Annotated in this window: 73 protein-coding genes (1 of these 73 running past the window's edge); 32 read left to right on the plus strand and 41 right to left on the minus strand. The window is 69.5% G+C overall.

What is annotated here, in order from left to right; all coding sequences use genetic code 11:
• The 5 genes from TSO352_RS18680 to TSO352_RS18700 all read left to right on the plus strand — a co-directional run.
• Positions 1-2,813, plus strand: partial view of a DUF3369 domain-containing protein gene (locus TSO352_RS18680; protein WP_109108795.1) — the 3' portion only. It extends 259 nt beyond the left edge of the window; 2,813 of the gene's 3,072 nt are visible here — the last part of the coding sequence; the start codon falls outside the window, past its left edge; it ends in the stop codon at positions 2,811-2,813.
• Positions 2,814-3,050: 237 nt separating this feature from the next.
• A complete protein-coding gene (locus tag TSO352_RS18685; protein WP_109108796.1) occupies positions 3,051-3,902 on the plus strand; it encodes an electron transfer flavoprotein subunit beta/FixA family protein in 852 nt (283 codons plus the stop codon).
• Between the two features lie 25 nt (positions 3,903-3,927).
• Positions 3,928-5,007: an electron transfer flavoprotein subunit alpha/FixB family protein gene (locus TSO352_RS18690; protein WP_109108797.1), complete on the plus strand. Its 1,080-nt coding sequence runs from the start codon at positions 3,928-3,930 to the stop codon at positions 5,005-5,007.
• A 28-nt stretch (positions 5,008-5,035) separates the two neighbouring features.
• Entirely contained in the window at positions 5,036-6,337 is a 1,302-nt protein-coding gene (locus TSO352_RS18695; protein ID WP_109108798.1) for an FAD-dependent monooxygenase, read from the plus strand.
• Complete coding sequence (locus tag TSO352_RS18700; protein WP_109108799.1) at positions 6,334-6,627, plus strand: ferredoxin family protein; 294 nt, start codon at positions 6,334-6,336, stop codon at positions 6,625-6,627. The genes TSO352_RS18695 and TSO352_RS18700 overlap by 4 nt, the downstream gene beginning before the upstream one ends.
• A 107-nt stretch (positions 6,628-6,734) precedes the next feature.
• Here TSO352_RS18700 and TSO352_RS18705 read toward each other — a convergent pair whose 3' ends face one another.
• A complete protein-coding gene (locus TSO352_RS18705) occupies positions 6,735-7,148 on the minus strand; it encodes a response regulator (protein ID WP_247872245.1) in 414 nt (137 codons plus the stop codon).
• A gap of 221 nt (positions 7,149-7,369) precedes the next feature.
• Here TSO352_RS18705 and TSO352_RS18710 point away from each other — a divergent pair, with 221 nt between their 5' ends.
• Positions 7,370-7,672 carry a hypothetical protein gene (locus TSO352_RS18710; RefSeq protein ID WP_109108800.1) on the plus strand — a complete coding sequence of 101 codons (303 nt, stop codon included), beginning with the start codon at positions 7,370-7,372 and terminating at the stop codon, positions 7,670-7,672.
• A gap of 75 nt (positions 7,673-7,747) precedes the next feature.
• Here the strand turns inward: TSO352_RS18710 and TSO352_RS18715 are convergent, their stop codons facing one another.
• The 6 genes from TSO352_RS18715 to TSO352_RS18740 form a co-directional block, all read right to left on the minus strand.
• Positions 7,748-8,083, minus strand: coding sequence for a nitrogenase-stabilizing/protective protein NifW (locus tag TSO352_RS18715; protein WP_109108801.1), 336 nt, complete (start codon positions 8,081-8,083; stop codon positions 7,748-7,750).
• 13 nt (positions 8,084-8,096) lie between these two features.
• Positions 8,097-8,915 (minus strand): serine O-acetyltransferase, encoded by an 819-nt coding sequence (gene cysE, locus TSO352_RS18720; protein WP_348770669.1) that lies wholly within the window; start codon positions 8,913-8,915, stop codon positions 8,097-8,099.
• 118 nt (positions 8,916-9,033) lie between these two features.
• Positions 9,034-10,167 carry a homocitrate synthase gene (gene nifV / locus TSO352_RS18725; RefSeq protein ID WP_109108802.1) on the minus strand — a complete coding sequence of 378 codons (1,134 nt, stop codon included), beginning with the start codon at positions 10,165-10,167 and terminating at the stop codon, positions 9,034-9,036.
• A gap of 310 nt (positions 10,168-10,477) precedes the next feature.
• Positions 10,478-11,692 carry a cysteine desulfurase NifS gene (gene nifS / locus TSO352_RS18730; protein ID WP_109108803.1) on the minus strand — a complete coding sequence of 405 codons (1,215 nt, stop codon included), beginning with the start codon at positions 11,690-11,692 and terminating at the stop codon, positions 10,478-10,480.
• Positions 11,693-11,707: 15 nt separating this feature from the next.
• Entirely contained in the window at positions 11,708-12,631 is a 924-nt protein-coding gene (nifU, locus tag TSO352_RS18735) for a Fe-S cluster assembly protein NifU (RefSeq protein WP_109108804.1), read from the minus strand.
• A 57-nt stretch (positions 12,632-12,688) separates the two neighbouring features.
• On the minus strand, positions 12,689-13,093 hold the full coding sequence (locus TSO352_RS18740; RefSeq protein WP_109108805.1) for an iron-sulfur cluster assembly accessory protein: 405 nt from the start codon (positions 13,091-13,093) through the stop codon (positions 12,689-12,691).
• A 300-nt stretch (positions 13,094-13,393) separates the two neighbouring features.
• Here TSO352_RS18740 and TSO352_RS18745 point away from each other — a divergent pair, with 300 nt between their 5' ends.
• Positions 13,394-13,921 carry a hypothetical protein gene (locus tag TSO352_RS18745; RefSeq protein WP_109108806.1) on the plus strand — a complete coding sequence of 176 codons (528 nt, stop codon included), beginning with the start codon at positions 13,394-13,396 and terminating at the stop codon, positions 13,919-13,921.
• Between the two features lie 96 nt (positions 13,922-14,017).
• Here TSO352_RS18745 and TSO352_RS18750 read toward each other — a convergent pair whose 3' ends face one another.
• On the minus strand, positions 14,018-15,133 hold the full coding sequence (locus TSO352_RS18750) for an alkene reductase (protein WP_199231652.1): 1,116 nt from the start codon (positions 15,131-15,133) through the stop codon (positions 14,018-14,020).
• Between the two features lie 146 nt (positions 15,134-15,279).
• Here TSO352_RS18750 and TSO352_RS18755 point away from each other — a divergent pair, with 146 nt between their 5' ends.
• A complete protein-coding gene (locus TSO352_RS18755) occupies positions 15,280-15,951 on the plus strand; it encodes a TetR/AcrR family transcriptional regulator (protein ID WP_109108807.1) in 672 nt (223 codons plus the stop codon).
• Between the two features lie 12 nt (positions 15,952-15,963).
• Here the strand turns inward: TSO352_RS18755 and rarD are convergent, their stop codons facing one another.
• The 4 genes from rarD to purB all read right to left on the minus strand — a co-directional run bounded on the left by rarD (position 15,964) and on the right by purB (position 19,198).
• Positions 15,964-16,887 carry an EamA family transporter RarD gene (gene rarD, locus TSO352_RS18760; RefSeq protein ID WP_109108808.1) on the minus strand — a complete coding sequence of 308 codons (924 nt, stop codon included), beginning with the start codon at positions 16,885-16,887 and terminating at the stop codon, positions 15,964-15,966.
• Positions 16,888-17,044: 157 nt separating this feature from the next.
• Positions 17,045-17,386 (minus strand): Grx4 family monothiol glutaredoxin, encoded by a 342-nt coding sequence (gene grxD, locus TSO352_RS18765; RefSeq protein ID WP_109108809.1) that lies wholly within the window; start codon positions 17,384-17,386, stop codon positions 17,045-17,047.
• Positions 17,387-17,505: 119 nt separating this feature from the next.
• A complete protein-coding gene (locus tag TSO352_RS18770; RefSeq protein ID WP_109108810.1) occupies positions 17,506-17,745 on the minus strand; it encodes a BolA family transcriptional regulator in 240 nt (79 codons plus the stop codon).
• A gap of 157 nt (positions 17,746-17,902) precedes the next feature.
• A complete protein-coding gene (gene purB / locus TSO352_RS18775) occupies positions 17,903-19,198 on the minus strand; it encodes an adenylosuccinate lyase (RefSeq protein ID WP_109108811.1) in 1,296 nt (431 codons plus the stop codon).
• A gap of 432 nt (positions 19,199-19,630) precedes the next feature.
• Between purB and TSO352_RS18780 the strand changes: the two genes are divergently transcribed.
• Positions 19,631-22,888: an EAL domain-containing protein gene (locus tag TSO352_RS18780; RefSeq protein ID WP_109108812.1), complete on the plus strand. Its 3,258-nt coding sequence runs from the start codon at positions 19,631-19,633 to the stop codon at positions 22,886-22,888.
• A gap of 7 nt (positions 22,889-22,895) precedes the next feature.
• Here TSO352_RS18780 and TSO352_RS18785 read toward each other — a convergent pair whose 3' ends face one another.
• The gene (locus tag TSO352_RS18785; RefSeq protein ID WP_109108813.1) at positions 22,896-23,657 is read right to left on the minus strand and encodes a SprT family zinc-dependent metalloprotease; all 762 of its coding nucleotides are present in this window, start codon (positions 23,655-23,657) and stop codon (positions 22,896-22,898) included.
• A 254-nt stretch (positions 23,658-23,911) separates the two neighbouring features.
• On the opposite strand from TSO352_RS18785, the gene TSO352_RS18790 reads away from it, so the two are divergent.
• The 5 genes from TSO352_RS18790 (at position 23,912) to TSO352_RS18810 (ending at position 30,230) form a co-directional block, all read left to right on the plus strand.
• Positions 23,912-25,543 carry an ATP-binding protein gene (locus TSO352_RS18790; protein WP_109108814.1) on the plus strand — a complete coding sequence of 544 codons (1,632 nt, stop codon included), beginning with the start codon at positions 23,912-23,914 and terminating at the stop codon, positions 25,541-25,543.
• A 251-nt stretch (positions 25,544-25,794) separates the two neighbouring features.
• Entirely contained in the window at positions 25,795-27,150 is a 1,356-nt protein-coding gene (gene ugpB, locus TSO352_RS18795; protein ID WP_109108815.1) for a sn-glycerol-3-phosphate ABC transporter substrate-binding protein UgpB, read from the plus strand.
• Positions 27,151-27,395: 245 nt separating this feature from the next.
• Positions 27,396-28,280 carry a sn-glycerol-3-phosphate ABC transporter permease UgpA gene (ugpA, locus tag TSO352_RS18800; protein ID WP_109108816.1) on the plus strand — a complete coding sequence of 295 codons (885 nt, stop codon included), beginning with the start codon at positions 27,396-27,398 and terminating at the stop codon, positions 28,278-28,280.
• The gene (ugpE, locus tag TSO352_RS18805) at positions 28,277-29,137 is read left to right on the plus strand and encodes a sn-glycerol-3-phosphate ABC transporter permease UgpE (RefSeq protein ID WP_109108817.1); all 861 of its coding nucleotides are present in this window, start codon (positions 28,277-28,279) and stop codon (positions 29,135-29,137) included. Before ugpA ends, ugpE begins: the two co-directional genes overlap by 4 nt.
• Positions 29,138-29,162: 25 nt before the next feature.
• On the plus strand, positions 29,163-30,230 hold the full coding sequence (locus TSO352_RS18810) for a sn-glycerol-3-phosphate import ATP-binding protein UgpC (protein ID WP_109108818.1): 1,068 nt from the start codon (positions 29,163-29,165) through the stop codon (positions 30,228-30,230).
• A 10-nt stretch (positions 30,231-30,240) separates the two neighbouring features.
• Here the strand turns inward: TSO352_RS18810 and TSO352_RS18815 are convergent, their stop codons facing one another.
• Positions 30,241-30,453 carry a succinate dehydrogenase assembly factor 4 gene (locus TSO352_RS18815; protein WP_247872246.1) on the minus strand — a complete coding sequence of 71 codons (213 nt, stop codon included), beginning with the start codon at positions 30,451-30,453 and terminating at the stop codon, positions 30,241-30,243.
• Between the two features lie 87 nt (positions 30,454-30,540).
• On the opposite strand from TSO352_RS18815, the gene htpX reads away from it, so the two are divergent.
• The 3 genes from htpX (at position 30,541) to TSO352_RS18830 (ending at position 33,273) form a co-directional block, all read left to right on the plus strand.
• Positions 30,541-31,527, plus strand: coding sequence for a zinc metalloprotease HtpX (gene htpX, locus TSO352_RS18820; protein WP_109108819.1), 987 nt, complete (start codon positions 30,541-30,543; stop codon positions 31,525-31,527).
• Between the two features lie 100 nt (positions 31,528-31,627).
• On the plus strand, positions 31,628-32,560 hold the full coding sequence (locus tag TSO352_RS18825) for an exopolyphosphatase (RefSeq protein ID WP_109108820.1): 933 nt from the start codon (positions 31,628-31,630) through the stop codon (positions 32,558-32,560).
• Positions 32,557-33,273 (plus strand): hypothetical protein, encoded by a 717-nt coding sequence (locus tag TSO352_RS18830; RefSeq protein ID WP_109108821.1) that lies wholly within the window; start codon positions 32,557-32,559, stop codon positions 33,271-33,273. The genes TSO352_RS18825 and TSO352_RS18830 overlap by 4 nt, the downstream gene beginning before the upstream one ends.
• A gap of 6 nt (positions 33,274-33,279) precedes the next feature.
• Here the strand turns inward: TSO352_RS18830 and TSO352_RS18835 are convergent, their stop codons facing one another.
• The 3 genes from TSO352_RS18835 to TSO352_RS18845 all read right to left on the minus strand — a co-directional run bounded on the left by TSO352_RS18835 (position 33,280) and on the right by TSO352_RS18845 (position 35,936).
• A complete protein-coding gene (locus TSO352_RS18835) occupies positions 33,280-34,167 on the minus strand; it encodes a DMT family transporter (protein WP_247872247.1) in 888 nt (295 codons plus the stop codon).
• Positions 34,168-34,346: 179 nt separating this feature from the next.
• Positions 34,347-35,330 carry a CobD/CbiB family cobalamin biosynthesis protein gene (locus tag TSO352_RS18840; RefSeq protein WP_109108822.1) on the minus strand — a complete coding sequence of 328 codons (984 nt, stop codon included), beginning with the start codon at positions 35,328-35,330 and terminating at the stop codon, positions 34,347-34,349.
• A 42-nt stretch (positions 35,331-35,372) separates the two neighbouring features.
• Positions 35,373-35,936, minus strand: a complete 564-nt coding sequence (locus tag TSO352_RS18845) for an ankyrin repeat domain-containing protein (protein WP_109108823.1) — start codon at positions 35,934-35,936, stop codon at positions 35,373-35,375.
• A gap of 99 nt (positions 35,937-36,035) precedes the next feature.
• On the opposite strand from TSO352_RS18845, the gene TSO352_RS33565 reads away from it, so the two are divergent.
• A complete protein-coding gene (locus TSO352_RS33565; RefSeq protein WP_199231653.1) occupies positions 36,036-36,182 on the plus strand; it encodes a hypothetical protein in 147 nt (48 codons plus the stop codon).
• A 125-nt stretch (positions 36,183-36,307) separates the two neighbouring features.
• On the plus strand, positions 36,308-36,949 hold the full coding sequence (locus TSO352_RS18850) for a general stress protein (RefSeq protein ID WP_109108824.1): 642 nt from the start codon (positions 36,308-36,310) through the stop codon (positions 36,947-36,949).
• 10 nt (positions 36,950-36,959) lie between these two features.
• Here TSO352_RS18850 and TSO352_RS18855 read toward each other — a convergent pair whose 3' ends face one another.
• From TSO352_RS18855 to TSO352_RS18865, 3 genes are read right to left on the minus strand one after another with little or no spacing between them, the layout of a single operon-like run.
• Positions 36,960-38,363 carry a DUF1329 domain-containing protein gene (locus TSO352_RS18855; RefSeq protein ID WP_109108825.1) on the minus strand — a complete coding sequence of 468 codons (1,404 nt, stop codon included), beginning with the start codon at positions 38,361-38,363 and terminating at the stop codon, positions 36,960-36,962.
• Entirely contained in the window at positions 38,360-41,506 is a 3,147-nt protein-coding gene (locus TSO352_RS18860) for an ATP-binding protein (RefSeq protein ID WP_247872248.1), read from the minus strand. Before TSO352_RS18860 ends, TSO352_RS18855 begins: the two co-directional genes overlap by 4 nt.
• Entirely contained in the window at positions 41,503-43,920 is a 2,418-nt protein-coding gene (locus TSO352_RS18865) for a PAS domain-containing sensor histidine kinase (RefSeq protein WP_247872249.1), read from the minus strand. The genes TSO352_RS18860 and TSO352_RS18865 overlap by 4 nt, the downstream gene beginning before the upstream one ends.
• Before the next feature lie 327 nt (positions 43,921-44,247).
• On the opposite strand from TSO352_RS18865, the gene TSO352_RS18870 reads away from it, so the two are divergent.
• The 3 genes from TSO352_RS18870 (at position 44,248) to TSO352_RS18880 (ending at position 46,692) form a co-directional block, all read left to right on the plus strand.
• Positions 44,248-44,553, plus strand: coding sequence for an STAS domain-containing protein (locus tag TSO352_RS18870; protein WP_109108826.1), 306 nt, complete (start codon positions 44,248-44,250; stop codon positions 44,551-44,553).
• 67 nt (positions 44,554-44,620) lie between these two features.
• Positions 44,621-45,499 (plus strand): ATP-binding protein, encoded by an 879-nt coding sequence (locus TSO352_RS18875; protein WP_109108827.1) that lies wholly within the window; start codon positions 44,621-44,623, stop codon positions 45,497-45,499.
• Between the two features lie 2 nt (positions 45,500-45,501).
• On the plus strand, positions 45,502-46,692 hold the full coding sequence (locus tag TSO352_RS18880; protein WP_109108828.1) for a fused response regulator/phosphatase: 1,191 nt from the start codon (positions 45,502-45,504) through the stop codon (positions 46,690-46,692).
• A gap of 24 nt (positions 46,693-46,716) precedes the next feature.
• Here the strand turns inward: TSO352_RS18880 and TSO352_RS18885 are convergent, their stop codons facing one another.
• From TSO352_RS18885 to phaP, 5 genes are all read right to left on the minus strand, one after another.
• A complete protein-coding gene (locus TSO352_RS18885; RefSeq protein WP_109108829.1) occupies positions 46,717-47,553 on the minus strand; it encodes an NAD kinase in 837 nt (278 codons plus the stop codon).
• Positions 47,554-47,698: 145 nt separating this feature from the next.
• A complete protein-coding gene (gene clpA, locus TSO352_RS18890; protein WP_109108830.1) occupies positions 47,699-50,014 on the minus strand; it encodes an ATP-dependent Clp protease ATP-binding subunit ClpA in 2,316 nt (771 codons plus the stop codon).
• Between the two features lie 8 nt (positions 50,015-50,022).
• Complete coding sequence (clpS, locus tag TSO352_RS18895; protein ID WP_109108831.1) at positions 50,023-50,349, minus strand: ATP-dependent Clp protease adapter ClpS; 327 nt, start codon at positions 50,347-50,349, stop codon at positions 50,023-50,025.
• Between the two features lie 351 nt (positions 50,350-50,700).
• The gene (locus tag TSO352_RS18900; protein ID WP_109108832.1) at positions 50,701-51,180 is read right to left on the minus strand and encodes a phasin family protein; all 480 of its coding nucleotides are present in this window, start codon (positions 51,178-51,180) and stop codon (positions 50,701-50,703) included.
• 363 nt (positions 51,181-51,543) lie between these two features.
• Positions 51,544-52,068, minus strand: coding sequence for a TIGR01841 family phasin (gene phaP, locus TSO352_RS18905; protein ID WP_109110733.1), 525 nt, complete (start codon positions 52,066-52,068; stop codon positions 51,544-51,546).
• A 505-nt stretch (positions 52,069-52,573) separates the two neighbouring features.
• Between phaP and TSO352_RS18910 the strand changes: the two genes are divergently transcribed.
• Positions 52,574-53,335, plus strand: coding sequence for a peptidase (locus TSO352_RS18910; protein WP_109108833.1), 762 nt, complete (start codon positions 52,574-52,576; stop codon positions 53,333-53,335).
• A gap of 18 nt (positions 53,336-53,353) precedes the next feature.
• On the opposite strand, the gene TSO352_RS18915 is transcribed toward TSO352_RS18910, so the two are convergent.
• A complete protein-coding gene (locus TSO352_RS18915; protein ID WP_247872250.1) occupies positions 53,354-54,163 on the minus strand; it encodes a hypothetical protein in 810 nt (269 codons plus the stop codon).
• A gap of 344 nt (positions 54,164-54,507) precedes the next feature.
• Between TSO352_RS18915 and TSO352_RS18920 the strand changes: the two genes are divergently transcribed.
• Complete coding sequence (locus TSO352_RS18920) at positions 54,508-55,779, plus strand: D-alanyl-D-alanine carboxypeptidase (RefSeq protein WP_247872251.1); 1,272 nt, start codon at positions 54,508-54,510, stop codon at positions 55,777-55,779.
• A 31-nt stretch (positions 55,780-55,810) separates the two neighbouring features.
• Here the strand turns inward: TSO352_RS18920 and TSO352_RS18925 are convergent, their stop codons facing one another.
• The 3 genes from TSO352_RS18925 to TSO352_RS18935 all read right to left on the minus strand — a co-directional run bounded on the left by TSO352_RS18925 (position 55,811) and on the right by TSO352_RS18935 (position 58,891).
• A complete protein-coding gene (locus tag TSO352_RS18925; RefSeq protein ID WP_199231654.1) occupies positions 55,811-56,596 on the minus strand; it encodes a response regulator in 786 nt (261 codons plus the stop codon).
• 64 nt (positions 56,597-56,660) lie between these two features.
• Positions 56,661-57,164, minus strand: a complete 504-nt coding sequence (locus TSO352_RS18930; protein ID WP_109110735.1) for an MmcB family DNA repair protein — start codon at positions 57,162-57,164, stop codon at positions 56,661-56,663.
• A gap of 107 nt (positions 57,165-57,271) precedes the next feature.
• On the minus strand, positions 57,272-58,891 hold the full coding sequence (locus TSO352_RS18935) for an ATP-binding protein (protein ID WP_247872252.1): 1,620 nt from the start codon (positions 58,889-58,891) through the stop codon (positions 57,272-57,274).
• Positions 58,892-59,142: 251 nt separating this feature from the next.
• On the opposite strand from TSO352_RS18935, the gene TSO352_RS18940 reads away from it, so the two are divergent.
• The 4 genes from TSO352_RS18940 to TSO352_RS18955 all read left to right on the plus strand — a co-directional run bounded on the left by TSO352_RS18940 (position 59,143) and on the right by TSO352_RS18955 (position 66,248).
• Complete coding sequence (locus TSO352_RS18940; protein WP_247872253.1) at positions 59,143-60,585, plus strand: hybrid sensor histidine kinase/response regulator; 1,443 nt, start codon at positions 59,143-59,145, stop codon at positions 60,583-60,585.
• Between the two features lie 299 nt (positions 60,586-60,884).
• Positions 60,885-63,116 carry an ATP-binding protein gene (locus TSO352_RS18945; RefSeq protein WP_109108836.1) on the plus strand — a complete coding sequence of 744 codons (2,232 nt, stop codon included), beginning with the start codon at positions 60,885-60,887 and terminating at the stop codon, positions 63,114-63,116.
• A gap of 535 nt (positions 63,117-63,651) precedes the next feature.
• Positions 63,652-65,040: a bifunctional enoyl-CoA hydratase/phosphate acetyltransferase gene (locus tag TSO352_RS18950; RefSeq protein ID WP_109110738.1), complete on the plus strand. Its 1,389-nt coding sequence runs from the start codon at positions 63,652-63,654 to the stop codon at positions 65,038-65,040.
• A gap of 11 nt (positions 65,041-65,051) precedes the next feature.
• The gene (locus TSO352_RS18955; RefSeq protein WP_109108837.1) at positions 65,052-66,248 is read left to right on the plus strand and encodes an acetate/propionate family kinase; all 1,197 of its coding nucleotides are present in this window, start codon (positions 65,052-65,054) and stop codon (positions 66,246-66,248) included.
• A 54-nt stretch (positions 66,249-66,302) separates the two neighbouring features.
• Here the strand turns inward: TSO352_RS18955 and blaOXA are convergent, their stop codons facing one another.
• The gene (gene blaOXA / locus TSO352_RS18960; protein ID WP_109108838.1) at positions 66,303-67,163 is read right to left on the minus strand and encodes a class D beta-lactamase; all 861 of its coding nucleotides are present in this window, start codon (positions 67,161-67,163) and stop codon (positions 66,303-66,305) included.
• Positions 67,164-67,271: 108 nt separating this feature from the next.
• Between blaOXA and TSO352_RS18965 the strand changes: the two genes are divergently transcribed.
• Entirely contained in the window at positions 67,272-68,159 is an 888-nt protein-coding gene (locus TSO352_RS18965; protein WP_109108839.1) for a LysR family transcriptional regulator, read from the plus strand.
• 23 nt (positions 68,160-68,182) lie between these two features.
• Here TSO352_RS18965 and TSO352_RS18970 read toward each other — a convergent pair whose 3' ends face one another.
• Positions 68,183-68,434 (minus strand): hypothetical protein, encoded by a 252-nt coding sequence (locus TSO352_RS18970; protein ID WP_109108840.1) that lies wholly within the window; start codon positions 68,432-68,434, stop codon positions 68,183-68,185.
• A 151-nt stretch (positions 68,435-68,585) separates the two neighbouring features.
• Positions 68,586-70,250, minus strand: coding sequence for a glucose-6-phosphate isomerase (gene pgi / locus TSO352_RS18975; protein ID WP_109108841.1), 1,665 nt, complete (start codon positions 70,248-70,250; stop codon positions 68,586-68,588).
• 206 nt (positions 70,251-70,456) lie between these two features.
• Between pgi and TSO352_RS33570 the strand changes: the two genes are divergently transcribed.
• Positions 70,457-70,624 carry a hypothetical protein gene (locus TSO352_RS33570; RefSeq protein ID WP_199231655.1) on the plus strand — a complete coding sequence of 56 codons (168 nt, stop codon included), beginning with the start codon at positions 70,457-70,459 and terminating at the stop codon, positions 70,622-70,624.
• Between the two features lie 60 nt (positions 70,625-70,684).
• Here TSO352_RS33570 and TSO352_RS18980 read toward each other — a convergent pair whose 3' ends face one another.
• From TSO352_RS18980 to ileS, 5 genes are all read right to left on the minus strand, one after another.
• Entirely contained in the window at positions 70,685-72,040 is a 1,356-nt protein-coding gene (locus TSO352_RS18980) for a pitrilysin family protein (RefSeq protein ID WP_109108842.1), read from the minus strand.
• A gap of 2 nt (positions 72,041-72,042) precedes the next feature.
• Positions 72,043-73,491 (minus strand): pitrilysin family protein, encoded by a 1,449-nt coding sequence (locus TSO352_RS18985; protein WP_109108843.1) that lies wholly within the window; start codon positions 73,489-73,491, stop codon positions 72,043-72,045.
• Positions 73,492-73,590: 99 nt separating this feature from the next.
• Positions 73,591-74,187: a DUF3035 domain-containing protein gene (locus tag TSO352_RS18990; protein WP_109108844.1), complete on the minus strand. Its 597-nt coding sequence runs from the start codon at positions 74,185-74,187 to the stop codon at positions 73,591-73,593.
• A gap of 120 nt (positions 74,188-74,307) precedes the next feature.
• Positions 74,308-74,811 carry a signal peptidase II gene (gene lspA, locus TSO352_RS18995; protein WP_109108845.1) on the minus strand — a complete coding sequence of 168 codons (504 nt, stop codon included), beginning with the start codon at positions 74,809-74,811 and terminating at the stop codon, positions 74,308-74,310.
• Positions 74,812-74,959: 148 nt separating this feature from the next.
• On the minus strand, positions 74,960-77,791 hold the full coding sequence (ileS, locus tag TSO352_RS19000; RefSeq protein WP_109108846.1) for an isoleucine--tRNA ligase: 2,832 nt from the start codon (positions 77,789-77,791) through the stop codon (positions 74,960-74,962).
• A 334-nt stretch (positions 77,792-78,125) separates the two neighbouring features.
• Between ileS and TSO352_RS19005 the strand changes: the two genes are divergently transcribed.
• Entirely contained in the window at positions 78,126-79,250 is a 1,125-nt protein-coding gene (locus TSO352_RS19005; RefSeq protein WP_109108847.1) for an FkbM family methyltransferase, read from the plus strand.
• 43 nt (positions 79,251-79,293) lie between these two features.
• Here the strand turns inward: TSO352_RS19005 and TSO352_RS19010 are convergent, their stop codons facing one another.
• From TSO352_RS19010 to TSO352_RS19020, 3 genes are all read right to left on the minus strand, one after another.
• On the minus strand, positions 79,294-79,977 hold the full coding sequence (locus tag TSO352_RS19010; protein ID WP_109108848.1) for an orotate phosphoribosyltransferase: 684 nt from the start codon (positions 79,975-79,977) through the stop codon (positions 79,294-79,296).
• Positions 79,978-80,076: 99 nt separating this feature from the next.
• Entirely contained in the window at positions 80,077-80,556 is a 480-nt protein-coding gene (locus TSO352_RS19015) for a hemerythrin family protein (RefSeq protein WP_247872254.1), read from the minus strand.
• A 155-nt stretch (positions 80,557-80,711) separates the two neighbouring features.
• Positions 80,712-82,427 (minus strand): methyl-accepting chemotaxis protein, encoded by a 1,716-nt coding sequence (locus TSO352_RS19020; protein WP_109108850.1) that lies wholly within the window; start codon positions 82,425-82,427, stop codon positions 80,712-80,714.
• Between the two features lie 188 nt (positions 82,428-82,615).
• On the opposite strand from TSO352_RS19020, the gene TSO352_RS19025 reads away from it, so the two are divergent.
• Positions 82,616-84,268 (plus strand): septum formation initiator, encoded by a 1,653-nt coding sequence (locus TSO352_RS19025; RefSeq protein WP_247872255.1) that lies wholly within the window; start codon positions 82,616-82,618, stop codon positions 84,266-84,268.
• A gap of 99 nt (positions 84,269-84,367) precedes the next feature.
• On the opposite strand, the gene TSO352_RS19030 is transcribed toward TSO352_RS19025, so the two are convergent.
• A partial coding sequence (locus tag TSO352_RS19030) for a flagellin (protein WP_282183885.1) occupies positions 84,368-85,108 on the minus strand: 741 nt, incomplete at its 5' end.

The following is an 85,108-nucleotide window of genomic DNA, read 5'->3' on the forward strand; positions in this document are numbered from 1 at the left end:
AATCCGACGACGCCGGCCTGCGTCTGGTCCGCTACATCCGCAGCGAGCTGAACAACCGCCGCGTCCGCATCATCCTGCGCACCGGCCAGCCGGGGCAGGCGCCGGAACGCGACGTCATCCTCAGCTACGACATCAACGACTACAAGTCGAAGACCGAGCTGACGGCGCAGAAGCTGTTCACCTCGGTGGTCGCCGCGTTGCGCGGCTACCAGGACATCACCGCGATCGAGGACCACCGCGAGGGGCTGGAGCGCATCCTCGACGCGTCCTCCACCCTGCTGGGCAAGCGGACGATGGCGGAGTTCGTGCGCCACGCCGTGGCGCAGATCGTCGGCGTCTGCCCGCCGGGCGACGGGGTGGCGCTGGTCAGCCGGCTGTCCGACGGGCAGACGCCGGTGGAGCCGCTGGTGCTGGGCGGCGCCGGGCGGCACGCCGGGGCCGAGGGGACGCCGCTGTTCCTGGCGCTGCCGCCCGACGCGGTGCAGGCGGTGACGTCGGCGCTGGCCGACGGCCGCAGCCGGTTCGAGCGCGGGCACAGCGTGCTGGTCTTCCGCTCCGCCACCCGGCGCAACGACACGGCGGTCTATCTCGGCCACCCGCGCGCCCTGACCGCCGATGAACGGCGGCTGCTGGAGGTGTTCTGCGCCAAGGTCGCCATCGGCTTCGACAACGTCCACCTCTACGAGGAACTGACCGAGCTGAACCGCAGCCTGGAAGGGCAGGTGGCCGACCGCACCCGCGACCTGGTGGCGGCGCGCGAGGCGGCGGAGGCGGCGCGGGTCGAGGCGGAGGCGGCCAACCAGGCGAAGTCGCTGTTCCTCGCCACCATGAGCCACGAGATCCGTACGCCGATGAACGGCGTCCAGGGCATGCTGGAGCTGCTGGAACACACCAGCCTGACCGCCGACCAGCGCGAGCTGGTGACCGTGGTGCGGGATTCGGCCGGCGCCCTGCTGACCATCATCAACGACATCCTCGACTTCTCGAAGATCGAGGCCGGGCGGCTCGACCTGGAGCACACGGCGGTCTCGCTGCCCGCGGTGGTGGAGGGGGTGGCCGACACGCTGGCCCCCGGCGCCCGGGCCAAGGGGCTGGCGCTGGTCACCTACATCGACCCCGACCTGCCGGCGGTGGTGATGGGCGACCCGGTGCGCATCCGTCAGGTTCTGTTCAACATCGCCGGCAACGCGGTGAAGTTCACCCAGGCCGGGTCGGTGACGGTCCGGGTGGAGCTGGCGCGGTTCGACGGCGACCGCGTCACCATCCGGGTGGCGGTGACCGACACCGGCATCGGCATCTCGGCCGAGAACCAGGGCCGCCTGTTCCGCCCCTTCACCCAGGCGGAGGCGTCGACCACCCGGAGGTTCGGCGGCACCGGGCTGGGGCTGTCGATCAGCCGGCGCCTGGCCGAGCTGATGGGCGGCGAGATCGGCGTGACCAGCGAGCCGAACGTCGGCTCCACCTTCTGGTTCACCTTCGCCGCCGATCTGGTGGCGGGGCAGGAGGGGGCGGCCGATGGCACGGACGCCGTCGGTGATCCCGGCACCGCCCCCGCCGGCGGCCGGGCGCCGCTGCAGGGCGTGACCGTGCTGCTGCTGGCCGCCGACACGCAGGAGCGCGGCTTCCTCGCCCGCTACCTGAACAGCGACGGCGCCCTGGTGGTGGAGGCGCCGGACGCCGCCGCCGCCCTCCGCGCCCTGCTGCCGACCGCCGTCTGCGACGTGCTGGTCGCGACCGCCGGCACCGACACTGCGGCGCTCGACCACGACCCGCGGGGCCGGGTGCGCGGACGGGTGCTGATCGGCGACGGTCATCTGCATGGCAAGGCGCTGGCCGGGACGGTGGTGCTGGGCCGCCCGCTCCGGCGCGCCGGTCTGGTCCGCGCCGTGCTGGCCGCCGCCGGACGCATGGCGGGGGAGGGGGACGGCGCCGAGCCGTCGCCGCGTCCGGAACCCGCCACCCCCGCCGCCGAGCGGTCGCCGCTGCCCTCGGTGGAGGAGGCGCGGGCGCTGGGCCGGCTGATCCTGGTGGCGGAGGACCACCCGACCAACCGGCAGGTCATCCAGCGCCAACTGGCGTTGCTGGGCCACGCGATGGAGGCGGCGGAGGACGGCGTCCAGGCGCTGGCGCTGTGGCGGACCGGCGGCTACGGCCTGCTGCTGACCGACTGCCAGATGCCGGAGATGGACGGCATGGAACTGGCCCGCGCCATCCGCGCCGAGGAGGGGGCCAGGGCAGCGGCTGGGACGGAACGCCTGCCGATCGTCGCCATCACGGCCAACGCGACGGAGAGTGAGACGCAGCGATGCCTGGCGTCCGGGATGGACGGCACGCTGGCCAAGCCGGTCAGCCTCGCCGACCTGCGCCGGGTCCTCGATCGTTTCCTGCCGACGGCGGGGGGTGGCGTCGACGTCGCCAGCCTGCCGCCGGACCTGGATGGGGCCGGTGGCGGTGCGGCTGGCGACGCACCGCCGGCCATGGAGCTGCCGCCGCTCGACCTCGACGCGCTGGCGGCGCTGTTCGATGGCGACACCGAGTTCGTCCACCACCTGCTGGGCGAGTTCGTCACCTCCAACCGGGCGTCGCACCGCTGGCTGACCGAGGCGCTGGCCGGGGAGAGCTGGGACGAGGTGCGGCAGGCCGCGCACAAGCTGGCGGGGTCGTCGCGCACCGTTGGCGCCCGCGATCTGGCGGCGGCGGCCGACGCGGTGGAACTGGCGGTGCTCGACCGTCGGCTGGACGGCATCACGGCCATGGTGGCCCGCATCGGCGTCGCGCTGGACCGCGTCATCGCCCACATCGAGGCGGCGTGAACCGCGCCCGCCGGGCGGGGCCGCCCCGGCTGTAACGAACCCGACACCCACCGGCTTTGTCGCCTTTGCGACATCGTTGCGGTGCGTCCGTTCCGTTGAAAGATCCGAACGAATCCAGTGCGTTGGCCGGCTCCCGGCCGACTGGCATGGCGCTTGCTGTTGAAGGGATGTCGCCGGCTCGACGCCGGCCCCCCACCCACACGCGCGCCACAGACCAGCGTCGGCAAGGAGAACGGGATGCACATCGTCGTCTGTATCAAGCAGGTGCCCGACAGCGCCCAGATCCGCATCCATCCCGTGACCAACACGATCATGCGGCAGGGCGTCCCCGCCATCATCAACCCGTTCGACCTGTTCTCGCTGGAAGAGGCGCTGCGGCTGAAGGACAAGGTGGGCGCCCGCGTCACCGTGCTGACCATGGGGCCGCCGATGGCGGAAACCTCGCTGCGCAAGGCGCTGTCGCTGGGGGCTGACGACGCCGTTCTGCTGACCGACCGCAAGTTCGCCGGTTCCGACACGCTGGCGACCTCCTACGCGCTGACCTCGGCCATCCAGAAGCTGGCGGAGGAGGAACCGGTCGACATCGTCTTCTGCGGCAAGCAGACGGTGGACGGCGACACCGCCCAGGTCGGCCCGGGCATTGCCACCCGCCTCGGCTTCGAACAGCTCACCTACATCACCAGGATCGAGGACCTGAACATCGCCTCGAAGGAGATTGTGGTGCAGCGCCGCTCCGAAGGCGGCGTGCAGGTGCTGAAGACCAGGCTGCCCTGCATGATCACCATGCTGGAAGGCACCAACACCATCCGCTTCGGCAAGATGGACGATCTGTTCCGCGCCGCCCGCTACGACCTGAAGACCTGGAGCCGCGACTTCACCGGCGCCGAAGAGACCCGCGTCGGGCTGAAGGGCTCGCCGACCGTGGTGTCGAAGGTCTTCGTGCCGAAGCCGCGCGCCGAGAAGGCCAAGATGATCGTCGCCGACGCCGACACCCCCGATGCGCAGGCCGCCGCCGCCATCGACGCCATCTTCGGCGCCCAGCCGAAGCTGGCCGACGATTTGCTCGCCCGCGCCGCGGCCGGGCTTTGACGATCCACCCGCGGGAGACCCGACGATGAGCGAACCGAGCAAGCCCCAGGGCCGCAAGTTCCAGCTTCCCGAACACCTGAAGGTTTACCAGAACGTCTGGGTGATCGTGGAGCAGGAGCGCGGCATCGTCCATTCCGTGTCGCTGGAACTGCTGGGCGAGGCCCGCAAGCTGGCCGACAAGCTGGGGGTGGAGGTGGGCGCCGTGGTGCTGGGCGCCGAGAGCCCCGACCTGAACCGCATCTGCGGCGACGCCATCAGCTATGGCGCTGACATCGTCTACAAGGTGACCGACCCGGCGCTGGCCGACTACCGCACCGATCCCTACTGCCGCGTCATGACCGAGGTGGTGAACACCCACAAGCCGGAGATCGTGCTGCTGGGCGCCACCACGCTGGGCCGCGACCTGGCGGGCGCCATCGCCACCACGCTGGCGACCGGCCTGACCGCCGACTGCACCGAGCTGGACATCTACGCCGACAACCGCTCGCTGGCCGCCACCCGGCCGACCTTCGGCGGCACGCTGCTCTGCACCATCCAGACCTTGGCCTACCGGCCGCAGATGGCCACGGTGCGCCCGCGCGTCATGGCGATGCCGGAGCGCGACGACGCCCGCAGCGGCCGCGTCGTCGAGATCAAGCCGGACCTTCGCGAAGAGGACATCGTCACCAAGGTCCTGAACTTCATCGCCGACCGCGAGCAGAACGAGGCGCAGCTGGCCTTCGCCGACATCATCGTGTCGGCCGGCAAGGGACTGGGCAAGGTCGAGAACATGAAGCTGGTGTTCGATCTGGCCAAGGTCCTGGGGGGCGAGGTCGGCGTGACCCGCCCGCTGGTCCAGGCCGGCTGGGCCACCAACGACCGTCAGGTCGGGCAGACCGGCAAGACGGTCCGCCCCAAGCTCTACATCGCCGCCGGCATCTCCGGCGCCATCCAGCACCGGGTGGGCATGGAGAAATCGGACCTGATCCTGGCGATCAACACCGATCCCAACGCGACGATCTTCGACTTCGCCCATCTCGGGCTGGTCGGCGACGCGCTGAAGATCCTGCCGGCGCTGACCGATGCCTTCGGCCGCCGCCTCTCCGTCAACCGCATGGCCGGCTGACCGCCGGACGAGAAAGGAGCCTGTCGACATGGTCGAAAAGTTCGACGCCATCGTCATCGGTGCCGGTCCGTCCGGCAACGCCGCAACCTACACGCTGGCCAAGCAGGGACTGAAGGTCCTGCAGCTTGAGCGCGGCGAATATCCCGGCGCCAAGAACGTCCAGGGCGGCATCATGTATTCGCATGAGCTGGAAAAGATCATCCCGGACTTCCGCGAGGACTGCCCGACCGAGCGCCACATCATCGAACAACGCGTCTGGCTGCTGGGCGACGACAATTACGTCGGCACCAACTACCGCTCGGAAGCCTTCAACACCGACAAGCCGAACCGCTACACCATCATCCGCGCCAACATCGACAAATGGTGGGGCGAGCGGATCCGCAAGGTCGGCGGCCTGCAGATCTGCGAAACCACGGTGACCGAGCTGATCCGCGACGCGTCGGGCAAGGTGACCGGCGTGCGCACCGACCGCGAGGGCGGCGAGATCCACGCCGACGTCGTCATCATGGCCGACGGCGTCAACGCCCTGCTGGCCAAGCGCGCCGGCCTGCAGACCGAAGCGGCGCCGGAGAATGTGGCGCTGGCCGTCAAGGAAATCCTCTTCATCGATCCGGAGCTGATCCAGCAGCGCTTCGGCATCAAGGAGGACGAAGGCGTCGTCATCGAGATCATGGGCAAGGTGACGAAGGGGATGTGCGGCACCGCCTTCCTCTACACCAACAAGGAATCGCTGACGATCGGCATCGGCTGCCTGATCTCCGACTTCAAGAACGGCGACTGCCCGCCCTACAAGATGCTGGAGGACCTGAAGAAACACCCGGTCATCCGGCCGCTGATCGAAGGCGCCGAGATGAAGGAATACGCCGCCCACATGATCCCGGAAGGCGGCTACAAGGCGATCCCGCAGCTCTACGGCGACGGCTGGATGGTGGTCGGCGACGCCGCCCACTTCAACAACGCGGCCCACCGCGAGGGCTCCAACCTCGCCATGGCCTCGGGCCGGATGGCGGCGGAGACGGTGCTGGAGCTGAAGGCGGCCGGCAAGCCGTTCAGCGCCGGCAACCTCGCTGCCTACAAGACGAAGCTGGACGACAGTTTCATCATCAAGGACCTGAAGAAGTACCGCGAGCTGCCCGGCATCATGCACGGCAACAAGCAATTCTTCGGCGCCTACCCCGACGAGATCACGGCGGCGGCGCACAACTGGTTCACCGTCGACAGCGTCGACAAGAAGACGAAGGAGAAGGCGATCATGAAGGCCTTCGTCAAGCGCCGCTCGGTGATGGGTCTGGTCGGTGACGCAATCAAGCTGGTGAGGGCCGTGCGATGAGCATCATGGTGAAGGTCGAAGAGAAGCTCTATCAGAACCGCTACATCGTCGATGAGAGCCGTCCGCACATCCAGATCAAGAGCGAGGAGGTGTGCCAGAGCTGCGACCGGCAGGCCTGCACCTTCTGCTGCCCGGCGGCCTGCTACAGCAAGAACGAAACCGGCGGCGTGACGCTGGTGACCGACGGCTGCCTGGAATGCGGCACCTGCCGCGTGGTCTGCCAGGACAAAGGCAACATCGCCTGGGACTACCCGCGCGGCGGCTACGGCATCAGCTACAAGTTCGGCTGATCGTTTCCATCGTCGCCGCCAGCCTCCAACGGCCTCCGCGCGGCAACGCGCGGGGGCCGCTTTGTTTTTGGGAAGGGCCGGGGAGGGGGGCTCGTGCGAGCGCTCCGCTAGTCCCGACCCCGTTCCAGCACTCCCACCGCATGGTCCAGCGCCCGTTGCAGCTCGGCCGGGAAGTAGGGTTTGCGAACGAAGCCGAAGGGTTCGCAGTCGTCGGCGCGGTGGCGGGTCGTCGGGTCGGCGAAGGCGGAGGTGAAGATGCAACGGATGCCGGTGCGGGCGCGAATCTCCGCGGCGGCCTCGATCCCGTCACGTTGGCCGAGCAGGCGGATGTCCATCATGACGATGTCCGGCCGCAGCCGCACCGCCGCCTCGATCGCCGCCTCGGCGTTGTCGGCGGTCCCGCAGACGGCGAAGCCCAGCATGCCCAGAATCTCTTCCAGTGCCATGGCGGCGAGGCTTTCGTCTTCAACGATGAGGATGCGGATGGGCTGGTGGAGCGCAGGCGGAACGTTGGTCATCATGATCGCTTATGAGCTGTCACAGGGATTCTACAGAAGCCCGGCAACGGACGAACCCGAAAAACGCAGGGGTATGACCAATGGGGAAGGTTCCCCTTGTTTTTACCGGGGGATGCGCACCATCTCAGGTTCATAGGTGTTTTCCGGACCAAGTGCGCACGGCGCCGCTCCTCCCTTCGTGGGTTTCGGGCGCGGCCGTGCCCTTCCCCATGAGGAGACCGGCGATGGATCTGCGCGTGTGCTTTGAGAACAAGGAAAGCGTCAACGTCAACGACGCGGCGATGATGAAGCATTACACCAAGAGCTATCTGGCCGATTTCGATCCCGAATGGGCCGGATTCATCATGCTGCCGCACGACGAGACCAAGCGCGCGACGATGGAACCGGCTTGGCAGGTCCTGATTCGCGACGCCACGGCACGGACCGAGCAGGAATTGCTGCGCTACATCGACGAAAACCCGATGGCGGCCTACCACGTCCACGTCTACCGCCGCGACGACGGCCGCAACGAGAACAAGATTCACTGACGCTGCCGTGCCGATGACGAAGGGGGCACCGTTGCGGCGCCCCCTTTCGCATGCGTGGCTCCGGCTTGCCCGGCCTCAGCCGACCGGAGTGCCCAGCAGGCTGTCGAGCGACACGAAGCGGTCGGCCATCTTGCGCGCCTCCTCCTTGTGGACCTTGAAGGTCTTTTCGGCGATGGCGTTGGAGACGACGAAGTCCTGGTACGCCCGCTCCAGATGGACGCGGTAGCGGGCGGCGGTGCCTTCGTCGTCCAGCCCCTCGATGCCGCCGTCGGCCGACAGATAGTCGTGGAAGCGCTGCAGGATGTGCAGGCGGTTCACGTTCACCACGCGCTGGTCGTAGGTGACGTGGAAATAGCGCAGGAAGTCTTCCGCGGTTTCCAGATCGTCGAGGTCGTCGGTGAAATCGCTCATCGTCGAAGACTCCTCACGCGTGCTGCTGGGTGGATGGGGATGGGCCGCAGCCCTCCTGGTCGCAGATGTTGCCGCAGGAGTCGCAGGCGACGCCGTCCAGGTGGATGTCGCTCAGCCGGAGGTTCGACAGCCGGACCTCGGCGGCGCCGGCCGCACCGGCCGCCCGCTCGGCGGTGGTGTGGGCCTCCAGCCGGGCTTCGATGCGGTTGATGTGGTCGATCAGGCAGGCGATCGCCTTGCCGACCGGGTCCGGCATCAGGTGATGCTCCAGGTCGATGCCGTGGTCGCCGAGCGGACGCTGGCCGAGCGGACGCTGGGTCTCCGGCCGCACCACCCGGCCGGGGATGCCGACCACCGTCATGCCGGCCGGGACGCCCTTGGTCACCACCGAATTGGCGCCGACGCGGGCGTTGCTGCCCACCGTGATCGGCCCCAGGATCTTGGCACCGGCCCCGACCAGCACGCCGTCCATCAGCGTCGGGTGGCGCTTGCCCTTGGTCCAGGAGGTGCCGCCCAGCGTCACCCCATGATAGAGCGTCACGTCGTCGCCGACCTCGGCCGTCTCGCCGATGACGACGCCGGCGCCGTGGTCGATGAAGAAGCGGCGGCCGATGGTGGCGCCGGGGTGGATGTCGATGTTGGTCAGCGCCCGGGCCAGATAGGACAGGAACCGCGCTGGCCAGCGCAGCCCCCGCCGCCACGCCGCGTTGGCGACGCGGTGCATCACCAGCGCGTGAATGCCGGGGTAGCAGGTCAGCACGTCGACGACGTTGCGCGCCGCCGGGTCGCGGTCGAACACGCAGGCGACGTCCTCGCGCAGCAGGGCGACAATGCCGATGCCGCCGCCGGTGGCGCTCCCCGGGTCGCTCATCGCGCCGGTGCCGGTGTGGTGCGGATCGTCGTCGATGGCGGCCATGCGTCACTCCTCACGATCGGGGCGTCGGCGTCGGTCATGCGGTGACCCGTGCGGCGGCGTCGAGGAAATCGCGCAGCTCCTCAGGGGTCGGCGGCCGCTTGGCGCGGGTGGCCAGGGCGCGGACGCGGGGCAGCACCGAGTGCGCCATGGCGTCGTCGCAGGCGATGCCCAGCCCCTGGTAGGCCAGCTTGACCGCCGCGGTGCCGGAATGCTTGCCCAGCACGATGCGGTGCTCGCGCCCGACCTCGGCCGGGTCGAAATTCTGGTAGGTGGCGCGGTCGCGCAGCAGGCCGTCGACGTGGATGCCGGCCTCGTGGGTGAAGACGGCGGCGCCGACGATCGACTTGTTGACCGCGACCGGCCGGTTCGACGCCCGCTCCACCAGGTCGGAAATGGTGCCGAGCGACCGCGTCTCCACGCCGGTGTCGATGTGGTAGAGGTGCTTCAGCGAGACGACCACCTCTTCCAGCGGCGCGTTGCCGGCGCGCTCGCCCAGCCCGTTGACCGTGGTGTTGACGTGGGTGGCGCCGCCCAGCACGGCGGCCAGCGAGTTGGCGTTGGCAAGGCCCAAATCGTCGTGGGCGTGGATCTCGATCTCCAGGTCGGTGGCCCGGCGCAGCCGTTCGATGCAGGCGCGCGTCTGGAACGGGTCGAGCACGCCCAGCGTGTCGGCGAAGCGGAAGCGGCGGGCGCCGGCGTCCTGCGCCACCGTGGCGGCGGCGATCAGGAAATCCATGTCGGCGCGCGACGAATCCTCGCCGCCGACGCTGACCTCCAGCCCATGGTCGCGCGCCTGCTTCACCCGGCGCTCGATCTCCGCCAGCGCCCAGGCGCGGCTGCGCTTCAGCTTCCTGGTGATGTGGATGTCTGACACCGGCATCGACAAATTGACGAAGCCGACGTTGCAGGACAGCGCCGCCTTCAGGTCGGTGTCGTGCATGCGGCACCACACCATCAGCCGGCCCTTCAGCCCCAGCGCGGCCACGGCGCGGATGCCCTCGCGTTCCTCCTCGCCCATGGCGGGGATGCCGACCTCCTGCTCGGGCACGCCAGCGGTGTCGAGTGCGCGGGCGATGGCGATCTTCTCGTCGAGCGTGAAGGCGACGCCGGCGGTCTGCTCGCCGTCGCGCAGCGTGGTGTCGTTGATGGTGGCGAAGGGGGATGTCATGGGGCGACGCCTTCCCTGTGCAAGGTGCTGCCCCCTCCCCATCCCTCCCCCGCTTTCGCGGGAGAGGGGGTAGGAGCTTGGCGGGCGTTCGGCGGCAGTCCCCTCTCCCGCGTCAGCTCTCGCACAAAGCTTCGCTTTGTGCTGACGCGACAGGCGGACCATAGGTCCGCTGAGAGCGGGGGAGGGTTAGGGAGGGGGCAAGACCTGCCCCCATGGAAAGTGTCGCAGACCGGGCCGGGAACCCGCCCCGACGGGGTGTCGTCGGGCGGGGTGCCGGGACGGACCCCCGACCCGGCCTGCGATTCCGGTGTTACGAATAGACGGGTGCGAACTCTTTCGGCTTGGCCGCCCCCTGTTCCCAATAGGGCGACAGGGTGCGCAGCTTGGCGATGATGCCCGGCACCACGGCGATGACGTGGTCGATCTCGGCGTCGGTGGTGTCGCGCGACAGCGAGAAGCGGGTGGCGCCGTGCGCCGCCGTGTAGGGCACTCCCATGGCGCGCATCACGTGGCTCGGCTCCAGCGATCCCGAGGTGCAGGCCGATCCCGAGGACGCGGCGATGCCCTGCTCGTTCAGCAGCAGCAGGATGGCCTCGCCCTCGATGTACTCGAAGGCGATGTTGCAGGTGTTGGGCAGCCGGTTGTCCGGGTTGCCGGTGACGAAGCAGGCCGGCACGGCGGCGAGGATCGCCTGTTCCAGCCGGTCGCGCTGCGCCTTCACCCGCGTGTTCTCCTCGCCCATGTGGGTGAGCGCGAGGTGGGCGGCGGCACCCAGCCCGACGATGGCCGGCGCGTTCTCGGTCCCGGCGCGGCGCGAGCGTTCCTGGTGGCCGCCGCGCAGCATCGGGCGGAAGCGCAGGCCGCGCTTGACGTACAGCGCGCCGATGCCCTTGGGGGCGTGCAGCTTGTGGCCGGACAGCGACAGCATGTCGACGGCGCTGTCGGCGAGCTTCATCGGGATCTTGCCGACCGCCTGGACGGCGTCGGTGTGGAAGACCGCGCCGACCGCCTTGGCCATTTGCGCCAGCTCCTCGATCGGGAAGATCGTCCCGGTCTCGTTGTTGGCCCACATGATCGACACGATGGCGACCTGGTCCGACAGCGCCGCCCGGTAGGCGTCGATGTCGAGGTTGCCCTTGTTGTCCACCGGGATGCGATGGATTTTGTAGTCGCGCTTCTTCTCCAGATAATCGCAGAGCGCCAGCACGGCGGGGTGCTCGACCACGCTGGTGACGATCTCGCGCTTCTTCGGGTAGGCCTCGATGATTGACAGGATCGCGGTGTTGTCGCTTTCCGTCCCGCCCGAGGTGAAGATGATCTCGCTGTCGTGCGCCGCGCCCAGCAGGGCCTGGACCTGCTTGCGCGCCCATTCGATCTTGCCGCCGACCGCGGCGCCGAAGGCGTGCATCGAGGACGGGTTGCCGAAATGCTCGGTGAAGAGCGGCAGCATCTCCGCCAGCACCTCGGGATCGACGCGGGTCGTGGCGTTGTTGTCGAGATAGACGCCGTTGTTCGGGATCGTCATGGCTCAGTCCCTCCTTCAGCCGGCGTGGGCGGGCATGAGGGAGGCCGGCTTGACGCGGACGAACTCGCCGAGCTTCTCGACCAGCTTCATCTGCACGCCCATCATCGTGCCGGCCGACTGCGAGCAGCCGGAGCAGGCGCCGGTCAGCCGGACGTAGATGTCCTTGCCGTCGATGTCGACCAGTTCCACGTCGCCGCCGTCGCGCTGGATCTGCGGGCGCATCTCCTCGATCGCGCCCATGATCGCCTGCATGCGCTGCACGTTGGTCAGCTTGGGCGCGGCGGCCGGCTCCGGCTTGGCCGGCAGCGGCTTGATCGCGTCGAGGCCGACGGTGCCGGGGGTGTGCTTGGCGGCGGGCTTCAGCACGCCGGTCTTGGCCATCACCGCCTCCAGCACCTCCTCGATCTTCTCATGGCAGGTCTGGCAGGAGCCGCCGGCCTTGGTGTAGTGGGTGACTTCCTCCAGCGAGGTCAGGCCGTTGACGGTCACCGCCCGCTCGATCATCGCGGCGTCGATGCCGAAGCACTTGCAGATCAGCTCGCCTTCCTCGTGGTCGTCGACCCACTCCTCGCCCTTGTAGTTGGCGATGGCGGCGCGCAGCGCCTCGGCACCCATGACCGAGCAGTGCATCTTCTCCGGCGGCAGGCCGCCCAGATACTCGGCGATGTCGCGGTTGGTCAGGGTCAGCGCCTCGTCCACCGTCTTGCCGATGATCATCTCGGTCAGCGCCGAGGAGGAGGCGATGGCCGAGCCGCAGCCGAAGGTCTGGAACTTGGCGTCCTGGATGACCTGGGTGTCGGGATCGACCTTCAGCATCAGACGCAGCGCGTCGCCGCAGGTGATGGAGCCGACCTCGCCCACCGCGTTGGCGGTTTCCAGGACACCGGAATTCTTCGGGTTGAAGAAGTGTTCCTTGACCTTGTCGGTGTAGTTCCACATGTCGCTGCTGCCTTTCCTTGGGTGCGCGCCTTGGGAAGAATGCTGTGGGGTGAGCGTTCAGTGCGTCGCGTGGGGCGCGGACGACCCGCAGCCGGAGGAGGCGCCGGGGGTGCTGGAGCAGGAGCCGCCCGCCTCGCCGCCGGCCGAAAAGGACTTGCCGCAACCGCAGCTGCTGGTGGCGTTCGGGTTGTCGAACTTGAAGCCCGAGCCCTCGATGCCCTCGACGAAGTCCACCACGACGCCGCTCAGGAAGGGCTGGCTGGTGGCGTCGACGAAGATCGTCACCGCGCCGAAGCTGAGCACGGTGTCGTCGCCGCTGGCCGCCGCCTCCAGGCCCATCTGGTATTTCAGGCCGGCGCAGCCGCCGTCGGTCACCGCGATCCGCAAGCCGGCGGCCGCACCGCCCGACTTGGCCAGGACCTGTTCCAGGGTGGAAACCGCCGCATCCGTCAGAGTCACCATGTCCCGCCTCCTCAAAACGCGTTGCCGGGGTGCCGGCCATTCTGAGGGGATAAAAGCAAGAGGCGGGCCAACTGCCCAGACCATTGATTTTCAACGATTGTCGTGCCGGGCAAGGCTGGCGCAATCCCGACATTGTTCTGTTCACAAACGGCTTTGTCGGGTTTGGCGCGTGTCGCGTTTGCGACAGCCGCGTCACTCCGTCGCACAAAAAATTTATGGTCTTTCACGCGCCCCGCGCGCGTACCATGGGACGTCGTCGGTGCATCGAATGGTTTGTGGAATCAGCGAAAGGTGAGGGAGATGGACCAGCCGATCGAGCTCAGGATGTCGAACGGCCGCATGGCGTTCGGCGACGTGCCCGAACCCGTCGACGAGCTGTTGCAGGAGGCGGTGAAGGCCCGCGACCTGCTGGAGCGGTGCGAGGCGCTGCTGTGGGAGGCCCACCGCAAGGGGCCGCGCGTGCTGCCGGTCTTCTACGCGCTCTACAAATTCTACTTCAACCGCAAGAAGCTGGCCGACGCCGAGCGGGTCGCCCGCATCGGGCTGGACGCCGCGGCGCTGCAGGGCGGCTTTTCCGCCGATTGGACGACGCTGGCGGCCGACAGCACCGACTGGTCGGCGGCCGGGCCGGCGCGCTTCTTCCTGTTCACCATGAAGGCGCTGGCCTTCATCGAACTGCGCCGCCACAACCGCGACAAGGCGCTGGCCATCCTCGGCAAGATGGCGGAGATCGATCCGGTCGACCAGGTCGGCTACGGCACCATCGCCGCGCTCGCCCGCGGCCTGGACGGGGAACCTGACGGCACGGCCGGGGCCGGTCCGGGATAGGCTTGTCCCTACCCGATAAAAAATCCCCCGCCCGAGTGGGGCTCGGGCGGGGGCAGGGGGATGGACGTCTCAGGAAAGCGGTCGCCGGGCGGCCGGTCAGGCCGCCACCGACTCCAGCGCCGGGTAGTCGGTGTAGCCCTTGGCACCGCCGCCGTAGTAGGTGGTGCGGTCCGGCTCGGCCAGCGTGGCACCGGTGTTGAAGCGCAGGGTCAGGTCCGGGTTGGCGATGAACGCCTCGCCGAAGCTGACCGCGTCGGCCTCACCCTTGGCCAGCGCCGTGGCGGCGTCGGCCTGGCTGTAGCCGCCGTTGAGGATGAAGGGACCCTTGAACGCCGCGCGCAGGGCGGCGGCGACGTGCGGGGCGCCTTCCGGCGGGGCCATGTGGTGGCCGGGCCGGCCCTCGATCACGTGCAGGTAGGCGAGGTTGAACGGGTTCAGCGCCTTGGTGATCGCCAGGAAATGCGGCAGCGGGTCGCTGTCGCCCATGTCGTTGAACACGCCCGTCGGCGACAGCCGCACGCCGATGCGGTCGGCGCCCACCGCGTGCGCGGTCGCCTCCAGGATTTCCAGCAGGAACCGGCAGCGGTTCTCCACGCTGCCGCCATACTGGTCGGTGCGGTGGTTGGTGCGGTCGCGCAGGAACTGGTCGACCAGATAGCCGTTGGCGGCGTGGATCTCCACCCCGTCCAGCCCAGCGTCGTACACCGCGCGCTTGGCGGCGTCGGCGAACTGGCGGACCAGCGCCGGGATCTCGGCGGTCTCCAGCGCGCGCGGCACCGGGAACGGCTCCATCCCCTGGCCGGTGAAGAGCTGGCCGGCCGCGGCGATGGCCGACGGGGCGAGCGGGGCGGCGCCGTTCGGCTGGAACAGCGGGTGGGAGATGCGGCCGACGTGCCAGAGCTGCGCCACGATGCGGCCGCCGGCGCCGTGCACCGCCTCCGCCACCGCGCGCCAGGCCAGCGTCTGGGCGTCGGTGTGGATGCCCGGCGTGTTGGGATAGCCCTGGGCGGTGTCGCAGACCTGCGTCGCCTCGGTGATGATCAGGCCGGCGGAGGCGCGCTGCGCGTAATATTCGGCGGTCAGTTCGGTCGGGCAGTTGCCGGCGCCGGCGCGGCTGCGCGTCATTGGCGCCATGATGACGCGGTTCGGCAGCTCGATCGCGCCGAGGCGCAACGGGGTGAACAGGTCCGGAGTATCAATGGCTTGCGGCATGGCGGAACGCCCCCTGTCAAATGGTGCGGCATGTATGTATGTGGGTACATACTTGAATCGAAGCCTTGCGCTTGTCAAGTATGCATTCACATACTTATTATCAGGACGGGGAGGCCGGGTTCGGCCTCCGGTGAAAGGGGTGTGGCGTGGACCAGGATCGGGAAGGCCAGCCGGCGACGGGCGACGGCTGTTGCGGCGGCGAAACCAGTTGCGACGCGGGCGGCCGGAAGCGGGACCGGGCGGCGACGGAAGGCGCGCTGCTCGACGCCGCCAAGGTGGTGTTCGCCGACCGCGGCTTCGACGCGGCGACGACGCGCGAGATCGCCGGGCGGGCCGGGGTCAACGAACAGCTGATCCAGCGCTACTTCGCCGGCAAGAGCGGGCTGCTGCTGGCGGTGGTCGAGCGCTATTGGCGGGAGGAGGCGGGCGGCTGCGCCCTGCCGCCGCCGGCCGACGACATCGAAACCGACCTCGCCCGTTTCCTGCACGCCCAGTTGAAGCACAGTTGGGAATGCCGCGATTTCACCCGGGTGGTGCTGTCCCGCGCCCTGGTCGATCCGGCGATCGCCGACGAGATGGCGCGCACCCTGTCGCAGAGCCGCATTCCCTGCCTGTTGAAGCGGCTGGAGAGCTTCCGCGACCGTGGCGTCATCGTCGCCGACGCCGACCTCGCCAACGTGGCGGCCGGCATCGCAACGCTCAGCTTCGGGCTGGGGTTCCTGGATCAGGTGGTGTTCGGCCGCGACGACGCCGGCATCTGCGCCATGGTGCAGACGCTGGCCCGCACCATCGCCTACGGCCTGACGCCGCGGTCCTGACGGGGCGTCACCCTATTCGGCCGGCGCGGTCCGTCTGGCGGAGCGGTGGGTGTTGACGGCGTCGGCGGTGAACACCGCCAGCGCCGCCCAGATGCAGGCGAAGGTGATCAGGTGGGTGTTGGTGAACGCCTCGCCATAGACCAGCACGCCCAGCAGCAACTGGCCGGTCGGCCCGACATATTGCAGCAGCCCGATGGTGGTCAGCGTCAGCCGCGCCGCGCCGATCATGAACAGCACCAGCGGCACCGCGGTCATCGGCCCGGCCATCACCAGCAGCGCGCTTTCCCCCCAGGCGTGACCGAACGCCCCGCTGCCGCCCAGCCACAGCAGGTAGACCAGCGCCGCCGGCAGCAGCAGCGCGGTTTCCACCAGCAGCCCGATCACCGGGTCCACCGCCGCCTTCTTGCGCACCAGGGCGTAGAAGCCGAAGGACAGCGCCAGCGACAGCGCCACCCACGGCACCGCGCCGTAATTGGCGACGAGGCTGGCGACGCCGGCCGTGGCGATGCCGACCGCCACCATCTGGCCGCGGCTGAGCCGTTCCTTCAGGAACAGCACGCCCAGCAGCACGTTGATCAGCGGGTTGATGAAATAGCCCATGCTGGCCTCGACCAGCCGGCTGTTGACCACCGCCCAGATGAAGACCGTCCAGTTGATGGTGATCAGCAGCGTGGTGACCAGGAACACGCCCAGCCGGCGCCAACTGCCGATCGCCGTGACGACCGCCATCGGCCCACGGGTGGCCAGCAGGCCGGCGCCGACCAGCACGACGGTCCACACCACGCGGTGCGCGACGATCTCCACCGCCCCCACCGAGCCCAGCGATTTGAAGAAGACCGGGTTGACCAGCCCCCAGATCAGGAACGAGGCCAGCGCCGCGGCGAACGCCGCGGGGGTGGAGGTCGGAGCCTTGCCGGCGGACGGGGTCTGAGCCATACCGTCCGTTTAGCACATTGTTTGTGCAATCCGGCAGCAGGGCGCCGGGCATGGCCGGGCTGCGTTGCCGGCATGTGGGCGGCGTGCCGTGGGACCGCCCAGCAAAAAGCCCCGCCGGAGCGGGGCTTTTTCCAGTCCGGCGGGAGGCCGGGATCCGTCAGGCGGCGGCGCCGGTGGTGACGCCCTTGTCGGTCAGCAGGGTCTGCAGCTCACCGCTCTCGTACATCTCGCGGACGATGTCGCAGCCGCCGACCAGCTCGCCCTTGACGTAGAGCTGCGGGAAGGTCGGCCAGTTCGAATATTCCTTGAGACCCTGGCGCAGGCCCGGATCCTCCAGGATGTTCACGCCCTTGAACTTGACGCCGACATGGCTCAGCACCTGGACGACGGCGGCGGAGAAGCCGCACTGCGGGAACACCGGCGTCCCCTTCATGTAGAGCACGACATCATTGCTCTTGAGGTCCTGCTCGATGCGCTCGGCAACGTTCTGATCGACCATGACTCGATAACCCTTCCGATGCGGGCCGGCAATGCCGGCGCCTTGTCCGTTGCGACGTGTGGTTCGTGCCTCAGGTGCCTTCCGGCAGTCTGAAATCAGGCGCCTTCCGGCGCGTGGCTTCAGGTGCCTTCCGGCACCGCGGTGGTCAGCGCCAGGGCGTGCAGTTCGCCGCCCATCTTGCCCTGCAAGGCGGCGTAGACCATCTGGTGCTGCTGCACCCGGCTCTTGCCCTTGAAGGTGGCGGAGGTGACCAGCGCGGCGTAATGGTCGCCGTCGCCCCGCAGATCCGCGATCTCCACGACCGCGTCCGGGATGCCTTCCTTGATGAGCTGTTCGATCGTGGCGGCTTCCATCGCCATGGGTTCAGTCCTCGCTCTGTACAGGATTGCCCCGCCCGGGCCTAACGCTTCGGAGATAGAGTAGGTGCGGCCGGGGCATTTGTCATCCACCCGCAAGAGTTTGCCTGCATGGTGGAACGGCATGACAGACCCCGGCCGCCCTCGTTGCCTGGCCGCGTTATTCGCCGAACACGCGCTTGAACACGGTGTCGACATGCTTGGTGTGGTAGGTCATGTCGAACATCGGCTCCAGCTTGTCGCGGCCGATGTGCTTGGCGATGTCGGGGTCGTTCGACAGCAGGTCCAGGTAGTTGCCGCCCTTTTCCCACACCTGCATGGCGTTGCGCTGCACCGCCTTGTAGCTGTCCTCGCGGCTCATGCCGGCCTGGGTCAGCGCCAGCAGCACGCGCTGCGAGAAGACCAGGCCGCCCAGGTCGTCCAGGTTCTTCTGCATGCGCTCCGGATAGACCACCAGCTTTTCCATCATGCTGGTCAGGCGCGCCAGGGCGAAGTCCAGCGTGACGGTGGCGTCGGGGCCGATCATGCGCTCGACCGAGCTGTGGGAGATGTCGCGCTCGTGCCACAGCGCGACATTCTCCAGCGCCGGGACCACGGCGGCGCGCACGATGCGGGCCAGACCGGTCAGGTTCTCCGACAGGACCGGGTTGCGCTTGTGCGGCATCGCCGACGAGCCCTTCTGGCCGGGATGGAAATACTCCTCCGCCTCGCGCACCTCGGTGCGCTGCAGGTGGCGGACCTCCGTCGCCAGGTTCTCGATGCTCGACGCGATGACACCCAGGACGGAGAAGAAGAAGGCGTGGCGGTCGCGCGGGATCACCTGGGTCGACACCGGTTCCACCGACAGGCCCAGCTTGGCGGCGACATGCTCCTCCACCCGCGGGTCGATGTTGGCGAAGGTGCCGACCGCGCCGGAGATGGCGCAGGTCGCGATGTCGGCGCGCGCCTGGACCAGACGCTCGCGCCCGCGGGCGAAGGCGGCGTAATGGCCGGCCAGCTTCAGGCCGAAGGTCGTCGGCTCGGCGTGGATGCCGTGGCTGCGGCCGATGGTGACGGTGTTCTTGTGCTCGTACGCCCGGCGCTTCAGCGCGGCGAGCAGCGCGTCCATGTCGGCCAGCAGCAGGTCGGCGGCCTGGGTCATCTGCACGGCGAGGCAGGTGTCCAGCACGTCCGACGAGGTCATGCCCTGGTGGACGAAGCGCGCTTCCGGACCGACATATTCGGCGAGGTTGGTCAGGAAGGCGATGACGTCGTGCCGGGTCTCGCGCTCGATCTCGTCGATCCGCTCGATCTCCCACTTGCCGCGCTCCCACACCGCCTTGGCGGCCTCCTTGGGGATGACGCCCAGCTCGGCCTGCGCGTCGCAGGCGTGCGCCTCGATCTCGAACCAGATGCGGAAGCGGTTTTCCGGCTCCCAGATGCGGGCCATTTCGGGGCGGGTGTAGCGGGGGATCATCGTCACTCTCCGGAAGCTTGCGGGCGCGGGTCGGGTACGGCTGCGGACCATGAAGAACGCGCGCGCGACCATAGCGGCGACGGCGCGCGTTTGAAAGCCTCGCGATGCGGTGCGGCGGGGATCGCGCGGAGCGGGCGGGCAGGTCCGGGGAGGGGGGCGTCAATCGTCCGGCCCGAATCCTGTCCGGCCAGCGGGAATCGCCGGCCGGCCGCCAACGGACCCAAATCCCGCCGTGCCACCATTTCCGACCGATTGTCCGCCGGAGCGATCAAGGGGCGAGGAAAACAGTCAAAGAGTCGCGCCCTGGTGGCCTTCGTTTGCTTGCTGTTGAATCAAGGCGAGCATTAGGCAACACTTGCACAGCGCATCAGGCACGGCCCTGATTGACTCCAAACCCTGTCCACCCGGTGCGTCCATCCGGAGGAGCCTTGCTTGTCCGATCCCGTTGCCGAGCTGGTCCGCGCGCCGTCGCGCTCGTCCGACGAGGCTCGGCTTTATCGCCTGCAATTCCTGGCGTCGATGACGCTGGTGTCGGCGCTCGTGCTTGGACTGGGCTTCTATTTCGTCTGGCAGCACTGGGCCGATTTCGAGCACGACCTGCAGCAGAGCGAGGCGCGCTCCATCCAGGAGCAGCATCAGGCGCTGGTGCAGGAGGTGGAGAACGCCCAGTCCTACCTCGCCTACATGCGGTCGCGCGTCGAACCGCTGCTGAAGGAGGAACTGCGCTCGCAGGTCGATGAGGCCTATTCCATCGCCCGCTCGGTGCATGAGCGGGAGAAGGACATCCTGCCCGACGCGTCGGTGAAGGAATCGATCAAGGAGACGCTGCGGCCGCTGCGCTTCTCCGCCGGGCGCGGCTATTACTTCATCAACGACCTGAACGGCGTGTCCGTGCTGATGCCGGTCGAGCCGGAGCGGGAAGGGACCTCGAACCTCGCCGGTCCCGATCCGCAGCGGGCCGAGGTGGTGCGCGAACTGATGCGGGCGGCGCAGGACCCGACGGCGCGCGGCTTCGCCCGCTACCGTTGGCGGATGCCCGACGACCCGACGCACGTCGTCGACAAGCTGGCCTTCGTCCGCCGCTTCGAACCCTTCGACTGGCTGATCGGCGCCAGCGATTCGCTGGAGGCGGCGGAGGCCAAGCTGCAGCGTGAATCGCTGGAACGGCTGCGCGCGTTCCGCTTCGGCGAAACCGGCTACATCGGCGTGCTGCGCCAGGACGGGCAGGTGCTGCTGTCGCCCACCGCCCCCGCGTCGGAGGGGATGAACGCCCACAGCCTGCCGTGGAAGACCGAACGCGACCTGCTCACCCGGCTGCTGGAACTCGGGCGGCAGGGCGGCGGCGAACTGCGCTACGACTGGATCCACCCGGTCACCGCGCGGCCGACGCCGAAGATGGCCTATGTGTCGGCGCCCACCGTCTGGGGCTGGATCCTGATCGCCGGCTTCTACGTCGACGATGTCGGCCGGGAGATGGAGGAGCGCCGGGCGGAGATCGGCCGTGGCGTCAACCAGCGGGTCTGGACCACGGTGGCGGTGCTGGGCGTCGCGCTGGCGGCGTCGGTCGGCGTGTCGTGGCTGGTCACCGGCTGGATCCGCCGCATTGTCGGCAGCTATCAACTGCGGATGCGGCGCAGCGACACCATGCTGCGCGAACGGGCCCGCCAGCTCTACCTCGCGAATTTCTTCGTCGACCATGTCTCCGAAATCGTCGTGCTGGCCGACGCGCAGCTCAACATCGCCTACATCAACCCCTTCGGATGCCGGGCGCTGGGCGGCACGCTGGAGGATCTGGTGATGGGGCAGGCCACCCTGCTGGAGCGCTTCGCCGCCGACGGCGAGGGCGCGCCCGGCCATTACGAGACCGTCTATCACACGCCGGACGACCGCAGGCTGGAGCTGGAGGTCACCGCCAGTCGCATCGCCTATGAGGGGGAAGTCTATTACTCGGCGATCGCCCGCGACATCACCGAGCGCAAGCGGGCGGAATGGCAGCTGCGGCTGTCGGCCAAGGTGTTCGACAACGCCGCCGAGGGCATGTTCGTCAGTGGCGAAGACAAGCGGATCGTCGCCGCCAACGACGCCTTCGCCCGCATCACCGGTTACGGCCGGGACGAGGTGCTGGGGCGCAGCCCGGAGTTCCTGCGGTCCGACCGCAACCCGCCCGGCTTCTACGAAGAGCTGTGGGCGCAACTGCGCGCCGATGGCCATTGGGCCGGCGAAATCTGGAGCACCCGCAAGAGCGGCGAGGTGTTCCCGGAATGGCTGAGCGTCAAGGTGGTGACGAACGAGGACGGGGCGGTCGTCAACTACATCGCCGCCTTCACCGACATCACCGAAACCCGCGCGCAGGAGGAACGCATCCGCCATCTGGCGCAGTACGACTTCCTGACCGACCTGCCCAACCGCTTCCTGCTGCGCGACCGGCTGGAACGGGCGATGCTGGCCGCCGGGCGTCACGGCACCAGGGTCGGGCTGCTGTTCGTCGACCTCGACCGCTTCAAGACCATCAACGACAGCCTGGGCCACGAGGTCGGCGACGGGCTGCTGCGCGAGGTCGGGACCCGGCTGCTCGCCACCGTCCGGGCCAGCGACACCGTCAGCCGCCAGGGCGGCGACGAGTTCATCATCCTGATCAGCGACATGGACGATCCGGATTCGGCCGGCACCGTGGCGCGCAAGGTGCTGCGCGCGCTGTCCGACGCCTATCTGATCGACGGGCACGAGCTGCAGGTCACGCCGTCGATCGGCATCGCCATCTACCCCGACGACGGCACCGGCATCGACGCGCTGCTGAAGAACGCCGACATGGCGATGTACGCCGCCAAGGAGGCCGGGCGCGCCACCTACCGCTTCTTCACGCCCGAGCTGAACCGCCGCGCCTCAGACCGCATGTGGACCGAGAACAACCTGCGCCGGGCGCTGGCCAACAACGAGCTGGAGCTGCATTTCCAGCCGCAGTTCTCGGTCGACGGCCGCCGCCTGATCGGGGCGGAGGCGCTGGTCCGCTGGCGCCAGCCCGACGGCAGCCTGATCATGCCCGGCCAGTTCATCCCGGTCGCCGAGGACACCGGCCTGATCCTGCCGCTCGGCGACTGGGTGCTGGGCGAGGCCTGCCGCCGCGCGGCGGAGTTGCTGCGCCATCAGGATCTGGTGATCGCCATCAACCTGTCGGCGGTGCAGGTGCGCCGCCCCGGGCTGGCGGAGCGGGTGGCCGGCTGGCTGTCGGCCTACAACATTCCTCCGTCGGCGCTGGAGCTGGAGGTGACGGAAAGCGTGCTGATGGACGATTCCGACGTGGTCAGCGACACCTTCGCGCAACTGCGCGAGATGGGGGTGCCGCTGGCGATCGACGATTTCGGCACCGGCTATTCGTCGCTGGCCTACCTGAAGCGCTTCCGCGTCGACAAGCTGAAGATCGACCGCAGCTTCGTCAGCGAACTGCGCGACGGCAACCCCGACAGCGGCGCCATCGCCGAGGCGATCATCGGCATGGCGCGCTCCCTGCGCATGCAGACGCTGGCCGAGGGGGTGGAGACGGAGGAGCAGTTCCGCTGCCTCGCCGAACTGGGCTGCGAGCAGCTCCAGGGCTATCTGCTGGGCCGGCCGATGCCGTTCGACGACTTCCTCGCCTTCGCCCGGCGCAGCGATCTCGCCCCGGAAGCGCCGGTGGCGGAGGCGGTGGAGTGACGGCGGTTCACCCGTAGCGCAGCAGGCGGGTGCCGTTTGCCTTCAGCCAAGCGCGGGGCAGCTCGACGTTCGGGTTCAGGCCGGCGGTCAGGCTGGCGCACAGCGCCCAGAAGCGCGCGGAGTGGTTCATCTCGCGCAGGTGCGCCACCTCGTGGCCGACGACATAGTCCAGCACCGGCTCCGGCGTCAGGATCAGTCGCCAGGAAAAGGACAGCCGGCCGGTGGACGAACAGCTTCCCCAGCGGCTCTTGGTGTCGCGGATGGTGACGGCGGCGACGCGGGCGCCGATGCCGGCCGCCTTGACCCGCGCCCGGGTCGACAGCTCGCGCCGGGCCTCGGCGACCAGGAAGTCGCGGACGCGTCGCCCCAGATGCTCGGCCTGGCCGCCGACCAGCAGGGCGCCCTCCTCGATCCGGGTCGGGCCGCGCAGGGCCGGGTCGTGGCGGATGACGTGATCGACCCCGAGATAGGGCACGGCGGCGCCGTCGGCGAAGGGCAGGGACGGCGGCATCGCCGCCAGCCGCGCCCGCAGCCAGCCGTCGTGCCGTCCGACGAACTGGCGGGCGTCGCTTTCCGACACCCCGACCGGGATCACCACCTGCACCAGCCCGCGGCCGGCGTCGACGCGCAGGGTCATGCGGGTGGCGCGCGCGCTCTCCTTCAGCTCCAGCGGCATCGGCAGGCCGCAGATCTCCAGCGCCCGCGGCGGCTGCGGCGGCCGGGCGGCGGATCGTTTGCGGCGGAGGGGGGAGGGGCGGCGCTGCACCATGGCGTCTTATAGCGCGGGCGCCGGCGGATGCAAAACCATCCTCGGCCCGGTCCCCAGCCAAGCCCCAAAATGGAAGCCTCAAGCGCAGCCTCGGCTTAAAGGATTACGGCGTTCGAACGAACCTATCCCTTGGGGTCGACTGAGGTCACATTTGACACGATCGATGGGAGCACAAGATAAAGCAGTGGTAACGCGGTGGTCGTCGCGCCACCGTTCCAAACGGTTTTCCCCGCAGATTTGCCGAGTGCACGCCCATGCTCTCCAACGACAATCACACGCCCACACGCGAGGATTGGCTGGACGCCCTGTTGTCGGCCAACGGTGCCCCGCACGCCTTGCTGGACGGCGATGGGCGGTTGCGGGTGGCGAACCGGGCCTTTGCCGACGCCTTCGGCCTGCCGCCCGGCGCGGTGGAGGGGCGGACCCCGGCCGAGGCCGGCCTGCCGGCCGCCATCGCGGGCGAGGTCGAGGCGCTGCGGCGCCAAGTGATGGCGACGGGCGCACCGGCCACGGCGGCCGGACTGCTGCCGGCGGCCGGGGAGGCAAGCGGCGGCGGCTTGGCGGCGCTGGTGCCGGTGCGCGGCGCCGATGGCACGGTGCGGGCGGTGGCGCTGATCGGCGGCGCCGGCGCGGCCGAACTGGCGCGGGCGCGGGAGGAGGTGGCGCAGGCGCGCGCCGACGCCGAACGGGCCCGCACCGCCAAGGGCAAGTTCCTGTCGGCGGCCAGCCACGACCTGCGCCAGCCCTTCCAGGCGATGCACCTGTTCCACCACCTGTTGAGCGGGCGGCTGACCGACCCCACCTCCATTGATCTGGCCGACAAGCTGGAGCAGTCGATCATCGGCGGCGAGACGCTGCTGCGCGCCCTGCTGGACGTGTCGGCGCTGGAGGCCGGGCTGGTCACGCCCAAGCCGCAGACCTTCCCGATCGACGAACTGCTGGCCAAGCTGCTGGAGGGTTTCGCGCCGGAGGCCGAGGGTAAGGGCCTGCGTTTCAACGTCCACCCGCTCGACGCGCAGGTGACCAGCGACCCGGTGCTGCTGGAACGGCTGCTGCGGCCGATCCTGGCCAACGCCGTGCGCTACACGCTGAAGGGCGGCATCCTGCTGGCGGCGCGGCGCCGCGGCGCCAACCTCAGGATCGAGGTGTGGGATACCGGCGTCGGCATCGACCCGTCGCAGCACGCCGCGATCTTCGAGGACTTCCACCAGCTCGGCAACCCGGGGCGCGACCGCAAGCAGGGGCTCGGCCTCGGGCTGGCCATCGCGCGGCGGCTGGGGCAGGTGCTGGGGCATCCGATCACGGTGCGCTCGAAGCCGGGCAAGGGCTCCGTCTTCGCGGTCGATGTGCCGCTGGCCGACCGCGCCCGCGACGGCTCTGACGACGGGGTCGGCGAGGGCCGTGGCGAGGCGTCCGGCGCCGCCGGGTCCGAAGCGGCCGCTGGTTCCGGTGCGCCGGTGCGGGCCGGCACCGTCCTGGTGATCGAGGACGACGCGATGCAGCTGGAGGGAATCGGCCTGCTGCTGCGCGACTGGGGCTATGCGGTGATCCCGGCCCGCGGCATCCGCGAGGCCTGCGCCGAGCTGGAGCAGACCGCCGCCGCCCCCGACCTCGTGCTGTCCGACCTGCGGCTGTCGGGGCCGGAGAGCGGCATCGACGCCATCCAGGCGGTGCGTGCCCGCTGCGGCCGGCGGGTGCCCGGTGTCATCGTCACCGGCGACACCGATCCCGACCGGCTGCGCAGCGTCGGCCGCTCGGGTTTCCGGCTGGTCCACAAGCCCTGCGACCCGGTCATGCTGAAGGCGCTGCTGAGCCGCGCGCTTGCCGCCGGGCGACCGCCCGAACTTGCCGGCCGGCGACCGCTCGACACCGCCGGCCGGCGATAGACTTTCCACGTTGCGAACTTGCGGAACCGCGTCTTGACAGACCCCCGTATGCGCGCTCAAGGTGACGATTAGCGCAACCAAACAGTTTCGAAAGAGATCATCCGAACATCAGGCGTTTTCGCACGTCTTCGCATGCCTTCGCACAGCGGCGTATGCGCGTGCCACCAAAACTTCACGAAAGCGTCGCGGGACGGCAACCCGTTGCCCTCATGACAACCGCGCACCACACCGGGACCAGGGAGACCCACCGCATGTTGACCCGCCGCAAGCTTGCCCTCCTGACGGGCGCCGCCACCGCGACCGCCTTGCTGTTCGCCGCCGCCCTGCCGGGCGCCGCATCGGCGCAGCAGAAGACGGTCGTCGATTTCTGGCACGGCCTGCCGCAGCCGCTGGGCGGCCAGCTGGAGCAGATCGTCAAGGACTTCAACGACAGCCAGTCGGCGGTCCAGGTCAACGCCTCCTACAAGGGCAGCTATCCGGAGACGATGCAGGCGGCCATCGCCGCCTTCCGCGCCGGCAACGCGCCGCACATCGTGCAGATGTTCGAGGTCGGCACCGCCACCATGATGGCCGCCGGCCCGGCGGTGAAGCCGGTCTACCAGCTGATGCAGGAGACGGGGGCATCCTTCAACCCCGACGCCTACATCCCGGCGGTGAAGGGCTATTACTCGTCCAAGGACGGCAAGATGATGGCGCTGCCGTTCAACAGCTCCACCACCATCATGTTCTACAACAAGGACGCTTTCCAGAAGGCCGGCCTCGATCCCAACAAGCCGCCGGCGACCTGGCCGGAGATGATCGAAGCGGCGAAGAAGCTGAAGGCGTCGGGCTCCACCTGCCCGCTGACCACCTCCTGGCCGGTGTGGGCGCAGTTCGAGCAGCTGGGCGCCATCCACAACACGCCCTTCGCCACCCAGCAGAACGGCTTCGGCGGCCTGAAGGCCGAGCTGAAGATCAATTCCCCGCTCTACGTCAAGCATGTCCAGACGCTGATCGACATGCAGAAGGACGGGCTGTTCAAGTATGGCGGCCGCGACAACAAGCCGGACGCCCTGTTCCCGTCGGGCGAATGCGCGATGATCCACGCCTCATCGGGCCTGCGCAGCCGTATCCTGAAGGAGGCGAATTTCGCCTGGGGTGCCGCCCCGCTGCCCTACTGGCCGGAATTCGCCAAGGATGGCCCGAAGAACAGCATCATCGGCGGCGCCGCCTTCTGGGTGATGACCTCGCCGAAGCGGACGCCGGCGGAATACAAGGCGGTGTCGCAGTTCTTCACCTACCTTGCCAAGCCGGAGGTCGATGCCAAGTGGCACATGGACACCGGTTATGTCCCGGTGACGATGAAGGGCTTCGAGCTGACCAAGGCTCAGGGCTATTACGAGAAGAACCCCGGTGCCGACGTCCCGGCCGCCCAGCTGACCCGCACGCCGACCACCGAGAACAGCATGGGCCTGCGGCTGGGCAACCTGCCGGAAATCCGCAACATCATCCAGGAAGAGCTGGAAAAGGCCTTCCAGGGCCAGCAGGACGCCCGCCAAGCTCTCGACGCCTCGATCAAGCGCGGCAATGCCGTGCTCCGCAACTTCGAGCGGGCCAACAAGGGCTGATTTCGGTTGTAACCTCCCTCTCCCGTCCCGGGAGAGGGACGGGGCCCGCGAAGCGGGAAGGGTGAGGGGTGAGGCAAGGATCAAGGATCCATGTCCGGAATGCCCCTCACCCTCCCCAACGCTTCGCGGCGGGTCCCCTCCCTCTCCCGAGGCTCTCAGCGGATCTTCGATCCGCCTGACGCCGTCAGCACAAACAAAGTTTGTGCGAGAGGCGGGAGAGGGCATGAAAAGAGAAAGACCATCCTTTGCAGCGTCGCGTCACCTTCGACAGTCGGCTGTTGCCCTATCTGCTGCTTGCGCCGCAGGTGGCGGTGACGCTGGTGTTCTTCATCTGGCCGGCGGCCCAGGCGATCTGGCAGTCGGTGCATCTTCAGGACGCCTTCGGCATCCGTAGCGAGTTCGTCTGGTTCGAGAATTTCACCTATGTGCTGAGCGATCCGAACTATCTCGACACGTTGAAGACCACGGTGATCTTCAGCGTCGCGGTGACCGTGCTGGCGATGGGTGTGGCGCTGCTGCTGGCGGTGCTGGCCGATTCGAAGATCAAGGGCGCGCGGGTCTACAAGACGCTGCTGATCTGGCCCTACGCGTTGGCGCCCGCCGTGGCGGCGGTGCTGTGGATGTTCATCTTCAACCCCGACATCGGCTCGTTCGGCCGGGCGCTGCGGGCGTTTGGCTACGACTGGGACTACCGGCTGAACGGCGGGCAGGCGCTGGCGATGGTCATCCTGGCCGCCAGCTGGAAGCAGGTGTCCTACAACTTCATCTTCTTCCTGGCCGGCCTGCAGGCGATCCCGCGGTCGGTGATGGAGGCCGCCAGCATCGACGGCGCCGGACCGGCGCGGCGGTTCTGGACCATCACCTTCCCGCTGCTGTCGCCGACCACCTTCTTCCTGCTGGTGGTCGACATGGTCTACGCCTTCTTCGAAACCTTCGGCACCATCCACGCCCTGACCCAGGGCGGCCCCGGCAAGGCGACGGAGACGCTGATCTTCCGCGTCTACCAGGACGGCGTCGTCAACAACGACCTCGGCGGGTCGTCGGCCCAGTCGGTGATCCTGATGGTGATCGTCATCGCGCTGACCGCGGTGCAGTTCCGCTTCGTCGAGCGCAAGGTCCATTACGCATGACGCCGTCAAGCTCGCGCAGCCGCCTGATCGACCTTGTGCCCCACATCGTGCTGATCGTCGGCGTGCTGGTCTTCGTCTACCCGATCTATGTGACGCTGATCGGCTCCACCTGGGATTCCGGCACCATCGGCCGCGGCGGCCTGCCGCTGTGGCCGAGCGGGGAGGGGCCGGCGAACTATGCCCAGGCCTGGGCCGGCGAGGCCGGCGACCGCGCGATGTACACCCCCGTCCGCACCATGATGCTGAACAGCCTGGTCATGGCGCTGTCCATCGCGCTGGGGAAGATCGCCATCTCCATCCTGTCGGCCTACGCGGTCGCCTTCTTCCGCTTCCCGCTGCGCATGGCCTTCTTCTGGCTGATCTTCATCACGCTGATGCTGCCGGTGGAGGTGCGGATCATCCCGACCTACAAGGTCGTCGCCGACCTGGGGCTGATCGACACCTACGCCGGGCTGACCATCCCGCTGATCGCGTCGGCCACCGCGACGCTGCTGTTCCGCCAGTTCTTCCTGACCATCCCCGACGAACTGCTGGAGGCGGCGAAGATCGACGGCGCCGGGCCGGTGCGCTTCTTCATCGACGTGGTGCTGCCGCTGTCGCGCACCAACATCGCGGCGCTGTTCGTCATCCTCTTCATCTACGGCTGGAACCAGTATCTCTGGCCGCTGCTGGTCACCAGCAGCCGGGACATGGAAACCATCGTGACCGGCATCACCAAGATGATCGGCACCGGCGAATCGGCCAACGACTGGCACATCATCATGGCGACCACCGTGCTGGCGATGCTGCCGCCGGTGGCGGTGGTGCTGCTGATGCAGCGCTGGTTCGTCAAGGGTCTTGTGGACAGCGAAAAGTAAGACGCGGGCGAAGGAAAGAAGAACAATGGCAACCGTCGACATCCGGAACGTCCGCAAATCCTATGGCCCGGTCGAAGCGATCAAGGGCATCGACATCGCCATCCGGGATGGCGAGTTCCTGGTCCTGCTCGGCCCCAGCGGCTGCGGCAAATCCACCCTGCTGCGCATGGTCGCCGGGCTGGAAACCATCACCGGCGGCGAGGTCGCCATCGGCGGGCGCGTGGTCAACCAGCTGGACCCCAAGGACCGCGACATCGCGATGGTGTTCCAGAACTACGCGCTCTACCCACACATGACCGTGTTCGACAACATGGCCTACGGCCTGAAGATCCGCGGGCTGCCGAAGGCGGAGATCCGGGCGCGCGTCGACAAGGCGGCGGCGATCCTGGAACTCGGCCGCTTCCTCGACCGCCGGCCGAGCCAGCTCTCCGGCGGCCAGCGCCAGCGCGTCGCCATGGGCCGCGCCATCGTGCGCGAGCCGGCCGCCTTCCTGTTCGACGAGCCGCTGTCGAACCTGGACGCCAAGCTGCGCACCCAGATGCGGGTGGAGATCAAGCGGCTGCAGGACCGCCTGCGCATCACCAGCCTCTACGTCACCCACGACCAGGTGGAGGCGATGACGCTGGCCGACCGCATTCTGGTGATGAACCATGGCGTGGCGGAGCAGATCGGCACGCCGCTGGAGGTCTACCAGCGCCCGGCCAGCCTGTTCGTCGCCGGCTTCATCGGCTCGCCGCCGATGAACGTGCTCGACGGCCGCATCGACGACCGCGGCGAGGCGGTGGATCTGGCCGGCGGCATCCGCCTGGCCCTGCCACAGCCCCGCCTGTCCGACGCCGGCCGCGCGGTCAAGCTGGGCGTCCGGCCGGAGCATCTGGCGACCGCCGACAGCGGCTTCGCCATCGAGGTCGAGCTGGTGGAGGCACTGGGCGCCGACACGGTGGTCTATGGCCGCTTGGCCGGCGGCGAATCACTGCTGGTCCGCGTGGCCGGCCTGCCGACCTGCCGCAACGGCGACCGCCTGACCGTGGCGCCTCCGCCCGACGCGCTGCACCTGTTCGACGCGGTGACCGGGCGGCGGCTGGAGGGGTGACGCCTCCCTCTCAGAAGTCCGAGCAGCGGCCCTTGGACTCCCAGTCGCCGTAGCGGGTCGGTTCCGGCCCCTTCGGGCCGCCGATCTCGCCGGGCATCTGTTCGGGGGCCTTCGCCCCCGTGCCTTCGGTGGCGTCGGCGACGGTGGTGTCCTTCGCCGGTTCGGCGGCGGTCGGCTGGGGTTTGGTCGATTCGGTCATGCGGTCCATCGCGATGGCGGGCATCTTGAACGGGGGCTTGGATCGGGCCCATATCTGGGATCGAGGCGGATTTTATCCCGCTTCGACCCATCCTGAACCGATACGACGACCATGACCAGCTATCTGAAGACCACCATCCTCCTTGCCGGGCTGACGGCGCTGTTCATGGCGGTCGGCTTCCTGTTGGGCGGCAAGACCGGCCTGATCATCGCCTTCGTCGTGGCGCTGGGCATGAACCTGTTCAGCTACTGGAACTCCGGCGACATGGTGCTGTCGATGTACGGCGCCCGCGAGGTCGATGCCTGGTCGGCGCCCGAGTTCCACGGCATCGTCGCCCGGCTGGCGGAGCGCGCCGGCCTGCCGATGCCGCGCGTCTACGTCATCGAGAACGATCAGCCCAACGCCTTCGCCACCGGGCGCGACCCGGAACACGCCGCGGTCGCCGCCACCACCGGCCTGCTGCAGCGCCTGAGCCCCGAGGAGATCGCCGGGGTGATGGCGCACGAGCTGGCCCATGTGAAGAACCGCGACACCCTGATCATGACGATCACCGCGACCATCGCCGGCGCGGTGTCGATGCTGGCCAATTTCGGCCTGTTCTTCGGCGGCTCCAGCAACGACGAGCGCGGCGGCAACCCGCTGGGCATGGTCGGCGCGATCCTGGCCGCCATCCTGGCGCCGATCGCCGCCTCCCTGGTGCAGATGGCGATCAGCCGGACCCGTGAGTTCGAGGCCGACCGCATCGGCGCCGAGATCTGCGGCCGCCCCAACTGGCTGGCCGACGCGCTGACCAACATCCACAACGCCGCCAACCACATCCCCAATCATCAGGCGGAGGCGCACCCGGCGACCGCCCACCTGTTCATCGCCAACCCGCTGAGCGGCGCCAGCATGGCCAGCCTGTTCTCCACCCACCCCGACATGGGCGAGCGGGTGGCACGCCTGCGGGCGATGGCGGCGCCGGCCGGCGGCTTTGGCGGCGGGGTTGGTGGTGGCGGCTTCACCCGGCCGCGGGATGGCCGGTCGCCCTGGGGGGCGCCGCCGCAAGGCACGCAGGGCGGCTTCATGCCGCAGAAGCGGCGCGGCCCCTGGGGCTGATGTCGCGGGCGGCCCTCTGGTAAAGGATTGCGCGCCGGACGGGTGGACGACTACCCTGCCGGCACGCGTTCAACCGCCACGGTCGCCAGGGGAAGCTTGCATGTCCGACGCCGCGAAATACCGCCTCGTCACCCGTTCCGATTTCGACGGGCTCGTCTGCGCCGTCCTGTTGAAGGATCTGGGCATCCTCGACGAGATCAAGTTCGTCCATCCCAAGGACATGCAGGACGGCAAGGTCGAGATCACCGGCCGCGACATCACCACCAACCTGCCCTATGTCGAGGGCGCCCACATGGTGTTCGACCATCACCTGTCGGAAACCATGCGCGTCGGCGAGAAGTCCAACCACATCATCGACCCCAAGGCGCCGTCGGCCGCCCGCGTCGTCTATGACTACTACGGCGGGAAGGAGCGCTTCCCCACCATCTCCGACGAGATGATGGCAGCGGTCGATCAGGCCGATTCGGCGCGCTACGAGCGCGACGACATCCTGAACCCGACCGGCTGGACCCTGCTGAACTTCATCATGGACGCGCGCACCGGGCTGGGCCGCTTCCGCGAGTTCCGGGTGTCGAACTACCAGTTGATGATGGACCTAATCGACTATTGCCGGAACCACAGCATCGCCCAGATCCTGGACCTGCCCGATGTGAAGGAGCGGGTGGAGCTGTACATCCAGCACGCCGAGCTGTTCGTCGACCAGCTGAAGCGCTGCTCCACCGTGCGCGGCAACGTCGTCGTGCTCGACCTGCGCAACGAGGAGACGATCTACGCCGGCAACCGTTTCATGATCTACGCGCTCTACCCCGACACCAACGTGTCGATCCATGTGCTGTGGGGGTTGAAGCAGCAGAACACCGTGCTGGCCTGCGGCAAGTCGATCCTGAACCGCAGCTCCAGGACCGACATCGGCCCGCTGATGCTGCAATATGGCGGCGGCGGCCATCAGGCGGCCGGCACCTGCCAGGTCGCCAACGATCAGGCCGCCGCGGTGCTGGAAACCATCGTCACGCGCATGCAGGCCGACGGTTGATCGACAAGACGCTTTTCGATCCCGCGCTTTTCGATCCGGCTTGGCTGGCCTCCCTGTCGGCCGAGGTCCCGCGGGACGAGGCGCTGGCCCGCGCCCGCCCGGTGGTGGAGGCGGCCATCGCCCGCGTCGACGCGGCGGGGGCGATGGCGCTGGCCCGCATCGATGGGCTGGTCGCCGCTGCCGCGCTGGACGCCATCCCGGCGCTGCTGGTGGCGGAGACCGCCGAGCTGCCCGAGGCGGCGGCCACGGCGGAACGCTCGATCCACGACCTGATGAGCCGCGTTGCCTACAAGCGGCGCGAGCTGATGCCGCTGTTCCCGCCGCTGATCGAGCGGGTCGCCGCGTCCCACGCCGCGGCGCTGGCGGCCTGCGGCGCGGCGCGCTGGCGCCTGATGGCGGCTCGCGCCCGGCTGCAGCCCGGTCGGCCGTCCAGCCCGATCCAGGGCGCCGGCACCCGCTATGTGAAGAGCGACCATTTCGACGCCCGCGCCGCCGAAAGCCTGCCCGCCATCGACCGCACCCGCGCCGACCGCATCCTGAAACGGCTGGGCGAGGCCCCGGTGCCAGACGAGCTGGAACTGCGACCGCTGGACGACGGCGACGACCTGTGGACGATCAAGGCCGGCGGGCTGAACCGCTTCATCCTGCGGGTCGCGCGCGACCGGCGCGGGCCGTTCTACATGGTCGAGGATGTCGGGCCGCAGGCCGGTTGAACGGGGTTACGGTGCGGACTTGGCGCTGCCCCGCGTCTGCTCGCGGTAGAAGATGTAGACACCGCTGGCGACGATGACGGCGGTGCCGGCCATGGTCGACAGGCGCAGATCCTCGCCGAACAGCATCAGGGCGTACAGCGCCGCCCACACCAGCGTCGTGTAGCCGAACGGCGCCACCGTGGAGGCGGGGGCGGCGCTGTAGGCACGGATCAGGCAGAAATGGCTGATGCCGCCCAGGGTACCCAGCAGCAGCATCAGCGCCGCCCCGGTCAGGTCCGGCGTCACCCAGTTGAAGGGCAGGACCAGCGTGCAGACCAGGGTGCCGGCCATCCCGGTGTAGAAGATGGTGGTGGTCGGTGAATCGGCGCCCTTCAGCTTGCGGGTGGCGATCTGGTACAGCGCGTTGCTGAGCGCCGCCCCCAGCGGCAGCAGCACCGCCCAATGGAAGGCGCCGCCGACCGGCCCGACGATGATCAGCGCTCCGGTCAGCCCGCCCAGCACGCCGGCCCAGCGCCGCCAGCCGACGGTTTCGCCCAGCAGCGGCACCGACAGCGCCGTCACCAGCACCGGCACCGCGGCGGCAATGGCCTGGACCTCGGCAAAGGGAATGGCGCGCAGCGCCAGGATGGCCAGCAGCGTCGTCGCCAGCAGCAGGCAGGAGCGGACCAGTTGCAGCGGCAGGCGGTGTGACACCATCAGATGCGGGCTGCGCCAGGCGACCACCACCCCGACCAGCAGCATGTGAACCGCGAAGCGAGCCCAGGCCACCTCCATCACCGGGTAACTCTTGGTCAGGACACGGATGGTGGCGTCCTGGGTGACGAACAGCAGGGTGGTCAGCATCATCCACAGGATGCCGGCCCGGCGGGATGCCCGCTCCGCTGCCCGTTCCATGGCCCGATCCATCGATGCCGGCGCGCCCGCGGTCGCCGTCGTGTCCCCCGCGCTCATGAACCCCGCTTTCCCCAATTTACGCATATTAGTATATTGGGACGCGCGCCGGTTCCTGCCCTGCCAAGGGCGTGACGTTGCCGTGCCGTGTGCGCAAGGCTGGGGAGCCCAGGGGGCGGTCGCTAAATCCCCGCGACGCCCCACAGCAGCAGGGCGACCAGCCCGACCAGCAGCAGGGCGGCGACCGCGCTCAAGGCCAGGGCGCGGCCGATGTCGGCGGGGGTGGCGCGGGCGCGTCCGTCGCCGATCCAGCTTTCGGTGATGACCACGCCGCCGTCGCGGTGTGGACCGCCCAGCGACAGGCCGAGCGCGCCGGCCATCGCGGCGATCGGCCAGCCCATGTTCAGCGACGGGTGCTTGCGGGCGTCGCGGCCCAGGGCGCGGAAAGCGTCGCCGGCCTTGGCGGTGCCGCTGAAGGGGGCGGCCAACGCCAGCAGCAGGGCGGCCAGCCGGGCGGGCAGGGCGTTCAGCGCGTCGTCGAGCGTGGCGGCGGTCAGGCCGAACCGCTCGTGCCGGATGCCGGGGCTGCCCAGCGCGGCGTCGGCGCCGTCCATCGCGGTCCAGATGAACAGGCCGGGCACGCCGAGCAGGGCGTAGCCGAAGACCGGGGCGACCAGCTTGCGGTCGAAGGCGCGGGCCGCGGCCTCGACCGCGGCGCGGGCGATGCCGTGCTCGTCCAGGCCGTAGACGTGGCGGCGGGTCAGCGCCTGGATCGCCTCCTGCCCGGCGACGACCCCGCCCCGCTCCAGCGCGCGGCGCACGGCGCGGACGCGGGTCCAGGCGGCCCGGCCGCGCAGGCCGCAGAGCAGGGCCAGCAACTCCACCATCCAGCCGCGGCCGATGCCGCCGATCCATTCGACCAGCATCCCGGCCGCCACCGCGACCGCGAGCAGCGCCAGCACCACCAGCGCGCCGCGCATCAGCCGCGCCGCCGGGCCGCGCTCCACCCGGTTCAGCCGGGCGTCGGCGGCGTTGCAGAAACGCCGCGCCAGCGCCGCCGGGTCGGGCAGCACCCGGTCCAGCCAGTCGCCGAACAGCGCGTCGATCGCCAGCGCCAGCAGCAGGAGCAGCAGCGGGCCGGGACCGCCGAAGGCCGAACCGAACATCGTGGGCACCGGTGTCAGCGGAAGAAGGTCAGCGGAAGAGCATCAGCGGGCGCCGGCCTGGCGCAGCAGGGTGCCGACCCGGGCGTTGCGGCTGTCCTGCGCCCAGTTCAGCGCGGTGCGCCCGGTGAAGTCGGACCGGTCGACCTTGGCGCCGGCCTTCAGCAGCCGTTCGACGATGTCGGCCCGGCCGCTGCGGGCGGCGACCATCAGCGGGGTCAGCCCCTCGCGGTTCTCCTGGTCGACCTTGGCGCCCTTCTTCAGGAGAAGCTCGACCATCTCGGGATTGCCGGTCTCGGCCGCGGCCAGCAGCGGGGTGGTGCCCGCCTTGTCGGCGCGGTTGACGTTGGCACCGCCGTCGAGCAACAGCGACGCCATCGCCGGGCTGGAGCGGTCGACGGCGACCAGCAGCGCGGTCTTGCCGTGGATGTCGGCCTGGTTGGGGTTCTCGCCCTTCAACAGGGCGCCCTTCAGCTTGGTGGCGTCGCCGTCGGACACCGCCTGCATCAGCCCGGTGTCCTGGAACAGGCTGATCTGGGCGAAGGCCGGGGCGGCGGTGCAGAGCATGAGGCCGGCGGCGACAACGGGGGCGAGCAGGAGCCGCTTCATGGCGGGTGTCCTTCCTTGACAGCGGGGGTGCCGGATACTAGCCAAAAGCCCGGCCCCTTTGCCAGTTCCGCCTTTGCCGCATCGTTTCGCCGGGCCGTCATGCTCCGCAACCCGCTCGCCCGCCACATCGCGCTGTTCCTGCTGGTCAAGGCCGTGCTGATCGGGCTCGGCCTGTGGTGGTTCCTGGGCGCGATGCCGGAACCGCGCGGCGTGGTGGCGCCGGCGGCGGCGTCCGGCCACCCCTGATCCTCCCCCAACTCCGGCGGGGGCCGTGACCGAAACCTTGGCGGAACCTTGCCCCCTGTCCCCGGTTGGATCCGGATCAGCCGGACATCCGGCCCGGCATCCAGCGAAGCGAAGGGGGTGGAGGCATGAGCGACAGGAACGACCCGAGTCCGACCACGGTCGATTCCAGCGCCTGGACGGGTGGCAGCGACGACTCGGCGGGTGCCGGCGTCCACGGCACGGTGCGCGAGGCGGTGGGCGTCTTCGACAGCCGCGACGCCTTGCAGAAGGCGATCGACGACCTGACGATGGCCGGGTTCCAGCGTCATGAGCTGAGCGTGCTCGCCAACGACGAGACCATCCGCGACCGGCTGGGCCATGTGCCGGGCGACATCGGCGAGCTTGCCCACGACCCCAACGCCCCGCGCCAGGCCTTCATCTCGCCGGAGGACACCGGCAGCGGCAAGGGCGTGGCGATGGGCTTCCCCGCCTATGTCGGCGCGATCATCGCGACCGGCGCCGTCCTGGCCACCGGCGGCACCGCGCTGGCGGCCGCGGCGGCGGCGGCGGCGGCGGGCATGGGCGGCGGGGCCGCCGGCTCCTTCCTGTCGCAGTGGCTGACCGACAAGCGCAACGAGCCGATGCTGCAGCAGCTCGACAAGGGCGGCATCCTGCTGTGGGTCAATGTCGGCGACGCCGCGCGCGAACGCGTCGCGCTGGAGCTGCTGAACCGCCACGCCGCCCATCCGGCCGAGGTCCACGAGGTGCGGCAGACCGGGTCGGAGTGATCCCGCCGCCTTATCCCCGCCGGCCGCGGCGGGCCAGCGATTCGGGGGTGAAGTCGTCCGGCTTGATCGGGGCGTCGAACACCGGTGGCGGCAGGCCGTTGTCGACGCCGCGGGCGACGTAGCGGTCGGCGGTCAGGTCGAAGGTGAACTCCACCGCCGGCGCGTAGACCGGGACCTGCCAATGGGCGACGCCGTGGACCTCCGAGTAGCGCTGCAGCTCGCCCTTGCCGTTGTAATGCTCGGCCATGACGATCTGCCAGCTGTCCTCGTCCAGGTAATAGGTGCGGTCGGGCAGGCTGTGCTTGAAGTTCGGCTTCAGCCGGGCGTCGACGACCCAGACCCGGTGCATCTCGTAGCGCAGGAACTGCGGGTTGGGATGGCCCGGCCACAGGAAGTCCTTCAGCGCCAGGCTGGGGTTGCCCAGCCGGTAGGCGTTGTAGGGGACGTACATCTCGCGCCGCGTCACCAGCGTGAAGTCGAAGCGGTCGAGCGCGCCGCTGAACATGTCCAGCATGTCGGCGGTGCAGATGCCGTCGGTCACCGGGTCGGGCGTGTCGTAGGCGAAGCCCGGCGCCCGCGTCACCCGGCCGCGTTCGCCCTCGCGCGCCCAGGCGAGGCTGCGCGCGCCGATCGGGTCGAGCGTCCCGTGGATCAGCAGCGTGGTCCCGGCCTGCTCCTTCGGCTCCAGGATGGTGCGGCGGTAGAGCAGCGGCGGCGACGCCTCGTCTCCGGCGGCGTAGGGGCAGGCGAACTCCTCGCGCAGGCGGGTGCGCGACAGGGCGCCCTGCGTCGGCAGGACGGTCAGGCTGGTGCGCGACAGGCTGGTGCCGCGCCAGCGCAGCTTGTGGTTCCACATCGCCTGCACCCCGTTGGCCGGGATGGGGAAGGGCACGCCGACCGACGCGTTGCGCAGCGCCAGCCCGTTCTCGCCCAGCGCGGCGCGGCCGGCGTTGGCCAGCGTCGCGTCGTAGACGCGCTGGGGCGCGGCGGCGCTGCGGTGGCTGGGGAACAGCGCCAGTTCGAAGCTCTGCGGATGCTTCTCCAGCAGCGCCTGCTGGCCGGCGGTCAGCCGGACCTTGTAGCGTTCCACATCGGCGGCGCCGACGGTGAACCAGCGCACATCCTCCAGATAGGGATCGACCATCGGCCGGTCGGGGACGTAGCCGCGCGGCGCGGTGGTCAGCCCGCCGGTCCAGGGCGGAATGGCGCGGGTGCGGTTGCCGGCGCGCACCGCGCCGAACGGCGTCAGCTCCTCGCCCAGCCGCGGAACCGCACCGGGAGCCATGGTGGCCGGCGGCGGTTCGGGGGCGGTGCCCTGCGCCAGCGCGGGCGGCGTCGCCACCGCACCGGCGGCGCCCAGCAGCAGGCCGAGCGCCTCGCGGCGGTCGGGGCGGAGGGGGGATCGCGCGGTCATGATGTGGCCAGCTCCGCCGTGATCGCCGTGCAGGCGGTGGCGAAGGCGCGGCGCAACGCCTCGGCCGCCGGTTCGAGGATGGCGGGTGGGGCACCGTCGGCGGCGGCCTGCTCCAGCACCCGCGCCGCCTCGGCCAGCGGCTTGGCCCCGGCGTTGCGCGACGAGCCCTTCAGGTTGTGGGCGCAGGCCCGCACCCAGCCATGGTCGCCGGCGGCGAGCGCGGCGTCCAGGTCGGCCAGGACGCCGCGGCCGATGGTGACGAAGTCGTCCAGCAGTTCCGCCAGCATCGCCGTGTCGCCGCCGCACAGCGCCCGCAACCCGCCGAGGTCGACCGTGGCCGCATCGGGCGGGTCCGGCGGCGCCGGAGGCACCGGCGGAGAGGGGGGCGGCGCTGCGGCGGCGTCCGCTGCCGGCGGCATCCAGCGGGCCAGCGCGACGGCCAGTTGCGACAGTTCCAGCGGCTTGCTCAGCACGTCGTCCATGCCGGCGGCGCGGTAGCTCTCGATGTCGGCCGGGGCGGCGTTGGCGGTGATGGCGATGATCGGCAGGGGGGCGGCGGCGCCGGCCCCCTCGCGTTCGGCGCTGCGGATGTGGCGGGTCAGCTCGAACCCATCGACCTCCGGCATCTGGACGTCGGTCAGCAGCAGGGCGTAGCGGCGGCGCCCGGTCCGCATCGCGTCGTAGGCGGCCAGCGCCTCCGCCCCGCCGGGCATCATCCGGGCGGCGTAGCCCAGCGCCTGGAGCTGCATCAGCAGCACCTTGCGGTTCACCGGGTTGTCTTCCGCCACCAGGATCAGGCGGCCCTCGGCCTCGGCCTCCTCGACGCTGGGCGCGGTGGTGGCCGGTCCGGCGTCGGTGGAGGGTGGGCACGACACCGCCCCGGCCGGTCCGGCGGCCGGCGGGTTGCCGGCGCCCGGTTCGCCGTTGCGGTCGCCGGCGTTGTGCAGCGCGACGGCCGGATTGACCGGCCGGCCGGCCGCCACGGCGACGGCGCGCAGCAGCGTCAGCCGGCGCATCGGCCGGCCCAGCACGACGGTGCCCGGGTCGGTCATGGCGGGCGTGGCCCGCGCTTTGCCCGCGGCGCCCGGCTCGCCGCAGGCATGGCACAGCAGGACCACCGGCGGCCGCGCCTCGCCGCTGCGGCGGCCCAGCTCTTCCGGCGCGCAGGCGGCGGCGGGGACGTGCAGCGCCTCGTCGACGGTGACGACGTTGACGGCGCAGCCGGCCTCGCGGGCGACGCGGGCCTGGGTCGCCAGCTCCTGCGGCGAGGCGGCGGGCAGCACCCGGGCGCCGGCCTGTTCGAGATAGCGGGCGAGGAAGCCGCGTTCGGTGTCGTCCGACAGGCCGAGCAGGACGGTCAGCCCGCCGAGGTCGATGCCGGCGTTGCCGTCCGCCGCCTCGGCCGCCTCGGCCGCGGCACCGGCCGATCGGGCGAGCGGCAGGCGCAGCCAGAAGGTGGAGCCGGCGCCGGGCGTGCTCTCCACCCCGATCTCGCCGGCCATCAGCGCGGCGAGCCGCCGGCTGATCGACAGCCCCAGCCCGGTGCCGCCGAAGCGCCGGGTGGTCGAGCTTTCCGCCTGGGTGAAGGGCTGGAACAGCCGCTGCCGGGTGGTCTCGGCGATGCCGATGCCGGTGTCGCACACCGCGATCCGCAGCATCGTGCCGGGACCGCCGTCAGCGGCGCTTCCGGTGCCGCTTCCACCGTCCTCCAGCTCGGCGCGCAGGATGACGCGGCCGGCGTCGGTGAACTTGATGGCGTTGCCGGCGAGGTTGAACAGGATCTGGCGCAGCCGGACCGGATCGCCCAGCAACGCCGGCGGGATCGCCGGGTCGACGTAGGTCAGCAGCGTCAGCCCCTTGGCGCCGGCGGCGGGGGCCAGCGTCTCGGCGACGCCCTCCACCAGGGCGGGGACCGACAGCGGCACCCGCTCCAGATCCATCTTGCCGGCCTCGATCTTGGAGAAGTCGAGGATGTCGTCGATGATCCGCAGCAGGGCGTTGGCCGACTCGCGCATGGTGCCGACGGTGTCGCGCTGGTGGTCGTCCAGCGCCGTCCGCTCCAGCAGGCCCAGCATGCCGAGGACGCCGTTCATCGGCGTGCGGATCTCGTGGCTCATCGTCGCCAGGAAGGCGGATTTGGCCTTGGTCGCCTCCTCCGCCTGCTCCTTGGCGATCTCCATCTGGCGTTCGGCCAGCTTGCGGCGGGTGATGTCGTAGATCCAGGACAGGTAGACCGGCTGCCCATCCACCACCGCTGGGTCGACCGACATCAGCGCCCAGAAGGTGGAGCCGTCGGCGCGGCACAGCTTCACCTCGGCGTCGCGCACCGGACGGCGGTAATAGAGCCAGCGCGCCTCGTCATGCAGGGGGGCGTCCCGGCCATTCGGCTCGACGGTGTCGGCGAACAGCTCGCCGACGCTGGAGCCGACCAGCCGTTCCTTGGACACGCCCAGCAGCGACACCAGCCGGTGGTTGGTCAGGACGACGATGCCGCTCTCGTCATAGGCGCAGACGCCGACCGGGCTGGCCTCCAGCACCGCGTTGATCTGCTCACGGCTCTCGTGCAGTTCGCGGGTGCGTTCGGCCACGCGGGTTTCGATCGACTGGATCTGGTCGAAGGCGCGCAGCGCGGCGATCACCGCGGTGAACAGGCTTTCCGCCGACAGGTCGGCCTTCGGCTTGTAGTCGTTGATGTCGTAATCGACGATCACGTCGCGTTGCGGCGCCTGCCCCGGCTGGCCGGTGCGCAGGATGATGCGGACGTCGCGGTTGCCCAGCTCGTCCCGGATCCAGCGCACCAGCTTCAGGCCGGAGTCGTCCTCCTCCATCACCACGTCCAGCAGGATCACGGCGACGTCGCGGCGGTGTTCCAGCACCATGCGGGCATCCGCCGCGGTGTAGCGGCTGACCAGATCCAGCCGCCGCCCCTGGAAGGTGACGTCGGCCAGCAGCAGCCCGGTCATGGAATGGACGTCCGACTCGTCGTCGACCACCAGGATGGTCCAGGGCGGCGCCGCCGGGTCGACGAAGGCCTTGCGCGGCACCGCCGCCGCGCTGCGGCCGCCCGTGGCTCGGCCGACGACGTCCCAACCGGCCTCTTCGTCGGCGAACAGGATCTCGTCGTCGTCGAAGACGGTGCTCATGCGGGTTCGGTCTCCAGGGGGAGGGATTCCGGCGGGTCGGGCCTGGCCCGATCCGCGGCGGCGGGCGCAGCGGGGGGCGGGGCGGGGACCGCCGTCCTGGGGATGCGCAGGGTGAAGGTAGTTCCATCGCCGGGAACGCTGTCAACCGAGATCCGCCCGCCCAGCGTCTGGGTGACCAGGTTGAAGACGATGTGCAGCCCCAGCCCGCTGCCGCCGGCGCCGCGGCGCGTGGTGAAGAAGGGTTCGAACACCTTGGGCTGGTGCTCCAGCGGGATGCCGATGCCGTCATCGGCGAAGCGGATCTCCACCTCGCCGTCCGGCATCTCGTCGACGTCGATGACCATGTGGCCCTTGGCGTCGGCCGGGAAGGCGTGGGTCAGCGCGTTCATCACCAGATTGGTCACCACCTGGCTCAGCGCGCCGGGGAAGCTGTCCATCAGGATGCCGGGCGAACAGGCGATGGCGACGCGGTGGCGGCTCTTGCGCAGGGTGGGGCCGAGCGAGGTCACCACCTCCTCCAGATAGGCCAGCAGGTCGAAGCGGCGGCGCTCCTCGCTGGTCTGGTCGACGGCGACGCGCTTGAAGCTCTGGATCAGTTCGGCGGCGCGGGTCAGGTTCTGTTCGATCAGGCGCGAGGATTCGCTGGCGGTGGCGACGTAGGCGGCCAGGTCGGATTTCCGCATCGTGCCGCTTTCGAAGCTCTCGCTGAGCGCGCCGGTGCGGCCGGACAGGTGGGTGGCGCAGCCGAAGGCGATGCCGATCGGGGTGTTGATCTCGTGCGCGACGCCGGCGACCAGCAGGGCGAGCGAGGCCATCTTCTCCGCCTGGACCAGATTGGCCTGGGTTTCCTTCAGGTCGGCGTAGGCGCGTTCCAGCTCCTGCATCGCGTTGAAGATCTCTTCCGCCGAGCGCGCCTCCACCGTCACGTCGGTCAGGGTGCGGACGAACCCGCCCTCCGGCAGCGGGTTGGTCCGCACCTCGACGATGCGGCCGTCGGGGCGGCGGCGCTTGAAGGTGAAGGGCTGGTCGATGGCGCCGCCCGGCTCGTCCAGGGCGTCGCCGCCCGAACCGCTGCCCGAACCGCTGCCGGCCAGCCCATCGGCGGCGACGCCGTAGGTGAGGTACAGGTCGGGGTCGTCACCCATCTCGCCGAACTCGCCGCGCCGGCGCTGCAGGGCGACCAGATCGGCGAACAGCGGGGTGCCGGCCAGTGTCTCCGGCGGCAGGTTCAGCAGTTCGGCGGCGCGGCGGTTTGCCGTGACCACCCGCCCGTCGCGGTCGACCTTGATGATGCCCTGGTCGGTGTTGTCGAGCGTCACCTGGAGGATGTTGCGTTCCTGGGCGAGGTCCAGCTCCGCCCGCACCCGCTCGGTAACGTCCGACATGGTGCCGGTCAGGCGGCGGGCGCGGCCGTCGCCGTCGCGCTGGGCGGTGGCGCGGTCCTCGATCCAGGCCCATTGGCCGTCGCGCCGCCGCATGCGGTAGACCGCGGTGTAGGCCATCGAGCGGTCGCGCAGCCGCCGCCGCGACTCGGCCATCACCCGCTCCGCCTCGTCCGGGTGCAGCAGCGAGGCCCAGGTCTCCGCCGTCATCGCCAGCTCCGACGGGCCGTAGCCGAGCAGGGCGGGGAACTCCTTCGACCACCAATAGAGGCCGGTGCCCAGGTCGTAGTCCCACACCGACGAGCGCGTCGCGGTGATGGCGAGCGCCAGCCGCTGCTCGCTCTTGCGCAGCGCGGCCTCCTCCTGGCCCAGCCGGGCGAGCATGGCGTTGTGGGCCTGGATCACCCGTCCCAGCTCGTCGCCGGCCCGCCAGTCGACCGGCCGAAGGCCACCGCCGCGTTCGGATTCGAGGATGGAGGCGATCAGCCGCTGCAGCGGCCGCCCCACCGTCAGCCGCAGCGCCGCCAGCGCCGCGGCGACGGTGCCGGCCAGCATCATCAGCAGCAGCATGGCGGTGTTCACCACCTCCTGCCGCAGTTGCTCGCGCACCGACCGGTGGCTGTAATGCAGGGTGATGGTGCCGACCTGCAGGTTCTGGACGCGGATCGGCCGGCGTTCGATGTTGGCGTCGCCGCTCAGCGGGCAGCTCGGCCCCGGCCAGGCGAACAGGCCGTCGGCCAGATCGTCGGTCACCTCGACGCAGACCAGCTCGCGGTTGGCGCCGATCGCCTGGATGACGTTGCGGATCGCGTCGACGTCGAAGGTCCACAGGTTGCCGGACAGCGCCGTCGCGTTGATGTCGGCGATGGAGGCCACCTTCTCGCGCAGTGCCGACTGGAGATCCTGGTAGCGGTCGTAGAAGAACAGCGCGGAGAACAGCGACACCGCGACCACCAGGCTCGGCACCAGGATCAGCAGGAACTTGGCTGATACCGTCGGCACCCGCCGCCACGCCTCAGCGATCCTGGTCATGCGTTGCCGTTCCGGACGAAGGTTGGCGCCAGACCCCGCCAGGGGAGCTGGGCACGCGGTGCGCGCGGACCCACCCGGACGTTCTACCGTGTTGCGGGCGGGCCGTCCATGGGGGCAAACCACGACCCTCCCGCCGGGGAAAAGTGTCGCGCCGGTGGGGAAAGACCGGGTCTGGTGGGATATGGCCTTGAGCGGATGTGACGGCTTGCACTACTGTGCATAGGTGAGGCGGTCTGGTTTCGCGCGCATTCGTATGAACCGCGCTCCGGCCGCCCGCACAGGCTGACCGTCCGGCGTCGGACGGGTGAGGGGATTACTGAGGCGACCATGGATTTCAAGACGACCGAAACGGCAGAGGCGACCGAGGTGCGGTTGACCGGCCGCCTGGAGTTCACCGATCACGACCGGCTGGGTGTCATCGCCGCCGTCGTGCAGGGTGCGCGGACGCAGCGCTTCGTCATCGACATGATCGACCTGGAGTTCATCGACAGCGCCGGGCTCGGCATGCTGATGATCCTCCAGGAGGAGGCGGAGACGCGCAACATCAAGATGATCCTGCGCAACCTGCGGGGCGACGTGAAGCGCTCCATCGACCTTGCCCGCCTCGGCGAGATCATCGCGATCGAAGCCTGACCGGCCCGCCGGCCTCCTCCTGCCGGCCTCCCGGGCCGGTCCTCCTTCCCTGCGGGAGCTTGCCGCCATGGACGCCGCCGTTTCCGACACTTCGCCGGACCTGCCGGCGCCCCGCGCCTTCAGCGTCCTGCGGGATCGTGTGCCGCCGGACATGGCGGCGCGGGTCGCCGCCCGATTTGGTGCGGCCGGAGCCGGGCCCGAATCTGGGGATGCGGACGGCGGGGCGGCCGGGATCCCGGGGGACGGCGGGCCCGGCCCGGCGGTGGAGGCGCAGCTGATGGAACGTGCCGACCACGACCGGCTGCGCGCCGCCTTCGACCGCAACCCCTTCCTGACCGTGGAACTGGGGGAGGGGGCGGACGAGGCGGCGGCGCTGCTCGACGACTGGTCGGGCGTGTCGGCCGCCGACCATCCGCACTGGCCGGGCTTCTACCTGTCGCTGACCACCGGCAGCGCCTATGGCCTGCAATGCGCGGTGCTGGTCTGCGACGAGCTGGTGCGGCGCGGCGTGCTGGATCCGCAACGGCGGTCCAACACCGAGCTGTGCCTGCACGAGGCCATCGCCAACGCCATCGTCCACGGCAACCTGGGCCTGTCCAGCGCGACCAAGAGCCAGCCGGGCGGCTATCGGCTGTTCAGCCAGATGATGCGCGACCGATTGGACGACCCCGCGGTGGTCCGGCGCCGGCTCGACATCTTCTGCCGCTGGAGCGACCGCGCCATCGCCATCGCCGTGGTCGACCAGGGCGGCGGCTTCGACACCGATCTGGCACCGGCCGTCACCGGCGGCAAGGCGCGGTCCGGCCGCGGCTTCGTCTTCATGCGCGCGCTGGCCGCCCGCGTGACGGTGACGGACGGCGGGCGCTGCACCGTCCTGCATTTCGACCGCGGTCCGGGCGACCGCAGCCCGGCTGATCACAGTCAGGCTGATCTGTTGACGGGTTGATCATGGCCGTGTCGCCCCTGTCGCTGTCCGATTGCCGTGTCCTGATCGTCGACGACAACGAGTTCAATCGGAAATCGCTGGCCCTGGTGATCCGCCGCGCCGGCATCACCGACATCGCGTTCGCCGAGAACGGGCGGGAAGGTCTGGCGGCGGTCGACCGTTTCCACCCCGACCTCGTCCTGCTGGACGTCGACATGCCGGTGATGAACGGCTGGGAGATGTGCGAGGCGCTGCGCCGCAACGCGACGCACGAGCAGTTGCCGGTCCTGTTCCAGACCGCGCTGGACAGCGACGAGGAGCAGGTGCGCTGCTTCGACGCCGGCGGCAGCGACTTCATCTCCAAGCCGATCAAGCCCGGCGAATGCGTGGCTCGTGTCCGCCACCAGCTGGAAAAGCGCAAGCTGTTCAACGACCTCGCCAATTTCCGCGAGCGGGTGCAGCGCGAGCTGTCGCACGCCCGCGCCATGCAGCATTCGCTGCTGCCGGAAAGCCGCCGGCTGACTGAGGTGGCGAACCGCTACGGGCTGACGCTGGACGCCCATTTCGAAACGTCGTCGGAACTGGGCGGCGATTTCTGGGGCATCTACCCGCTGGGCGACCGCCGGCTGGGCGTGCTGATGGTCGACTTTGCCGGGCACGGCATCACCGCGGCGATCAACACCTTCCGGCTGCACACGCTGATCGACCGGTTCCCCATGCAGCATGTGGCGCCGTCGCAATGGCTGGCGCAGTTGAACAGCGCGCTGAAGGACGTGCTGCCGACCGGCCAGTTCGCCACCGCCTTCTTCGGCATCCTCGACATGGCGACCGACACGCTGACCTTCGCCGCGGCCGGCTCTCCCAACCCGGTGCTGGGAACGCCGGTGGCCGGGGGGGCGGGGGGCGGTCCCGATCTCCGCCTGCTCGACAGCGCCGGGCTGGTGCTGGGCGCCTCGCGCCGGGCGCAGTATGCCGACCAGACCTTCCGGCTGCCGCGCGGCGGCTTCCTGTTCCTGTACAGCGACGCCCTGATCGAATGCCCGGGCGACGAGCTGGGGCCGCTGGGCCAGGACGCCGTCCCCGACTTCGTCCGCGATGCGCTGGCCCTGGACCGCCAGCGTCCGCTGCGCCCGATGATGGACCGCTTCTACGCCCGCACCCACCTGCCCCTGCGCGACGACCTGACGGCGGTGTGGATCGCGCGGCGGGCGTGAGGCGGCGCTGACGATGTGAGCCGCCTAAGGCGCGAACTGCTCCTTCAGGATGCGTTCCTCGAAGTTCAGTTCGGGGTCGAACAGCAGGGTCAGGGCGACGTCGCGGCATTCCTGCACCTCGACCCGCAGCACCTCGCGCACTTCGGTGAAGTCGGCGACGGCGCTGACCGGACGCTTGGCCTCTTCCAGGATGTCGAAGGTGATCTTGGCGGTGTGCGGCAGCAACGCGCCGCGCCAGCGCCGCGGGCGGAAGGTGCTGATCGGGGTCAGCGCCAGCACGCCGGCGTTCAGCGGCACGATCGGGCCGTGGGCCGACAGATTGTAGGCGGTGCTGCCGGCCGGCGTCGCCACCAGGGCGCCGTCGCAGATCAGCTCGGGCAACCGGACCACCCCGTCGATGGTGATGCGCAGCTTGGCGGCCTGCCGCGTCTCGCGCAGCAGCGACACCTCGTTGATGCCCAGCGCCTCCACCCGCTCGCCGTTCACACGGGTCGCCAGCATCCGCAGCGGGTGCAGCCGGACCTGCTGGGCGGCGACGATGCGCTCCGCCAGATCCTCCTCGCGGTAGATGTTCAGCAGGAAGCCGACCGACCCGCGGTTCATGCCGTAGACCGGGGTCGGCTGCTGGCGGTCGCGGGACAGCGCCCGGTGCAGCGTTTCCAGCAGGAAGCCGTCGCCGCCCAGCGCGACGATCACGTCGGCCTCGTCCGCCTGGGCGTTTCCGTAGCGGTGAACCAGCCGGGTGCGGGCGGCGCGCGCCTCGTCCGTGTCCGCGCAGGCGAAGGCGATGCGCAGCGTGTCGGGGTTGAGTTGCTGGGCAGCCGGCGTGGTCGCGGGCGGCGTGCTGGCGGTATCGGTCATGGCGCGACCATAGCGCAGTCCGGCGGCGCTGCGAAACCTCGCCGGTCGATGCTGCGCTGCAAAAGAATGTTCCAGCGGGGCGGGCAAGAAAAAAGGAGGCCGCAAGGGGCCTCCTTCTTCATCGCAGCCATCGGATCGGCCGAGGTTATTCGGCCATCTCCGACACCATTTCCTCATCGTCATCGCCGGCGGTGCGCTTCGGCCGGTTGCCTTCGGTGTATTCGAAGGACGGCTTGTCGTCCTTGACGGTGACCTTGACGAGACCGCCCTTGCTGAGCTTGCCGAACAGCAGCTCTTCCGCCAGCGGCTTCTTGATGTACTCCTGGATCACGCGGCCGAGCGGACGGGCGCCGTAGAGTGGGTCGTAGCCCTTCTTGCCCAGCCACTCGCGCGCCTCCTCGTTCAGCTCGATGGACACGCCGCGGTCTTCCAACTGGGCTTCCATCTGCATGATGAACTTGTCGACGACGCGGTTGATGACCTCCTGCGTCAGCGGCGCGAACGGGATGATCGCGTCGAGGCGGTTGCGGAACTCCGGCGTGAACATCTTCTCGACCGCTTCGATATCCTCGCCGACCCGGCGGTCACGCTCGAAGCCGATGGCGGGCTTGGCCATGTCGGCGGCCCCGGCGTTCGAGGTCATGATCAGGATGACGTTGCGGAAATCGACGATCTTGCCGTTGTGATCGGTCAGCTTGCCGTGGTCCATGATCTGCAACAGGATGTTGAACAGATCCGGATGGGCCTTCTCGATCTCATCCAGCAGCAGGACGCAGTGCGGGTGCTGGTCGATCGCGTCGGTCAGCATGCCGCCCTGGTCGAAGCCGACATAGCCCGGCGGGGCGCCGATCAGCCGCGACACCGTGTGCCGTTCCATATACTCCGACATGTCGAAGCGGGTCAGCTCGATGCCCAGCGTCATGGCGAGCTGGCGGGCCACCTCGGTCTTGCCGACACCGGTCGGGCCGGTGAACAGATAGTTGCCGATGGGCTTCTCCGGCTCGCGCAGGCCGGCTCTCGCCAGCTTGATCGCGGAGACCAGCGCGTCGATCGCCTTGTTCTGGCCGAAGACCATGGTCTTCAGGTCGCGCTCCAGGTTCAGGAGCGTTTCCTTGTCGTCGCGGCTGACCGACTTCGGCGGGATGCGGGCGATCTTGGCGACCACCGCCTCCACGTCCTTCACGCCGATCTTCTTGCGGCGCTTGTTCTCCGGCAGCAGCATCTGCGCGGCGCCGACCTCGTCGATGATGTCGATCGCCTTGTCGGGCAGCTTGCGGTCGCCGATGTACTTGGCCGACAGCTCCACCGCGACGCGGATGGCGTCGTTGGTGTAGGTGACCTTGTGGTGCTTCTCGTAATAGGGCTTCAGACCCTGGAGGATCTTGATCGCGTCCTCGACCGACGGCTCGTTGACGTCGATCTTCTGGAAGCGCCGGACCAGCGCCCGGTCCTTTTCGAAGTAGCTGCGGTATTCCTTGTAGGTGGTCGACCCGATGCAGCGCAGCGCGCCGGAGGCGAGCGCCGGCTTCAGCAGGTTGGAGGCGTCCATCGCCCCGCCCGAGGTGGCGCCGGCGCCGATCACCGTGTGGATCTCGTCGATGAAGAGGATGGCCCCTTCGGTCGCCTCGAGTTCCGACACGACGGCCTTCAGCCGCTCCTCGAAATCGCCGCGGTAGCGCGTGCCGGCCAGCAGCGAGCCCATGTCGAGCGCGAAGATGGTGGCGTTGCGCAACACCTCCGGCACTTCCTGCTGGACGATGCGGCGGGCCAGCCCTTCGGCGATGGCCGTCTTGCCGACGCCGGGGTCACCGACATACAGCGGGTTGTTCTTCGACCGCCGGCACAGGATCTGGATGGTCCGTTCGACCTCCTGCTCCCGCCCGATCAGCGGATCGATCTTCCCGCCGGAGGCCTTCTTGTTCAGGTTGACGCAATAAGCCTCGAGCGCTTCGCTGCCTTTTTTCACGACCTTCTCCGCCGCCGCCTCGTCGTCGGCGCCCGAGACCCGCTTGGTATCCGAGCGGCCCGGAGCCTTCGCGATTCCGTGAGAGATGTAGTTGACCGCGTCGAACCGGGTCATCTCCTGCTCCTGCAGGAAATAAACCGCGTGGCTCTCGCGTTCAGAGAACAAGGCAACGAGCACATTTGCTCCCGTCACCTCCTCACGTCCCGACGACTGGACGTGGATGGCCGCACGCTGCAGAACCCGTTGGAATCCAGCCGTCGGCTTGGCGTCATCGGGCCTGTTCGTGATAAGGTTCGCAAGTTCGTTGTCGAGGTAATCCGACAGTTCCGCGCGCAGACGGTCGAGATCGATCCCGCAGGCGCGCAAGACGGCGGTAGCATCGGAGTCTTCGGTCAACGCGAGAAGCAGGTGTTCGAGCGTCGCGTATTCATGCCTGCGCTCGTTCGCGTGGGCCAGGGCTCTGTGCAGCGTCTGTTCCAGGTTACGCGACAGCATGTGTGGGTTTAATCCTTTTCTAACGTACATTGCAGCGGGTGCTGGTTCTGGCGCGCAAAGTCCATAACCTGCGTGACTTTCGTCTCCGCCACCTCGTAGGTGAACACGCCGCACAACCCCACACCCCGCCGGTGCACATGCAGCATGATCTGGGTCGCTTCCTCCCGCGATTTGCTGAAGAAGCGTTCGAGAACGAGAACGACGAACTCCATGGGAGTGTAGTCGTCGTTCAGCATCAAGACCTTATACATCGACGGCTTCTTGGTTTTCGGCTTGGCCTTGACGACCACCCCGCTGTTCGTGCCGTCGTTGCCGTGCTTGTCAGAGTCGGCCATGGTCCCAGTCGAATGTCATCGCGATGCACTGTGTATGAAGATGATATGGTCATTTTGGGCGCGCTGGGAAGGGGCCGTTTTCGGTCTCCCTCCATTTGGCAGACCCTCCTTTGGCCCGCCGGCCGGTCCGCTACTCCGAAATAGGAGGCATCACATCCGGTCGGGGCGCAATTGGCGGAAATCCTGACCCGCTGCCGGCCGGCCGCCACGGTCGACCCGCCCGACCGGGGGGTGCCGCAACGAAAAAGGCCCGGCACCCCCCTTTTGCGGGGTGCCGGGCCTTCGTCACCGCGGAGGCCCGCCGGGGCCGCCTCGCGGTCGATGCGTCGCTGTCGGAAGGATGGCGCCCGGTCAGGCGGCCAGCGGCTTCTTCGACAGGGTGTCGACCGTCAGGGTCACGCGCTCGCTGATCGGGGCCAGGGCCTCGTTGGCGATCTTGACCGACAGCTCCTGCAGCTTGCTGCTCTCCGACACCAGGGCGTCGAAGCTGGCCTTGGCGAAGGCGCTCTGCAGCTCGATCAGCTCCTGGATGGTCTTGACGGCCAGCAGGGCCTTGCCGGTCGACACGCTCTTCTCCAGCGAGGACTGGGTGAAGGCGGCGACCTGCTTGCCGGCCTCTTCGGCGCCCTTGGCGACGATGGTGCCGGACTTCACGACGGCGTCGACGTTGCCCTTGGTCAGGACGGACAGCTCGTCGTAGCTCTTGAGGATCTGGGCCGACGCCTTCTCGACCTGCTCCTGCTGGGCCTTGACCAGGCCTTCCAGGTTCTGCTTGGCGGTGGAAACGGCGTCTTCGATGGACTTGGTGGCGGCGGCGAATTTGTCGGACATGGCTATGCTCCTCGCGTTCTCTGTCAGGGGTCAACCGCGCGGTCCCGCGCTTGCGGCAACCGGGTGCGGAGTGGGTTGAAACCCTCGGGGCCCCGGCAGAGCGGGCGCCCGAGATATGCTGCACCGCAACATAAGTCTTATGTAAGCCGGGCCGCCGGGCGAGTCAACCGGTTTTTGTGCAGTGCACAAAAATCCCCGCGTGCAAAGCCCTGGCCGGCGGGGGCCGGGGCCTGACCCCAAAACGCAAGACGGCCCGACGACCGGATGGGGGTCGTCGGGCCGTGCGAGGCGGGCCGTGCGGGGCTGCCCCGTCATCGGGCGTCCCGCCCATGAGGGGAGGACGCCGTCGGACGGGTCGGACGCTCAGGCGGCGATCGGCTTGGAGAAGGTCTCGACCGTCGCGGTGACGCGGGCGTTCAGCGGGGCCAGCGCCTCGTTGGTGACCTTGGTGGTCAGCTCCTGGATGCGGGTCGTCTCGGCCACCAGGGAGTCGAAGCTCGACTTCAGGAAGGCGTTCTGCAGCTCGACCACTTCCTGCAGGCTCTTGGCGGTCAGCAGGGCCTTGCCGGTGGTGATCGACTTGTCCAGCGCCGACTGGCTGTAGGCGACGACCTCGCGGCTCAGATCCTCGGCGCCCTTGGCGGCGATCGTGCTGCTGGCGACCAGCGCCTCGACGTTGGCCTTGCCGGCGGCCTGAAGGTCTTCGTAGCTCTTCAGGATCTGGGTGGTGGCCTTCTCGAACTGCTCCTTCGCGGCGGACGCGGTCTGCTCGAACTGCTTCACCGTCTGCTCCTGGCCGGCCTTGACCAGGCCCTCGTACTGCTCCTTGGCCTGGGTGGCCACGGTCTCGAGCGACTTCGGCGTGAACTGGGGCGTGAACTGAGTCATGACGCGCGTTCCTTCCTGGCTGATGCCGGCTTCGCCGGCGGCTTTGACTGGAGCCGGCCTCGCCGGCGGTTGGGGTTTGGCCCCGGCCGCCCGGAAGCGGGTCGCGAAGCCTGCCGGCAGCGGCATTCGTTGCGATTATACGTTGCATTTCCCCGCCGAAACCGTGGAACGGCGCCAGCGGATGCTGCACTGCAATATGAGCAATCTATGAGTAGGCCCGGCTGGTGTCAACAGTCCGTTCGGCGGTATTCGGACTATCCTGTTGCGCTGCGTCATACCACGAAAGCGTGAACTTCGTGGGCGCCGGCCTCGCCAACGTTGCGATGGCGGGCCGATCCGCCGCGGGTTAAGACGGCATTCCTTAACGAAGGATTTACCAGCGGTGGGACAAGTGTAGCGCGGCCGCTGGCGGGATTCGCTTCGGCCAATGGTCAGGTGCGTCGCTTCGACGCGCCGGAACCCAGGTCTTCCGCTCCGCCGGGCCGCATCTTCGGGACTTTCGATCATGACCTACTGCCTTGGAATCAAGACACGCGACGGCCTGATCGGTCTGTCGGACGGCCGCATCACCAGCGGTTCGCAACTGTCGTCGGCCCGCAAGGTGACGATGATGGGCAGCGGCGACCACCGCTTCTTCATCATGAATTCGGGCCTGCGCAGCGTGCGCGACAAGACGCTGGCCTATCTGCGCCGCGACATGGCGAAGCGGCGGGACGAGGCCTATCCGACGATGCTCGACGCGCTGGCGGCCTTCACCGCCTGTCTGCGGCAAGTCGCCGCGGAGGACAAGGAGCCGCTGGAGGCGTCCAAGCTGCACTTCAACCTGCACGCCATCATCGGCGGCCAGTTGGCCGAGGACCGCGAGCCCTACATGTTCCTGGTCTATCCGGAGGGCAACTGGATCGAGGTGGACGAGCGCACGCCCTACCTGTCGATCGGCGCCACCGCCTACGGCAAGCCGATCCTGGACCGTGCGCTGACCTACCAGACCGACATGCAGACGGCGCTGAAGCTGGCCTACCTGTCCTTCGACAGCACCCGCTTCTCCAGCAACGACGTCGGCTTCCCGATCGACATGGTGTCCTACCACGCCGAATCGCATGTCTGGCGCCAGTCGAACTACGACTACGACGACCTCAGCGAACAGCGCCAGTGGTGGAACCGCAACCTGACGGAGCTGGCCCGCCGCATGCCCGACGGCCCCTGGGTCCAGACGCTGGTGCCGGAAAGCCTGCGTCCGCCCCGGCCGGTCGAAGAGCCGGCCTGAGCCATCGCGCGGCGCCGGTCAGCCGCCGGGGAGGGCGCTCAGCAGCGCCCCGAACGGCGCGGTCGGCCCGACCAGGCCATGGCGGCCGATCTGGATCTCGAAGAAGACGCCGCCATCCGCGAGCTGGCCGGAACTGGGCAGCGTGCGCGGCGCCTCCTCCGGCGCCGGCAGGCTGGGGAAGGCGACACCGGTCGGGTCGATCCGCTGCAACGCCTCGGGAAAGCCGGCCTCGGTGAAGCGATGGGACGGGTAGGGGTAGGCGGTGAAGAACCACTGCCCGGCCCGGCAGCCGTTGATCAGCCAATAGAAACCGTTCGACGGCAGCCGCAACCCCTGCGGCGGCGGGTCGAAGGCGCCGTCGTCGCGCAGCCGGCCGACGAAGCTGTCGAACTGCGCGGGGGTCAGCCGGGTCGTCGCCTCGCGCCCGCGCGCGGCCGACAGCGGGTCGAGCGGCGTGATGCGGGCGAGGTCGGTCGCCTCGATCACATGCGCCTCGACCGCCGCCCCGCCCTTGGCCGGGTCGCTGACGATGTCGTAGGTGCGGACATGGCGGTTGTAGTCGGCGTTGAAGATCAGGCGGTAGCGGTCGGCGCCGTCCTTGCCGCAGTCGGCCCGCAGGTCGTCGCCGTTGATGTAGCTGAACCAGGTCAGCTTGCGCGCGATCGGGTTGTCGGTCGGCCCGACCGATGCGCAGCCGGCGAGCGCCGCCAGCGCGGCGCCCAGAACGCCGGCCCGGACCAGCGTCCGGCGCAACGCCGCGCGCGTGTCGGCGAGAACCGATTCAACCGGGAACGGGAATATGAAGACTGTGCGCTGACCACGGCTCATTGTCGCTTGCCTCGCGTGAGCGGCCCCTGGTAGGTGGAGGTCGATGGCAGCGACGGCAAGGTCCGATCACCCGACCTTGGCCCGTCTCGGCCCATCGAATCCTGGCCCGGTTTTCGTCTTACCCCTTCTGCCCTGACCTTCATTGTGATCGCAGACACAGTGAAAAGCCAAAGCAGGAAATTAACGAATTCCTGCTAGACACTGATTTCGCACGAATTTACCATTGAACCAAGCACCAAGATCTAGCGGTTGGCGGGGCCATCATGAGTGTAGCGCACGATGCCGTTCGTAACGGATTGTTCCCATTCGCCTTTCGTAAGGCGGGAACGGCCGGCGGGCGGAACGTGACGGGTGTCGCGCGCACCCTGTTCGCCGCCGCCGCCCTGCTGGGCGCCCTGGCGTTGGGCTCCGGCCTGTCCGCGGCGCAGGCGCTGGCCGCCAAGGCGACGGCCATCATCGTCGACGCCCGCACCGGCCAGGTGCTGATCGACCAGGACGCCGATGCGATCACCCACCCGGCGTCGCTGACCAAGATGATGACGCTGTACCTGACCTTCGACGCGCTGGACGACGGCCGCCTGACGCTGGACCAGGCGTTGCCGGTGTCGTCCTGGGCGGAAAGCATGTCGCCGACCAAGCTGGGCCTGCGCGCCGGTTCGTCGCTGAAGGTGGAGACGGCGATCCTCGGCCTCGTCACCAAGTCGGCCAACGACGCCGCGGTGGTCCTCGCCGAGGCGCTGGGCGGCACCGAGTCGCGCTTCGCCGAGATGATGACCCGCAAGGCGCGCGAACTGGGCATGCGCCACACCGTCTACCGCAACGCCTCCGGCCTGCCGAACATGGAGCAGGTGACGACGGCGCGCGACTACGCGACGCTGTCGCGGGCGCTGATGCGCGACCACGCCAAGTATTATCCCTATTTCAGCCGTCGCAACTTCGTCTATGGCGGCCGTACGCTGGCCAATCACAACCACCTGATGTCCCGCTACGAAGGCATGGACGGCATCAAGACCGGCTACACGGTGGCGTCGGGCTTCAACCTCGCGGCGTCGGCGGTGCGCGACGGGCGCCGGCTGGTCGGCGTGGTGATGGGCGGCAAGTCGGCGGTGTCGCGTGACAACCGCATGGCGGCGCTGCTCGACCAGGCCTTCGGCCGGCCCAACCCCAGCCGTGACGACGGCCCGGTGATGGCCAGCCTCGACACGACCCAGTCGGACGCCGACGTCGACGGCGAAGGGGATGACGACGACGAGGAGCCGGTGGCGAAGGCCAAGCCGGCCACGCGGACGACGGTGCAACTGGCCGCGGTCCCGGCCGCACCCCCGACCGCCAAGGACGACAAGCCGGGCCGCGGCGGGGCGAACCAGTGGGGCGTCCAGGTCGGCGCCTATTCCAGCCGCGCCGCCGGCAAAAAGGCGGTGGGGCAGGCGATCAAGCAGGCCCCGTTCCTGCTGCGCGGTGCCAAGTCCAGCGTGATCGAGGCGAAGACCGGCAAGGAAACCGTCTACCGCGCCCGGCTGATCGGCCTCGACGAAAAGGCGGCCCGCAAGGCCTGCGCCGAGTTGAACAAGCACGGCCAGCACTGCGTCGCGGTGTCGCCGAACGACCGCGGCTGATCGGTCGCAGGCCGGCCGCCGCCCCGTCCCCTTACCCTCGCGCCTGAGCCGCGCAGCGCTCCAGAAAGGCCAGGGCCGGCGCGATGGCGTCGGTCAGGGCACGGACACGCTGCGGACGGTCGGCGCTGCCGTGCTCCAGGCACGCCTCCAGCGACCGCGCCTCCCGCCGCAGGGCGAGGCAGCCGTACTGGCCGGACACCCCGGCGATCTTGTGCGCCATCGCCGCGGCGGTCGCCGTATCCCCCGCCTCCATCGCGGCCTGCAGCGCGGCGTGGTGCTGGCGCAGCGCCGCGCCCGTCTTGTCGAGCAACTCTGCGGCGCGGGCGGCGGGCAGCAACTCCCGCATCGTGGCGACCGCGGTGTGGTCGAAGGCGCCGCCGTCCTCCATTGCCGCCGGAACGGCCGGTGCAGCCGCGGTCAGGGCGGTGGCCAGCGCGTCCAGCCGCAGGGGCTTCAGCAGCACGCCGTCGGCGCCGCAGCCGGTGCAGCGGACCATGCCGTCGGTGGTGGCGCTGGCGGTCAACATCAGGATGCGCGGCGGCGTTCCACCCGGCGCGCCGGACCGTTGCCGGCGGATGGTGCGGACGGCCTCGTCGCCGTCCAGCCCCGGCAGTCCCAGATCCATCAGGATAAGGTCGAACGGCGCGCCGGCGTCACCCGTGATGGCTGCGGCGACGGCGGCCGGGCCATCCTCGACCGCGACGACCCGGTGTCCGGCCCGCTCCAGCAGGACGCGTGCGGCGATGCGGGTGACCGCCTCGTCCTCCGCCAGCAGGATGCGCAAGGGGGGTGATCCGCCCGTCTGGTCCGCCGGCATGCCGGTCCACTCTCCTCGGTTGAAGGGTGCGGCAGTCTACCCGTTTCCCTCACCCGCGTCATGGTCAGACCGTCGGCGGCGCCTGGGTGAACATCGGATCCTCGATGCGGTGCAAACGGCCGGCCCCGGTCAGGGCGGCGCGCAGCAGCAGGGTCTTGCGGCGGGCGGGAGCCAGCTTGCGGGCCGGCGCCTCGCGCAGCACCTCGGCGCCGTAGGCGTCCGCCACCATCAACCCGCAATCCTCCGGGATCAGTTCGGTCGGGAAAGCGTCGTCGACCGCGAAATAGAAGGCGTCGCACCAGTCGCGGTACTCGTGCCATTTCTGGTCGGAGCGGAAGTCGGGGACGCCGCTCTTCACCTCGACGATGAGGATGGCGCCGGCGTCGTCGATCGCCAGCACGTCGGCCCGCCGGCCACTCGCCAGACGGAATTCGGTCAGGCTGGCGAAGCCGCGCGTCGCCAGCGCCCGGCGCACGCCGCGGAAGATCGGCACCGCCGCGCCGCCGGGCGGTGGCAGGTCCCCGCCGCCGGGCGGCGGCAGGTCGTTGCTTGCCGAATCGTCGCTCATCGCGTGGGCCATCGCAGACAGGAACGGGTCAGGAACATAGCCGACACAATGCAGCGTCGCCGGCCGTGCGCCAAGGGGCAAATTGCGGACCGGCGGCGCGGACGGGATCAGCGTTGCGAAAAGGGCGACAGCCGCGACGGCGGGGGCAGGTCGCGCGGCAGGGTGCGCGACGCCGGGAAGACCAGGATGGCGGAGGTGCCGGTGCCGGGCTCGCTGGTCACCTCCAGCCGCCCGCCATGCCGTTCGACCAGCCGCTTGACGATCGGCAGCCCCAGCCCGGTGCCGCTGGAGGGGCGGGCGATTTCGGAATCGAGGCGCTCGAACGGCTCGACGATGCGGGGCAGATCGGCGGCCGGGATGCCGACGCCGGTGTCGGCGACCATCAGCCCGATCCCGCCGTCGGGCATCAGTTGGGCGGTCACCATCACCTCGCCGCCGGGTGGGGTGAAGGTCACCGCGTTGGCCAGCAGGTTGGCCAGCATCCGGCCGATCGCTTCGGCGTCGCCCAGCAGCAGGGGCAGGTCGGCCGAAACGTCGCGGCGCAGCGTCACCCGCCCCGCGGCGGCCTCGCCTTCGAGGCTGGCGACGATCGCCGTGGACAGGACGTCCAGGTCCACGCCCTCGTCCGTCATCGGCGCCTGCCCGGCGTCGACGCTGGACAGCGCGAGGATGTCGTCGATCAGGGCGAGCAGATGGGTGCCGGCATCGCGGATGTCACCGGCGTAGCTGCGGTAGCGCGGGCTGCCCAACGGCCCGAACGCCTCCGACAGCAGCAGTTCGGAGAATCCCAGCACGGCGTTCAGCGGTGTCCGCAACTCGTGGCTGATCTGGGCCAGGAACCCGCTCTTGGCGCGGTTGGCGTTCTCGGCTTCGCGGCGGGCGGCGCGAGCCTCGGCCTCGCGGGCACGCAGCCGCTCCTCCGTGCGCTTCATCATGGTGATGTCGGTGTAGACGACCAGCACGCCGCCGTTGACCGCGTGCTCGTTCACCAGCAGCCAGCGGCCGTCGTGGATCGGCACGACCATCGGCGCCGCCCGCCGCCGGTGGCGGTCCAGCCGGTCGGCGATCCAGCGCTCGCGCTCGGCCGGCGTGGTCAGGTCGGGATCGGTCTGGGCGTAGCGGCGGACCAGCGCCTCGAACGGCACGCCGGGCACCAGCAGGTCGGCCAGATTGGGCAGGACGTGCTTCAGCCGGCCGTTGGCGTGGATCAACCGGCCGTCCGCGCCGAACAGGGCGACGCCCTCCGCGCTGTGCTCCAGCGCCCCGGCCAGCGTTTCGGCGAGCGACGCCGGCAACGGCGCCGTGACGGGACCAAGGTCGGCCAGCGTCGCGCACAGCCCGCCGGGGATGGGCGTCGCCGCGACGCGCCAGCGCACGGGCAGGCCGTCGCCGCTGCCGGGCGGCGCCGCGCGGACGGCGGCGACCGTCTGGTCGACCGGTTGGTGGAAGGCCATGGCGAACAGCGCGAACAGACCGGGGCAGGCCGCGTCGGTCGCGTCACCGCGCAGCCGCCGGCCGACCAGCGGGCCGACCCCCAACAACCTCTCCGCCGCCGTGTTGGCCGACCGCCAGACCAGATCGACCAGCGCGCCCTCGGTGTCGTGGAGTGCGGCGAGGAGGCCGGCCGCGTCGGGCAGCAGCGCCAGGGTTGCCGCCGCCGGGTCGTCGGCCGCGTGCCCGCCGCCGGTCCGGCCGTCGCCGGTACAAGTCTGCGCGTCGCACATCATGGTCCCATCATTGCGGCCCATTCCTAAGAAACATTGAAGAGGCGGCCGCTTCCCTTGGCGAATATTTGACGAAATGTGACAGCCATTCGCCCGCTGCTGCGCAACCCGACGATTTTATCGAAAATACGATGAAATATTTGATTGAGCACCGGCCGTGTTTCTCGCGTCGCCTCTGCCGATTGGCAGGCTTTGCAACGGACCACAGCTTCCATAGTCTGTTGGACGGGGGTGATGACGGCTGGAAAGCAGGTGTGAGCGTGAACGGCACCCATGACGACGCCGGCGACACAGCGCCGCCCCTTCTCGTGTTCGACGGCGACGGCCGGCTGCGCGACTGGACCGCGGCGGCGGAGCGGATGCCGGGGCTGTCGGGCCGGCTGGCGGTTGGTGCCGCGCTGCGCGACCTCGACCCCGTCGCCGGGCCGGGGCGAACGGTCCATCCGCTCGCCGCCGGCGGTGTGTTGTGGCGGTTCGCGCCGCCATCGCCGGCCACGGCGCATCCCTCCGCACCGCCGGACCCCGGGTCGTCGTCGGTGCGTGATCCGGCGGGCCGGCTGTTCGCGGCGGCCAGCCACGACCTGCGCCAGCCGCTCGCCGCCCTGTCCCTGCTGATCGGCACGCTGGAAGGCCAGACCGGAGAGGGGCGTTCCGCGTCCGACCGGCCCGGTCCGAACCGTTCCACCCTCGACCCCTCCGGGCGCGACCTGCTGCGGTCGATGGCCCAGGCGGTGGACTCCATGCGCAGCATGGTTGACGGTCATTTCGATCTGGTGCGGCTGGAGAGCGGCCTGACCGATCCCGACATCCGCACCCACGCCGTCAACGGCGTGCTGATGCGCCTGGCGCTGGAGGTGGCGCCGCGGCTTGCCGACCGCGGGCTGCGCTTCACCGTCATGCCCTGTTCGGCGATGGTCCGCACCGATTCGGCGCTGCTGGAGCGGTTGCTGCATGGGCTGGTCGCCAACGCCCTGCGCGGGACGGTGCGCGGCCGCGTCCTGGTCGGCTGCCGGTTGCGTGGCGACCGGCTGCGCATCGAGGTGTGGGACAGCGGCCGGGGGCTGTCCGCCGACCGCCTGGAGGCGCTGCGCGACGAGCTGGCCCGCCCGGCCGGGGAGGGCATCGGCCGGCTGGGGCTGGACCTGACCCTGGTCCGCGGGCTGGCGCGGCGGCTCGGCCTGGGGCTGGAGGTCTGCTCGACCGAAGGGCGGGGGACCGTCTTCGCGGTGATCGTTCCCCGCTCCGCCGAAGGCGCCGACGCGGACGGGGAGCGGAAGGCCCCCGCGGCGCCGGCCGGAACGCCCATGACCGACATCAGCCGGGCTCACATCCTGGTGGTCGAGGATGATCCGATGGTGCTGGCCGCTCTGCAGGCGCTGCTGGAGCAGTGGGGCTGCACGGTGACGGGCGCCGACTCCTACGACGCCGCCGTCCAGAGGGTCGGGCCGGCACCCCAGCCCTTCGACCTGATCATCTCCGATCTGCGGTTGAAGGGAGCGGCCAATGGCATCGTCGCCATCCGGCAACTCGCCATGCTGTTCGACCGGCCGGTGCCCGGCATGATCCTGACCGGCGACACCGACCCCAAGCGGCTGCGCGAGGCGCGCCTGTCGGGTTACCCGCTGCTGCACAAGCCGGTGGCGCCGCTGGCGTTGCGCGCCGCCGTCGTCCGCCTGCTGGGGCGCGATCCCCGGTGATGATAACGACGCTGAACGATTAAGGACTGAATGGATTGATGCGGGGTGGCGAAGACTTGCTGAAGCATATTGATGCTGCGCTGCGATGACATTGCTGAAACAGAAGCAGGCAGGATCCGGCAAAATGCGACAATAACTTCCAATGACTTGCGAGACCCCGCCAGGGAGTCTTCACCCAATCGGGTAATATCCCTCATCCTTTCGTTCGGTGCGGCGCTTTCACATACCATTCTATGCGCTCTCTTCGGTATGATCCCGGCGTCACATCCCAGCCGGATGTCGAGGTGGAGGACGATCGGATGAACCAGAACGACTGGGAGGTCAGGCAGACGCCGGCGGTGCTGGTGATCGTCCTGGTTGGGCTGGTCCTGTCGCTCGCAGCGTTCGCTCTCGTCCGCAACGCCGCCCATTCCGCCGCCCATGCGCTGGCCGACCGGCAGGCGATCCAACTGCACGACGAGTTGAAGGCGCGTTTCGACCATCAGGGTCTGCTCCTGCGGGCGCTCAGCGGTCCGCTGGCCGGTCCGGCCCCGGTGACGGAGGCCAGTTTCGCGTCGGCCGTGGATCCCCTGCTGCCGCTCTACCCCGATCTGGACGCCGTTGCCTGGGCGCGCCGCATCGCGCCCCGCGACGTGCCGCTGCTGGAACATGCGATGCGGGCGGCCGGGCGGACCTCCTTCGCGGTGCGCAGCGGGCCCGCCGCCGTGCCGTCGGATCCCGCCGCCGACCTGTTCGTCAACCTCCTGGTCGAACCCCGCCCGTCCGGCGGGCTGGTCGGGCTCGACATGGCAAGCCTTCCCGACCAGCGCCGGGTCATGGCCCAGTCCTGCGCCGCCAACCGGATCGCCGTGGTCGACGACCCCCCGCTGCGGACGGAACTCGGCGCGGAGATGACGATCCTCTATCTGCCGGTCTATGCGCGCGAGGTCGACACCGACGACGGGATGGCCGGCGGCTTCGCCGGCGACCGCGTCGTGTGCGACGCCCTCAGCGGCTTCCTGTGGACCGGTTTCCACCTTGACCATTTGTTGAGGGATGCGGTGCGGCGGGTGGGGCTGACCGTCGGGGACGCCTATCTGCTGGCCCCCGGTCCGGACGCCCCGCGGCTGCTGGCCGCTGCACCGGGCCAGCGGCATCCGGACGAGCCGTTCTCTCCCCTGACCGCCGAGCGGTTGGCGGACAAGGCCGCGCCGGCCGCCATCGCCCGCGACATCGCCTTCGGCGGGCGGGTGTGGCGGCTGCTCGTGGTGCCGGAGCAGGCGACGCTGTTCGGCCTGCAGAACCGGCTGGCCTGGGGCATGCTGGTCAGCGGGCTGCTGCTCACCGTGGCGATGGCTGCCTACGTCGTGCGGGAGGCGCAGGCCAAGCGCATCCAGCAGACCGAGATCCGCGCCCGTGCGGCGATGGCCCGCGCCCTGCGCGACAGCGAGGAGCGTTTCCGGCTGGCGTTGCGCTATTCCAAGGTGACGCTGTTCACCCAGGATCGGGACCTGCGTCACCTCTGGGTCTATTGCCCCCAGTCGGACATGCGGCCCGAGCTGATGGTCGGCCGCACCCACGCCGAGCTGTTCAGCCCGGAGGACGCGGCGATGCTCGACCGCATCAAGCGTCCGGTGCTGGACAGCGGCGTCGGTGCCCGGCACGAGGTGGAGTTGAGCTCCCACGGCCGGCACCGCATCCTGGACCTGTCGATCGAGCCGATGCGCGACGAGACCGGGGCGGTGTCCGGCATCATCTGCGCCGCCATCGACGTGACCGAGGCGGTGGAGATCCGCGAGGAGCTGGCCCGGGCCCACCGCGAGGCCGAACGGGCCAACCAGGCGAAGACCCGGTTCCTGGCCGCCGCCAGCCACGACCTGCGCCAGCCGTTCCAGGCGATGAGCCTGTTCCACCACATCCTGTTGACCAAGCTGGACGATCCCCGGCAGCTGGAGGTGGCGGCCAAGCTGGGCGAGGCCCTGGCCACCGGCAACACGCTGCTGTCGACGCTGCTCGACACCTCGGCGTTGGAGGTCGGCAACGTCACGCCGCGCGTCGTCGAGTTCGCCGTCGGCGAGATCGTCGACCGGCTGGCGATGGAGATCGGCGACCAGGCGGTCAGCCGCGGGCTGGTCCTGCGCGTGGTGCCCTGCTCCGTCCGCGTCAGCAGCGACCCGGTCCTGCTGGAGCGGATGGTGCGCAACCTGCTGGTCAACGCCCTGCGCTACACCAGCCACGGCCGCATCCTGCTGGGGTGCCGCCGCCGCCACGACCCGGTGGGCGGCGACCGGCTGTCGATCGAGGTGTGGGACACCGGCCCCGGCATCCCGGAGGCCGAGATGGCGGCGATCTTCGAGGATTTCTACCGCTGCGGCACCGACCAGCGCGACAGCGGCGGCGGCCTGGGGCTCGGCCTGTCGATCGTCCGCCGCATGGCCCAGATGCTCGACCATCCGGTGACCGTGCGCTCGCGGGTCGGCCATGGCACCGTGTTCGCGATCAGCGTGCCGCTGGTGACCGAACCGTGCCGCTGCTCCGTCGCCGCCGAGTGAGCTGCGTGGGCTTCTGCCGCAGCGCGCAATGGGGGCAGTTCTGCCGCCGATTCTCCATTTCCTGATCACAGCCGCGCAAGGTTCGGTTATGCTGCGCCTGCTCAATGATCGGAAACAATCCCAGTAACCTTGCCGTAACAAGACGTTGGCATCTTTATTGATGTAGGTCATTGGGAAGCGAGGCCATAGGGGCTACTGCTTTCGCTTAAGGCTACTCCTTGGATAAACCCTTGGGATGCCACGGTTCCGTTTCGAAAGGGAACCCAACAAGACAGGTTTCGGCCCGCCGCCACGCCGCGCGGGAACCGGAATCGGGAGGACACGGCCTGCCACCGGGACGGACGCCCAGCTTGGGACGCCGCACCGGGACCGGCATTCGGACGACCGGCTTCCGGCAATCCGGCAAGCGGTCACCCGATGGTCGGGCGCCGCGATCCTTTTCAGGAGCTTGAAGATGGACACCGTCACCGCCGCCGTCACCGCCGTTCCGGCGGTCCGCAGCGGCATCGTTCAGACTGGCAAGAACGGCAGCATCATGATCGAAAACGTCACCTTCGAGGAAATCCGCATCGGCCAGCAGGCCAGCCTGTCGCGCCGCCTGACCATGTCCGACATCCAGCTGTTCGCCACGGTGTCCGGCGACCTCAACCCGTCGCACGTCGACCAGGATTACGCCGTCGACCACAAGGTGGTCGGGCACGGCATGTGGTCGGGCTCGCTGATCTCCGCCGTTCTCGGCACGCTGCTGCCCGGCCCCGGCACCGTCTATGTCGGCCAGGACCTGCGGTTCGACCGGCCGGTGCTGCTCGGCGACATCGTCACCGTCACCGTCACCGCCCGGTCGAAGGACCCGGTGCGCAAGACGGTGGTGTTCGACTGCCTCGCCGCCAACCAGGACGGCAAGACGGTCGCGACCGGCGTCGCCGAGGTGATCGCGCCGACCGAGAAGGTCTGCCGCGCCGCCGCGGAACTGCCGCAGGTGCAGGTGATCCGCCACGACGGCCACGAGCTGATGCTGAAGAAGTGCGAGTCGCTGCCGCCGGTGCCGACCGCCGTCGTCCACCCCTGCGATGAAAGCTCGCTGCGCGGCGCCGTCGAGGCCGCCGAGGCGAACCTGATCGACCCGGTGCTGGTCGGGCCGGAAGCGAAGATCCGCTCGGTCGCCGCCGCCTGCGGCCTGGACATCGCGCGCTACCGCATCATCGACGTCGCCCACAGCCACGCCTCGGCCGAAACCGGCGTCCGTCTGGCCCGCACCGGCGAGTGCGAGGCGGTCATGAAGGGCAGCCTGCACACCGACGAGCTGATGGGCGAGGTCGTCCGCAAGGAAACCGGCCTGCGCACCGGCCGCCGTCTCAGCCACGTCTTCGTGATGAACGTGCCGACCTACCCGCGGCCGCTGCTGATCACCGACGCGGCGATCAACATCTACCCGACGCTGGAGGACAAGGTCAGCATCGTGCAGAACGCCATCGACCTCGCCAAGGTGCTGGGGGTCGAGGTGCCGCGCGTCGCCATCCTGTCGGCGGTCGAGACCATCAACACCAAGATCGCCTCGACCCTGGAAGCGGCGGCGCTGTGCAAGATGGCCGACCGCGGCCAGATCACCGGCGGCATCCTGGATGGCCCGCTGGCCTTCGACAACGCCATCAGCCTTGAGGCGGCGATCACCAAGGGCATCAAGTCCGAGGTGGCGGGGCAGGCCGACATCCTGCTGGTCCCCGACCTGGAAGCCGGCAACATGCTGGCCAAGCAGTTGTCCTTCCTGGCGCACGCCGACGCCGCCGGCATCGTGCTGGGCGCGCGGGTTCCGATCATCCTGACCAGCCGGGCCGACAACGTCCGCACCCGTCTGGCCTCCTGCGCCGTCGCCGTCCTGTCCGCCGCCGCCCGCCGCCGCGGTGCCGCCCCTGCGGCCGAGTGAGGGGACCCCGCATGTCCAACACGACCCCCAAGGCGATTCTCGTCGTCAACGCCGGCTCGTCCAGCCTGAAATTCTCGGTCTTCCGCGACAGCGGGGCCGGCGATCCGGTGGTGACCATCAACGGCCAGATTTCCGGCATCGGCACCCAGCCGGTGTTCGAGGCCAAGGATGCCCAGCGCCGCCCGCTGGAAGGCAAGAGCTGGGGACCGGGCGAGCCCAGCGACCGCACCGCGCTGCTGGGCTACCTGCTCGACTGGATCCATGAGCGGCTGGAGGGGGCGACCCTGATCGCCGCCGGCCACCGGGTGGTGCATGGCGGCGTCCGCCACGCCGCGCCCGTGCTGCTGACGCCGGCCCTGATGGACGAGCTGGACGGGCTGGTCCCGCTGGCCCCGCTGCACCAGCCGCACAACCTCGCCGCCATCCGCGCGCTGGCGGAGGCGCATCCGGAGCTGCCGCAGGTCGCCTGCTTCGACACCGCCTTCCACCGCAACCAGCCCTGGCAGGCGCAGACCTTCGCCATCCCGCGCGAGCTGACCGACGAGGGGGTGCGCCGCTACGGTTTCCATGGGCTGTCCTACGAGTACATCGCCCGCCGCCTGCCGGAGATCGCGCCGGAGCTGGGTGATTCGCGGGTGGTCGTCGCCCATCTGGGCAGCGGCGCCAGCATGTGCGCCATCCATGGCGGGCGCAGCGTCGACAGCACCATGGGCTTCACCGCGCTGGACGGCCTGCCGATGGGCACCCGTTGCGGCGCGATCGACCCCGGCGTGCTGATCTACCTGATGCGCAAGGGCATGGACGCCAGCGCCATCGAGACGCTGCTCTACAACAAGTCCGGCCTGCTCGGCGTGTCGGGCGTGTCCAACGACATGCGCGCCCTGCTGGAGAGCAGCGATCCCCACGCGCAGGAGGCGGTGGAGCTGTTCTGCTTCCGCATCGCCAAGGAAACCGGCGCCTTGTCGGCGTCGATGGGCGGGGTGGACGCGCTGGTGTTCACCGCCGGCATCGGCGAACGCTCCGCCCCGGTGCGGGCGCGGGTCGGCGACAAGCTGGCTTGGCTGGGCGTCGAGATCGACGCGGCGGCCAACGAGGCCAACGCGGCGAAGATCTCCACCGCCAACAGCCGCCTGCCGGTCTACGTCATCCCGACCGACGAGGAACGGATGATCGCGCTCCACACGCGCAAGGCGCTGACCGGGCGCTGACACCGGATGGGGGAGGGGGCCCTTGTCCGGCGCCCCTCCGTCTTCCTGACCCGTTTACCCCCGCGCCAGCAGGCCGGGCAACTCGGCGATCAGCGCGTCGCGGGCCCGCAGGCCGCCCGCGGTTTCCATCGCGCGGTCGGCGACCTCCAGCCGGGCGAACACCACGCGGCGGCCGGCCTTTTCCGCCCAGCCGATGAACCAGCCCTGCGGCCGGTCGTTGTGGAGCTTGCCCGATGCGTCGGCCTGGGTGCCGCTGCCGGTCTTGCCGCGCACGGTCCAGCCGCCGTTGGCCTCGAACACCGGCAGGCTGGCGTGGGTCTGGTCGCAGGATTTAGCCGACACCGGCAGTGTCCCGGTCAGGGAGCGGTGCAGCAGCCGCACCTGCTCGTCCGGTGAAATCCGCAGCGACGACATAAGCCAGCTTTGGGTCAACCCGTCCGCCTTGCCGGGATTGCCCGACACGTCGCGGTTGCCGTAGTCGAGTTTGTCGACATAGGCCTGCAAGCGCGCCGCGCCCAGCTTGCCCGTGACCATCCGCGAATACCAGATGATCGAGTCGCGCAGCCAGATCGACGGATCGGTGTCCTCATGCTCGCGCTCCGGCGCCTTCAGCTCCGGCCGGTAGGGCAGTAGCGGGTCGTGCGGGCCGTGCAGGATGCCGGCGTCGAACCCCATGATCGCCAAGGCAAATTTGAAGGTGGAGCACGGGCTGAAACGCTGGTCGCACGGGCCCGCGCGGTGCAGCGTCTCGCCCGACTCCACATCGCGGATGACGGTACAGACCGCCGGATCGGTCAGCGTGTCGTTGGCGGCGCGCGCCGCTGCGGCGGCCGGTCGGCCCGCCGTGGCGGAGCCCAGCAGCCCCGCACCCGCCGCCAGCAGCAGCCCGTTGTTGAAGTGACGCCGGCTGATCATTCCCAAGCCCTCTTCATTGGTTGTGCGATGGCTCTGGGATATGCGTCTGGCGTCCGACCGGCAAACGATGATAGCTCGGGGAAGCCATCAATTGAATTTGGGTGTCCTGTGGTCCGGCCCTATCTGCCGCTGAACGCGCTCCGCGCCTTCGAGACGTCGGCGCGGCATCTCAGCTTCACCCGCGCCGCCATCGAGCTGTGCGTGACCCAGGCCGCCGTCAGCCATCAGGTGAAGCTGCTGGAGGAGCGGCTGGGCGCCAGCCTGTTCCACCGCCTGCCACGCGGCTTGGCCTTGACCGACGAGGGCCGGGCGCTGCTGCCGACGCTGGAGGAGGCGTTCGACCGCATCGGCGGCCTGCTCGACCAGTTCGAGGGCGGGCGTTTCCGCGAGGTGCTGACGGTCGGCGCGGTCGGCACCTTCGCCGTCGGCTGGCTGCTGCCGCGGCTGGCCCGCTTCCGCGAGGCGCACCCCTTCGTCGATCTGCGGCTGTCGACCAACAACAACCGCGTCGACATCGCGGCGGAGGGGCTGGACTGCGCCATCCGCTTCGGCGATGGCGCGTGGCACGGCACCGACGCGGTGAAGCTGTTCGACGCACCGCTGTCGGTGCTGTGCGCGGCGGACATCGCCCGGCGCCTGCGCGAGCCCGCCGACGTCCGCCGCGAGCCGCTGTTGCGCTCCTACCGTGCCGACGAATGGCTGGGCTGGTTCGCCGCCGCCGGGCTGGAGCCGCCGCCGATCAAGGGGCCGGTGTTCGACTCGTCCTCGCTGATGGTGGAGGCGGCGATCCAGGGGTTGGGGGTGGCGCTGGCTCCGCCGTCGATGTTCCGCCGGCCGCTGGCGCTCGGCCTGATCGAGCAGCCCTTCGCCATCACGGTGTGCAAGGGCGCCTATTGGCTGACCGGCCTGAAATCGAAGCCGGAAACCCCGACCATGCGCGGCTTCCGCGACTGGCTGTTCGCCGTGGTCGCGGAAGAGGGAATGGCCGCGGCCTGAGGGGCGGTCAGGACACCCGGGGGTCAGGATACCGACACGCGGCGCGGCGCCGGCCGATCGGCCTGCCGTTGCCAGAAGCGCAGCCGCAGGCGCGGTGCCATGAACCAGGCGATGGGGGCGGCCAGGATGACGCTCAGGATCACCACGGTCGGCATCAGCGTCATCGCCTGCTCGGAGAAGCTGGGAACCCCCAGCACCAGCACGGTGCCGATGCCGAAGATGACGCCCTGAATCATGCCGTAGATCAGGATGGCGAGGCGCAAACGCATGGACATGGGACTGCTCCGGTAAGAAGGGATGGTGCAAAGACCGTCTCCCCTCTCAACCGGTGGGCAGCCGCAATGTTCCGAACGCCATCGGGCCGGGCTTGACCCGTCCGATGGCGTTCGCGCACGTACAATTATTGAGCGGGAGCCGGACCGCCCTTTACCGGTTCGCCCGCCACCACGCCATCAGCCCGGTGGTCGAGCTGTCGTGGGCGCCGTCGGCCGGGCCGTTCTCCAGCTCCGGCAGGATGGTGTTGGCGAGCTGCTTGCCCAGTTCCACCCCCCACTGGTCGAAGCTGTTGATGTCCCAGACGATGCCTTGGACGAAGACCTTGTGCTCGTACAGCGCGATCAGGGCGCCCAGCGTCGCCGGGGTCAGGCTCTTCACCAGGATGGTGTTGGACGGGCGGTTGCCGGGGAAGACGCGGTGGGGGACCAGCGCCTCGACCTCGTCGGCCGGCTTGCCGGCCTTGGTCATCTCGGCGCGGACCTCGTCGGCGGTCTTGCCGCGCATCAGCGCCTCGGTCTGGGCGAAGACGTTGGACAGCAGGATGCGGTGATGGGCGCCGGCCTCCGCCCCGATCGGGTTGTGGCTGGTCGCCGCGGCGATGAAGTCGCAGGGGATCAGCGAGGTGCCCTGGTGGATCAGCTGGTAGAAGGCGTGCTGGCCGTTGGTGCCGGGCTCGCCGAACAGCACCGGGCCGGTCTGGTAGTCCACCGGCTCGCCGCCGCGGGTCACCGACTTGCCGTTGCTCTCCATGTCCAACTGCTGGAGATAGGCGGCGAAGCGGTGCAGATACTGGTCGTAGGGCAGCACCGCGTAGGACGAGGCGTCCCAGAAATTGCGGTACCAGACGCCGAGCAGGCCCATCAGCACCGGCATGTTGCGGTCCAGCGGGGCGGTGCGGAAATGCTCGTCCATCGCGTGGGCGCCGGCCAGCAGCTCGGCGAAGCGCTCCGGCCCGATGGCGATCATGATCGGCAGGCCGATGGCCGACCACAGCGAATAGCGACCGCCGACCCAGTCCCAGAAGCCGAACATGTTGGCCGGGTCGATGCCGAACTTGCGCACCTCCGCCTCGTTGGTCGAGACGGCGACGAAATGCTTCGCCACATGCGCCTCGTCCTGCGCGGTCTCCAGGAACCAGCGGCGGGCGGAATGGGCGTTGGTCAGCGTCTCCTGCGTCGTGAAGGTCTTCGACGCGATGACGAACAGCGTCGTCTCCGGGTCGAGCCACTTCAACTGCTCGGCCAGATGGGTGCCGTCGACGTTGGAGACGAAATGCAGGGCGACATGGGCGTGGGCGAAGGGCTTCAGCGCCTCCGTCACCATCACCGGGCCGAGGTCGGAGCCACCGATGCCGATGTTCACCACGTCGGTGATCGGCTGGCCGGTGTAGCCCTTCCAGTCGCCGTCGCGCACGGCCGCCGCGAAGGCGTCCATCCGCTCCAGCACCGCGCGCACGGCGGGCATGATGTCGCGGCTGCCGTGGGAATCGGCCACGGTGACCGGCCGGCCGGAGCGGTTGCGCAGCGCGGTGTGCAGCACGGCGCGCTGTTCGGTCAGGTTGATCGGCTCGCCGGCGAACATGCGGGCGCGGGCGCCCTCGACGTCCTGCTGGCGGGCAAGGTCGAGCAGCAGGCCGACCGTCTCCGGCGTGATGCGGTTCTTCGAATAGTCGAGGAACAGCCCCGCGGCTTCCAGCGAGAAGGCGTCGAACCGGCCGGGATCGGCGGCGAACAGGTCGCGCATGTGGGTGTTGGCCATGTCCTGGCGGTGCCGGGACAGCGCCGCCCAGGCGGGCGAACGGGTGAGCGCGGTCATGATGCTTTGGACTCCTTGACGACAACGGTCCTTTGACGCGGCCCATTGGCGGGACGAGGGGAGCCTAACACCGACCGCCCGCAACGGCCACGGAGCAAAACGCGGCAGTCGGCGCGGCTGTTCGGACTATGAAAGCCGGCCGAGGACGCGCAACCGGCGGGCCGGCGGGCTGTTGTGCGTTTGAGGATTTGCAGCAGGAGGAAGCCATGCCCGACAAACCCGCCGCCCCGCCGCTTGACGAGCGGGAGCAGCAGCGCGACCGCGACGACGCCGCCCGACCCGATCAGGTCGGCATCATCCCCGGCAAGGTGCCGGGAAGCCCGGTCGACCCGAGCGACCCGCGCTTTCCCGGCAGTCAGCCGGATCTGGCGTGAGGAAAGGGCGCTTTGGGGAGGGGGCAAATGGCTTGAGGGGGCACCCGAAGCCGACGCTCCTCAGCTTCCGCCGTCGATCGTCCGGGTCGGCGACACGCCGTCCGGCTTGCCGACCAGCACGGTCAGCAGTTTCGCCGGGTCGAGCAACCGCTGGGCGACGCGCTTGATGTCGGCCTGGGTCACCCCGTTGATGTAGCGGTCGCGCTGGTTCAGATAGTCGATGCCGAGGTTGTCGCGCTTCACCTGCAGCAGGGTGCGCGCGATCGACGGCGTCGAGCCGAGCTGCAACGGGAAGGAGCCGGTCAGGTAGGTCTTGGCGTCGGCCATCTCCTGGTCGGTCAGGCCGTCCTTCGCCATGCGCGCCCATTCCTGCCGCATGATGTCGAGCGCCTGCCCGGCCTTGGCGTTCATGGTGGAGCCGCCGGCCATCACCAGCGCGGCGTGGTCCATCGGGATCAGGTAGCTGTAGACGCCGTAGCTGAGGCCGCGCTTCTCGCGCACCTCCTCCATCAGGCGCGAACCGAAGCCGCCGCCGCCCAGCACGTAGTTCATGACGGTGGCGGCGTACCAGTCGGGATCGTTGCGCTTGACGCCCGGTTGCCCCATCAGCATGACGGTCTGCGCGGTCGGGCGCGGGATCAGGATGGTCTCGCCCAGCCCGGTCATCGTCGTGTCGGGGACCGGCGCGACGTCGGCCTTGGCCGGCAGGGCGCCGAAGATGGTGTCCAGCGCCTTTCCCAGCTCCTCCGGCGCGATGTCTCCCGTCGCGGCGACCACCAGCCGGTCGCGGCCGAACTGGCTCTTCACGAATCCGTGCAGGTCGTCCGGCGTGATGCGGGGCAGGCTGTCCAGCGTGCCGCGGACCTCGTCGCCATAGGGGTGGTTGGGGAAGGCGGTGGCGTAGAACTGCCGCCGCGCGACGTAGTTGGGGTCGGCCAGATCGCGCCTCAGGCTGGCCAGGATCGACGACCGCATGCGATCGATCGCTTCCGGCGCGAAGTGCGGCTCGGTCAGCGACAGGCGGGTCAGCGCGAACGCCTCGTCGCGGTGCTCGGTCAGCGTGCGCAGCGAACCGCTGAAGCCGTCGCGCCCGGCGGTGAAGCCCAGCGCGATGGCGTTGTCCTGCAGCCGCGCCTGGAACGCCTGCGAATCGTACGGCCCGGCGCCCTCGTCCAACGCGGTGGAGACGAGGTTGGCCAGCCCCTCCTTGCCCTGGGGGTCACGGCCGCCGGCGCCGTCGAAGGTCCATTCCAGGGCCAGCACGGGAACCTTGTGGTCCTCCACCAGCCACGCCTCGATCCCGCCGGGGCTGACCACGCGCTTGATGTCCATGGCGTGGGCGGGCAGGGCGACGGCGACGATGGTGAGGAACAGCGCCGCGATGCCGGCGCGCAGGGGATTGTGACGCGCGCTCATCCTCAACTGTCCTTTCCGGTCAGCGGCAGCAGCAGGCCGGTGACGTGGTTGGTCTTGCTCAGCACGGCGCGGGCGGCGGCGTTGACATCGGCGGCGGTCACCGCGTCGATGCGCACCGGCCAGCTCTCCACATCGTCGATGCTCTGGCCGGTCGCCAGCGCGGCGCCCAGCGTCTGGGCCGGGCCGGTCAGGCTGTCGCGGGCGTAGGCGGCGGCGGCCAGCATGCGCTTGCGCGCGGTGGCGACCTCCTCGTCCGTCACGCCGGTCTTCAGCAGCCGGTCGACCTCGGTCCACAGCGCGGCTTCCAGCTTGTCCATGCCGACCCCCGCCGCCGGGCTGGCGCCGACGCTGAGCGTCGCCATGTCCCAGGCGGTCGGGCTGTAGCCGAGCCAGGCCGAGGTCGCCAGCTTCTGGTCCATCACCAGGCTGCGGTAGAGCCGCGAGGTCGACCCGCCGCTCATGATCTCGGCCAGCACCTCCAGCGCGTAGGCCTGGTGGTCGGGATCGCGCCGGTAGGAGGGGGCGACCCAGGTCCGGCGGACCGAGGGCTGCCGCACCTCCGCATCGCGCAGCACGACCTGACGGGAGGAGGTGAGCGGCGGCTCCTCCACCCGCTTGCGCTCCGGCACCGGGCGGGACGGGATGGCGCCGTAATAGCGCTCGGCCAGCGGCTTCAACTCGGCCGCGGTGACGTCGCCGGACACCACCAGGATGGCGTTGTTGGGCGTGTACCAGATCTTGTAGAAGCTTTCCGCCTGTTCGCGGGTCAGGGTCGACATCTCCTGCGGCCAGCCGATCACCGGGGTGCCGTAGGGGTGGTGGACGAACATCGTGGCGTTGATCTGCTCGCCGATGCGGTCGGCCGGCTCGTTCTCGATGCGCTGGCGCCGCTCCTCGATGATGACGTCGCGTTCGGGATAGACCACCGCGTCGGTCAGCTTCAGGTTGGCCATGCGGTCGGCCTCCATCCGCATCACCAGCTCCAGACGGTCGCGGGCGACGTTCTGGTAATAGGCGGTGTAGTCGTAGGAGGTGAAGGCGTTGTCGCGCCCGCCGTTCTTGGCGACGATCCGGCTGAAGGCGCCGGGCGGCACCACGTCGGTTCCCTTGAACATCAGGTGTTCCAGGAAATGGGCGATGCCGGACTGGCCGCGCAGCTCGTCGGCGCCGCCCACCTTGTACCAGACCATGTGGGTCACGACCGGAACCCGGTGGTTGGGGATCACCACCACCTGCATGCCGTTCGACAGGGTGAAGCTTTCGGGGAAGAACACCCCCTTCTCCGCCGCCTGGGCAGCGGCGGCGGCGAAGGGCGCCGGGCTCGCCGGAGTGAAGACAAGCGGGGCCGCGACGGTCATCGTCAGGGCGAGCAGCCCGGCAGCCGCGATCCGCCGGGTGGTCCGTTGGGCAGTCCGTTCGGCGGTGCGGCGGGCGTTGTCGTGGGCGGGCATGGGGGTTCCCGGTTCAAGGAGGGGCCGAATCGAAAGGGCGCCCCCCGATGTGAAGGGCGCCCCCGGAAACTGGTGTGACAGGCCGCTTTGGGCAAGACTTTAGAACAGGCCTTCCAGCGGCGCCTTGCGCTTGCGCTCGATCGTCACGGCGCTGGCGCCGTCCAGCGGCTTGCCCTGGGCCTGGGCCTGACGCAGGCGCTCCTGCTCCTTGGCCGGATCGACGACCGAGCCCGGGGGGGCCTGCGTCTGCCAGAACAGCAGCGAATCGATCCAGCTCTTGTCGGCGATGACCAGCTGGGTGGTTTCCTGATCGACCTTGGCGCGGATGTTGGGGTCGATGCCGTCGCGGGCGCCGGCCTGGGCGATCAGCGACTTCTCGCCGGCGGTGCTGCCGGCCGCGGCGTTGCGCGAGCCGTTGCGGGCGGAGCCGCCGAACACGGCGCCGGCGGCGACCTGGGTCGGCGTGCTGTCCTGCGGGCGCGACGCGCCGGGACGCGGCTTCGGCAGGTTCTGCAGGCTGGGCGGCAGGGTCAGCGGCGCGCGCGAGACGACGGAGAATTCGTCGGGGCTCTGGCGGTCGAGACCGATCGAGCGGCGGACGTCCGAGCAGCCGGCGAGCGCCAACGCCGCAAGCGCCAGCCCAAGCAGCGGGAGCCGGGTCCGGGAGGAGGAGAAGGCGGAGGAGATGCTGGTCACGTTCGGAGGATCCCGTCGTCAGTCACGTCGTGAGTCACCAGGCCCGTCAATCACCCGTCGATCGCCGGGGCCGCATTGAAAGCGCTCGGAGACGGTTATAGCCGCTCCGCGCCGGAACTCTTACGACTTTTCTCGGCCGGCGAACAGCCCGTCGAGAAGCAGCAGCACGACGCCGATGCTGATTCCGCTGTCGGCGACGTTGAAGGCCCAGAAATGCCACCCGGCGGCGTGGAAGTCGAGGAAGTCGACCACCGCACCGAAGCGCAGCCGGTCGATCACGTTGCCGACGGCGCCGCCGATGATGACGCCGATGGCCAGCGCCACCAGCGGGCGTTCCGCCTGCCGCAGCCAGAACACCAGGCAGACGGCGATGACGGCGGCGATCGCGCTCAGCACATAGGGCATCAGCGCGCCGCCGCTGGCGAAGGTGCCGAAGCTGACGCCGTAGTTCCACACCAGCACGAGGTTGAAGAAGGGCGTGACCTCGACGACGTGCGGCACCGGCTGCATCACGCTGTCGAGGATCCACCATTTGCTGAGCTGGTCGAGCACCACCACCGCGGCCGCGACGATCAGCCCGAGCAGCGTGAAGGAGCGGGGTTGGTTGGCGACGAAGGCGTTCATGGGGCCACCGATCCTGCCTCTCCCCCCCGGGGAGAGGGCCGGGGTGAGGGGGAGGCGCGGCGACGGGCGTCCGGCGGGCGGACTCCCGTCACCCTAACCCTCTCCCCGGGGGGGAGAGGGGATAGGACCGCGGTTGTGGCGGACAGCCTCATGCCACCGCGTCGGAACAGCGGACGCACAGCGTCGGATGGTCGGCGACGCTGCCGACCTCGGTCAGGACCTTCCAGCAGCGCTCGCACTTCTCGCCCTCGGCCAGGGCCGGGGCAACGGCGATGCCGGCGACGTCGGGCAGGGTGAACGCCCCGTCCGGTGCCGCACCCTCCGTCACCTCGATCGCCGAGGTGATGCAGACGTCCTGGAAATCGACGTCGGCGAGCAGGGCCTTGGTCGCGGCGTCGACATAGACCGTCGGGTCGGCCTGGAGCGACGAGCCGATGGTCTTGTTGGCCCGCTCCAGCTCCAGCGCGCCGGTGACGACGCGGCGGACGTTGCGCACCGCCTCCCACTTGGCGGCCAGCGCGTCGTCGCGCCATTCGGCCGGGATGGCCGGGAAGCCGCGCAGATGCACGCTTTCCTCGGTGTAGCCCAGGCCATCGGGGCGGGCCAGCCACGCCTCTTCCGCGGTGAAGCAGAGGATCGGGGCGAGCCAGGCGGTGAGCGCCGAGAACAGATGCTCCATCACCGTCCGCACCGAGCGGCGGCGCACCGAGTCGACGGCGTCGCAGTACAGGCTGTCCTTGCGGACGTCGAAGTAGAAGGCCGACAGCTCCACCGCGCAGAAATTGTGCAGCAGCACGAACAGGGCGTGGAAGTCGTAGGCCTCGATCTTCTCGCGGACCTGGGCGTCCAGCTCGGCCAGACGGTGCAGGACCCAGCGCTCCAGCTCCGGCATCGCCGCGGCGTCGATCCGCTCGGCCGGGCTGTAGTCGGCGAGCGCGCCCAGCAGGTAGCGCAGCGTGTTGCGCAGGCGGCGGTACAGGTCGGCCTGGGTCTTGATGATCTCCTTGCCGATGCGGAGATCTTCCGAATAGTCGGAGTTGATGATCCACAGGCGCAGGATGTCGGCGCCGTACTGGTCGCAGATTTCCTGCGGACCGACGGTGTTGCCCAGCGACTTGGACATCTTGCGGCCCTGCTCGTCGAGCACGAAGCCGTGGGTCAGCACCGCGTTGTAGGGCGCCCGGCCGCGGGTGCCGCAGCTTTCCAGCAGCGAGGAGTGGAACCAGCCGCGATGCTGGTCGGAGCCTTCCAGGTAGAGATCGGCCGGCCAGGCCAGCTCCTTCAGCCGCTGCTCCAGCACGAAGGCGTGCGAGGAGCCCGACTCGAACCAGACGTCGACGATGTCGCGGACCTGCTCGAACTCGTCGGCGCGGTAGGCGTTGCCGAGGAAGTCCTGGGGATCGCGGGCGAACCAGGCGTCGGCGCCCTCGCGTTCGAAGGTGTCGGCGATGCGGGCGAACACGTCGGCATCGCGCAGGATGCTGCCGTCGCTCTTGCGCACGAACAGGGCGATCGGCACGCCCCAGGCGCGCTGGCGGCTGATGCACCAGTCCGGCCGGCTCTCGATCATCGAGCGGATGCGGTTCTGGCCCTGCTCGGGCACCCAGCGGGTGTCGGCGATCGCCTGCAGCGCCACGCCGCGCAGGTCGTTCGTCTCCATCGAGATGAACCACTGCGGCGTGGTGCGGAAGATCAGCGGCGCCTTCGACCGCCAGGAATGCGGGTAGCTGTGCTTGATCCGGTTGGTGGCGAGCAGCGAGCCGCACTCTTCGAAGGCGGCCAGCACCGCCTTGTTGGCCGGGCCGGGCTTGCCCTGGTCGGTGTAGACCGCCAGGCCGGCGAACAGCGGGACATGGTCGTAATAGCGCCCGTCCTCGCCCACCGTCTGCGGCACCTCGATGCCGTTGGCCTGGCCCAGGCGGAAGTCGTCCTCGCCATGGCCGGGCGCGATGTGGACAAAGCCGGAGCCGGCGTCGGTCGTCACGAAGTCGCCGGCCAGCAGCGGCACCTTGAAGTCATAGCCCTGGCGGGTCAGCGGGTGGTGGCAGAAGGTGCCAGCCAGACGCGAGCCGGGGAAGCGGTGCAATTGCCGCCACTCGGTGATGCCGGCCTCCTTGAACACCGATTCGGCCAGCGCGGTGGCCAGCACCAGCCGCTCACCGACCACGGCCTTGCTGCCCTCGGCGACCGCCAGAACCTTGAAGGTGGCGTATTCGATCTCGTCGCCGTAGGCGATGGCGCGGTTGCCCGGCAGGGTCCAGGGGGTGGTCGTCCAGATGACGATGCTGGCGTCGTCGATCTCCGGCGCCGACGAGCCCCACACCGCGAAGCGGGCGAAGACGGTGGTCGAGGTGTGGTCGTGGTATTCGACCTCCGCATCGGCCAGCGCGGTCTTCTCGACCACCGACCACATCACCGGCTTGGAGCCCTTGTAGAGGCCGCCGTTCGCCGCGAACTTGTGGATCTCGCGGACGATCTGCGCCTCGGCCGGGAAGGTCATGGTGGTGTAGGGGTGGCTCCAGTCGCCCTCGACGCCCAGCCGGCGGAACTCGGCGGCCTGGATGCCGACCCACTCCTCGGCGAACTGGCGGCATTCGGCGCGGAACTGGATGAGCGGCACGTCATCCTTGTTCTTGCCGGCCTTGCGGTACTTCTCCTCGATCTTCCACTCGATGGGCAGGCCATGGCAGTCCCAGCCGGGGACATAGTCGGCGTCGAAGCCCTGCATCTGGCGGAAGCGGACGATGACGTCCTTCAGGATCTTGTTGACCGCGTGGCCGATGTGGATGTTGCCGTTGGCGTAGGGCGGGCCATCGTGCAGCACGAACTTCTTCTTGCCCTTGGCGTCGGCGCGCAGCTTGCCGAACAGGTCCATCTCGGCCCAGCGCTTCAGCAGCTCGGGCTCCTTGGTGGGCAGGCCGCCGCGCATGGGGAAGTCGGTGCGGGGCAGGAAGACGGTCGATTTGTAGTCGCGGGTCATGTCGGATCCCTGGGGCAAAGCGTCACCGCCGGGCGGCGCCTGACGGCCACCCGGCGCAGTCATGGAGTCTCGATCCCGGCCCTCCTCAGAGAGCCGGGCCGGTAATTCGCGCGCGATGCGCAAGGATCCGCCGAGAGACAGTCATGGCGCGGGATATTAGCGGCGTGTGCGGTGCGGTCAAGGATGGCGGCGGCGGGGGCAGGGCTGCGATCGGGCGGGGCTCCGCGAGCCGGCTTGTCTTTCGTCGGCAACGGCGGCTTTATCATGGCCACTGGGGTCGGACGGGCCAACGCGGATCCGGCGATCGGCCGGCAATCTTGAGGAAACGAACACGATGAACGGTGCGCCGGACGACACGCTGCTGCGGAATTTTCTGACGGGCCATGTGACGGTCGTGGCGGTGGGGCCGGGGGCGGATGGGGGAACGGGCGGCTGGTCCGCGCCGCTGGCGGGCACCGACCGCACCGTGATCGCCGCGGCGTCCACGGGCCCGTTCGACGGCTGGTGCGCCGACGCCGGCCTGCGGCACATCGACTGGCTGCTGCTGCACGGCGGGGCCGGCGCGGCGGCGACCCTGGAGAGCGCGGCGGAGATGCTGCGCCTGCGCCGCATCGACTTCATCCAGTTCGACCAGACCCAGGTGGGCCATACGGGCACGGGCGGCGACCTGCCGGCGCTGTACGCGCGGTTGCAAGGCAACGGCTACTCGATGTTCCGCTACGCCGACCGGAACCTCCAGTTCTGCCGGGAACCGGTGCTGGACGGCCGGCCCTGCACCCATCTGGCGGTGGCGCCGCGCCACTGGAAGCGGCTGTTCGCCCGCGACACCTCGATGTTCCGCTACGCCGACCTGTTTCCGCGCTACGGCATCGTCCCGCGCGGGATCATCCACATCGGGGCCCATGAGGGCGAGGAATACGCGCAGTATGTCGAGGCCGGCTGCCGCCGCGTGCTGTTCATCGAGGCCGATCCGAACACCTTCGCGCGGCTCGCTCCGAAATTCGCGGGCAACCCGGATGTCACCTGCATCAACCGCGCGGTGTCCGACCGCGGCGGGCGGCTTCCCTTCTCGCGGATGACCGGCAGCCAGTCGAGTTCGCTGCTGCCGCCGAAGGAACATCTCGACATCTATCCGGGCATCACGCTGGCCGAGACGATCGAGGTCGACGCCGCACCGCTGCCGCTGATCCTGGAGGAATTCGGCATCGACGCCGGCGGCTACAACATCCTGGCCATCGACACCCAGGGGGCGGAGCGGATGATCCTGGCCGGCTGCGGCGCGCTGCTGGCCGGTTTCGACGCGGTCGCCGTCGAGGTGAACTACGCCGAGCTGTATCAGGGCTGCGGCCGAATCGCCGACATCGACGACCTGCTGTTCCCGCACAGCTACGACCGGGTGGAGGAGATCAGCCCCTTCCACCACAGCTGGGGCGACGCCTTCTACGTCCGGCGCCGCTGACGGGAAAGCGGAAGGGGGCGGTTTCGCCGCCCCCGGTACCGGTTCACATGCTCGACTTGCCGCCGTGGGCGGACGACCAGCCGACCGGGTCGTTCAGGAACTTCTCGACCTCGGTCAGGGTGTTCTCGTCGAAATAGCGGTTCTCGCGGGCGACCTTCAGCACGTCCCACCAAGTGCACAGCGCGTGCAGGCGCACGCCGATGGCGTCCATGTTGACCTTCGACTGCGGGAAGATGCCGTAGTGGAAGATCACGAAGGTGTCGGTCACCTGGGCGCCGCCGTTGCGCAGGGCGGTGACGAAGTTTTCCTTGCTCTTGCCGTCGGTCGCCAGATCCTCGACCAGCAGGACGCGCTGCCCCTCGGTCAGCAGGCCCTCGATCTGGGCGTTGCGGCCGAAACCCTTCGGCTTCTTGCGGACATACTGCATCGGCAGTTCCAGCCGGTCGGCGATCCAGGCGGCGAACGGGATGCCGGCGGTCTCGCCACCCGCCACCGCGTCGATCGCCTCATAGCCGATCTCGCGCTCGATCGTCGCGACGGCGAAGTCCATCAGCGCCTTGCGGGCGCGCGGGAAGGACACGATGCGGCGGCAATCCGTGTAGACCGGGCTGGCCCACCCCGAGGTGAAGATGAAGGGCGTCTCGGCGTTGAAGTGCAGCGCCTTGATCTCCAGCAGGATCTTGGCCGCGGTGGCGGCGATGGTGGCCTGATCGGGCAGGGACGACATGACAAAGGGCTCCGGAAAACGGGAACGCTCGCGCGGTGCCCCTTGTGTAGCGGCGCCTTCCGCGATTCGCAACGCCGGCCGTGACCGGTGGCGGCCCGGTCAGAGCGGAATGTCGCCGAACACCCGGCCGGCGGGCTCCGCCGGCGCGCACGGGGCGGCAACGCCCTTCAGCCAGCGGGCGAACTGGCGGTCGGCGGTGTTGATGTGCAGCATCAGCCACTGCGGCAGGAACTCGGCCAGGCTGTTGCGCACCTCGTCGTCCGGCACCTCGCCGGACGCAAAGGCGTGCACCCGGTCCCAGGCCAACCGGTGCTGGCCGATGTGGTCGTCGAGGAAGGGATAGCCCTCCTCCTCCATCACCCGCTGCTCGTCGGCGAAATGCGACTCGGTGTAGGCGACGGCGGCGGCCAGGGTGCGCCGCATCTCCTCCGCCGGCTGGCCCTCGGCGACGGCACGCTGGAAGGCTTGGACCAGGGCGATCCATTCGCGATGCTGCTCGTCGATGGCGGCGACGCCCAGGACGAGGTCGTCGCTCCAGATCAAGCGGCCGTAATCGACACCGGCATCGGTCGCGGTCATGGTCGGGGACATCCGTCGGGTAGGGTGCGGGTGGGCGGAAGACACCGGGATCGGCGCAGCCCTGCCGTTTCCTAGAATCCCCGCCCAGATCCCGCAAGCGCGGGCTTTGCTACCTATTGCCGCGTCCCGGGCCTGCCAACGCGACCGCGCCCGGTTCAGGCGGCCTGCACGCCGCTGCGGACGCTGCCCAGGAAACGGTCGACCTGGGTGCGCAGCAGCTCCGCCTGCTTCGACAGCTCGCCGGAGGAGGCGAGCAGCTTCGAGGCGCCGCCGCCGGTTTCCGACGCCGCCTGCAACACGCCGCCGATCGACGACGACACCTCGTTGGTGCCGGCGGCGGCCTGCTGGACGTTGCGGGCGATCTCCATCGTCGCGGCGTTCTGGCCGTCGACCGCCTGGGCGATGGTCCCGACGATGGCGTTCACCTCGCCGATGGTGGCGGCAATGCTCTGGATCGCCTGCACCGCCTCGGCGGTCGCCGTCTGGATCTCGGCGATCTGCTGCGAGATGTCGCCGGTGGCCTTGGCGGTCTGGTTGGCGAGGCTCTTGACCTCCGACGCGACGACGGCGAAGCCCTTGCCGGCTTCGCCCGCCCGCGCCGCCTCGATGGTGGCGTTCAGCGCCAGCAGGTTGGTCTGCCCGGCGATGGAGCTGATCAGGTTCACCACGTCGCCGATCTGGTTCGCCTTCGACGACAGGCCATCGACGATGCGGTTGGTGCCGTCGGCCTGATCGGCGGCCTGACGGGCCTTGCGGGTGCTCTCGCCGATCTGGCGCCCGATCTCGGCGATGGAGGCCGCCAGCTCCTCGGCGGCGGCGGCGACGGTCTGGACGTTGACCGATGCCTGTTCCGACGCGGCGGCCACGCTGGTCGCCTGATGCTCGGTGTGGTCGGCGGTGGTGGCGAGCGCCTTGGCCAGCGTCCGCACCTCCGTCGAGGAGGTCGAGACGCTGTCGACCACCCCCTTCACGTCGTTCTCGAAGCGGTCGGCCAGCGCCGCCATCTCCGCCCGCTTGCGGACGTCGGCGGCCTGCTCGGCCTCGGCCTGGCGGCGGCGGAAGGCGTCGGCCTCCACCGCGTTGGCCTTCAGCACCTCGACCGCGCCGGCGATCTGCCCGATCTCGTCCTTGCTGGCGGACGGCGGCACCACGACGGCGAGGTCGCCGCGGGCCAGCGCCAGCATGGCGTCGGTCAACCGGCGCAGCGGCCGCAGGGCGCCCACCGTCCACAGCCCGAAGCCGGCGGCCAGCAGCAGGGCGACGCCGCACAGCGTCAGCATCAGGGTCTGGAAGCCGCTGGCCACCGCGCGCGCCCGCGCCGCCACCGCCTGGTTCTTGGTCTCCTGCAGGTCGATGAAGGCGTTGATGCGCGCCAGCCATTCGGTGAAGGCCGGGCGGGCGTCCTGCATCAGGCCGCGTTGCGCGCCGGCGACGTCGTTCGCCTTGCGGGCCGCGATCACCGCCTTGATCATCGGCAGCGTGCGCGTTTCCGTTTCCTTGATGCCGGCGAGCAGGGCGCGCTCCTGCGGCTCGATGTCGGTCATCCGGGCGAACATCGCGTCGAGCGGCTTGGCCGCCTCGTCGTAGAAGGCGGCGAGCCGGTCAATGTCGGCAAGGATGTTCGAGAGGATGGCGGGATCGCTGGTCAGGACCACGTCGCGCAGCGCGATGGCGCGGTCGTGGACGCTGCCGCGGAAGTTGATCGCGTAGCGCTGCTTGACGTTGTTGACCTCGTTGATCCGGTTGAGGTCGGAGTCGATCTTCCTCACCTCGCGGACGCCGATGGCCGTCAGGCTGAGCAGAAGCAGAAGGACAGCACCGAACCCGAGAAACAAACGCGCCCGTATCGTTGCGTGCCGGAGGGAGAGCATGGCGGCATATCCTGTCAGAGAGTGGCCCGGTCAGGCGCTGGAAAGACTCTTACCCGCATTCCATGACGAATTAGGGGTAACCCTAAGGATGGGTTGGGCCGGAGGGTTCGGCAAGGCGTCGCCGCGGGTTGCGTGCGGCGGCGGAAGCCGCAATATGCGGCGGGCGCACAACCGCCTGGGACTCCCCGATGCCTCTCCGCGATCCACGGTTTTCTCCACCCCCCTGTTCGCCCTCTCGTTCGCCGTCGCCGTCGCCGTCGCGCCTGTGGCCCGTCGCGCTTCTGCTGCCGGCGCTGCTGCTGTCGACGGCGCTGCCATCCGCCGTCCGCGCCCAGGATGGTGCCGCACCGCCGGAGACCGAGGCCGGCGCGCGGGATCCCGATGCCCGAAAACCCGATGCCCGGGACCGGCCCGACCGCAAGGCGGAGGAGGCTCAGCCCTTCGACGCCCAGCGCAGCGTGACCCGGCACAGCCTGCCGCTGCCCGCCGGGCCGCTCGCCTACACCGCGGCGGCCGAGTTCCTGCCGTTGCGCGATGGACCCAAGGACGAGGTGGCGGCGCGGATCTTCACCGTCGCCTACACCGCGGACCAGCCGGCCGGAGCCGCGCCGCGGCCGGTGACCTTCGTCTTCAACGGCGGGCCGGGGGCGGCATCGGCCTACATGCATCTGGGGGCGGCCGGGCCGACGGTGGTCGCCTTCGGGCCGGACGGCACCCTGGCACCGCCGCCGGCGCCGCTGGTCGACAACCCCGACAGCTGGCTGGCCTTCACCGATCTGGTCTTCGTCGATCCGGTCGGCACCGGGTTCAGTCGCGCGCTGAAGCCCGACGACGCGGAGAAGCGGTTCTGGTCGGTCGATGGCGACGCCCGGTCGATGGCGGAGATCGTGCGGCTGTGGCTGACCCGCAACGGGCGCTGGTCCTCGCCGAAATTCCTCGCCGGGGAGAGCTACGGCGGGTTCCGCATCGCCAAGATGGCCGACGAGCTGATCGACCATGTCGGCGTCGCCGTCAACGGGCTGATCCTGGTGTCGCCGGTCATCGATTTCGCCACCATCGACGAGGACGGCATCCTCGGCCCGGCCTGGAAGCTGCCGGCGATGGCCGCGACCGCCGCGGCGCTGGGGCGCGCTCCCGGCACGCCGGAGCAGGCGGCCGAGGAGGCGGAGCGTCTGGCGCGCGGTCCCTACCTCGCCGGGCTGGCCGGGCTGGATTACGGGCGGCTCGACGCGGCGCAGGACTTCTTCGCCGAGGTGGCGCGGCTGACCGGTTTGCCGGTGGAGATCGTGCGGCGTCAGCGCGGCCGGGTGCCGATGGGCGTCTTCACCCGCGAACTGCTGCGCGACCAGGGGCGGGTCCTCAGCATCTACGACGGCACCTTCACCGCGCCCGACCCCGACCCCGGGGCCGCCCGCGTGCCCTTCGATCCGTTCCTGAAGGGGACGGTGCCGACCTACACCACCGCCTTCGCCGCCTACGCCCACGAGGCGCTCGGCGTGCGGTCGGAGCTGCCCTACCGCCTGCTCAGCGACCGGGTGAACCGCAACTGGGAATGGCCGCGCATGTCGGTTCCCAGCGCGGTGGACGCCCTGCAGACGGCGCTGACCCTCCAGCCGGCGCTGCGGGTGCTGATTGCGCATGGGCGGACCGACCTGATCACGCCCTACATGGCGTCGCGCTGGGTGGCGTCGCGGCTGGAATTGCCGCCCGGCGAGCGCGACCGCGTGGCGGTGACGGTGCATCCCGGCGGGCACATGATGTACACGCGGGCGGAAGGCCGCGCCGCGCTGGCCGCCGACGCCCGCGCCCTGATCGAACGGGCGGTGCCGGGACGGCGCTGACCGCCGCCATCGATCGCCGGCTTGGACCGCTGACGGTTCCGGAACGCGAAAAGGGCGCCCCGATCGGGAGCGCCCTTTTCCGTGTGGAGACCGGAGCGACTAGAACAGCTTCAGGATCGACTGCTGCGACTGGTTGGCCAGCGAGAGGGCGATGGTACCGAGCTGCTGCCGCGTCTGCAGCATCAGCAGGCTTGCGCCTTCCTCGTTCTGGTCGGCCAGCGTCAGCTTGCTGGCACCTTCCGTCAGCACGTCGCTGAACTCCTTGGTGAAGCTCTCGCGGGTCGTGATGATGTTCAGGTTGGTCGAGAGCTGCTGCGAGGCCGAGCGGATCGTCGCCTTGGCGTGATCGAGGCCGGCAACCGCCTTGTCGATGTCCGAACGGTCCATCCAGTCATTCTGGGCACCGTCCAGTTGCAGGCCCTGGCCGCTGGTCGACAGGTTGACCGCCTGAACCGTGATCGCGTTGGTGTTGCGCTCGTTCAACTGGACGGTGATGTCGTTCGACGTGTTGGCGTCGGAGATCTGCTTGGTGACGATGTTCGCCGAGCAGTTCGCCGAAGCCGCCTTCTTGATCGTCGTCTGGTCGACGTTCAGGCGCACGGTGCCGCTGTCGAAGGAGAAGGACTGCTCGCCGTTGAAGAGCTTGGCGTCGCCGCGGTCGGACATGCCGTCGCGGGTGATCTGGGCACCGTTGGAGTTGGTGACCTGGATTTGCAGGTCGACCTTCTTTTCGAGGACCGAGATGCCGTTGCCCTGGTTGTTCGCCGATTCCATCAACTGGCGGTCGACCGTGAAGGACACGATGGTGCCCGAGGCGAAGCTTTCCGAGATGTGCTTGGT

The organism is Azospirillum sp. TSO35-2 (assembly GCF_003116095.1).
GTDB lineage: Bacteria > Pseudomonadota > Alphaproteobacteria > Azospirillales > Azospirillaceae > Azospirillum.

Bases quoted from the DNA above. Each gene is read 5' to 3' on its own strand.
- TSO352_RS18685 (WP_109108796.1), top strand. From the start codon at position 3,051: ATGCACATCGTCGTCTGTATCAAGCAGGTGCCCGACAGCGCCCAGATC.
- TSO352_RS18690 (WP_109108797.1), top strand. From the start codon at position 3,928: ATGAGCGAACCGAGCAAGCCCCAGGGCCGCAAGTTCCAGCTTCCCGAA.
- TSO352_RS18695 (WP_109108798.1), top strand. From the start codon at position 5,036: ATGGTCGAAAAGTTCGACGCCATCGTCATCGGTGCCGGTCCGTCCGGC.
- TSO352_RS18700 (WP_109108799.1), top strand. From the start codon at position 6,334: ATGAGCATCATGGTGAAGGTCGAAGAGAAGCTCTATCAGAACCGCTAC.
- TSO352_RS18705 (WP_247872245.1), bottom strand. From the start codon at position 7,148: ATGATGACCAACGTTCCGCCTGCGCTCCACCAGCCCATCCGCATCCTC.
- TSO352_RS18710 (WP_109108800.1), top strand. From the start codon at position 7,370: ATGGATCTGCGCGTGTGCTTTGAGAACAAGGAAAGCGTCAACGTCAAC.
- TSO352_RS18715 (WP_109108801.1), bottom strand. From the start codon at position 8,083: ATGAGCGATTTCACCGACGACCTCGACGATCTGGAAACCGCGGAAGAC.
- nifV (WP_109108802.1), bottom strand. From the start codon at position 10,167: ATGACATCCCCCTTCGCCACCATCAACGACACCACGCTGCGCGACGGC.
- nifS (WP_109108803.1), bottom strand. From the start codon at position 11,692: ATGACGATCCCGAACAACGGCGTCTATCTCGACAACAACGCCACGACC.
- nifU (WP_109108804.1), bottom strand. From the start codon at position 12,631: ATGTGGAACTACACCGACAAGGTCAAGGAACACTTCTTCAACCCGAAG.
- TSO352_RS18740 (WP_109108805.1), bottom strand. From the start codon at position 13,093: ATGGTGACTCTGACGGATGCGGCGGTTTCCACCCTGGAACAGGTCCTG.
- TSO352_RS18745 (WP_109108806.1), top strand. From the start codon at position 13,394: ATGGACCAGCCGATCGAGCTCAGGATGTCGAACGGCCGCATGGCGTTC.
- TSO352_RS18750 (WP_199231652.1), bottom strand. From the start codon at position 15,133: ATGCCGCAAGCCATTGATACTCCGGACCTGTTCACCCCGTTGCGCCTC.
- rarD (WP_109108808.1), bottom strand. From the start codon at position 16,887: ATGGCTCAGACCCCGTCCGCCGGCAAGGCTCCGACCTCCACCCCCGCG.
- grxD (WP_109108809.1), bottom strand. From the start codon at position 17,386: ATGGTCGATCAGAACGTTGCCGAGCGCATCGAGCAGGACCTCAAGAGC.
- TSO352_RS18770 (WP_109108810.1), bottom strand. From the start codon at position 17,745: ATGGCGATGGAAGCCGCCACGATCGAACAGCTCATCAAGGAAGGCATC.
- purB (WP_109108811.1), bottom strand. From the start codon at position 19,198: ATGATCCCCCGCTACACCCGCCCCGAAATGGCCCGCATCTGGGAGCCG.
- TSO352_RS18785 (WP_109108813.1), bottom strand. From the start codon at position 23,657: ATGGTGCAGCGCCGCCCCTCCCCCCTCCGCCGCAAACGATCCGCCGCC.
- TSO352_RS18790 (WP_109108814.1), top strand. From the start codon at position 23,912: ATGCTCTCCAACGACAATCACACGCCCACACGCGAGGATTGGCTGGAC.
- ugpB (WP_109108815.1), top strand. From the start codon at position 25,795: ATGTTGACCCGCCGCAAGCTTGCCCTCCTGACGGGCGCCGCCACCGCG.
- ugpE (WP_109108817.1), top strand. From the start codon at position 28,277: ATGACGCCGTCAAGCTCGCGCAGCCGCCTGATCGACCTTGTGCCCCAC.
- TSO352_RS18810 (WP_109108818.1), top strand. From the start codon at position 29,163: ATGGCAACCGTCGACATCCGGAACGTCCGCAAATCCTATGGCCCGGTC.
- TSO352_RS18815 (WP_247872246.1), bottom strand. From the start codon at position 30,453: ATGCCCGCCATCGCGATGGACCGCATGACCGAATCGACCAAACCCCAG.
- htpX (WP_109108819.1), top strand. From the start codon at position 30,541: ATGACCAGCTATCTGAAGACCACCATCCTCCTTGCCGGGCTGACGGCG.
- TSO352_RS18825 (WP_109108820.1), top strand. From the start codon at position 31,628: ATGTCCGACGCCGCGAAATACCGCCTCGTCACCCGTTCCGATTTCGAC.
- TSO352_RS18835 (WP_247872247.1), bottom strand. From the start codon at position 34,167: ATGGAACGGGCAGCGGAGCGGGCATCCCGCCGGGCCGGCATCCTGTGG.
- TSO352_RS18840 (WP_109108822.1), bottom strand. From the start codon at position 35,330: ATGTTCGGTTCGGCCTTCGGCGGTCCCGGCCCGCTGCTGCTCCTGCTG.
- TSO352_RS18845 (WP_109108823.1), bottom strand. From the start codon at position 35,936: ATGAAGCGGCTCCTGCTCGCCCCCGTTGTCGCCGCCGGCCTCATGCTC.
- TSO352_RS33565 (WP_199231653.1), top strand. From the start codon at position 36,036: ATGCTCCGCAACCCGCTCGCCCGCCACATCGCGCTGTTCCTGCTGGTC.
- TSO352_RS18850 (WP_109108824.1), top strand. From the start codon at position 36,308: ATGAGCGACAGGAACGACCCGAGTCCGACCACGGTCGATTCCAGCGCC.
- TSO352_RS18855 (WP_109108825.1), bottom strand. From the start codon at position 38,363: ATGACCGCGCGATCCCCCCTCCGCCCCGACCGCCGCGAGGCGCTCGGC.
- TSO352_RS18860 (WP_247872248.1), bottom strand. From the start codon at position 41,506: ATGAGCACCGTCTTCGACGACGACGAGATCCTGTTCGCCGACGAAGAG.
- TSO352_RS18865 (WP_247872249.1), bottom strand. From the start codon at position 43,920: ATGACCAGGATCGCTGAGGCGTGGCGGCGGGTGCCGACGGTATCAGCC.
- TSO352_RS18870 (WP_109108826.1), top strand. From the start codon at position 44,248: ATGGATTTCAAGACGACCGAAACGGCAGAGGCGACCGAGGTGCGGTTG.
- TSO352_RS18875 (WP_109108827.1), top strand. From the start codon at position 44,621: ATGGACGCCGCCGTTTCCGACACTTCGCCGGACCTGCCGGCGCCCCGC.
- TSO352_RS18880 (WP_109108828.1), top strand. From the start codon at position 45,502: ATGGCCGTGTCGCCCCTGTCGCTGTCCGATTGCCGTGTCCTGATCGTC.
- TSO352_RS18885 (WP_109108829.1), bottom strand. From the start codon at position 47,553: ATGACCGATACCGCCAGCACGCCGCCCGCGACCACGCCGGCTGCCCAG.
- clpA (WP_109108830.1), bottom strand. From the start codon at position 50,014: ATGCTGTCGCGTAACCTGGAACAGACGCTGCACAGAGCCCTGGCCCAC.
- clpS (WP_109108831.1), bottom strand. From the start codon at position 50,349: ATGGCCGACTCTGACAAGCACGGCAACGACGGCACGAACAGCGGGGTG.
- TSO352_RS18900 (WP_109108832.1), bottom strand. From the start codon at position 51,180: ATGTCCGACAAATTCGCCGCCGCCACCAAGTCCATCGAAGACGCCGTT.
- phaP (WP_109110733.1), bottom strand. From the start codon at position 52,068: ATGACTCAGTTCACGCCCCAGTTCACGCCGAAGTCGCTCGAGACCGTG.
- TSO352_RS18910 (WP_109108833.1), top strand. From the start codon at position 52,574: ATGACCTACTGCCTTGGAATCAAGACACGCGACGGCCTGATCGGTCTG.
- TSO352_RS18915 (WP_247872250.1), bottom strand. From the start codon at position 54,163: ATGAGCCGTGGTCAGCGCACAGTCTTCATATTCCCGTTCCCGGTTGAA.
- TSO352_RS18925 (WP_199231654.1), bottom strand. From the start codon at position 56,596: ATGCCGGCGGACCAGACGGGCGGATCACCCCCCTTGCGCATCCTGCTG.
- TSO352_RS18930 (WP_109110735.1), bottom strand. From the start codon at position 57,164: ATGAGCGACGATTCGGCAAGCAACGACCTGCCGCCGCCCGGCGGCGGG.
- TSO352_RS18935 (WP_247872252.1), bottom strand. From the start codon at position 58,891: ATGATGTGCGACGCGCAGACTTGTACCGGCGACGGCCGGACCGGCGGC.
- TSO352_RS18945 (WP_109108836.1), top strand. From the start codon at position 60,885: ATGAACCAGAACGACTGGGAGGTCAGGCAGACGCCGGCGGTGCTGGTG.
- TSO352_RS18950 (WP_109110738.1), top strand. From the start codon at position 63,652: ATGATCGAAAACGTCACCTTCGAGGAAATCCGCATCGGCCAGCAGGCC.
- TSO352_RS18955 (WP_109108837.1), top strand. From the start codon at position 65,052: ATGTCCAACACGACCCCCAAGGCGATTCTCGTCGTCAACGCCGGCTCG.
- blaOXA (WP_109108838.1), bottom strand. From the start codon at position 67,163: ATGATCAGCCGGCGTCACTTCAACAACGGGCTGCTGCTGGCGGCGGGT.
- TSO352_RS18970 (WP_109108840.1), bottom strand. From the start codon at position 68,434: ATGTCCATGCGTTTGCGCCTCGCCATCCTGATCTACGGCATGATTCAG.
- pgi (WP_109108841.1), bottom strand. From the start codon at position 70,250: ATGACCGCGCTCACCCGTTCGCCCGCCTGGGCGGCGCTGTCCCGGCAC.
- TSO352_RS33570 (WP_199231655.1), top strand. From the start codon at position 70,457: ATGCCCGACAAACCCGCCGCCCCGCCGCTTGACGAGCGGGAGCAGCAG.
- TSO352_RS18980 (WP_109108842.1), bottom strand. From the start codon at position 72,040: ATGAGCGCGCGTCACAATCCCCTGCGCGCCGGCATCGCGGCGCTGTTC.
- TSO352_RS18985 (WP_109108843.1), bottom strand. From the start codon at position 73,491: ATGCCCGCCCACGACAACGCCCGCCGCACCGCCGAACGGACTGCCCAA.
- lspA (WP_109108845.1), bottom strand. From the start codon at position 74,811: ATGAACGCCTTCGTCGCCAACCAACCCCGCTCCTTCACGCTGCTCGGG.
- ileS (WP_109108846.1), bottom strand. From the start codon at position 77,791: ATGACCCGCGACTACAAATCGACCGTCTTCCTGCCCCGCACCGACTTC.
- TSO352_RS19005 (WP_109108847.1), top strand. From the start codon at position 78,126: ATGAACGGTGCGCCGGACGACACGCTGCTGCGGAATTTTCTGACGGGC.
- TSO352_RS19010 (WP_109108848.1), bottom strand. From the start codon at position 79,977: ATGTCGTCCCTGCCCGATCAGGCCACCATCGCCGCCACCGCGGCCAAG.
- TSO352_RS19015 (WP_247872254.1), bottom strand. From the start codon at position 80,556: ATGACCGCGACCGATGCCGGTGTCGATTACGGCCGCTTGATCTGGAGC.
- TSO352_RS19020 (WP_109108850.1), bottom strand. From the start codon at position 82,427: ATGCTCTCCCTCCGGCACGCAACGATACGGGCGCGTTTGTTTCTCGGG.
- TSO352_RS19025 (WP_247872255.1), top strand. From the start codon at position 82,616: ATGCCTCTCCGCGATCCACGGTTTTCTCCACCCCCCTGTTCGCCCTCT.